The organism is Belliella marina (assembly GCF_042682445.1).
GTDB classification, from domain to species: Bacteria; Bacteroidota; Bacteroidia; order Cytophagales; family Cyclobacteriaceae; genus Belliella; species Belliella marina.
Genome location: NZ_JBHUHR010000048.1, coordinates 41593 through 156935 on the forward strand (window position 1 = coordinate 41593; position 115343 = coordinate 156935).

Here is a 115343-nt window from a genome sequence, read left to right on the forward strand (position 1 = left end):
GATATTGTGGATTGAAAAAGTGAAGTAGATTGCCGTTTAAAACCGAATAGTCGGCTCAGTCAATAAAAACACCCATTTACTGCGTTAAATTTTTGAGCGATAGCTTAGGCTATCCCTCAAAAATTTGCCTTGTAACTGGATATTTTTATTGATTTTGACTTTGCGATAACAATCGAACTCAGGTTAGTATGTCTTTTAGTTGCTTATTGAATATAGGTTTAGAGAATGGGGTAAAGTAGAATATAACTATCCCCTTTCTTGCACCTAGCCAAACAATAGATTGTTGGATGAAGGATTTGTGGCCCTGTTGTCTACGCCACGCACAAGTTGTTGACGAGTATCCGCAACTTACAAAGCTACTTCTTACCCTACGTGCAACATTACGGATACTCATAAAGTAGAAAACCAAATTGGACAATCCTCGAAGATTCTCACTTTGAAAGTGTTAAACGCAGTTTCCCTCCACTTTTGACCGTCCATTTGGAGGGCAAAAAATCAGCCCCAAAAAAACATTTCAGGGCTGAAAAAAACAAGATTCTACACTGTAAGACACAAATACAAAATTGGACTAACCGATTAAAAAATTACCCATAAATAATAGGCTATTTTACCCTTTCCAAAATCAAATGACTAAACGGGTCTTCAGATCTCAGTCTAATTTTATCATTGGAAATCCTTTCGATTGTACCTTCACCAAAGTTATTGGTGAGTTTATTACCCTCTATGGAATAGGTAAGCATAAATGGAGTCTCCATGATTGGCGCACAATAAGGCTGATCGTTACTGTCATAGTATGTACCTACAGGGGTCACGATATAATCCTTAGAAGTGGTAAACTCAATCGTAGACTGCTTCTCGCAATCATCCTGTTCTATCTCCACTCCATTGCTGTCAAAATCCTGTACTGTATACCATTTCCCTATTACCAAAGTGGAAAAATCAACCTCCGGCTCTTCATCTTTGCTACAGCTACTTGAAAGTATTGCCATGAAAGACAATACCAAAAATACAATTCTTAAATTCTTCATGATCTTATATTTATTTTAGTTAAGGTTAAATTCAACTCTTCTATTCTTTGCCTTTCCAGTGGGCGTGTTGTTTTCTGCGATTGGTGTTGATTGGCCTCTTCCCGTTGAAGTGATGGGGTTTCGTACACCAAACTCACTCTGCAAGGCCATTTTGACAGCCATGGCACGTTGCTCAGAAAGACTTTGGTTAAGTTCTACCGACCCATCACTATCTGTATGGCCTATGATTTCCACAGATTTACCACTTTGTGAATTGAGAGCTTCAGCTATTTCTTTCAATATCCCATAGGATTCGGGATTGATTTCAGCAGAGCCAGAAGCAAAGGTGATTGCAGAAGTTGTGTAGGTTCCACTATCCAAGAGTTTGTTCCTGGTATCAGGCTGACCTACAGCATAGCGGATATTGCTGATATAATAATTGTCATTATCAGAATGGTTATTCACAAAAAACCTGGCACTCGTCAGTCTGACATCCTTCTGAAATGCTGCCGTCAGATCAAGTACTTTTTCTTCATCAGCAAAAACCTGCACTCTTCTCCCCATTCTTGAAATAGAAATATGGATCGGCTCATTAGCTCTTTCTGCATTTATTATATGCTTTGCATCGAAATTGTTGCGGAAATTCAATCCCTTCTCAGTATGTACTGCTTTTCTTGCAGTGATAAATGGCCCTCCATCAGACCCAATTCCAGAAAATTCGATCCCCAGATAATTATTGGAAAGCTTTTGAAGGGTGAAATATTCACCTCCACCGTCCCAACCAAGATTCGATTCCGGATTTTCGATATCAGTCAACACCAGCACCAATTTTCTACTATAGCTATATGTCCCAAAAGCAAAGTCATATATCAGATCAAATTCAAGGGTGAAATTCTCTGGGAAATCCTTTAAATATTCTGGAATAAAATTTCCTTTTGTCTTGTTGAACCAAACCCAATTCCCATCCAAACCATCGAAATTCACTATCTCTGCCGTCCCGGTGGTGATCCAAGAAGCTGGCAAATCTCCAATTTTGTCCTGCTTAAAATCATCAAACGCAATAATCTCTTCCCCTTGGATAAAAGAAAATTTGGAATATCTATTCAATGTCTGCTTCTCATTAACAGTTGGACTTTCGCTTTCTTGTCCCCCCAGCATATTCCCATCTTCATCGGTATCTTCCCATCCTCCCATATTGGAGGTATCCATATCATCAGCTGGGGAATTTTTATTCTTTTTTGGCTTTTTCTTAAACAATGACTTGACACCATTGATTACACCATCAGCTGCCTCTTCGATGCTTTGGTCTACTGTCCTCTCTGCTTTATTCGTTGAGCTTTCTTTTGCTCTTTCCACAACCCTCTCTTTGATTTGGGCATTTGCCGTAGTGCCTAAACCAACAAGGGAAACTAGAAAAATCATTTTCACTAAAATTTTCATGGGTATAGAATTTTGATGTTTGAGATATATTGTTTCTTTCTTGTTTGGTTTTAGTCACAAAACCCCAGAAAAAGTAAACATCAACCCCAAAAGCAAAATGGGTACAAGCTCACCCTCCTCATTTGATTGCAGATCACAGGAGGCTGTTTGATCATTGAAGATTGAGGTTTGGAGAGGGAAAGATGTTAAATGCAAAGGACAAGAAGCAAGATATAAGACTCAAGATGAAAGATGCAAGAGCCAAGATGCGAGTAACATTCTGGATTGCCCCGAAATGCCTGTCCCGAATACGGGAGGCAATTGAAAACAACTCGGCATTCAAGAAAAAGGCAATGAAAAAAAGTATAGACTAATTTCAGTACGTGACAGAAAACATGAGTGATTATGCAGAAAAACAAGTGTTCTTCTTAACTTCGTGACATAAAGCAGCAGTTACTTTCCCTAATCCAAAGCATGAATAAACTATCCAAATACTTCAAAAGGACATTTGATGACTACAAAGTCTTGGTCCAAGTCAATCCCGAAGACTGGACAGGTATAGAACTAATCGTACACCCTGACGGTAAAATCGAGAAAACTGCAATGCAATTTGATGAGGATATCTTTGAAGATTTGGCAGTTGATGATTTTGAAGAAAACGGAGCGATGGAGTTCAATCTATATCTGAAAGGAGTAAAATAGGGCATAATAAAAAAGCCTGACAAATTTTAAATATGTCAGGCTTTTCCTTGAAACGAAGGTCTTTAAAATATTATTCTTCGTTGTTATTTTCATTTGTAGGCTGTTGTGGCATCCAAGCAGGCACCAATTCCCTCTCCTCCAATTTGACTAATTTGCCTTCTTCAAAAGTCGCAAGCACATAGAAAGTTTCTCCCCTATTCACCCTATAGGTAATAAATTCCCCATCCAAAGTGCTAATGACGGCATCTCTATTCTGTCTCAGGAATTTCTTCTCAGACATTCCCCTGGTAAATTCCGCCCTGGGGCCCAGAATAGCACATGATCCCAACAATAACAAAGCTAGTGTAAAAACTATTGAATATTTCATAATATATTTTGGTTTATCCCTACAGAAAACGCAAATATACTGCCACATTTTTTCACACTGAAAATAAGCATTTTAGCATATTAGATAGAATTAATAGGCAGATCACACTTGGAATGGAGGATTTTTAAGCTACCTTTGTATCGGCGGTACGACCAGCTCCTGCTGAATCCCCCAGGTCCGGAAGGAAGCAAGGGTAGGCGGTCGTAGCGGTGCGATACCGCCTCTTTTTTTTACCTTTTCCTTAAAGATCCTCTCAGATATATTCCAACGACATTTCGCTACAGGCATATTTATGTCTTATTTTGGCTATTGTATAAGGAAAAAGTCGAAATGACTACTAAGTCACCTCGACGACAAGTGAGGCCTCGACCCGTCTTTGAAATAGGAAAGTGAAATTTGATGTTGGAGCGTGAAATTAAGTACGAGATTTCTCCCTTTGGTCGAAATGACTACTAAGTCACCTCGACGACAAGAGAGCCTCGACCCCTCTTTGAAACAGGAAAGTGAAAATTGATGGTGGAGCGTGAAATTAAGTACAAGATTTCTCCCGTTGGTCGAAATGACTACTAAGTCACCTCGACGACAGGAGAGCCCTCGACCCGCCTTTGAAACAGGAAAGTGAAAATTGATGTTGGAGCGTGAAATTCAGTACGAGATTTCTCCCGTTGGTCGAAATGACTACTAAGTCACCTCAACGACAAATGAGCCCTCGATCCTCTTTGAAATAGAAAAGTGAAAATTGATGGTGGAGCGTGAAATTCGGTACGAGATTTCTCCCGTTGGTCGAAATGACTACTAAGTCACCTCGACGACAAGAGAGCCCTCCCCCCTCTTTGAAACAGGAAAGTGAAAATTGATGGTGGAGCGTGAAATTAAGTATGAGATTTCTCCTGTTGGTCGAAATGACTACTAAGTCACCTCGACGACAAGAGAGCCCTCGACCCGCCTTTGAAACAGGAAAGTGAAAATTGATGTTAGAGTGTGAAATTCAGTACGAGATTTCTCCCGTTGGTCGAAATGACTACTAAGTCACCTCGACGACACGAGAGGTCTTACAAGGATATTGATTGCATCAACCTTTCTTATCCCTTACGTAAATCAACTTAAATCTGCCTTTCTGATTTTCCCGCTGCTCCACCTCGAATCTTTCGATTGCAGATATCAATGGTGTCAGTTTCTGGTATCCATAGTTTCTTGAATCAAAATTAGGCTGTTTTTTCTGTAGGAGATTCCCAATATCTCCCATAAATGCCCATCCTTCATCATCCGCCAAATCAGCAACCGTTGCTGCAATCAATCTGATCAGCTTTGGGTTTATCTTATCTACCTGTGGGGATTCGGTTTTCTGATCTTTCTGCTCTTCTTGATTATCAGACTGGGTCCGAAGGATTTCGAGGTATATAAACTTATCACATGCCACGATAAAAGGCTCCGGGGTTTTCTTTTCCCCTATGCCAATCACTGTCATCCCCGCCTCTCGGAGTCTGGTAGCCAATTTGGTGAAATCACTGTCGCTGGATACCAGGCAAAACCCATCTACCTTCTCAGAATACAATATATCCATGGCATCGATGATCATCGCCGAATCAGTTGCATTCTTACCGGTGGTATAGCCATATTGCTGGATAGGATTGATGGCATTTTCCAATAAGACATTTTTCCATTTCCCCAGATGTGGTTTGGTCCAATCCCCATAGATCCTTTTGATGGTAGGGTTTCCATATTTGGCAATTTCTTCCATCATCTCTTTCACTTGGCCTGAAGGGATGTTGTCTGCATCGATTAGTACTGCAAATTTGATATCTGAATTCATGTGTTTATTAGTCTGTAAGGAAAACGGTAAAAACCAAATATACACAATACCCATCAGGGAAATTGCTTTTAGCCACAGAATCTTCGAGAGAATATACCTTTGCTAAATGACTATTTGGGTTTAATTTCGCTCCCATCTCCAACCACTTTTTGTTAAATTTACAATCATTTCAAACATAGGAGGTTCTCTCCCTTTGAAAATGTAAAGAGCAATTCACCTCCAATACCCCTCTCCAAAAAACAGGCTTCTTAACAAGATCGTATCCCAACATTCCAAGCCAAAATAAATAGGTTATAATCAGATTTGATTCATCCAAATTCGTATTTTAGAAAATTAATTATCATAAACAAAAACAGCATGATTGTATCAACGACACCTTCATTGGAAGGCTATGAAATCACGGAATACTTGGGAATAGTAACTGGAGAGACTATCATCGGAGCCAACCTCTTCAAAGATTTCTTTGCAAGCATCACAGACATCGTCGGTGGACGGTCTTCCGCCTATGAAAAAGTCCTCAGGGAAGCAAAAACCACTGCGCTGTCCGAAATGGAAATGCAGGCCCGGGCATTCGGTGGGAACGCTGTAGTCGGCATTGATTTGGATTATGAAACCATCAGGGACGGCATGCTCATGGTGACTGCCAGTGGCACGGCAGTGAAAGTGTCCAAAAAAGCAGTATAAGTGACTCAATGCCGTTTTGTTAAGAAACGGAACCTGCCAGGCTTAAATCTTTCAATGGCCTTTCTTGCCTCATACGACACCTCTTTCCACTCTAAACTACTATCGGCTAAAGACCGATAGATTTGGTTTCGTCTAAAGGCGACTAAAGTACATCCCAGACTCAGTGTTCTTTGTGAAAAACTTGGTGATCTTAGTGGTTATAATTTTTACCACTAGGATCACCAAGTAAAAACACTAAAGTCTTAGCCTAAAGGCGAGGGATTTTCCCCCAAAGTGAGGCATTAATCGAAAACCCGGCAGGACATTGCTATATGATGCAATGGGGAAGTCATGTGATCATCATATTACAAACTGAGCACACATTCCGTGGTGCTATCAACAAAATGGACTGAGCAAGCTTCTATCGCCTACAGGTTATGGATCCATTCCAACAGATAGCCACATAGCAATGCACCATATGTACCAACAGCATAGCCTAACACCGCCATCAAAACCCCCACGGGCGCCAAGGCAGGATTGAATGCCGAGGCTACAATGGGAGCTGAAGCTGCTCCACCGACATTTGCCTGTGAGCCAACAGCCACAAAGAAAAAAGGTGCTTTGATCAAATATGCTACCAACAACATGATGATCACATGGAACAACATCCAAAGTATCCCTATCAAAAACAAGATTGGATTGTCAAAAATAGCTCCCAAATCCATTTGCATCCCAATGGTAGCGACCAATACATAAAGCATGACCGAACCTAAGCGGGAAGCACCGGCACCTTCCATTTCCCTGGCTTTGGTAAATGAAAGTACCAACCCTCCTGTAGTGGCTATCACTACAATCCAAAAGAATGGGGAATCCAATGAATATTGACCCAGCTGCGGATAATTTGTCCCGATAAATGGCGCCACATAGTCTGCAATCAGGTGTGCCAAACCGGTCACAGCAAATCCTACCCCTAAAATCTTCATCGTATCAGCCATGCTTGGTATCTTCAAGATACTCTCCCTATATTTTTCAACTTTATCCTGTAACTCAAAAATTGCTGAACTGTCTGCTTTGAACAATTTATCTATCACCCCTGGCTTGGCCGCCCAATAAAGCAATACCGCCATCCATACATTGGCCACCAAAACATCCACGGCAATCATTTGGGAAAACAAGGCCGGACTTGCCCCAAAAATCTCCAACATCGCAGTTTGATTGGCTCCCCCTCCTATCCAACTGCCTGCGATCGTCGATAGCCCCCTCCACACTTCATCCGGACCAACCCCACCCAATATCTCAGGATAAACCCATGAGATTACAAACAAAGCCATCGGACCACCCAAGATTATCCCTACTGAACCTGCCAAAAACATAACCAAAGCCTTTGGCCCCAACTTCAAGATTCCCTTGAAATCTATGCTCAGAGTCAATAATACCAAAGAAGCAGGAAGTAAGTACCTGGATGCCATGAAATACAGATTGGAATACTCTCCTGATATCAATCCAAATGAGTTCAATACTGCCGGTATAAAATAGCAAAGTAAAATAGAGGGAACTATCCTATAAAACTTCTTCCAGCCTGAATTGCCACTGTTGGATGTCGTAAAGACCAGGGCAAGGATGACCATTAAAATACCAAAGACGACGGCATCATTGGTGATCAGGGGTATGTTTTCTTCCATTATATTTGGGGTTGATTGAACTACATAAATACACTAAATGCCCGACAAGGCCAAAAAATCCAGCTTAGTAATTTTCCCATAGGTGCATAAACTCACCCAACATCATCGCTGTAGCACCCCAAACCATTTCCTTTTCTATTTCAAAATAAGGCGCTTGGAGTTTTATTTCGCTACGGACTGTGATCTCTCCTTTTTTTCGGATATCAAGATTTGTCAGCAACTCTATGGGACAAGAAATAATCCGATCTACCTCAAAAGGGTCTGGTATGAAGATAGGCTTCTCTTCTACAAAACCAATATATGGAGAGACAAGAAAATTACTTGGTGGAATATACAGATCAGATAGACTCCCCAACAGGTTGATAGAACTCTGTTTGACACCAATCTCTTCCTCTGTTTCCCTCAATGCAGTCTGGGCCAAGTCCCCATCAACTTCCTCCCATTTCCCACCGGGAAATGCCACTTGCCCACCATGAACTCCATCATAGCTTGGTCTTTTTATAAAAGGGACCATGGTATTGTCCTCTCCGGGATAAAAAAGCATCAAGACTGCTCCTTTTCTTGGATTAAGGGGTTTGGGTTCTAAAAATCGACTTTCATCAACCGGAATTGGAGCCATGCTGATCTGACCTTGCCTTCCAGGCAAAGGCTGCTTCAACATTCCTTCCAATTTCCTGATTACTTCCTTAAAGTCCATTCTCCAAACTCACTCCTGTAAATCTCTTGACCAAAAAACTCTCCCGCTTGTAACTCTGTGATTTGAGCGGATTGTCAAACTGACTAATCAAACCTTCCTTTGGATAGATAATCCAAGCCTTGGGAGAAATCCCAATTTCATCTTCAAAATGCCCTACAACCAACAAAGCCTCTGCTGATAACCATACCATATCCTCAAAAGCACCAGATGGTCCCATAAAAAGCAAGCGCTCCCGCATCCCATCTGACCTGAAATAAGTCACCTCGGAATCTGGGTTGAAATAGGCTTTCCCTTCTGTAGGGTATACCACCTTGTAGCTGTAGATATCTACCACACCTTCACCCTCTGGCTGCTTCTTCAGATAGGGATACAATGGATTCCCCTGTGAAATATGAAGTTCTTCAGGCCGCTCAATCCCCTCTACTGTATCCCTCCGGGAATACCCGAAATCTTTCACATTGAACTTCGGGTCAATACTTTTCCAGTGACGGATCCAGTCAGAAAGTTTCTGGAATCCAATTTCCAAAAGCTGCTCTTCTTCATCCAATCCATCCAATACACCTTTATCATTCGCTATTTCATCGTTCTTCCCGTCAGGAGAACATGCTATAAATGCATACAATGATAATAATAACAGAAAATTTATGAATTTATAGGAAGACTTCATATTCATTAGTGCTCAAAACGAATTCGAAAGAAACATAAAAAATCTCTTTTAATCAAAAAAGGTCCGAACATAGCCCGAACCTTTTTTATCTCTCAAACCTATTAAACCTATTGTAGATATTCATTGTATGAATAACATGCGTGAAAGGTAGAAAATGTTTTTTTATTGTCCAAGCAATCGATTGCGAAAATTTTATTTGGCTAGGCAAAAAACTTTCTACACACCCATTTACCCCAAAAAAATCACCTTTTAAAAATATTTTTTACCAAAAAAATCGAATTTTATTTTGATACATTTCCAGAAACCTTTCTATTCAACCATCAGCTGAACCAAAAAAAACATCAATTCTCAAAGGCAACTGTGTACATTCTAGACATCATTTAATTATATTGACCCAAATCATCCGAAGAACTATTTGGAAATACACATGCCAATAACCATTCAATATCCTGAAATTTGCTTTCAGGAGTATAGCTGAATAGCAAACTCAAAAACCATTCTATCTATCTACCCTATCATATGACGCTTACACAAGCTACAGAATTTACCATCGATAATATCATCAAAAGTTATGGGAATTATATTGGGAAGTTCAATGAATTGACCAGACTTGCCCCAGGTTTCTTTGCACATAGAAACTGGAATGCAATGCAGGAAAACCATAAAAAGCGACTCCGGATTTACAAGGATTTTGTAAAATCCAGCAGCTTGACATTGCAGGAAAATCTGGGGGAAAAAATCACTGATGAGGAATTTTGGAAGGGTGTGAAAATACAATATTCAAACAGCATCTCTGAACGCAAAGACAAAGAGCTTGCAGAGACTTTTTTCAACTCTGTGATCAGAAAAACCTTCCCAAACTTGGCGATAGATGAAAACTTGATGTATGTCCATGAAGGATACAATTCCTGTGATATACATCCAGGCGAAAATCTATTCCACACGTACCTGTCAGCGTGGGGGCTTCAAAAAATCATCCGAAAGATCATAGCTGATTTTGACTTTGGAGTTCCCTATATGAACAAGGAAGAAGATATTCAATATCTGGTAAAGGCTGTACGGGAAGTGATTTTAACTAGATACGAACCGACAAAAGACACCGTCACGCAAATTCTGAAAAAGGTGTTTTTCCGGAATAAGGCTGCTTACCTGATTGGCAGAACCAAAGTAGGTGGTAAATGGATGCCATTTATCATCCCATTTCTCAACGGTCCAAAAGGGGTTTTTGTGGACACCATGATTTTTGACCCCAAGATCATGGCCCATATGTTCAGCTTTAGCAGGTCCTATTTCATGGTGGAAGTAGAGATCCCCTCCCAGATGGTTTCGTTTCTCAATGCCGTGATCAGCCATAAACAAATACACGAACTCTACAATGCCATAGGTTTCAACAAACATGGGAAGACTGAATTTTACCGTGACTTTCTGAACCACCTAAACCAAAGCAAAGATGAATTTATCGTTGCTGAAGGTATCCTTGGAATGGTGATGACAGTCTTTACTTTGCCCAGTTACAACATCGTGTTCAAGTTGATCAAAGATCACTTTGAGCCTCCAAAAAACATGACAAGACAAGAGGTAAGGGAAAAATACAAACTTGTCTCACTCCATGACCGTGTCGGCAGGATGGCTGATACCCACGAGTTCGAAAACTTCCATTTCCCGTTGGAAAGGGTAGATCCAAAACTCATCCAAGAGCTGAAAAACACCACCAATTCACTTTTGGTAATCAATGATAACAATTTGGTAATCAAACACCTTTACACAGAAAGGAGAATGATTCCTTTAAACATCTATTTGGAGAATTGCAGCTATGAAGACGCCGTCCAAGCAGTAGAAGAATATGGAAACAGCATTCTCCAACTTGCCCAGGCAAACATATTTCCAGGTGATATGATGACAAAAAACTTTGGTGTCACCAGACAGAAACGGGTAATATTCTATGATTACGATGAAATCGAATTTCTTACGGACATGAATTTCAGATGGAAACCAAAAGCCGAAACTTTCGAGCAGATATATGCTTCAAGCCCCTGGTATGATATTGCCAAAAACGATGTCTTCCCTGAAGACTTCAAGAGATTCATGATCGGAAGGACTGATGTCAAGCAACACTTTTGGGATTTTCACCATTTGCTTTTCAACCCTGATTATTGGATCGATATCCAAAATAAAATCCGGTCAGGTGAACTGCTCCATGCATTTCCTTACCCCAAAACTATTAGGTTCAGACCAGATGAGGAAATCTAAAAGGGATAGCCAATCGCAAAGTTGAATATCAGGTTTTCCCTTCTCCAAGTTTTACTCCCAACATCAAATGTATTGCCCCATCTTTCATTATCGGGCAAATAAGGCACTCTAAGTGGCGTGGCCAAATCAAACCTAATCACAAAGAATTCTATATCGACCCTGGCCCCAAAGCCTGCTCCTACTGCCATTTCATTCCACCAATTTGATGTGAATTTCCCTCCAGGAAGAGCTTCATTTTCATTGATCAGCCAAACATTGCCCGCATCCACAAAAAGCGCACCCTTCAATACAGACACCAAGGGAAATCTATATTCGATATTTCCCTCCAGCCTTATATCCCCAGCTTGGTCAAAAAACGACCCCAGACTCACTTCTTCCGGCCTGTAGGTACCAGGTCCCAATCCCCGGATCCTAAATGCCCTGATACTGTTGGGACCACCGGAAAAAAACTGTTTTACAAATGGCAGGGATTCAGAATTCCCATAGGGCAATCCAACCCCACCAAACAGTCTGGTGGCAATGGTATTGTTTTGGTCTAATCTCAAATAATATCTCAGATCCAAATCAACCCGGGAATACTGCGCAAAATTCAAACCCAAAAATGTACCTGGCTCACCTCCGGTAATGGATTTTGCGAGATTCAATCCGTTGCCTGCAAGATCTAGGGTGGTTCCTATAAAAATCCCATGAGTCCTAAACCTGTCTGACAATTTATTGTAATTGTAAGTATAATTGATACCTGCTATAAATTGCTGCTCAAAACTCCTTCTCAAAAATGGATTGTTGTCCAAAATCTCCTCAAATTCGGGGGATGTCCTGCTCAGGTTGACCAGGTTCAAGCTGATAGGATTGATCTCATGGTATACAAACCTATTGGCGTTCCAGTAATAGCCATAGTTTGCCGAGAAAGTGTTGAGCCGATACAAGCCTCCCCTATTTTGGTATTCTGTACCCAAACTCATTTTGGTTTTCGGCACTGAATAGCTGAATTTTTCTTTGATGGGAATAAAGAATACGACCCTTGGAAAGATCAAGTCCGCTTTCAGCCCCAGTTCTATGGAATTCAAGCCCGACAGTTGACCGCCTGCAATCTGGTTTTCGTAGGCAAATTTAGCCGTCAGATTCATGGTTTCACCACCTTGGAACAAGTTCCTGTTTCTGTAAATCAAATTCAAGGCAGGTCCGGCAAAATTATTCGATTTGGACACTCCCTGGAGTTCTACCCTAACCGACCTTTTGTTCAGGGGGGACAAATAAATGCTGGCATCCAGATTCCCTTTGGTGACACTATCACCAAGCTCTTCGTACCTCAAATTCACAAAACGGTAATTGCCTATAGAGCTCAGTCTACTGCTTGTCAATCTGGATTTCACAGGAGAATACCTTTCACCTTTTTCCAGCAAGACATACTGCTCCAACAGCCTTGGCTTAAAAACCTCCACTCCCTGGATAAAATCCTTGCCGTCGATTGTAACAGTATCTATCTTGTCTTCCTCCTCCATAACTGAATAGTTCGGGAAAATCCTGATATTGTTCACCACATAGGGGATCACCCCACTATTGGGGGTATTGGATCTAAATCTCAAAAAAAGATCAAACTCCCTTTGGTCATTGACATTGGTATCCGCCTCAAAAATCAAATAATTGGCATTGAAATTATAGTATCCCAGTTTTTTCAGTTCTTCATCCAACCGTTCCCTTTCTCTGGTAAGCATGGACAGATCGAAACGTCCCCCTTTTTTCAATGGTGTATCCTCCATCAAAGCTTTGATTTCCTTGTCTATTTCCAGTGAATCCCGATCAATGCTAAAATCACGCAACAAATATGGCCTACTCACCTCAACCTGATATCCTACAGATGCAAATTTGTCACCTCTTTCAACTTCTGAAGAGGCTGTAGAATAAAAATAACCATTATTTTCCAATCTATTGACCATCAATTCCTCCGTAGTCCCAGGGTTTACTTTGCTAAAATAGACTGGCTCCTCCCCAAATTTCTTCTTTAGAAACCTATTGATAAATCCCGGTTTTTCCTTACTGCCCTTGTAGTGTGTCCAAAGCCCAAAATACATCCCCAGCACCTTGCTGTTTGGTTCTGGCCTTATCAACCCTTCCAATTCGGATTTCAGCCCCTTGTAATCTTTGATGGACTCTTCGGAGTCGATTTTCAATTTGGATCCAGTATACAGAAATTCATCCTCCGGTATAAATTTCTTCACACTACATGCTGCCAAAAAAAGAAGCAGCAAACCAAAAACAAGTATATCAGTGGACTTAATCTTCATTTTCCTCCTCCTTTAATTTTTCGGAATTTCCATTCGAAGGATTTCCATTTTCTTCCTTCTTTTCTTTTTGGCCATTCTCCTCTTTGAGTTTGTCGATTGGGTTTGTTTTACCCTTGTCTGCTTCAACCCCTCTCCAAAGTTCGAAAAACTGGTTGAACTCCCTGTTGAATATGACACCTATTCCAGTTATGATCAATTGGCCATCTATAATGCTTTCAAATTGATTTTTCCTGAATGCCCTTAGCCTGTACCTTTCATTCTTGGTCAGAATATATTCCAAACTCACATTTCCCAATACAGCATTGGATTGATCAGGATTTTGGGAGCTTCCTTCCACATCCACTTGGCTACCCACTTGCACAATCAACCTGTCATCAAACATCCGCTTTCTTGCACTCACATTCAATTGGGTACGATCTTGGGCAGTACCTCCCTGGTAGTCGGTGAAACTATCCAAGTCAAAGTCCAATTCCAATCCTGAATTGCCAAAAATACTGCTTGACAAAGCATTTAACTGGCCCGACAACACTTGACTCACACTATTTCTCGCAATGGCAGCTGTTCCCCCGCCAGACCCATCACTTCCTGAAGATGGGAAAAACCTATTGAGGACCAACAGTGAGAATACTTGCTTGTTGAGTTCGTCTTCTTGTTCATTCACCTGCAAAACCCTGCTGTATACATTTCCGCCCAGTGCCCCTCTTTGCTCTTCCGGCATATCCAGCCTAAACGAGATCGCCGGCTTCAACAATTCCCCATCCACATTCAGATATACCATAAAAGGCAGTTCCTGCATGTATTGTGATCTTGAATCCGCGTTGGTTCCGGATATCTGGGATGCCATCAATTCGGTGGAAGCAGTCCTTATGGTGTAAATGGCAGAAATGTTCAAATCCGCATCCATTGGATCGCCATTCCAGGTAATCCTACTTCCTGTAGCTATATCAAACTTCCTGCTTACAAGATTGTACAATGACATCTCATAATGTCCTTTTTCTATTTCATAATTTCCACTCAGTGTAATCCTTCCGTTGGGGTTGATCTCCATATTCAAATCAGCCCTTCCCGAAACCTCCAAGTTGTCCCCGGACCTTTCATCTACTATAATCTTAAAAACCGCCGCAGGATCCACTTTCAAAATCGCCCTGATATCATATCCTGAAAATGTACTGGAAACCTCATCCCCACGCCTCGTCAAGATATCGTACGGATCCTGTCTATTTACAAATTGCACAATCCCATCCCTTTCTACTATATCCAACTGGGTTTCGGGAATGATCACCGTAAAGTCAGTCCCTTCTTTGATATTTATATTCGCATTGACCCGTGGCAAATTCAGGTCTCCCAGCACGGTCACGTCTGCATCAATGATCGCACTTCCAAAAAACAAATCATTGTCTTCTCGGCTGGAACTTACTGCCTTGAAACTGTTGGCTTTCAACTTGAGGTCAAAGCTCGGGTTTGTAAAACTTTCAGTTTTGACCGAGCCATCTATGACAAATTTTTGTCCCTCTGTATCCTGAAAAGTAAAATTGCTTAAATAGACTCCACCATTGTCGATTCTGATTCTTTCATCTGGCAGTAGGTATTTGGAATTCAATTGAGACACCAAAAAAGATGCCTGATTGAATGCAAAAGCACCCTCGTATACCGGATCGTTTGTATTGCCGGAAGCGTTGATTTTTCCGGAGATATAACCAGAAGCATCCCGCAATTCGGCACCGGATAGACCTGCTATTACCTCCATCTCGATTTTGTTCAAATCCAGGTCTATATCAAATTCTCCTCCCGCTTCATCAGCAACAAAACTCCCTCCCATGTCTATGTCCAATCCACCATCTTTCAAGGCTAATTTGAGGTTGTAGTTTCCCGGGTTTTCAGAAACTGCATCCAGCTTCAAATTGCCAAGTGGGACATTTAGCGCCTTGAGTTCATTGACTTCCAAATTTGCCAATAACCCTACGGCGGCAAAAGGGTTCTCAACGACCAACCTGCCATTGAGTGTACCTCCGGCGATCAATTCATCCGGATTGAATAAACTGGTAAATGTCTCCAACCTGAAATCCTTGAACAGTATCGCAAGATGTTCATCTGACACATCATCCAAATCATCCCTGATCAACAGCTCTTGGCCATTTCTGTTGAATCTAAACTCTTCAAAATGAAGATAATTCCCCGCAATCAAAACCTCATTGTTTTCCGGAATCTGCCATTCCCTTTTGTTCAGTAATAAATCCTCCGGTGAAATATGGATACTCAATGTATCGCCCCTCATACCTATATCCGTAACGACATGGGCCATCCTTTCATCCCCATCAAAGGCATTGAAATCAAAATAAAGCCTTGATTCTTTCAACTCGCCTGTAAAATAGGTCCTATCCATAGATAATGGCCCGGTCACTAGTTTAATAAACCCAAAAGCCAAGTCCAATTCTTCTTGGTCCGAGCGCAGGCGAAGCCCCATACTGTCCAACTCTATTCCTGCATATTTCAGATACGGAAAGTCTACATTAGCGTCAAGCGTTGAGTTTCGTTGGTCAAAATCAACACTGATCCTAGCTGTATCCAACTTCTCCAATCCCTGAAGAAACACCTGATTCAAAATCGGAGCTTGGTTTATCGTCAAATTAAGCTTCATATGCACCTCTCCACCATCATTGACAATGGAGTCCTGTTTGTCAATATATCTCTTTAGATGTTGGTTGATAGCTTCTCCCAACAACTGTGGAGATGTATTTGACCTCAAATCCCCATTGACCAATAAACTTTTGATATCCAGACTTGTGGAGTCTTGCCGCACCCTTGCCTTCAGATCAAGGCTTCCTACTGGATAGTTCCTCTGCTCAAAAACCATGATGGCATCATTCAGATCCATCTGTAAATCAAAACTGTCTGGATTTCCCTCAAACTGGGCTGTCAGCAAAAATTTCCCCCGGAGACTTTGGGGAAAAAATCCCAATTCAAAAAAATCGGCACCCCGCAAATCCAAATTCAAGTCAATCTTGGAGTTGACTGAATCCAAATCCAGTTTGCCCAGCAGTTCGAAATCCAAATACTCATCTTCCAATGCAAGCTTAATGTCCCCAAGCCCATTTTCCATTTTTCCTTCCAACAACAATCCAGAATAATCATTCCCATTGATTCGAAGGCGATCAAAATTGGAAGAAAGTTCAGCTGTCAGATTTTCAATGGATGTTCCGCTACCATGGCTATGGATATCAAAGGTCAAAGTATCCAATCCAGGATTATCCAAGATATTCCCCAATTGTAAACCCTCCACGTTTAAATTGGCCAAGTACACTATTTGATCCTGATTTTTGAATGCACCATCAAAATTGATTTTCCCCATATCGGTATCCAATTCCACTGCTGCCGTCAAATCATCCAAAGCACCTTTTGCTTTAGCCACCAATGACACATTTTGGGGCAGATTCACCCCGGCAAGTTGCTGCTCATCGACAAATTTCAAGATGGTCTTTTTGTCTGTATTCAATTTGATCTCCGGAAAGTCAAAAGCCAACCTGTCAATGTCCATAACATTGTGTAGGTAGCCTGTACTTGATAAAGTAGTCTGATCCCAACCCATGTCCAAATTGGGGATGGACATAGAAGAGAGATCCCCTTTGGCCCGCATTTTTAATTTCACGGGAAAGGATGCCAAACTCCTTATCATTGGATCATTTCGGAGGCTTGGCTCAAAATAATAGGCATCCCTGATATCCCCCAGAAATTGTCCTACTTCCAAGTCAAATGTGCTTGTTTCTGGCGCATCGATTAAAGCCTGCAGTGAACCATAACCAATTTCCACATCTACCTTTAAGCGACTCCTATTCGTTTCGATATTGAAATCGCCAATATGGATTGATTCATTTTCCACCTTGATACCCGTGGTGAATGTTTTCAATTCAAACCCACCTGATTCCCTGAACTCAAATTTGCTGATCTTTAAGCCTGCCTTTTCTTCTTTGAGATAGATATTTTCCAAATCAAAATCCAAATTCTCAAAAACCATCGCCTCAGGATTGAAATACCCTTGTTTTGTGGCTACATCTTTTGTTTTGAACTCAATCCTATTTTCCCCAAAATGAATATCCCCGATCTCTACCATCCAATCCGGCCAGGCAAAAGGTGCAATATCCACATCGTTTTCTTCTGAACTTTTTGCCTGAGTAGGAGTCGAAAAATCGTGATACAACAACTTGGAGCCTACCAAAGACAGTGACTTCACCATCAATCTCTGATCTGCCAAATCAAATTCCGGCATTTGGAGTTCTAAAGCCCCAATAAAAACATCAGCCAATTGATTCCCTACCTCATTGTCATATTTCAGGGAAACATTTTTGATGATAAAGTTATCCAATGACACCAATGGCGATACCTCCACATCCGAACCTGAGTCCTCAGTAGGCTCCAATGGTTTTAACTGTCTATAACTTATTTTACTGTCCCTTAAGTCAACATTTCTAATATCAAATGCCATGCTTTCCAAATCCAACCTAGGTATGTCCACTTCTAGGCTTCCAAGTAGCAAACTGGCTTCCATGCCTAAGTTTGCATCCATGTATTTCAAATCAAAATCCCTCAAAACAATCGGGTCAATTGAGATTTTCATAGGCTCGGAAGGATTTTCTTCCTGCCCCTCCACAACTTGTTCTGGCTCACTTGGCTCAGTCACAAACGCATCTATCAAAAAATCATAATTGAATTTTTCTGAACCTTCAGTCCTGTAGACGTTGGCTTTGAGTCCATCCCATTCCAATTTTGAGATATGGAGGTCTCCAGATCTTATAAAACGCCACAGACCAACGCCCACTTCCAGCTCGTTGGAGTACAGCAAAGTATCGCCACCCAAATCCTCTACATACAAGCCCTCCAAAGAAACATTTCCCGTAAAGGTTATAAAAAGCCTCTCTATTTCGATTTTGGTTTCGGTTTTTTCAGAAAGAAAACTTGTAGCCTTTTCTACGATGATGCCCTGTCCCCAAGGACTTCTGATGAAAAATATCAGAGCTATCAGGACCAGCATTATACTTAGCACAACGATTCCCGAAATTTTTAAAAATTTGCGCAAAAGCTTTTTGATGATTACAAGTTGGTTAGTTATGGAACAAGTATCAAATATAACATTATGATGATTAAATTGGGCAAAAATAAAGCCATAATAATCCCATTTTCTGTTTGGACTTAATTTTTATAGGATAAATGACAATAAATAAATCCACATAAAAACCTGTCATTTTGTCGGTATTTACTTAATTTTGCAAACTGAAATTGACTATTACATGGAAAACATCATCAAAGACATAGATATTATCTCAGCGGAAGAGGCTCAAGCCTGTGATTACAAAACTACTGAAGATGAAAATACAGGGAAATCAAAAAAACTATATATCGAATCTTATGGCTGTCAGATGAATTTCTCCGACTCGGAGATTGTCGCATCCATCATGAAAGACAATGGCTTTGATACCACTTCGGATTTTGGGCAAGCGGATGTAATTTTCTTAAATACCTGTTCGATCAGGGAAAAAGCGGAATTGACAGTCAGAAAACGTCTTTCCCAATTCAACAATATCAAAAAGAACAAGCCGGAATTGACCATTGGCGTATTAGGCTGTATGGCTGAGAGGTTGAAAGAAAAACTGCTGGAAGAAGAGAAGTTGGTGGATGTAGTCGTCGGTCCAGATGCTTACAGAGACCTTCCCAACTTGGTGTCAGAAGCCGAAGAAGGCAACAAGGGAGTCAATACTTTTTTGTCAAGGGAAGAAACCTATGCGGACATTTCTCCCGTTAGACTCAATTCCAATGGTGTGAGTGCATTCATCTCCATCATGCGCGGTTGTGACAATATGTGTTCCTTCTGTGTGGTTCCATTTACCAGGGGCAGGGAGAGAAGCAGGGATCCGCATTCCATAGTCAAAGAAGCACAGGAGCTGTTTGACAGGGGGTTCAAAGAAGTTACTCTTCTAGGCCAAAATGTAGACAGCTACAAATGGTCTCCTGAAGAAAACAACAAAGCAAGACTCAACAAAAAAGAGGATGCGGTAAGTACAGTCATCAACTTTGCCCATCTATTGGAAATGGTAGCCCAAATCAGCCCAAGCCTAAGGGTGCGTTTTTCTACTTCACATCCCAAGGACATTACAGATGATGTGTTATACACCATGAAAAAGTACGACAACATCTGCAAATACATCCATTTACCTGTTCAGAGTGGAAACTCAAGGGTTTTGGAAATGATGAACAGGACTTATGATAGGGAGTGGTATTTGGAAAGGGTTTCCAAAATCAGGGAGATACTGGGGGAAGAATGTGGGATTTCTTCCGACATGATAGCTGGGTTCTGTACCGAGACTGAAGAAGAGCATCAGGACACCCTCAGCTTAATGGACATTGTGAAATATGATTTCTCTTACATGTTCTATTATTCGGAAAGGCCAGGTACTTTGGCAGCAAAAAAATACGTTGATGATATTCCTTTGGATGTCAAAAAGAAAAGGCTGAATGACATTATCCAGAAACAAAGTAAGCTTTCGGAAGAGAGGAACAAATTGGATATCGGAAAGATCCAGGAAATACTGATAGAAGGAGAATCCAAAAGATCAGGAGATCAGCTGAAAGGAAGAAATTCGGCAAATAAAGTAGTCATCATAGCAAAAGGAAATTTGAAGAAAGGCGATTATGCAAGGGTAAAGATCACTGATTGTACCCCTGCCACACTTTTTGGTGAGGTCGTTGCCTGATAAATAACACACAATGATTACAGCATCAGAAATTCAAAGTGTAAAGCAAAGATTCGGAATCATTGGAAACAGCCCCTTGCTCAACCATGCCATTCAGGTGGCGATGCAAGCATCCCCAACCGAAATGACCGTGTTGATCACAGGAGAAAGTGGAAGTGGGAAAGAATCTTTTTCCAAAATCATCCACTCTCTTAGTGTTCGCAAGCATGGTAAATTCATTGCCATCAACTGTGGGGCCATCCCTGAGGGAACAATAGACTCTGAATTGTTTGGCCATGAAAAAGGTTCATTTACGGGTGCACATGAAGCTCGGAAGGGATATTTCGAAGTGACGGATGGAGGCTCCATTTTCTTGGACGAGATCGGTGAAATGCCCCTTGGAACACAAGCAAGGCTACTTCGGGTGTTGGAAAATGGTGAATTCATCAAAGTAGGCTCTTCCAAAGTACAAAAAACCAACGTAAGGGTCATTGCCGCTACCAATGTCAATTTGATCAAAGCGGTAGAAAAAGGGAAATTCAGGGAAGATTTGTACTATAGGTTGAATACGGTTCCGATTTTTGTACCACCGCTGCGGGAAAGAGGAGAAGACATTGTATTGCTTTTCAGGAAATTCACGACTGATTTTTCCGAAAAATACAAGGTAAAACCTATCTCATTGGATGATGATGCCAAAACCCTTCTGATGAAATTCCCATTTCCCGGCAATATCAGGCAATTGAAAAACCTGGCTGAGCAGATCTCTTTGCTGGAACAAGAAAGGGAAATCGATGCCAATACTTTGGGACGCTATTTACCAACTGAGCAAACCAGGCTGCCTGCAGCCTATACAGGTGGGTCAGGCAAAGACAGCAGTACGGATTTTTCCGAAAGGGACATCCTCTACAAGGTTCTTTTTGACATGAAAAAAGACATGCATGAGTTAAAAAAGTTGGTACTGGAAAGCTATCAATCCGGAGGACTCAATTCATCGATCATCAACAAACACCAAAACCTTTTCCAAGACTTGGAATCTCCGGTGTCATTTGAAGAGTCCAACAATACGGCTTCATCTGTGAACATGCCGTTGGTGATCGATTCCCAGAAAAATGAAAACAAGATGGACGATTATGAAGATGAATCCATCGAAGACATCATCCATGAAGAAGATGACAATTCCCTTTCCTTGGAGAAAAAGGAAAAAGAAATGATCATCAGGGCACTGAGAAAGCATAACAACAAAAGAAAATATGCGGCAAGCGACCTTGGAATATCAGAAAGGACGTTGTATAGGAAAATCAAACAATATGATATTGAATAAAAAGAAGGCTTGTTCGTTGTTATTCATACTGGGATTGATGATTATTCCCAATGCCTGTACCATCAAATATGGCTTCACGGGAACCAATCTCAATTATGACATCACGAAGACATTTTCGGTAGAGAATTTCTTCAATGACTCTGGTGGTGGCCCTGCCAATATGGGGCAGCAGTTTACAGAATCTTTGAAAGACTTCTACCAGCGAAACACACAGCTCGAACTGGTAAGATCAAATGGTGACCTACAACTATCCGGGGCTATCTCCAGGTATAACATAGCTCCCCAAGCTACAGTCACCAGTACCGACCCCAATGCCCCGGACAGGGCTGGCCAGGAAAGGTTGACGATTGTAGTAGAAGTAGAGTTTATCAACACTAAGAATGAGGAAGAAAACCTAAAAAGAAGTTTTTCCTTCTTTTCGGACTATAATCCCAGAACTACCTCGTTGTTGCAGGTAGAAAGTGCCCTCATCGAAGAAATATTCGAAAATATCATTCAGGATATTTTTACGGCAACTGTCGCCAATTGGTAAAAATGCTTATATTTCGAAATCCATAATACAAAAGCCAAGTGAACGCAAAACAATTTTTGACTATTGTACAACAGGGTGACCAACTCAATAAGGATCAGGTGAATAAACTTTACAAGCTTCACCAGAACTTTCCCTATTTCCAGATCCCCAATGTTTTGTTGGCAAAATATGAGTCCAAAAAGACAAGTGGAAAGCCTTCTGATTTCCTAGCTTGGGCCGCCATCAATAGTCCTGACAGGGCTTGGCTCAAGAAATTGATCGAAGAGCCGGATTCCATCTCCAAGCTTTCATTCCAAGCTTTCATGCCAAGATCTTCGGAACCTGTCCTCCCCAATAATGAGACAATCCAAACGGTAGAGGATAGTGGAGAAAACGAATTGATCCCCAAGCCTACCCCAGAGCAAAGTCCCTCGCAAAGAGCTGGGGTTTTGAAGAAATTGGATGAAGAGCTGAAAGGAAACACGGCGTCAAGTAATGATAAGCCTGAAAAACCAAAAAGGAAAAGGGGCGGTTCTGATGACCTGATCGAAACGATCAAAAAGAAGGAGAAAAAGGAAATCCTGGACATCAAGAAAAAAGAACAGATCGATCTTATCAAATCCTTCAGCAAAAAGGATATAAAATTGGCAACAATCAAAGAGATTGAAAACTTCCAAAAGCAAAGTGACCTTTCGGAAGAAAGTACCAAACTAAACCCCAGTTTGCTGTCCGAGTCCTACGCAAGGCTACTTGCCAAGCAAGGTAAAAATAAAAAAGCCAAAGAAATTTATCAAAAATTGATGGTGAAATTTCCAAATAAAAGCACTTACTTTGCGGACTTGATTAAAGAATTAGAGAATTAAAATTAAAAATATGTTTACCGTAATTATCAGCATTATAATCGTTTTAGCAGTATTATTGGTTTTGGTAATACTTTCCCAGAATTCAAAAGGTGGAGTAGGTTCCGCTTTTGGCGGTGGTGCTTCCCAGATTATGGGGGTGACCAAGACAGGGAATATCCTTGAAAAATCCACTTGGGTATTGGCTGTCGCCATCCTTGTGCTTTCACTTGTTTCGTCTGCATTCTACAGCTCTTCAAGTGTAGATAATTTCAGTTCGCCAAATATCGAAAGTGCGAAAAAACAAATCGTAACCCCATCTTTTGACAATAGCGAAAGCATACTTCCTTCTACCCCGGCCGAAGAAGGCACTACGGAAGAGGAAGGTTCTGAAGAAAACTAATTGATTGAATATTATTCAATAAAATAAAAAGCCCTGCTGCCGAAGCTGGGCTTTTTATTTTTGCATCTCCACACAACTGCAAGTCCCCATACAAAGCAAGGTGGTGAGGTTATTTTTATAGCCTGAGTTCGATTGTTCAGCAACCTTCAGTTGATTAATTGATTGGGACAAGGAAATCGCTTTTATCCAAAAAAACCCATCGAGGGTTTGAACTTAATCACCATTGGACTGTTTCCCCACAGGCCAATCCGCCTAAATTGGACAACCCTCGAAGATTCTCACTTTGAAATTGTTAAAAGCAAATCCCTTGTTGATCGGGCCACCTACTTGCATATATGCCCTTCACATTTTTATTCTACATTTTTCAGGAGTAGCCGTTTGCTAATGGGGATCAAGCTTTCCTGGAGTGGAATCTGGTATTTTGAATGAATCCTAAATGTTGCAGGGTTTGGCAATTCCTGATGTTCCCTCACCAAGCCCAGCTTTATCTGTTCGAAAGTATTGACCATAGACAGTCTCACATTTTTTATAAACTGAAGCATGATACCTTTAAATTTGTCTATGCTATTCTGAAACAAACTGACTTTGAACTTGTAGATCAGGATCTCTTTTGAATCATCTTGCGAAAGCATAACATATCCCTCTTTCTGATAAAGTGGGGAAATCCCAATTGGTTCTATAAGCATTTCATTCTCCAAAAAATCATAGATATTTCTCCCTTCTTCTATATAATTTTTGAACTGGGGCAATGAATACTGGACAATCTCCTCCAATTGCTTCATTGCATCATCATCAATGTAGATAGGTTTATAATTCAGCTTCATATTCTTCATATCAGGCCCTTCCAAAAGCTTAGGGAATGCCGCTTTCAACTTATTTTTGTCTTCTTCAAAAGATTTCAATTTACCATAATGGTGAATGAGATCAGCAAGGGGTGGATACAACTTCACTTGCTTAAAATCAGCCCCTACCCCTTTGAGATAGGCAAGCAGAAGATATTTCTTATATTCAAAATCTATCCATCCTTCGGTGATCCAGTTTTCTGACAAATTTTTCATAACTAATTCTTTTACTCAAAATTTAAGAAATAACTGACATCAAAAAAACACTTTCAACGAAAATTTGACAGTTCTTCCTAAAAATACACAGCTCTATGACAGAAATCAGAAAGGGAAAGCCGACTTTATGTCAGGTAAGGACAGCATACATCAATTGGCACAAAAAGTGAAAGAGAGCATCACAACATTATAGAACTAACTTTAATAAAAATCATAATTATGTCAAACGTGAACATCAAACCTCTTGCAGATAGAGTTCTGGTAGAACCAGCTGCAGCAGAAGAGAAAACCGCTTCTGGACTTTACATCCCAGATACTGCTAAAGAAAAACCTCAAAAGGGAACAGTTGTAGCCGTAGGTAGTGGCAAAAAAGATGAACCCTTGACTGTCAAAGTGGGTGATACTGTATTGTATGGCAAGTATGCTGGTACCGAAATCCCGGTAGATGGCAAGGACTTCCTCATCATGAGAGAAGCTGACATCTTTGCTATCCTTTAATCATCTGTTTTAACACATTCAAAAAACTCAAAATTTAAAAAAAATGTCAAAAGAATTATTTTTCAATACCGACGCGAGAGACAAACTGAAAAAAGGTGTAGATGCTCTTGCAAACGCAGTGAAAGTAACACTTGGCCCAAAAGGTAGAAATGTAATCATCGACAAAAAATTCGGTGCTCCTACGATTACCAAGGATGGTGTATCTGTAGCCAAAGAAATCGAATTGTCTGAGCCTATCGAAAACATGGGTGCACAATTGGTGAAGGAAGTGGCTTCAAAAACTGCAGACAATGCAGGTGACGGAACTACTACCGCTACTGTTTTGACACAATCAATTTTTAATGTTGGTATCAAAAACGTAGCCGCAGGTGCCAACCCAATGGACTTGAAAAGAGGTATCGACAAAGCTGTTTTGGCGGTTGTTGGTTCTTTGAGAGATAGCTCTAAGGCGATCTCTACTGGAAAAGAAATCCAGCAAGTAGCTACAGTATCTGCCAACAATGACGAGGAGATCGGTAAAATGATTGCTGATGCCATGGAAAAAGTTGGTAAAGATGGTGTAATCACTGTAGAGGAAGCAAAAGGAACTGAAACTGAAGTAAGAACTGTGGAAGGAATGCAGTTTGACAGAGGTTACCTTTCTCCATACTTCACTACCAATACTGAGAAGATGGAAGCTGAATTGGAGAGACCATATATCTTGATATATGACAAGAAAATCTCTTCCATGAAGGAGTTGCTTCCTGTGTTGGAGCCAGTAGCACAGACAGGCAAGCCATTGTTGATCATTGCTGAAGATGTAGATGGTGAAGCTTTGGCTACTTTGGTAGTAAACAAAATAAGAGGAGCTCTGAAAGTAGCTGCTGTAAAAGCACCAGGCTTCGGTGACAGAAGAAAAGCTATGTTGGAAGACATCGCTATCCTTACAGGTGGTACAGTAATCTCTGAAGAAAGAGGATACAAACTGGAAAACGCTACCATCGATTATTTGGGTACTGCAGAGAAAATCAACATTGACAAGGACAACACCACTATCGTAAATGGTTCTGGTGATCCAGCTGCTATCCAAGCTAGAATCGCAGAGATCAAATCCCAAATAGAAAAAACAACTTCAGACTACGACAAAGAAAAGCTACAAGAAAGATTAGCTAAGCTTTCTGGTGGTGTTGCCATCCTATACATAGGAGCGGCTACGGAAGTAGAGATGAAAGAAAAGAAAGACAGGGTTGACGATGCATTGCATGCAACAAGAGCTGCTGTACAAGAAGGTATTGTAGTAGGTGGTGGCGTTGCACTTGTAAGAGCTGCTGCTGCTTTGGATTCTTTGAAAGGGGAAAACGAAGACCAAGATACAGGTATCAACATCATCAGACAGGCAATCGAGTCTCCATTGAGAACGATCGTTGAGAATGCTGGTGGAGAAGGATCTGTAGTGATCAATAGAATCAAAGAAAACTCTGGAAACTATGGTTACAATGCAAGAACAGATGTATACGAAGATCTATTCGAAGCAGGTGTGATTGACCCTACCAAGGTGACGCGTTTGGCATTGGAAAATGCAGCTTCTATCGCTGCCCTTCTTTTGACTACAGAATGCGTAATCGCCGACGTAAAAGAAGAAGGTTCTGCTATGCCTCCAATGGGCGGTGGCGGAATGGGAGGAATGATGTAATCCATCCTTCTTTCTCAAAAACCAACTAAAAAGGGAATCGAATCGATTCCCTTTTTTCATAAAAAAATCACCTGAATTAAAACAAAAAAATAAAGGTTAGTGTGAAAAATACGAAGCATCTATTTTTATCATAAGATTATAATTGTAATTTAGACCATGTAATTCCACCATTTAGTCAACTTTTATCTCAAGTATAATTAATGCACTCATTCTACTCAATTATTTTAATTGACGATGACCCGATCAACAACCTGATCAATAAGCGATTGATTTCAAAAATGAACATTGCTGATCAAATAGAAGAGTTCTTGGAGGCCGAGAAGGCACTTGAAAGGATTGAACAACTTAGCATCGAGGATAACACCCTAATCCTGCTTGACATCAACATGCCAGTTATGAATGGTTGGGATTTTCTGAATGAATATCTGAAAGTTTTTGAAGGCAGAAAAGATAGGATTGTCATGTTGTCAAGCTCCATCAACTTTCAGGACAGACAAAAAGCGAAACAATATTCCTGTGTTGAAGGTTTTATAGAAAAACCACTTACCCCAGACAAATTCAAAATACTTTTCTGACATGAATTCATCTTCGGAAACCATCACAAACAGAAGCCTAGAACTCTATATTTTTGGTGAAAACATTTTTGAAAAACACCATATTACCTCTATTGAAGAATTGGACAACAAAATCCAGCCGGATAAAAAATGTTGGTTAAATGTTCATCAGAGTCATGACAAAACAATCTTTCAGGACATATGTAGACATTTTGATATCCATCCGGTCGCCTATGAGGATATCGATAATCTGGATCAAAGACCAAAACTGGAGGATTTCGAAAATTTCATACTGATAGTCAGTAAGATGCTCTATACCAAAAGTGACATCAATCATTTGGAGAAAGAACAGGTAAGCATCATTTTCAACAAAAACCTGATCATCACTTTTCAGGAAAATGAATATGATATTTTTGACCCAATCCGTACAAGATTGGAAAACCCAAATGGCAAGATGCGTAAGTTGGCAATAGATTACTTTGCCTACACCCTACTGGACAGCATTATTGACCAATACTATTCTATCCTAGAGCTGATCAGCAACCAGATAGAAATCTTGGAGGATGATATTGTGAGCCAAAACAAAAAAATAGAGCTTGCAGATATCTACAGGCAAAGAAAGACCCTCCAAGAAATCAAAAGAATCATCTGGCCAACCAGAGAACTTATCTCATCTTGGCGGAAATCGGACAGTCCATTCATCACCAAAAAATCAAGCCCTTTCGTCAATGACATCTATGAAAACACAGTAGAAATCATAGAAAACCTTGAAATGCAGAGGGAATCCATCACCACATTGGTAGAGATATTCATGACCAACATCAGCTTGAAGCAAAATGAGGTAATGAAGACTTTGACTATCATCGCCACCATATTTATCCCCCTGACATTTATCGCCGGAGTATATGGGATGAACTTTGAATACATGCCGGAGTTGGGATGGAAATATGGTTACCTCAGCAGCTGGTCATTTTTTATAGTTGTTTCTGTCATGATGGTAATCTATTTTAAAAGAAAGAACTGGTTTTGATCAAATCAGCAAAACAGATTCGTTTTTTTTAGTAATTTTTCATCATTAAGCTTATCATTGCGTGAATTTCACAAAACCGCTATGAATGCTATCAATTTCTGCGTCATCAAAGTAGGCTCAAATGTCCTGACGGATAAAGACGGGAATCCTGATATAAAAAGAATGGATCACCTCGTTGCCGAAATTACAGAGTACCGAAAAAAAGGGATCAAAGTAATATTGGTAAGTTCTGGTGCAGTAGCTTTTGGCAGAAAGGAGACAATATTGCCTGAAAAACTGAATCCAGTATTGAAAAAACAAATCTGGGCATCAACAGGTCAGATTGATTTGATTAACACCTATAAGAAACTCTTTGCAAAAAGCACACTTCAGGTTGCGCAAATCTTGGTTACAAAGGAGGATTTTAGGGATAGGAAGCATTTCCTCAACATGAAAAACTGCGTGTTGGGATTGCTTGCACAAGGGATCATCCCTATCATCAATGAAAATGACACCGTCGCTATCACTGAGCTGATGTTCACAGACAATGATGAACTGGCAAGTCTGTCTGCTGCCATGGTAGATGCAGACACCTTGATTCTGTTGACAAATGTGGATGGGATCTATACCGGTCCGCCGGACCATCCCGGGTCTGAGCTGATCCGTGAGGTGGGGCATGGTACAGAAAAGCTCTCAAGCTATATTTCAGCAACAAAATCCTCATTTGGAAGAGGAGGTATGTTGACCAAACTGAATATGTCCAAAAAATCTGCCGATCTTGGTATACAGGTGTTTATCGCAAATGGAAAAAGTGAAAACATCTTGGGGAAAATCCTATCGAAGGACACAAATTTCACCTATTTCGAACCCAAGAAAGCAAAGCAAAGCACAAAAAAATGGCTTGCACATGGCGACCAATACTTCAAAGGAGAAGTCATCATCAATCAGGGAGCCAAAACTGCCCTCTACGACCACAAGATTATCAGCCTACTCCCCATTGGAGTGACCAGTGTCTATGGGGAATTTAAAAAAGGGGACATCTTAAGGATTTCAGACGAAGAAGGCAACCGTCTCGGCTTGGGAAGGGCTGAGTATCCTTCAAAAACAGCCCTTGAAAGAATCGGCCTGAAAAACCAAAAACCCATTATCCATTACGATTACCTTTATCTTTTTCACCATGACTAATACAAACACTGTGTTTTCAAAACTTCAAAAGTCAGCAAAAATGCTAGTCCGGATCAACGATGCGCAGATTTCTGCTGTATTGGAGACTTTGGCTGAATTGACTTTGGCAAACATTGACTCCATCATCCAGGCAAATCAGATTGACTTGCAAAAAATGGATCCAAATGACTCCAAATATGACAGGCTAAAACTCACAGAGAAGAGAATTCAAGATATTGTCTCGGAGATTCGCCAAATCAAGGACCTAGAAAGTCCAATCGGGGAGGTTTTGGAAGAAAAAACACTCCAAAATGGATTGGAACTAAAGAAAATCAGTGTCCCAATAGGTGTAATTGGCGTCATCTATGAAGCTCGGCCAAACGTGACATTCGATGTCTTCAGCATAGCCTTGAAGTCCGGGAATGGATTGGTACTCAAGGGAAGTTCCGATGCGGAATTTTCGAACAAGGAAATCATGAAATTAATCCATCAGGCACTCAAGGCACACCAAGTTCCTGAGGAGGCATTTGTACTGCTCCCAGCAGCCAGAAGTGCCACAAAGGAGCTTTTGGAAGCCGTAGGCTATATAGACATCATCATCCCAAGAGGCAGTCAACAGTTGATAGATTATGTACGCACACACTCCAAAGTACCTGTGATAGAAACCGGTGCAGGGATTGTCCACACGTATTTCGATGAAACAGCAGATTTGGCTAAAGGCAAAGCGATCATAGCCAATTCCAAAACCAGAAGACCAAGCGTCTGCAACAGCCTTGATTGTCTGATTATCCATGAAAACAGACTGGATGACCTAAATGAAATTGTCCATCCCCTACTGGAAAAAGATGTAGAGATCTTTGCTGACAATCAATCATTCGCAGCACTCCAACCACATCAGCTGATCAGACTTGCGGATGAGAGTCATTTTGGCATTGAATTCCTATCCCTCAAAATGTCCATAAAGACCGTAAAAAACCTGAATCAGGCACTCGAACATATTGATCAATACAGCTCTAAGCACAGCGAAGCTATCTTGTCAGAATCCGAGGAGAATATTTCTTTGTTCTTACAGACTGTGGACGCAGCAGCTGTGTATGCCAATGCCTCTACTGCATTTACCGATGGGAATCAGTTTGGGATGGGAGCAGAAATAGGCATCAGCACCCAAAAACTGCATGCCCGTGGCCCCATGGCACTGAAAGAGTTGACTTCTTATAAATGGATCATAAAAGGAAATGGGCAGTTTAGAAACTAACCCTATCCAACCACATTTCCTTTAGTTTGATTCTTTTGCCCCCAGGCACTTTCGACCTTCTTTTCCTCATCAGGAGTTGAAATCTTAGCTTGGTATAATCATAAAAGATAACAAATACCAAGAACAAAGAAACCATAAAGAAGACCTTGAAACCCATTGCGAAGTAAATCAGGCCTGCAATAACACCTCCAAGGATGTAAGAAACTGCTATCGTGGATAGCAGTTTTGCCTTGTCTCTGAGTTCTTTTACTTCCCTGTATTTCTTTTTGGTAAACATTGACACCAAGATTGCCAAATCAGTGGTCAACCCTGTCATGTGTGTTGTCTTGACAGCAGAATTGGAAATGCTGGCGGTCAATCCATTTTGCAAACCCATGGCCAATAGCATGACCCCAATCAGAATCTCTGTCTCAAAAAGTGTCTCTTGGTAATAATACAATCCATAAACGCCAACAGAAGAAAGACAAACAATCTCCAAAACCAATGGCAATGCATGCGCTATGTAGCTTGACCTTTGACTGTTGATGACCAAATAATTGGCTATAAAATTTCCGTAAAAAAACAGAAACAGCCAAAAAAAGACCATCAGTACCTGATTCCAATTGCCTTTGGCAATCTCTTCCGCCAAAATCGCATAATGCCCTGTGACATTGGAGGTGAAGGCAAAGAAAATTATCAATGAAGTCACATTGACCATTCCCGCCGAAAAAGCCGTTAAAGAACCCAATTGGATATTATCCTTCAGAGTCCGAGAGCTGCTATACTTTCTTAACATACACTAAACTTTTTCAAATGTCAGTTTGACAATCCCTCTTGCATTCAAATCAACATGGAAATGCAAAACCAACTTATCCTTATTCAATTCTTTGATTGTATAATATTCAAGGACACTACCCTCATGGGTGAGTTTCAAAATATCCCCTTTGCTTTTGAGCTTCCATTCTACAAACTCTTCACTCCCATCATCAAAGCCTACCTTCAAGGTATTGTCTTTGTTGAATTCCCATACTTCAGATTTGTGAATCACAAAATTTTCACCCAACTGGACCCTGGTCTGGTCTAATACATCATCAATGGTCAATGTATCAGCTTGATTCAAGATATCAACTTTTTCATAATCCCATGACACTTCTTTCCATTCACCTATGATATCATTCATCGGCTGATTGCCAAACCTAGTAACCAATAGAAACAAAGTGATGGCGACCATCCCGAAAACAACATTCAATACAATACCTCTCATATGACCATAATTATTCAAAAAAAGCAAAACTATCATCCCTACCATTTTAATAGGCATAATGTTTAAACTATTTTACATAAATAAAGGTTCTTTTGACCATTTTAAATTTTTCAATAAAACCAAAAATAATTTGACAAATAATCAATATAAACCCCAAAATCTATAGCAAACTATAATACCCTGCTTGATTGAAGCAACAAAACCTGACTACCCTATTAAAACGGAAACATTTCAGCCTTGGGTTTTCTCCCGCCAATTGGGATCATAGGATAGTTTCCCCAAGCCATAGAGATAGAGCACCTTGGAGTATCTCAACATGAGCGGGATCAAGACTACATTGCTGACAAGCACGGTAGCTACGTAGACCCAGACATCAGGGTCATCAAACAAATAGTTCAATATGATCAATACATTGACTACTATTGCAACTGAAAAAGCATAACTGATATACATGGCGCCATAAAAGAAATCAGGCTCAGGAGTCAATACGGCATTGCAAGTTGGACATTTTTGATATACATCTGACAGCTTTCTATAACTTACCATTGAAGTGGGGAATATGCGGCCTTCTCTACATCTTGGACAATTGCCATGGAGCATGGCTAGCCCTAAACTCTTATTGTTCATTTGCATTAAATAATTAATTATGCAAATATACGAATTCCCAAATTGGCCATGATCATAGTTGTAGCATTTAAATAATAAGATGATTCGGTTCAATACACAAAAAAACCAATCTGATAAACCGGCAAATAGCTACCCGATTGCTTTTCCAATAACCTTGCCTTTCGTATTCACTTGAATTATTTTCCATGTTTGCCTGTTGACATACCAATCCTAATACATTGTCTGACAGGTAAATAATTATGAAAATGCAAATTAATCAATTATAATTGCCTCAAATTTAAAGTCAAATGTACCTAGCCAAGCTAAAAAAGGTAACACTGGAAGGAAGCTTCTTACATTCCCCCAATTAATTGACCAAAATATAAGAACCTGCCCAAAAATTCGTTTGAACTTTGGGCATCATCCAAAATTTGAAGATTCAACTTACTGCTTATGTTAACACAAACCTTCACGATAACTTTCTTTTTGTTTTTATGTATCTTACCAAATCCCGATTTCAATAAAAAAAACACTGCTATTTCTGTTACATCCTCGGACCAAGTTTCTGCCATCTATGATGGTTTAGGGCATACGTGTGAAAAACTTCCTTCCAAAGAAGTATTCTCTTTGGCCATACAAGGATGGTACAAAATGAACCGCCACCTCAAATCAAAATTATTGACAGTGATTGATTTTAGTCTCCCATCTACTGCAAAACGCATGTGGATCATTGATCTTGACAATAACAAAGTCCTATTAAATTCCGTGGTTTCCCATGGCAGAAATTCTGGAGACTTAATGGCGAATGCATTCTCCAATGAGCCAGAATCTTTCAAAAGTAGCTTAGGTTTCTATAAGACTGCAGAAACCTACTTAGGAAAACATGGATATTCTCTTCGGCTGGATGGCCTGGAGAAAGGTTTCAATGACCAAGCAAGGAGTCGCGCTATCGTGATTCATGGAGCAGATTATGCCAGAGAAGAATTTGCCAAATCTGTCGGCAGATTGGGCAGAAGCTTAGGCTGTCCTGCGCTTCCAACTGAGATTTCGACAGAAGCAATAGACTTGATCAAGAATGAATCTTTACTTTTCATCTTCGGAAATGACGACAGTTATTTGACAAAATCAAGCTTGATCAGAGCTTGATTTTGAATCTCTAAGCGCTTCCAAAAGTGCTTGATCCCGTTGGTACACATCAGGCCTAAAATTGGCTTTGCCACTCTTGTCAGCCCAGAAAGTCATATAAACCAGTACAACGGGGATTTTTCGATCCAATTCTACCACTTTTTCATTTTCCAAATTCATAGCCTCCTTTATCTTTTCATCATCCCATGTCCCATTTTTCAATAATATCTTGGCGAATTGCTCCGGATTTTGAATCCTTATACAGCCATGACTCAATGCACGGGATTCCAAATCAAATAGACTTCTTGCCGGTGTATCATGAATGTAAATATTGTATTCATTTGGAAACATAAATTTCACTAAACCCAATGAATTGTCCCCACCAGGCTTTTGCCTTATCCTATATGGAAACCCATCCCCTATCTCATTCCAATTCACATTAGTTGCATCGACTGGTTTCCCTGAGTTGGTCACAACCTCCATCTTTTTCTCTTTCAAATAACCTTTATTCTTTTTGATTGCCGGAATGATTTCATTGTGTGTGATTGAATTGGGAATATTCCAGTAGGGACTAAACACGATATAGCTCATCAGTGCTGTGAAGGTCGGGGATTCATTATACTCCTTCCCAACAATTACCTTGGCCGAAAACACTGTATCCGATTTCTCCATATAATCCAATTGGTAATTGGCAATATTGACAAGTACCATTTCCTGTTCCCAATCCATTTTGGGCATCCACCTCAGTCTTTCCATATTGACAGAAGCAATATCAATCAGCTTTTGGGGGGAATTATTAAGTGATTCGGCAACCAATGCCCCTATAACTCCATCAGGAATCATTCCGTTAGACTCTTGATATTTCATAAGCCCCCTGTACATGGTTGAGTCAAAATACATGGAGTCCTCCACTTCATTTGGTTCAAGAAAACCCCAAAAAGCCAACCTTTGCCTCAGAGCAGGGATAGCGGCATGCTCCTCCCCCACTTTTACAGAGCCTTCTATCTTCTCTGACTCCCATGTAAGTGTATCATTTTCATGAATTTTATACAGAGACTTCATCGCCTCCCTCCCTTGGACATACAAATCTAAACCCTGATAAAAACTTGTAAATATCTTCTCAACCGAAACCCCATTGGCAACTTCTTCCAACAATTCCGTGTATACCACATCAGTTTTTTTCTCCTCAAACTTCCAATCAGGGTCCAAAACCGAAGGGTTTACCTTGCCTTTTTCCATATCATGGGCAAGCATTAAAAAACCTTCTGTAAGCAAAAGTTCCAAATCAACTTTTTGTTTAGACGATAGCTCCTTGAACTTCTTGCCCTGTTTGGCAGCATTGGTAGAAAGCCCATAAATCTGGCCCAGATTATAATCCTCAGGTTGCAAACCATCATATTTGGAATCCTCTATCTGGGTAAGCAATCCCTCACCTGAATCTGAAAGTGTCCCGTTGAAAAGCCAAACTTCAAGGTACTCCCTGCCAGCATAAAAATCTTTTATTATATCTTTATAATCTGAGTTGGCTAAAACCCCATTTATTTCACCTTCCAAATTTTGCCTGAGTTCATCCTTTAAATCTGAACTTCGTTGATTGATAATCCAGAACAAACCCAAACCAACTATCAATACCAAAGCAATAGGCAATATTATTTTCTTATCCATAAAAGGCTATTTGTTTCAGGGTATACATGTCAAAATCCGTACTTATTGCCACCCAAACATAAATGACAACCCCAACACCATTAGTCCATTTGCAATCAAGGACTTAACACAGACCCTGTTTTATGGGAATTTTCAACCCATCAATATAAGCGGGTTGATTTTGCCCATTTTGGGGAAAATGCATTTATTCAATCATTGGGTTCCTAGCCATCTTTTCCTTTATCCCGCTTTCTTCTTTACAGGTGTTCGAAATGATTCTATCACTTAACTTTGGTTTGGTATTTGGTTTTGTTTAAAAAAGCTATATTTGCCTTATGTTTAGAAAATTGCATAAAAACATATTGATCAAGTGGGTAAATTACCTGTTGATTATAAATTTTATCAATCTTACCGCCAATTTTTATTGCGGAACATATTCCAATTCGACAGACTCATATTACCTAGACCCGATTGACACATTGGCTGAGATCATTGTGGAGTTTATTTTTGAGATGGATGATGAGATCATACCGGATACTGAAGTACCCAATGAAAAAAGAAAAATAAAGGATATCAAATTAGCATACCCGGAAATTGAAACAAAGACCTGCATTCACGCTTCATTGGTAGCCAATGACTGGATAAACAGCCATGACTACTGTGTGATTGGCAGATCAAAGGAAGTCTGTTCCCCACCTCCTGAGGTTTAGGGGTATTTTTAAACTTACTATTCAGACTTACAAATGTGCAAAAACGATTGGCATTGCCATTCAATATGCAATTTTATTCAAACAATCCGATTAACAAATCACCTTATGAAAACTATTTTGAAAGGCATCATGCTGTGCATTTTGCTTTGCAATTCAATAAATACCTACTCACAAGTAACAGAACAAGACAGTGTCAAACAAGAACGGATTCAGCTTGACAGCATATTCTTGGCTGAGTTTGAAGAAACCAAACCAAGACAAAAGCCAAAAGTGCTCCATGCAGAACCTCTCTATATTGATTTGATTCGTGACTTAGGAGCCCGTAAAGGTGAAAAAGAATGGAATGTTGGGGCAGGGATGACCGACAAAAGAGGTTTCGACGAATATGAACTTTTGGTGGAATACGAATGGGCGCCGATAGACAGGCTTGGTTTCGAGATTGAAGTCCCTGTTACATTGTTTTCCTCAAGAGGTGATTTATCCCAAAATCTGGAAAAACCATCAAACCGAGTCGAATCCTTAAAACTAGCCACCCAATGGTCTTTTTTGGTTTCTGAAAAAGCAAAAACCTCATTGGCGGTAGGTTATATACATGAATTTGAGTTTGTAGATCTCAACAAACTTGGAAACGGGGAAATCTTCAATGGAAATATCTTCAACCCCTTTTTCATCGCAGCAAAAAGATGGGGGAGCAATTACCATACATTGATATATACGGGACCGAGGATTCTGAAGGAGTTCAACCACAAATCTGAATTTTCATACGAGATCCATTCCAATTTCCATTATATGATCCCTGGAACCAGGAATTTCATCGGATTGGAATTTAACAAAGAATTCCATAACAATGAGTTTATTGGTGTATTGAGACCGCAAATGAGGGTCGGGTTGGCAGAGAATCTTATGGTTGGTATCGTAACGGGGATACCGGTAAGTGGCAATGACAAGAGCATGAGTTCTTTTATCAGAATCATCTACGAACCTGGCTTCAAAACCTTCCACTGAGCAGTTTCTTGCTAAAAAAATCATAAAACTGATCAATACGCGCTGACAATACCTTAATAATTGATAAATTTTGAGCCTTCATTTATGATATTATCAGTTAAGCCGGAAAGATTTGATTGATTTTTTTTATATTCAAACAATCAAAAACAAACCTATGAACTTAATCGACCCAAAGAAGTCTTTAGAATCAAAAGAAGGCGTTGTAGAAATAAAAAATTACATCAATAAAATTAAGTTAATCAAGAATCTCTATACCAAGGGGAGCAATACAGCAGGTGAGATTTGCAATGAAGTAGGGATCAGCTTACCTACTGTAAATTCACTCCTGACTGACTTGATCAAGTCAGGAGAGATCGTGAAGGATGGAAGGGCCCAATCCCAAGGAGGAAGAAAACCAGATCTTTATAGACTAGCGGATGGATCCTTTTACATTTTATCTGTAGACATCAACAAGTTCAATACCACTGCTGCTATTTATGCCAGCAACAATGAAGCTGTCTCCGAAACCTATACTCTCAAGATCAAGCTCAACAATGAAAAAGAGACTTTTGACAAGATCAGTGATTTTTTGGAAGAAGTCATCAAAAGTTCCAATTATGAGAATGATAAGATCATAGCAGTTGGGATATCCATGCCAGGCATGATCGATTCTGTCAATGGAATCAACCACACCTATCTCAATTTTGACCAGCATGACCTGGTCTCCAAATTTGAACAAAGGCTGGCCAAGAAAGTATTTTTGGAAAATGACGCTAGAGCCATGACTTTGGCTGAATTCAAATTTGGGCATAATGAAGGATATAAGGATGTATTGGGCATTTTTATCGGATGGGGTATCGGTTTGGGGATCATGATTGATGGAAAAATCTATCAGGGAGCTTCTGGCTTTGCAGGTGAATTCAGCCACTCTCCCATCTTTGAATCTTCGGATGTCATCTGTTCTTGTGGAAAAAAGGGGTGCTTGGATTCCATTGCGTCAGGGACGGCAATTGTCAGAAAAGCGAAAGAAGCCCTTGTGACAGACATGGAGTCTATCATGGGAAGAATGGCCCGTGAAAAAGAAATCACCCCTGAACTGGTGGTAAATGCAGCACTTTCCGGAGACCAAAGAGCCATCACCATCCTGAGTCAGGCTGGACTTGACCTGGGAAGGGGGATCTCTATCCTTATCCAGTTGCTAAACCCGAAATTGATTATCTTAGGTGGGATTATCGCTGAGGCCAAACATTACCTCACTACGCCGATACATCAAGCTTTGAACATTTACAGTATGGCCAAATCCAGGGAAAACACCGAAATTGCCCTTTACAAATTAGGCAGGGAAGTAGGTCTGCTGGGTGGTGTTGCTGTAGTCAATGAAAAGATCTTTGAGGATATTATCCAATCCTAATTCATTGTTGTATGGATGTGATATTTTTCAATATGTATATCCGCTTTCTTACCAGTAGCCATTTGAAATAATGTATCCATATTGTTTCCAAAGCAAGTCAACTACGCCACGACACAAGTGTGAACCATCGACACTCATGCGCCGTGGTGTAGTTGACAATTATCCGTATGATCTTCATACACATAATTTAACTACTGCTGTCATTGCGGATAATCATATTTTTCAATTTTGGATTTATTGGAAAAACAGGTCGCTCCGCAGGAGCTTTATTACGCTATTTCATTATTTAATTGCTACAAACAGTAAGCTTCTACAGAGCTATTGTACCATCGGGACTAACCGTTTGTAGCAAAATAAAATGCAAGAAGCAATGAAGCTCCATAGGAGCGACCTGTAAAATTGTTGCAAAACATTAAAAATAGTCTACCTCTAATTTTCAGCAATCCTCAAACCTGAAAGGTCTCTTCAAACCCAATCAAACGAAACTTCCAATTTCGCTAATCCATGTGTTTTTTCAAGGTTGACTTTCTTTGTATCAATTGATTTGGCAATTCAACTCTGGTACTCTGATTGGGTATTTTTGAATTGAGCTGATTGAGTATCCCTTCCATCAAGGTCTCCGCTATCAATTCTATTGGCTGCGCGATGGCAGATATACTTGGCTGGTAAAGCCCAAAAAAGAAATGATCGTCAAATGACAAGACTTGCAAATCATCAGGAATCCTCTTGTCTAACTTTCTGAATGCATGCAACCCTTCAAAGGCCAGATAATTTGTCGCAAAAAACACAGCATCCACATCTTCATGGATTTTCAGGAAATCCATGATTTGATCACCCATAAATTCTTCAGAAGATGTATGAAAGGGCTCTTCAAACACCAAAGGATCCAAGCCAAAAGAACCCATAGCCCTCTGGTAACCTAGCAACCGATCTTTCATTTGGGTTTGGTCAGATTCCAAAGTTATAAAAGCTATTCTCTTACAGCCGTTATCTATCAAATGCTTGGTTCCTTCAAAGCAACTTTTTTCATTCTCCACTATCACATGGCTGCAATCCAATGAAGGAATCCATCTATCGAAAAGGATAACACCAAAATTTTCCGAAAGCAGATTTTTGATTTGGGATTCCAGGCCAAGTGTCGGTGTGATGATAAACCCATCAACATTTCTGCTTTTAAATGTTTCTATCAACTCTATCGCTTTTTTGGCTTCATTTTCTGTGCTGCAATAGATGATTTTGTAGCCATTATCAAAAGCTTTTTCTTCGATCAGCCTAGCAATGGTGGAGAAAAAGGAATTGGAAATATCCTCTACCATAAAGACAATCACCTTTGACTTTCCCGACCTCAGGCTTTGGGCCAAATGGTTTGGGCGGTATCCGATTTTTGCCACATAATCCTCGACCATTTTGATCATGGCATCACTGATCCTCTTCTCCTTGGCTTTACCATTGATGATAAATGACACCGTCGTTATAGAAACCCCCAACTCCTTGGCGATATCTTTAATGGAGATTTTCTTTTTTTTCATAATAACTTCAATAATCCCATAAAAAGAATGCAAATCTACCGCCAAAAAAAATATTTTAGCTAAAATTTTTAGCTAAATCCAATGGTACATTTCCAAAAAAAAAGGAAGGCCGAATATGTGGCCTTCCTATATATTAAAATAGTAGTAGTATTATTATTTGATAAATAACATTTCTCTATACTTCACCAATGGCCAAGATTCATCATCTACCAAAAGCTCCAATTTATCTACTGCATATCTGATCTTGTCAAAGAATGCCTCCTTGACATCAGTGCTGTAGCCTTTTGCTCTTTTGACGATATCATCCTCTTTATTGAGTTTTTTCCTTGCTTCGATCATTTGGTTTACATTTGATTTCAATGATTCCAAATGACGGCTAACATCCTTGATCGTCTCGATGGCTGCAGTATTATCCAAGCCAAGCCCCTGAAGTCCATTGGCATTCTCTATCAATTTATTTTGATAAAGGATTGCTGTTGGAATGATATGGTTCAAGGCAAGATCACCCATTACCCTAGACTCAATCTGTACTTTCTTGATATAATTTTCAAGCATGATCTCATGTCTTGCATGCAATTCTACGTTGGAAAGGACATTGTGCTTAGAGAATACATCGATAGATTTCTTATCCAAATAAGTATCCAACGCAAACGGAGTACTTTTCAAGTTGGAAAGACCACGTTTTGCAGCTTCTTTTTCCCACTCTTCTGAATATCCATCTCCTTCAAATCTCACTTTTTTGCTATCCTTGATGTATTTTCTCAACACATTCACAATAGCGATTTTCTTTTCTTTGCCGGAAGACATTTCTTTATCGATGTCTTTGGCAAGTTGCTTCAAAGTCTCTGCTACGATTACGTTCAAGACAGTCATTGGTCCAGCAGAATTCGCTTGGGAACCTACTGCCCTAAACTCAAATTTGTTACCTGTAAATGCAAATGGAGATGTCCTGTTTCTATCTGTATTGTCCAAGATGATCTCAGGAATTTTGGAAATTCCCAATTTCATATACATGTTATCTCCTTTTTCTATCTTGATGTTTCCGTTCTTCTCCAATTCATCAAGAACACCCGAAAGTGTAGAACCCAAGAATACAGAAATAATAGCTGGAGGAGCTTCGTTTGCACCCAATCTATAGTCATTTCCGGCAGAAGCAATACTCGCTCTCAACAAGTCTGCATAATCATATACCGCTTTCACTGTTGCTACCAAGAAAGTCAGGAACTGAAGGTTTTCCCTTGCAGAATTGCTTGGTTGGAAAAGGTTCACACCAGTGTCGGTGATCAATGACCAGTTGTTGTGCTTTCCTGAGCCATTCACACCAGCGAAAGGTTTTTCATGGAACAACACTTTCAGATCATGCTTTTCAGCGACTTTGTCCATCACATCCATCAACAATTGGTTGTGATCCACTGCTTTGTTGATTTCTTCAAAAAGTGGAGCCACTTCAAATTGCCCTGGAGCTACTTCATTGTGACGGGTAGAGACAGGTATACCCAATTTGAGGGCTTCTATCTCGAAATCCATCATATATTCCTTCACTCTGGTTGGAATTGTACCAAAATAATGGTCTTCCAATTGTTGGCCTCTTGCAGGATTGTGTCCAAATACCGATCTACCTGCCATTACCAAGTCAGGTCTTGTTGCAAACAATGCTTTGTCGATCACAAAGTACTCTTGCTCAACACCCAAAGAAGGGGTGATTTTTTTCACATTTCTGTCAAACAACTGACAGATAGCAACAGAAGCATCATTGATAGCCTCGATTGATTTCAAAAGAGGAGTTTTATAATCCAAAGCCTCACCAGTATACGCAACGAAAATCGTTGGAATACAAAGTGTGTTGCCAAATATAAAAATAGGGGAAGAAGGATCCCATGCAGTATAACCTCTTGCCTCAAAAGTAGAACGAATCCCTCCATTCGGGAAAGATGAAGCATCTGGCTCCTGCTGAACCAAAGCCGAACCCTTGAACTTTTCTATGCCCGCATGCGCATCAAAAAACGCATCATGCTTCTCTGCCGTAGAACCAGTCAATGGCTGAAACCAGTGCGTGTAATGCGTCACACCTTTTCCCAACGCCCAAGTTTTGATTGCAGATGATACCTCTTCTGCTGTGTTTGGGTCAATTTTAGAACCTTTTTCAATCGCTTCGACTACCTTCTTGTAAACTGAAGGCGCCAAAGATTCTTTCATTTGTTTCGTTCCAAAAACATTTACTCCATAGTAATCTGAAATCTTTAGCGAAGGTGGAGTTGCCGTTACGCTTGGTCTGTTTTGCGCAAGTAAAAGCGCTTTTTGTCTTAAAGTTGCCATTTCTACAATAAGTGGTTTGATTTTGTAGTCACAAAAATAGAAAATTATATGAATTTAAAAGCAATTAGCTGATTTTTACACCAATTTTTCGAAATAAATACAGTATTTTCAAAAAAAGAGGGTGGATTTTAAGAAACCAACCCAGTTTAAAGTGCTTTTGGGTTAAATTATTAGAAAATTGAAAAACCTGAGTTAAATAATTAACTTTGCACCCTTAATATACAAAGGAATCATCGTGAAAAAAGTAGCATTCTATACTTTAGGCTGTAAATTAAACTACTCTGAGACTTCTACTATCAGCAGGATGTTTGAGAACAAGGGTTATCAGAAAGTCGAATTTGAAGAAAATCCGGATATTTTCATCATCAACACCTGCTCTGTCACCGAGAATGCCGATAAGAAATGTAAAAAAATCGTCAAAGAGGCAAAAAAGATATCCCCAAACTCCTACGTAACGATCATAGGTTGCTATGCACAACTCAAGCCAACCGAAATCGCCGAAATAAAAGGCGTAGACGCTGTTTTGGGTGCTGCTGAAAAATTTAGACTCATAGAATTGCTCGATGGCTTTGCAAAAGCGCAAGAAACCAAAGTACTGGCTTCGGAAATCCAAGATGCTACTGTTTTCAACAATGCCTTCTCCATGCATGATAGGACAAGGACCTTCTTGAAAGTCCAAGATGGCTGCAATTATGGCTGTGCATTTTGCACCATTCCATTGGCAAGGGGCAAAAGCAGGAGCGACAGCACTGAAAACATCCTGAAGTCTGCAAGGGAAATAGCGTCAACAGACGTGAAGGAAGTCGTCCTCACAGGTGTCAATATCGGTGACTTTGGGATACAGGAAGGCAAAAGGGAAGAAAGATTCATAGATCTGGTAAAAGCCATAGACGAGGTTGAGGGGATAGAAAGGTTTAGAATCTCATCGATCGAACCTAACCTATTGACCAACGAAACAATTGAATTCGTTTCCACTTCCAAGAGGTTTGTTCCGCATTTCCATATCCCCCTACAATCCGGAAGCAACCAGATTTTGAGAAAAATGGGTAGGAGGTATTTGCGCGAATTGTATGAAGATAGGGTAAGCAAGATAAAACAACTCATGCCTCACTGCTGTATTGGGGTAGATGTCATTGTAGGCTTTCCGGGAGAAACGGATGAATTGTTCTTGGAAACATATAATTTTCTCAATGACCTGGATATTTCCTATCTCCATGTATTCACCTATTCGGAAAGAGCCAACACCCGCGCCACTGAAATGGATGGTGTAGTACCCATGAAAATCAGAAATGAAAGATCTAAGATGCTCAGGATTCTTTCCGAGAAAAAGCGAAGGAAGTTTTACGAAGAAAATCTGGGAAATACTTTTACAGTACTCTTCGAAGACGATGTGGAAGATGGGAAAATGCACGGATTTACAGAAAACTACATCCGGGTTTCAGCCAAATACGACCCTATCTTGATCAACGAACTGAAAACAGTCACTTTAAAAGAGATAAACGAAAAAGGGACAGTAGAAGTCTCAGAACCGGAATTGGTCTACGAAAAACACTAAAAAAAAGGGTTTCAGGTTCTGACATTCAGCCCGAATACCTTCCCGTCCTTTAGTACTATTTCTTTCTTGATGATTTTGGGGATTTCATGTTCGTAATGGCTTACAAAGACCATAGACAGCAATGGATGATTCCCTATATGGTTCAATGCGTCCCTAAACAATAACCCCTGATCTTCGTCCATTCCTTGTGTTGCCTCATCCAAAATCAATAGTGCCGGTGATTTGATCAATGCCCTTGCCAAGAGGCAAAACCGCTGCGTTTCCAAAGGGACTTGATGAAACAACAAACCTGATACCTGTGAAACCCTAAAAAGCCCAAGCCAATCCATACCCAGTTTCTCCTGTTCTTGGCTCACTTTTTTGAACAAACCCATGGTATCAAACAATCCTGACAGCACCACTTTGAGGCAGGTTTGGTTTCTGGGAAAGAATCTGGACAGCTCAGGAGAAACAAAACCAACCCGCTTTTTGATATCCCAAATCGTCTCCCCTGTCCCTCTTTTCCTGTCAAACAATATGATATCATTGGCATAAGCCTGTGGATTCTCACCGATCATCAGGCTGATCAAGGTTGATTTCCCAGCACCATTGTGCCCCTTGAGAGACCAGCACTCACCTTGTTTGATTTCCCAATCCACTCCCTCCAAAATCATCTTTTGACCATAAGCAACCGAGACTTGTTTCATAAGAACCAATTGATGATAACTTTGGATTGGGTTCATCTGAATCAAGGAATCCAATTTCTCCAGGTCAAAATGGTTGATATGCTTTTCGGGGTCTTCTTTCAGTTGCTCCTTGAATTGATGTTTCTCCATCCTCAGGAGTTTGCCATCCTGCAAAACACCAACATGGGTTACAACTTCAGGGATCTCTTCCGCTTTGGTTGCTATGATAAGCTGGGTTCCCGAGTCTACAATTTTTCTGAGAATAACATCAAAGAGCAATCTTGTTTCCCTATCCAGGCCTGTCATTGGCTCATCCATCAGAAACAACCTTGGATTCTTCAGCAAAGCTTCCGCAATGGCAAGCCTTCTCGTTTCTCCATTGGATAGTTTGAGAAGGGATTCGTTTTGTAACACTTCCAAATCCAATAAGTCCATAACCTTCTCCAAGTCCCAATATCCAGCTATTTTAGACTCAACATTACCAAGGTATTCTTTGACAGTATAAGTTGTGTCTGATTCCGTGGAATTGAAGCGCTGCTGGTAATAAAAGTTTTGGAGATTGTCCTTATTGGTGAAAGTGTATTTTTGGGACACAAAAGCTACCAAATCCCTATAGCTGTTGATTTGGCTTTTTTCGGTTTTTTCTTTTCTGTATAGTTCAGCAAAATCGAAGCTGATCTTGCCGGAAAAAACGACTGTCTTACCTAAAATTGTATCCAAAAAACCAGTTTTCTCAACACCTGAAGAACTGATGATCGCCCAATTCTCACCATTGCACATCAAAAAATCCAGGCCCTGAAACAAGACACTATCCAGACGCCTTACTCCAACTTGGCTCATTGATAAAAACACACCCTCTGCACCCTCAGCCATCCTATTCGTAACGCAATGATTCTATGGGATCCAATTTACTTGCCTTGAAAGCAGGGATATAACCGGAAGAAAGCCCTACAAATACACAGATCACAAATGAAACCATAATCCATAACCATGGTATCAAAAACCCTCCAGGACCAATGGCGTTGGCCACGACATTCCCAATACCAATACCCAAAAACACCCCAAAAACCCCTCCTATCAAACAGATGACGATGGCTTCGATCAAAAACTGTTGCCGAATCCTCAGTGGAGTTGCCCCAAGTGCTTTCCGGATCCCTATTTCCCTCGTTCTTTCTGTCACGGAAACCATCATGATATTCATCAGCCCAATAGATGCCCCAACCAAGGTGATAAAACCTATCGTAAATCCTCCAATCCTCAAGTATCCAGCTACCTCTTCCAAACTTTCACCGACAGTCTGGCTTTTGGTAATTTCAAAAGAATCATCCTCTCCGATACCGTCTTGCCTGATTTTACGCATGATCCCTGTAGCCTGTCCCATCTCGTATTGAAGGTTGACAGGATTGGAACCGCTTGCGGTGATGGTGTAGCGAAAAGTACCTCTTACATCCAGCCTACTCCCATTTTCGACAGGAATGAATACAGCCCTATCTGCACCAGAGCCACCTCCTATACTACCTTGTTTTTCCAATACCCCGATAATCGTGTACCTATTTCCAAAAAATGAAATTTGTTGGTTCATCGCATTTTCATCCTTTCCGAATAGCAAATCCACCATTTCTTTCCCAACTACACAGACATTTGTACCATATTCAACTTCTGTATTACTGAAATTCCTGCCCTTCTCTATCTTGATACCCTTGATCAAAAAATACAGATCATCTACTGCCGTAACCCTAACATTTGGATTTGTTTTTTTCGAACCTCTCTTCACTTCTACTGCTCCAGACAATGTAGAATATACGGTAGACAAACCTATGCCCGAAAATTCCTTTTTGAAGGCTTGTGCATCTCTGTACTTGACCAGTGGGTAAGACTTCTCAGTTTTGCCATCTTGGACTGCCCTACCTCCAGAAAATCCCCTAGACCTGATGTCAAAATTGTTTGCCCCCAAACCCGAAAAGCTATCTTCAATCTGTGCTTTTATGGCATCTATTGCTGTCAACATTCCCACCAAAGAAGTTATCCCGATGGCTATAATAGTACCAGTAAGTATTGTCCGAAGCAAATTTATCTTTACAGATCTCAGTGCTTCTTTTATGTTTTCGATCAGATTCATAAAATGTTCAAATTAGAACAGTATTCATTAAAATTTTACTTTTATCACGATTAATATGATGGAATTTATCCAAATGCCACAGAAATCATTCATTTTTTTTTTTTCGAAAACATCTCCAAACAACTCAATGCATGCGATCTGCTCTAATTTCGAGATTGCGGATTACCTCTGCCTCATACGCCAGCCATTCTTTCCATCTTTCGTTTACAAGCTCTTTGTTGTGGATTTCCCTGGCCAGCTCTATAAAGTTAACATAATGCCCTGCCTCAGAAACCATCAATTCATAATAAAACCGTTTCAGCTCTTCATCCTTGATTTGGTTCGAAAGTAGTTTGAATCGCTCACAACTTCTTGCCTCTATCAATGCATTCATCAGCAAGAGCTCTGACAATTGCTGTGGCCTACTCCCGCCCTTTTTCACAAATTCGCTGAGCTTGATTACATATTCGTCTTTCCTGGGCTTGGACAGCTTATACCCTCTTTTTTCCATATGCTCCAAGACCCTTTCAAAATGCCCCCACTCCTCTGCCACTACAGGTGTCAGCACTTCCGTCACTTCTTTAAAATCGTAAAAGTTAACAATCAATGATATACACGAAGAGGCTGCTTTTTGCTCACAATAAGCATGGTCAACCAGTATTTCCCCTATATTCATTTCAGCAATATTCACCCACCTCGGATCGGTAGGCAGCTGCAGATGAAGCATCTTTTGTTTTGTACTTTCCTCCCAATTCATAATCAATCAAATAACGGCCAAGAAATCCCAATATCCAAAATCCCTTTCAATCCTGTAAAATCCGGTGTCACAAAATAACCAGGCTCTGAGAGCAAATTGCTATTGACATGGTTGTACCTCACCAATATCCTCGTCCTATTGATCCGTGCGTTCAGAAAAAAATCAATTACCGGATATGCGGCAATGTTAAACCTGTTTTGGAGATGGAACTGTTGCATTGCAGGATTGTAAGCTTCTGCATAAAAATCACTTCTATATCTTCCTTCCAAGCCAATCTGGATGAATAAATTCTCATCAAACATTGGACTGTCATAATAGATTCTGCTGTTGGCAAAAATCTCAGGAATCCTAAAATTGTCCGCTCCCGCACCTGTAATCAAAGTATAATAAGCCTCTGTCTCCCAAAACAATTTACCGGCAACATTGAAACTCGTCTTGATCCCCGGAATCAGCATAAAGGCTTCTCCCGAAGATTGGGTAGCCTGTTGATCTTCGTTGAAAAACACATAATTATTCACCCTGTTGATGGTCAGATTCGGCCGGATGCTCCATCTTTTGAAATCTGCCTTGATCACACCCTGAATCTGGTCAAGCCCGATGTTCGAGAAGCGGTTGCTCCATCTGTGGTGGTTTCCCCTAAAAACCTCTTGCATGGAAGTTGGCTTGTAGAGGGCCTTTGTATAGGAAGCCTCCAAAAACGGGGAAACAAACAAACCATGGAGTCTAAAAGCCCCCGGAATCAAATACTCTCCTTCTGCCTCAAAGCTCCATTTTTCATTCAAATCACCCCTCAATGCCCCTCCGATCGAAAGTTCATCAAAACCGTTGGGATTGACCATGTAATTGCTCTGCATCCTTCCGGTTCGGAACTTTACGAAAGCATTGTAATAAAGTAACCCCAAATCACCTTTAAACCCAGCTTCATTTCTCCATTCCGAGAAATTATTGAAATTGATTGTACTATCAAGTCTGTTGAATCTTTCTGGATTGTAAAGATCGAAAAAATCCCCATCAGTGGATCCAAGTGCCGATTTGAAAGTCACCTCTTGTTTCTTTTTATCAAACACATGGTATACCTGCCAACCTTTCAGCAGCTCATATTCATGATAAAGGTGGTAATCCTGTCTCAAATCGACCGCTTGGGAATTTCTGAGCCATACCTTTGCATCTTTATAGGTATAATAAAGTGAGGTACTATCTATTTCCGGGGGGATAATACCACCCTGTTCTGCTACTTGGTGTCTATTTCTGGAAAAATTTGCAAGCAAAAAGTATTTCTCATTATCTGATTTATAACTGGTTTGGAAGGAGTAGGAATTCCCAACAGTTCCATGGTCATCCCTTCTTGAGGGGTTGAGTGCTTTGGTAGCTCTGATCGTATGGATATTGAATCCCACGTTCCAATTAGGAGTCACATTCCTTGCAAATTCAAGATCCATCATGTTCCTGTTTCCTCCGCCAAAGAACAGGGCCATTTTGGTGTAGGGGGACTTGGTATCATAATACTTCATGCTATCAGGCGAATGATAATATAGGTCATAAGCCGAAAATCCGGAAGTGGTTCCAATTATTTGCGGAGCTTGATAAAATATAGGTTTGGATGCAGTTCCAATATTTCCCAAATCCTGGTACTTCCATCCAGACTTGGCTACAGGCTCATAATAATGAAACCCATTCAACAAAGTATCCAACTCCTGCTTCTTTAGCCTATTCCTTTTGACATCTTTTTCAAAAAAATAGAGCGTCGTCTTAGGTCCAAAGACCATTTTAGTAGAATCATCTATCAATTTTTTTCTACCGGTCGATCCTTCCCCTTCCTCTTCTTCACCGTTTCCTGTTTGCTCTGTATTCTGCCTTTGACTTCCCGGAGGAGGGACTCTGGTAGGAATCTGGGAAAATGCCTCCTCTGCCAGCAACATGCATGCGAAAAAAATAAATAAACTATATAATTTAATTTTCACGGATATATCCTTTTTCCTTTACGACCTCTGAAATCTTATCATTTATCCATTGGGAATCACCTTTGTCCAGACTGATTTCAATTGGAAGGGCAAAAATCGCAATTTCTGCCAAATATTCACGAAATATAGGAGCTTTAAGTTTGACTGCATCTTTTTCGGTCGTTAAAATTGCTGAATTCGGATTTTGCCGGACACTCCTTACAATGTTTTTGACATCATTGACCTTGTAGTGATGGTGGTCAGAAAAAGTAAATACTTCTTTTACTTCAAAATTCCCTTTGACCTCCATTCGAAACAATTCATCATTTGCTATCCCAGACACCAATACGACCTCTTTTATTTTTTTGTTTGATGCATTAACGACCGGAACTGGTTCTCCATATTTCAATCCTGCAAAAATAATTTTCGCTTGTTTGTTAAAAATTCTGATTCTCCCAGAATAATGGTCCCTCCTGGGTTCATCAAGACTACTTGGACATTTCGTTACGACAATTAGGTCTGCCCTACCAGCACCTTTTTTTGCTTCTCTCAAAGTCCCCAAAGGCACGACCTGATCATCAAAGAAAGGTTTTTGAAAAGTAGTCAGCATAATATTCAAATCACCTTTTACGTACCTGTGTTGAAACGCATCATCCAACAATAGCATGTCTGTGTCAGGTTTCAAACTCAGGATTTGGGGAATCGCCAAAACCCTGTCTTCACCGACAGCTACACCTACAGACTCTTTAAATTTGGAATAGATCTGAAATGGTTCATCCCCTATTTGTGATGCATCTGAACTTCCGTCTGCCAAAATAAACCCGGTAGTCTTTCTTCCATAACCCCTGCTGAGGGTACATATCGAATGGTCTTTGGACAAAAGCCTAACCAAAAATTCCACAAATGGCGTTTTGCCAGTCCCTCCCATACTCAAATTCCCAACTATTATCGTGGGGATTGAAAACGATACACTTTTTTTCTGACCTGAATCAAAAAGTCTATTTCTCAGCCTGGTGACGCCATCATAAAGCAAAGAAAATGGATAAAGCACAGGATCAAACCAACGCATTTGCAATTTTTAGTTAATTTTGATTGACAAATTAAATTAAAATATATGGTTTATACGATCAAAGAAGTAGTTTCTTATCTCGAAAAGCTTGCTCCTCCATCCTTTCAGGAATCTTATGACAACGCCCAGTTGATCACCGGCACCCCTATGGACAAGGTAAAGGGCATTCTTTGCACCCTTGATGCAACAGAAGAAGTGATCCAAGAAGCCATAGAACTTGGTTGCAATTTGGTCGTGGCGCACCATCCCATTGTCTTCAAAGGACTGAAAAGTCTGACAGGAAAAAACTATGTCGAAAGAACCATCATCAAAGCCATCAAAAACGACATCGCTATTTATGCCATCCATACCAATTTGGATCATGTGGCAAATGGAGTAAATAAACGCATCAGTGATAAAATTGGCTTGAACAACACCAAGATTCTTTCCCCAAAAAAGAACCTTCTGAGTAAATTGACGACATTTGTACCCCACGAGCTTGCACCACAGGTAGCCAGTGCCTTGTTCAATGCAGGTGCCGGGAATATTGGTGAATACAGCGACTGTAGTTTTACTGTGGAAGGAAAAGGAACATACACCCCTTCCGTTAATGCCAATCCAAACATTGGGGAAAAAGGTATAGCCCATACCGAACCCGAAACGAGGATAGAAGTCATCATTCCGAATCATTTGGAAAGAAAAATTTTGGCAGCTTTGCACCAAGCCCACCCATACGAAGAAGTAGCGTATTATTTACAAAAACTGGAAAACGAACACCAGGAAGTAGGTGCCGGTATGGTGGGTAATTTACCGAACCCTATGGAAGAAAAGGATTTTTTGACCTACCTAAAGACAAAAATGAACCTACAGGTCATCAAGCATACAACACTCCAAAACCGACAGATCCAAAAAGTAGCCGTGTGTGGTGGTGCAGGCATTTTTCTTTTGCAGGATGCCATAAGATCAGGAGCGGAAATCTTTATCACTTCGGACGTAAAATATCACGAATTCTTTGATGCTGAAAATCAAATAGTTATTTGTGACATTGGACATTATGAAAGTGAAATCTATACAAAAGAGTTATTATTAGAGCTATTGTCACAAAAATTTAGTAATATTGCACTCTATTTGACAAAAGTAGTTACGAATCCCATAACTTACCTATAGTACATGGAAAGTACCGTTGCACAGAGACTTGAAGCATTACATAATCTTCAAAAGATAGATTCCCGCTTAGATTCCATCATAAAAGTAAGAGGAGCCCTCCCAGAGGAAGTCCAAGACCTTGAAGATGAGATCGCAGGCTATGAAACTAGAGTAGAAAAATTCAATACAGACATCCTTAGCCTCGAAGATGAAATCAAGAAGCACAAGGAAAACATCAAAGAGTCTGAAAAGCTGATCAAAAAATACCAAGAGCAGCAGATGAACGTCAGAAACAACAGAGAATATGACGCCATCACCAAAGAACTTGAGCTTCAAGACTTGGAAATCCAGGTTTCCAAAAAGAAAATTGGGGAAGCAGAGATTAGAATCGAAACCAAAAACAGGGATTTAGATGAGCTCAAGGATGTTGTAAAAGACAGAAAAAAAGATCTTGACAACAAGCAAGCTGAACTACAAAATATCGTAGCTGAAAGTGAAGCTGAAGAAGCAAAACTGAATAATGATAGAGAGAAGGCTTTGAAAAAAATCGAAGACCGTCTTGCTAAATCATACTCTAAAATCAGGGTGAATGCCAAAAATGGTTTGGCTGTAGTTTTGGTAAAAAGAGGAGCATGTGGTGGTTGTTTCAATGTGGTTCCTCCACAGAGACAGGCTGACATCAGAGAGAAGAAAAAACTAATCGTCTGCGAACATTGCGGAAGGATCTTAGCCGGTGTAGAAGATGAAATCGAGGAGGAAGTAGCACCAAAGAAAAAAAGAAGTACTAAAGCTTCATAAAAATACAGACCTGAAGAAATTCAGGTCTTTTTTTTGCATAATATTTTTTCACAACATCTACCAAACAAAACATTGACAAATCAGTTTAATTTTTATACATTACGGTTATGAAAAATTTGCTTTTAACGACAATACTATTCTCCCTATTTAGTTTGGGTTTTGCCAAAAATCCGAATGAAAAAACTTTTTTGATAATTTTTGACAAAGCAGAATTGAAAAACATGAAAACCAGTCCAGAGTATATTGAACTGAGCTTGATGAATTTGTTCGAGACAAAATCTTTCTCTGGGAATTCGGATGCTGCGATCTTGGTCAAAACATCGCATGAATCTATAGACACATGCCTTTTGGGGGATTTTATCATTAGACTCAACCAAACAACAATCACCAGCCTTGACGAAGTGGCCTTCCAAATTGTCGATCTTGACAAATCAAAAGGTGTCTACCAAATAATGCTTTCAAATTTTGAAGAAAAAACCGAAAAAAATAACAAAAAATCGAACAAATTTTTCAAACCAACTGCAGTCCTTTAAGGTGTTCTCCGGAATTAAATTTCAGAATCCGAAAAACCCCTGAATCATCCAAGTTCAATTCATACAAACCTAGGTTTTGGTGTTTGAATTCATCCATATGGCGCAAGTCATAATTCATCAAAACACTCAACAAGACCCTCATCGCCCTGCCATGCATGCAGATCAAGATTAATTTTTCAGGCTGAGCCAATATATGGTCTATCCCCTTTTTCAACCTCTTCGCCACCACATTTGGGCTTTCTCCACCTTCGATGGCGTAATCCAATTCTCCTGCCGCCCAATGATCCAACATATGTTGGTAATATTGGTTTTCTTCGGGAGTCATCGGCACACCTTCATACTTTCCCCAGCTGATTTCATTGAGTTCAGGCACACTTTCATGGGGAATGCCCAAATCAAGGAAACTTTGCACAGATTGTCGGGTCCGCTGCAATCCGGTATAAAAAACTTTCTCGAAAGGGATTTCTTTGAAGGCTTCAAAAAAAGCCTCTGCCTGCCTGTAGCCATTGGAATTAAGAGGTGCATCTATCCCACTCCCCTGCACTACCCCTTTCAAATTGTAATCAGTCTGCCCGTGTCTAACGAGGTAAATTTTTTTACTTAACAAGATTCTCTATTTTTGTTTCAAAGAACAAAGAAAAAACTTTTATTCCATTATCCATGATATTTCCTGCAAACCTTACTGTGGACATTCTCAATAATTGGGGAAAGAACACCATGACTGATTTTTTGGACATCAAATTCACCAACATCGGAGCTGATTTTCTGGAAGCCACCATGCCCGTTGATTCCAGAACCAAACAACCCTTGGGCCTGTTACATGGTGGTGCAAATGTAGTGCTTGCCGAGACCATGGGAAGTGTGGCTGCCACACTGACTGTCGATCAGGAAAAACAATACTGTGTAGGCTTGGAGATCAATGCCAACCATCTGAAATCAGTCAAGGAAGGATTTGTCAAAGGCATCACAAAACCAATCCATTTGGGCAAAAAAACCCAAGTCTGGGAAATCAAAATCTACACTGAAAATGGGGATCTGAGCTGTATCAGCAGAATTACCATGGCAGTTATTGACAAAAAGTAGTATGTACAGCTTGGCAATTGCAAATCCTATAGAGCAAATAAACCTCTTGGGAAAATGATATTGGTTGATATTGGTTATTTGTTGATATTGCCTATTATCAAAAAAAACATGAATTTGAAGCCTCTTGGCATAATTTGGGATATTGAAAGAACAAAATGCAGACTGCAGTAGATATACAATTCGATAATTTGGAACATTACTTGAAAAATCTCCTTTCACTTAATCTGGAGAAAGGAAATCAAGTAGCAATTTGGAGAAAACCAAAATCACAATTTCTCCAGGTATTGATAGACAGCTCGGGTAAGACCAAGAAAGTATCACCCCAACTAGAAGAATTGCCTTCAGGGTTTGTTGTCCATCCATTCGAAGACCAAGTAGACAAAAAAGCCTATTACTTAGAGGCAAGCACCTATTTCAAAATTGACCTCCAAATCCCTATAGATGAACAAATGGGGAATCTGGAAAGGGTTAAATCCTTAAGATCTCCAAAGGAAAGTACCATATTGATCAACAAATCGCTTTTCGCATCCGGGGAAAATGGATTGCGGGAATCGTACTTTGAGTGTAGCAAGCAAGATTTTGTTGATTTGGTGGAAAAGGGAATCCATGCAATCCGCAAGGGAGAACTGAACAAAATAGTACCTGCAAAACTTAAAAAGATAGAGTTGAACGAAGGATTTGACCTTGTCAATTCAATCAAAAGTCTCATTCAAGCTTATCCAAATGCATTTATCAATTTTTTCCATATTCCTGAGGTTGGCTCTTGGCTTGGCGCTTCTCCAGAAGTATTGATCCAGACGAAAGGGGAACATTTTTCCACTATGTCATTGGCTGGAACACAGAAAGCCGTTGGTGACAATCCTTTGAAAAATACAGCTTGGACACAGAAGGAAATCGAGGAACAGGCTCTTGTCAGCAGGTATATTGTAGATTGCTTCAAAAAAATCAGGCTGAGGGAATATGATGAAGTTGGTCCAAAGACAGTATTGGCAGGAAACCTGCTCCATCTTAGATCGGATTTCAAAGTCAATATGCAAGCAACCAATTTTCCCCAACTTGGCTCTGTCATGTTGGAACTGCTGCATCCTACCTCTGCGGTCTGTGGCATGCCGAGAAAAGAAGCTTTTGATTTCCTGAGGACACATGAGAAATTTGACAGATCTTTGTTTGCAGGATTTATAGGCCCGGTAAATATTGAGGAAGAAACTTCCATCTATGTAAATCTCAGAACAGCCAGGCTAATGGATGGTTTTGCGATACTCTACGCAGGTGCTGGAGTAACAGAAGACTCCGATCCCGAAAAAGAATGGGAAGAAACGGAAATGAAATGTGATATCATCGGACAACACTTAAACCTTCAAAATCAGCTTTGATCTTACAACCAATCCTCAATCTTGTCTCCATCTGCAGCCAAAAGGGTGTAAACAACGCGGTTTTATCACCAGGCTCAAGGTGTGCCCCCATTACGCTGGCTTTTGTCAGGCATCCAAAAATCCATTCCAGGACTATTTCAGACGAAAGGTCAGCCGCATTCATTGCATTGGGCATGGCACAGCAGTTGGAAAAACCGGTTGTATTGGTCTGCACTTCAGGATCAGCGGCGTATAACTATGCCCCAGCCATCGCTGAAGCATTCTTCCAGCAGATCCCCTTAATCGTCATAACAGCCGACAGACCACCCGAATGGATTGATCAGTGGGATGGACAGACGATTCGACAGGAAGGGATTTATGGACAGCATGTCAAAGGGTCTTTTACTTTTCCGGATGATTACAATCACGATGACAAGGTGTGGCATGCAAACAGAATCGCAAATGAGGCCATCAATTTGGCACAGCAGTTTCCGGCCGGCCCTGTGCATATCAATATCCCTTTGAGAGAGCCATTCTATCCAGAAGATGGAGAAGTGTTCAGCTTTGACACCAAAGTCAAGCAGATCGAAGCGATCTTCTCAGAATCTATGATCTCCAGTGAGGTCAAAGAAAAACTGAAATCAAAACTTTCCGGGTTCAACAAAATCCTCATTGTGCCAGGTCAGCAAAGACCCAATGAAAAAATCCAAAAAACCCTAGACCGAATAGCTTCTCTGGACAAAGCAGTAGTAGTGACCGACACCATTTCCAACCTGCAATCAGAAGAATCTGTCAATTTCCACGACCACTTTGTCGGGAACAAGCTATTCCAAGAAGACCTAAAACCGGACTTGATCATCTCATTTGGGAAATCAATCATCTCAAAAAGCCTTAAATTATTCCTAAGGAATTCCGATGCAGAACATTGGCATATACAGCATGGAGGATACACGCCTGACACCTACCAAAGCCTGACAAACACGATCAGCTGCCAAGCCCTCTCTTTTCTCAATTTTCTGGATGAGAATATCACAGCAAATCAATTTTATTCGGCATTATGGAAACAGCTTGACCAAAAAGTCAAAAACAGTCTTCCCGCGCTACTCTCCGATGCAGAGTTTGGGGAATATAAAGCCATAGCAACATGCCTGAAGGTGATCCCAGACCACTCAAAACTCCATCTCGCCAACAGCATGGCTATCAGATACGTGAATCTTTTGGGAATCAGAAAACAAGAGCTAATCTGCAACAGGGGTACAAGCGGAATAGATGGAAGCAATAGCACCGCAGTAGGCTGTACTTTTACGACCAAAGACCCTGTCACGCTGATTACTGGAGATCTGGCTTTCTTCTATGACCGAAATGCATTTTGGCACAACTACACCATGCCAAATCTAAGAATTATTTTGCTCAACAACCATGCGGGTGGGATTTTCAGATTGATCGACGGCCCTGCCAAGCAACCGGAACTGGAGGAGTTTTTTGAAACCAAACAAAATCTTACTGCACTAAATCTCTGCAAAGATTTTGGGTTTGAATATCATTCAGTATCAGGAGAAAGTGATTTGGCGAGTGTATTGGAAAAGTTCTACCACAAATCTCTAACCCCAAAAGTCATAGAAATCAAAACCGAAAGCATCCGAAATGCTGATATTCTCAAGCAAATAAAGCAAAAAATCAATGAAAGAATAGACTGAGTTTTACTAGCTCTGGACTCGAAAACAATCAGTAAAAAGTGAATTTCAAACACCCCTTTCAAAACCTTATCTGTGTTTTGGAAGGGGTGTTTATTTTTATACCTATGATAGGATCAAATTCGAATTGTCAAACTTGGTTTTGTACAAAAAAAACCTTTGGCTGTAAACTGAAAACAAAAGATAGATAGCCAAAACATCAAAAACAGTCAACACGATCAATGCAAACATTGAAAGTATAAATGTGCTGAACAGGATTGCCGCCAACATCCCCAAGCCACCTGCTGCTAGAAACACAGTGCCCAGTTTATTGTGGATTAAAATCAAACCGATGGAAAAAGGCATCATCAATAAACCAAAGCTGACAACTTTTGCAATTCCATATAATTTATAATCTGTGGCAAACATATCAAGAAACATAATATCCATGAAAATATAAACAATATTCGCCAGCATTAGCAATACTGCACTTACTTGCAGTATTCTGGAGTCTGTTTGTCTTCCAAGCTCAAAAAAACCAAAAATGTAAGCTGTATATGTAAAAAGGACAATTAACTTAACAGGGAAATAGAACGCAGGCAAATCCAGATTTGAGCTCAGATAAAGTGTACCATCCCAATAGAATTCAAAAATGGACACAAAAAAATAGATAATCCCGGCAATAGCTCCGCCCAGAAATATTTTTTTGGACAAAGGGGAAAACTGAACCTCGTCAAGTTTAGATTCAGGAAACCCTTCCAATTCCTGTTTAACTTCCAAGACCTCCATGATCGCCTTGATGGTAAACGACCTTGGAGTCACTTCCCCAGCTTCAATCCGCTGGATGGTGCGTACGTTGATATTACATTTTTCTACAAGTTCCTCTTGTGTCAATCCTTTGGCCTTCCTCCACTCTTGGATTTTCTGACCGAGTTCTGGTTGTTTCATTGTGATGATCGTTTGTTTAACCATGGCAATTTGGATTGTTTTCTACAAATATAACCTGAAAACAGGGTGGATTTTACCCGACATTCGCCCGACATTGGGATATAGAAGGCAATATACAAAATTATTGAAGTAGCATTTGAGGTTTCAACCTGTTGGAAGAAGCAATCATACTACCCTTCAAACACTGTAAAGATTCAAGGTTTGCTTGGTAGGCATTACATCTCCCGTACCTAGGGTACTTTGGTATCTGCTATTACCCTCCTACCGATGGAATAAATCCCACAGCATGTTTAGAATCTACTCCAACTGGGCTTAGCTTAGGCAAATCACCCCTCCTAGTTGATATTGATACCTATGATCAAACCTAGCCATGGCTTTCTTTGATACACCCATAAGTTGGAGTTCTGGTCAAGGAGTCTATCCCAACCCAAAGCAATCCCCAAATTCAAATAATCAATCCCAATGCTGACAGCTATCCCATTTGACCAAACCAACCCATCATACTCTTCAGTGATTTGATCATTGGTAAACCATGGTGTGATTGGGGAAGAACCAAATCCAGAAAATGCACCAAATGACAGGCCATAATGCTTCGTCCCCCTTTCCAGCTGCCCAAATTTATTTCTCCTATACTTTAAGCTATAGTAATCTGTCCTGTATCCTGCATAAACAGATGCATTCAGATTTGTACTCAACTGTTGCGGTTGATTACCTACCGGAAACCTGTACTTGAAAGGTATGGTAATAACATCAACATCAAATCCCCGCGCAGTAAAATGACTATCCGGATATTTCTTGTCGGATAGTTTTTGGGGATAAATCAACGCTTTATTCTCAAGCGTGTCCATTTCAAAAAAAACTCCCTTCCTGACAATTGGAAAGATATAAATCGAATCAACTTCATTGTCCAAATAGACCTTTTCTTTTTGACCAAATACCCTGGAATTATAGAAGCCATCTTCTATTTCAAACTTAACAGTTTCCTTGGAAGCTATACATGAATTAAGAAATACACTCAACAAAATAAGGGTATGAATTCTAGACATGATGGTTATTTTTAGCCTAAGATAAAAAAAACCATCCGTTTTTGGACATTCTTTGCCTGATTTGACAAATGACATTGACCAAAGCCTTGATTATATCTATATTCAGGCTAGTTAACAAATTATCTAGATGAAGAGATCATATTTAACACTGTCAATGGCTTTGTTTTTGTCATCGACAGCATTGTTCGCCCAAAGCGACAAAACAGCCATAGAATCGAATTTCAACGAAAGAGAGTCCATTTCCCATTTCAGGTATTTGGCTTCTGATGAACTGATGGGAAGAGACCCCATTCGTCCGGAAATAGACGCAGCTGCACGCTATATCGCTGAGCAATTTTGGAAATATGGCGCCAATGAAATCGATGGTGCCAATGGCTATTACCAACATATCCCATTTAGGCTTTCCAGCCCTCCTACCAAAGGAGAGGTTGTTTTGGGCAAAAGCACTTTTACCCAGGGAGACAACCTCCTCGTCTTGGACGGCCCATCAGTTGGCGGAGATTATGAACTGGTAGTTGTCGGCTATGGTCTCGAACCTGACTATGAAGGAAAGGATGTAAAAGGTAAAATCGTGGTCACCAATGTAGGAGCGCCAGACAGATTGACACCGAGCGACCTTTTTGCAGCAGGCAGGGAGAAGCTTTTGCTGGCCCAATCAAAAGGTGCCGTCGCTGTCTTGGAAATGTACAACATCCCATCACCATGGAATTTTGCCGCTAGAACCCTCAACCGTACCCAACTCACAATAGACAATACAGGTGGAAAGGCAAGTATTCCATATATCTGGATAAACGACCCAAAAAATGAAACCATCAATGCTATTGGGAATGGAGCCGTCAAATCGGCAAAGGTGGAGGTTGCAGGGAAAATCAATAAAGAAATCATCGGCAAAAATGTCATTGCAATAATTGAGGGCACAGACCCTGTCTTGAAAGATGAATACGTGATGCTCTCTGCCCACTATGATCATATCGGGGTGGGAAGACCTGATGCGAATGGAGATTCTATCTACAATGGCGCCAGAGACAATGCGGTAGGGACGGTAGCTGTCATCAATGCTGCGAGGTATTTTGCAGAAAACCCTCCCAAAAGATCAATCCTTCTTTGCGCATGGACAGCTGAAGAAAAAGGACTTTTGGGAAGCAGATACTTTGCCGACAATCCACTGATTCCATTAAACAAGATTATCTACAATTTCAACATTGACAATGGAGGTTATAATGACACTTCCATCATCACAGTGATAGGACTTGGAAGGACTTCAGCCGATCCTTTGATCACAAAAGCGGTAAGTGAATTTGGATTGGAAGCCATACCCGACCCTGCTCCAGAACAGGGTTTGTATGACAGATCAGACAATGTGAATTTTGCAAGAAAGGGCATCCCATCACCTACTTTCAGTTTGGGATTCACTGCATTCGATGAAGAAATCGGCAAATACTACCATCAACCGGGTGATCATGTAGATAATTTCGATTTGGATTATGCCGTAAAATATTGGAAATCCTACATCCTATCAGCACTCTATATTGCAAACACGACAGAGAAACCTATTTGGACTTCTGGTGACAAATATGAGGAAGTGGGTAAGGAACTTTATGGGAATTAGGAAGTAATCAAAATGTTGGAAGGTTTTAAAGTTCTAAAGTTGGCTAACGCACGAAAGACTAAGCTGAATTTTATTCAAGGGATGTACGGTTGAGGAGATTTTAAATTTGAAATCGGTGGGGGTAATATTCCTGTCGATTTCATTTTAAAATTAGCAATCAATCTGACGATAGCAGCAGTACCAAACAACTAAAGGCAATAAATGGCTATCGGGATGGTCATTACTGAATTTTCCATTACAAAACCAAGTATTCTAAAAATGAGTAAAGAAGGGTTTGACCAGAGAGTGATTGATTTCAAAAATCAGATCTGCCAAAAATCTGCCAGGTACCATAAAAGGCAAATTCAGCAATATGAAATTGAGCTATTGAAAAGGCTTCCCGAAAAGATCGGAAAAGCCATTCCTGAATCAAAAGGGGAATATTGGATGAATCGATTTGAAAATATTGCCAAAAGACTTCCTGACCTTGGTGAAAACGGCACTCCTTATATCAAAGCCAAAAACAATCTTCTTAGAGAATTGAACAAAAAACATAGGCTTCAAAGAAAAGGTCAGTGGTTAGGTACCATGATGCCTTTGTTCATGATTACTATTGGGGTAGCAATAGGGGTAAGTACAGGAAACCTTGCATTATGGCTACCTCTTGGAATGGTACTTGGGGCAGTTATTGGGATTATTAAAGATAAAAGCGCTGAAAAAAAGGGGCTTGTACTGTAGTTAATAGTTATTGAGTTATCAGTTAGTAGCAACCTCAAACACATAAGTATATAATTAGACTGAAATGAGTAAAAGAAATTTGTGTATCGGTAATATTGAATAAAGTTTCATTCAAATAAATTTCACTTATTATAAAATCTATTCTCACAACACCTAAAAAATATTACCTGATTCCCTGATCGGGATATTTCCCTGTCACTGTCCTTCCAAATGCTTTCAACTCCTCGATTTGTTCATCCATATTTCCATTAGGATATATAATAGTGCCTATACCAGCCTCTTTCTTCTTATAATCTAAATATCCCGTCACCACCGGCACTTCTGCACCCAGTGCAATTTGGTAAAAACCAGATTTCCATCTAGGGGCATAGCTTCTCGTCCCCTCTGGGGTAACCATGATGACCAGCTCTTCTTCATTCTTCAACATATTGATCATGGTCTCAGTATATGTCTGTTTTCTCCCCCCAGGAATTCGCTTTCGGTCAATCGCAATACCGCCAAGCGCTTTGATAAACCAACCCAATGGCCCAACCATCACTTCTTTTTTGATGGTAAATCTAACTGGTACATCCATTAAGTAGAATGCAGCCCTTGCGTACAGCAGATCCCAATTGCTCGTATGCGGGATTGCAATCAACACTGCTTTTTTCAAATCCTTTGGCCATACAGAAACAAATTTCCACCCAGTTATCCAAAAAACAATTTTTGATAAAAACTTCATCATTCCAATTACAATTTTTCAGTAGTTTGACCCAAATCTTTTAATTCCGGATGCGAATCTATGAATTCTACAGCCGACTGATATCCCGCTTCAAATATTTCTTTTGCTTTTTTGATATCGAAAACCCCATATCTTGCCAACCCTTTGGGTTCTATAAAAAAATCACATTTCGACTTTCTGCTATACACATTGTAGTTCATAGCCATGATGACTGTCCTTTCTATAAGATTTTTGATATTGGTGATATTATGCTCCTCAGGCAGATGATTACAGTTCACCCCAATCACCACGTCACACACACCTTCGTGTGGTTCTACGGGAAGGTTATTCAAGACTCCACCATCTACATAAAAGTTCCCATCAATTTCTATGGGGTCAAACATTCCCGGAATACAGGAAGAGGCCATTATTGGCTGGATCAAATGTCCTTCTGAAAAATAAACCACTTTTCCCCTTTTGATATCAGTCGCAGCCATGATCAATGGTGTTTTCAATGAGGAAAAATCATTGACCGGCAAATACATTTCGTAGAGCTGCAAAACGCTATTCATCTTCAGTATTCCAGTCCAGCTAATAGCCGGTCTCATAAACTTGAAGTAGTTCGTTTTCACTATGATATCCATGATTTCTTCCGGATCATAACCACTACAATACATCGCCCCAACGATTGCCCCAGCACTGGTACCACTTACTTGGGTTGGGAATATTCCGTTTTCATTGAGCGCCTTGAGTACACCCAAATGGGCAATACCCCTTACGCCACCCCCAGAAAAAGCAATGCCTATTTTTTTGTCAGATTTCATTGAGTGAAAATGTTTGATCTAAACGAACTCCCTTGTCCGTCATTTTTACGGTACAACACTCATTCACAGGATCATGTTCCAGAAAAATGATGTATTCATTCAATGCAGCCTCTTCCAAGAAGCTTTTCTTTTCTTCCAAAGTCAAAAGTGGCCGTGTATCGTAGCCCATCACATAAGGCAATGGAATATGTCCAACCGAAGGAAGCAAATCCGCTGCAAACACAACTGTCTTACCTTTATAGCTGATTTTTGGAATCATTTGCTTGTCGGTATGTCCATCTGCAGTAAAGTATTCAAATCCTTCAAACAGCTTTTTTTCCTTGATATCCAAAAATTCCAGCTGGCCACTTTCCTGCATTGGAATAATATTCTCCTTTAAAAAGGAAGCCTTCTCCCTGGAGTTTGGTTCAGTGGCCCACTTCCAGTGATCTGCATTTGTCCAGTATTTTGCATTCTGGAATACAACCTGAAGTTTTTCTTTGCCTCCGCCAACATACGAAACACCACCGCCACAATGGTCAAAATGAAGATGCGTCAAAAAATTATCTGTAATATCCTTAAAATCCACCCCTAATTTGTGAAGGGAGGATTGCAATGAATCATTTCCATGCAGGTAATAATGCGAAAAAAACTTAGCATCCTGTTTTTCGCCAATCCCATTGTCAATCAAAACCAACCTTCCCTGATCTTCTACCAGCAGACACCTCATAGCCCATGTACAGAGATTATTCTCATCAGAAGGGTTAGTCCTTGACCAAAGTGTCTTAGGGACTACACCAAACATGGCGCCACCATCCAACTTGAAAAAACCAGTATTGATAACATGAAGATTCATGAGGCAAAGATTTAAATTTATGATATTGAAAAAAGAGAAATTCCCGCAAAAATAGGCTCAAAGTCTATTTACCAACTCGATCCATGCATTTTACGGGAATAAATATTTTATTCTACCACCACACCCATTGCACAGAATTTATCGATTCTTTGATCAATTCTCTTTTCAGGTTTGATTTTGTCCAACTCTTTCAAGGCCTCCAAAATACTAGCCTTGATCGTACCTGACATTCTTTTCATGTCTTTGTGTGCTCCACCAAGTGGTTCTTCGATAATCCCATCAATCAAGCCATTGGATTTCATATCATTTGCGGTGAGCTTCAGTGCCTCTGCCGCTTGCTCTTTGTAATCCCAACTTCTCCACAAAATCGAAGAGCAGGATTCCGGAGAAATCACAGAATACCAAGTATTCTCCAACATCAAAACCTTGTCTCCGATTGCAATTCCCAAAGCACCACCAGAAGCACCTTCTCCTATGATGATACAAATCACAGGGACTTTCAGCATAAACATCTCCTTGATATTCCTTGCAATCGCTTCACCTTGTCCACGCTCTTCCGCTTCAATACCAGGAAAAGCTCCGGGGGTATCGATCAAAGTCACTATGGGTTTTCCAAATTTCTCTGCCATTTTCATCAGGCGAAGCGCTTTTCTGTAGCCTTCAGGATTGGCCATTCCAAAATTTCTCTCTTGGCGCTGTTTGGTATTCCTACCTTTCTGTTGCCCTATAAACATGACAGATCTGCCATCTAAGTCCCCTAGACCACCAATCATTGCCTTGTCATCCTTTACAGAGCGATCACCATGCAACTCAATAAAGTCATTGGTCATCTCGTAAATATAATCCAAAGCATATGGCCGATCCGCATGCCTAGATAGCTGAACTCTTTGCCATCTAGTCAAATTTTGAAATGTTTCTTTTTTCAAAGTCTGTATCTTTTCTTCCAAAGACTGAATATCCGAGGCAAGATCTATATTCTTACCTTTCGCTAAGTCTTTCATTTCTTGTAACTTAAGCTCCAAATCAGCAATTGGCTTTTCGAATTCTAATACCATAGTAAGCGTTTTTGACAAAGACAAAGATAAAAATAATATGACTAAGAAAAATATTTTTATCCAATACACTGGAAGTTAGAGACATAAATTTAAAGTACTTGAAAAATCTGAAAAATCAAGAGTGTATACAGTATTTTATAATATGATTATCCGCAATGTTGCACGTTGAGTAAGAAGTAGCTTTATAAGTTGCGGATACTCGTCAATAACTTGTGCGCCGTGGCGTAGACAACAGTTCACACTTGTGCGCCGAGGCGTAGTCAACAGAACCACAAATTGTTCATCCAACAATCTATTGTTTGGCTACGTCCAAGAAAGCGGATAGTCATAATTTATTTTGGAGTTTTCCGGAAGTAAAACCTTTATGCGGACTATTGTGTTTCTGAACCCTTGTCTGTAAATCTCCTGTATAGCCAATATAATAGCTGCTATCTTGAAGGGATTGAAGGATGTAAACAAAAAATTCTATAACGAAAAAAGTCCCAAGTTTTGCTTGGGACTTTGCGGAATGGACGGGACTCGAACCCGCGACCTCCTGCGTGACAGGCAGGCATTCTAACCAGCTGAACTACCACTCCTTTTTTGAGTTTGATTTTAAGAAATATTTGTAACTCAAACAAATATTAATAGCGGAATGGACGGGACTCGAACCCGCGACCTCCTGCGTGACAGGCAGGCATTCTAACCAGCTGAACTACCACTCCGTTTTTTTATTTTTTCTTAAGTGAAACTTGAACCAGCTACCTTCCCGACTTGTCGGGACTTTCTAACCAGCTGAACTAACACTCTTACTCAATTTTTTTGTCACCTTCTCGTTTGAAGTGATGCAAAGGTAGTATTTTGGATAGTCATTGCAAAAAATGATCTAAAAAAAATACACACCTTTACGATATCATTCTTACATTCAAGGATATAATTTTTAAAGCTTGAGTTTTTAAAGCGTTAAAACCCTTTAAAATTTAAATTCCCGAAAGCTTTTTCTGCCAATTCCAAGAATCCCTAAGACTATCTTCAAGTGAAAACTTAGGATCCCAGCCCAATGTATTTTTTACTTTATCGGTATTTGCCCACACTTTCTCAATATCCCCTGCCCTTCTTGAACCGATTTCATAATTCAAATTCCTTCCTGACACTTTCTCAAATGCTTGGATTACTTCCAACACTGTATTCCCATTACCAGTACCGACATTGAAGATGTCTACAAAGTTATCTTCCTGCTTTTCCAAATACTCCAATGATTTGACATGGGCATCTGCCAAATCCAATACATGGATATAATCCCTTACACAGCTTCCATCTTTGGTATCATAATCATCACCAAACACTGTGATTTTCTCCCTGATCCCAGCTGCTGTCTGGGTGACAAATGGAATCAAATTCGCAGGGACTCCAATTGGCAACTCACCTATCTCGGCACTCGGATGCGCCCCAATAGGATTAAAATACCTTAAGGCAACTACCTTGACTCCCGATTTACTCTTGGCATCATCGTGGAGAATATCCTCACAGATTTTTTTTGTATTGCCGTACGGACTTTCAGCTTCTTTTCTTGGTGTAGTCTCCAATACTGGCAATTCATCGGGTTGTCCATACACTGTGCATGAAGAGGAAAACACAATGTTTTTCACTCCAAACTCTTTCATCACTTCCAACATCACCAACAACGACCCTATGTTATTTGAGTAATACTTGAGGGGAATTTTAGTACTTTCGCCTACTGCTTTGCTTGCTGCAAAGTGGATCACACCATCAATTTTATTTTCTTTGAAAATAGTCTGGACCAACCCCTTATCATTACAGTCCCCGATGTAAGTTTTAACATCCTTTCCCAAAATGTTTTTCAATCCATTCAAAACACTTTTTTCAGAATTTGAAAAATCATCGATAATGATCGGGGTATAACCTGATTCTACCAATGCAACTGCAGTATGGGAGCCAATATAACCTGCGCCTCCCGTGATTAAAATATTCTTCATTTTTTCGTGTTTGGTTTAATGGTTTACAATATTAAAAAGATAAACACAGAAGTACATAATGAATTCTGAAAACTATCTGATTAAAGTAAAACTACCTGTAACTTGACCGCTTTTTGCTTCACCATTCAAAATATAATCATATGAAAAAGCATAGCTGTATGTACCAAGCGGAGCTTCTTCGTTGTTGATTTTCCCATCCCAACCACTTGTGCCTTTGTAAATCAATTCTCCCCATCTTGTGAATACCAACAATTCATAATCCAATCCACAATTCGCAACCCCTTCGTATAGCCCATTTTTTGGATTGAATCCAGTTGGCATGCGTACGATTGGATCAGCTTCCAACATTTCCCCATTCCCAAAACTCACACAACCCCGGCTATCGACCAAAGTAACTTCATACGCACCTCTTGATATTCCGTGAAGGAAAACCTGGTTTGAGCTGTCATAATCCCATGTATAAGAATATGACCCTATGTCACCTTCGGGCTCAGCAATCAACTCACCATTCGATTCCCCGGGACAGGCATATTTTTCTATCCGCACATTCACATCCAAAGGCAAAGGTGAATCTACAATAAAACTCACAGGTAAAACACACCCATTTCCATCCGTTATTTCAAATTCATGCAACCTTCCTTCCAAATCATAAAGTGAAATCAAATCTCCTTGAACAATACTTGATGGAGAATTGATAGAATATGGGGCAACTCCACCAGTCACTTCAATGGTGGCTGTCCCATCGCTTCTGCCAAAGCAGGTTGTTGAAACGGTAGCTATTCCAGCAACTTCCAGCATGGGAGGTGCTGAAACATTGATTTCCATATTGATTTCACATCCAATGCTATCAACAATCTTCACAGTGTACATTCCAGGGGGAATCCCTTCGACTATCGGGGTATTCAAGCCCTGATCGTGAGACCATGAAAAAGTATAGGGAGCTTGACCTCCAACCACATTCAATTGAATCCTTCCTGATGCATCGCCAAAACACAATAACCCAGTAGAATCATCCACCTCGGCTGTAAAAACCCCAGTCACCAAAACACTCTTCACTGGAGAAAGCCCCTCACAATCACCATTCTTCAAACTATATTCCCTGTACCAAATCTCTCCACTTGCTTCTGGAATAGACCAATTTACTTGTACCATGCTGTTTTCATTGGAACCTATGATATCACCCCCTACTATAAACCACTCATATCCTCTCCCATTCAAAGGCTCAGGCACGCTATATTCATAGATTTTCGTGCTATCAAAACAAATATGTTCGTCACCAATCGCTTCTTGTGGTTCAATTTGGTTATTGACTTGCACCATCAACTCTGCAACTTCCCCAGGACATCCTTCAAGATTATAAGGTTGAGCTATTAATTTAGCTGTAGGATTGGCTTCCCCCCACCTCACTGTGACATTACTTCCATTCTCTTCGATAATCTCCCCACCTTCCACCTTCCATTCTATCTTCGATGTTTCATTGCCAATCTCAAACCCATACTCTATTTCATCTACATCGGGACAAACAATGACCGGACCGACAATTTCACCTTCAAACCTCTCTACTGTCACCTCAAAACGAATCTCTTCCTGCTGATCACAGCTTTCTGGGCTAATTGATGCCGTAACCAAAACCTCATAAGTACCTGGAGTCTCAAAAGTATGGCTAACTTCCTTCCCTTCTACAATGGCAGATCCATCACCAAAGTCCCATGTGAAATATTCAAAAATTTCATTGTCAGGTTTGATTCTCCACATAGCTTCTGAATTGAGACAGGCAACGAGATCACCTTCAACTTCGAACTCATATTCAGAGGCAATCTCAAAATTCAAATTTTCCAAACTTGCACCTACCGCAAAACCATAAGACTCCATAATACCAAAACCATAAACATAGCCTATAAAACCATCCATATTTTCAAGGTTATTTACCCCAGAAGGAATCTGGATCCTTGCATAGGAAAAAGCCGGATTACTGGGAAATGGATTGAATTGCCCCCCTACATTTTGCCCATTCAAAAGGGTATTTTGAACTGATTCAGTTGCTGTTATTATATTTACATAATGTGAATCAATGGTTTGTAATTCCAAGGCATTAAAAGTTATCTGGCTTAACAGCTGCTGGTTTGGGCTGTAAGTCATCATAAATGGATCTCCAATATTCCTTCCAGCGCCTGGGAGGTTATTATCCATGCTCTTTGCAAACGTAGTCACCGAAATTGGCTTACTGCCAGTAATATACGCTGTTTCTGTATGTGAAAAATTCCTGGAAATAAATCCTCCTGCCCCTATTGTCCCTACAGTCACGCCATCGATGGTGATTTCAGTACCATCCTCAGAAGCCAATACTTTTACCAATTCCCCAGAATCCCTTCCTGCAAACGGTACGTGCAAAAAATCACTCCCCCAAGTATTCACTGGGTATGCTTGCTGAAATAAATGATCACCTGCAAGTCCAGAATTTCCTACCCCCGTGTATTTATTCCCTCCAAAAACAGCTATATTTTTACATTCATTGGCATTATCACCTACTACCCTAATGCGTGAACCAGTCAAATCACCCCTAGCCTTCAATTGGTATGACTCTCCTGAATTCAATTGGATTTCATATGGAATCCCCGCTGCCTGGCCAGAAACAGTGTTTCTTTTTGGAGTTATTTCAATGTTTGTATTATCCTCCACAGCCACCACAAGCATGGTGCTTTCGAAATTAGGCAAAACAGTTCCTACCAATGAAGGGAAAATAGGATTGGTGATAGGAGTGGTACTAACCTCATAATGGGATGTGATGTAATAATCCTTCCCTAACGAACTAATCGGCAATACCACTGTACCATCGGCACTTCTTATTCTCTCATTGAAAGCATAAACGGAAATATTTCCGGAAGAAACAATATGGACACCTTTATTCTCCTTGACTCCGGACCTTCTATGTAGGATATCGAAATTGGTAATTCTACGTACAAATTGCTGCCCAGCCTGGATATTGAAGTTAACCGTACTCCCGGGATACGCTATAGTTCCGGTCGAAGCTTCACTTGCAGTAATTACGATTATCCCAATATCAGGGGCTTCATAGCGGTCTCCATGATTTTCCATAAAACCCACCCAAAACTCCTTTCCAACTGTGGTCACTTGTGCATATGAAACTGTGTTGATGAAAACATTTAAAAATAGAAAGACTTGGATAATAAATATCTTAAGTAATTTTTTATTCATTTGGCGTAACAATTAACTTGGAATTAGGGATCAATATAGAAATCAATTTTTCAATATGTCAGCTTATTTGGAAATTATTTTTCTTAAAAAACCTCATTTGAATATTTTTCCTGTCCCGCCAAAAATTATTGTCTATGAATCATTTACTCGAAGATTTAAAAGCACCCTTAATGACATTTGATTTTATAAAGATAAACACAGAAGTATATAATGAATTCTCAGGGAAACCGCGTTTGACAGTTTCAAAGCGAGAAACTTCAAGGGGTGTCCAATTTAGGTGGATTGGCCTGTGGGGACACAGGCCCAGGTGATTAAATTTAAACCCTCGAAGATTCTGCCTAAAAGCAATTTCCCTGAATGAATTCTGAAAACTATCTGATTAATGTAAAACTACCTGTAACTTGACCGCTTTTTGCTTCACCATTCAAAATATAATCATAGGAAAAAGCATAGCTGTATGTACCAAGCGGAGCTTCTTCGTTGTTGATTTTCCCATCCCAACCGCTTGTACCTTGGTAGATCAATTCTCCCCATCTTGTAAATACCGACAATTCATAATCCAATCCACAATTCGCAACCCCTTCATATACCCCCACTTTTGGATTGAATCCAGTTGGCATGCGCACGATTGGATCCGCTTCCAACATTTCCCCATTCCCAAAACTCACACAACCCCGGCTATCAACCACTGTAACTTCAATATCTCCCTTTGGAACACCCTGAAGGAGTGTCTGATTTGAATTATCCAAACTCCATGTATAACTAAAAGGACCATTACCTCCTAATGGTTCGGCGACAAGCTCACCATTTGACTCTCCCGGACAGGCATATTTCTCAATCCTCACATCCACCTCCAAAGGCAACGGCGAGTCCACAACAAAACTCACTGGAAGCTTACATCCATTGGCATCGGTTATCTCCAGTTCGTGAGGCCTTCCTTCCAAATCGGAAAGTAAAATCGAATTGCCCTGCACAATACTTGTAGGAATATTGATGGTATATGGCACTACACCTCCAGACACTTCAATAGTCGCAGCTCCATCAGCCTTCCCAAAGCAAGTTGTAGAGACTGTAGTGATTCCTGAAACTTCCAGCAAGGGTGGCTCAGATACAATGATGTCTTCTATCTTAATCTCACACCCGAAGCTATCGTCAACGGTTACTGCATATACCCCTGCCGGAACACCTTCGGCAATCGGGGAATCCAATGATTGGTCATGAGACCACTTATAGGTATATGGAGCACGACCACCGGACACATTCAATTCAATCGTTCCCGATTCTTCACCAAAGCACAAAATACCAGTATCCCCATTTACTTCTGCTGTGAAAACCCCAGTCACAACAACATTCCGAGGTAGAGAAAACCCTTCGCAATCTCCACTAAGCAAACTATATTCACGATACCGTACTTGCCCAAGCGTATCGGGAATCGACCAATTTACCTGCAAAACACTATTTTCGTTTGACCCAATTATATCGCCTCCCGTCACAAACCATTCGTACCCTCTTCCATCGACCGGGTTGGGCACATTGTATTCATAGATCGTCGTCCCATCAAAGCAAATCTGAACTTCTCCAATTGATTCTTTCGGCTCTATTTGGTTGTTGATTTTTACCGCTAGCTCAACTACCTCACCTGGGCATCCTTCAAGGTTAAAAGGTAGGGCTATCAATTTTGCTGACGGGTTAGTCTCTCCCCACCTTACCGTGACACGATTTTCAGTCTCATCAATAATCTCCCCTCCTTCAACCTCCCATTCTATCCTTAAAATCTCGTTGTCTACAACAAAATCATATTCAATCTCTTCAATATCAGGACAAACACTGGTAGGCCCTGCAATCTCCCCTTCAAAACTTTCCACCAATACTTCAAAACGTACTTCTTCTTGTTGATCACAACTTTCGGGACTGATTGATGCTGTGACTAAAACCTCATAAGTACCTGGGGTTTCAAAAGTATGGCTGACTTCCTTTCCTTCCAAAAGAGCAGAACCATCACCAAAATCCCATGTGAAATATTCGAAAATTTCATTCTCTGGATTGATTTCCCAAACAGCTTCCGAATTGAGACAAGCTACCAAATCCCCCTCTACTTCGAATTCATATTTCTGCTCAATTTCAAAATTCAAATTCTCCAAACTTGCCCCGACAGCAAAGCCATAAGATTCTATCTCCCCAAAACCATATACATATCCAATTAGCCCGTCAAAATTCTCCAAACGATGTACTCCATGTGAAATCTGGATTCTTGCGTAGGAAAAATCCGGATTACTTGGAAATGGATTGAATTGATTCCCAACATTCTGCCCATCCAATCGTGTGCTTTGTACAGATTCCGTAGCAGTGACAATATTGACATAATGGGAGTTAATTGAGGGTAACTGTAATGCATTGAAAGTGATCTGACTTAAAAGCTGCTGGTTAGGGCTATATGTGACCATAAATGGATCCCCAATACTGCTTCCTGCCCCTGGAAGATTACAATCCATACTTTTTGCAAACCCAGTCACCGAAATGGGTTTATCGCTAGAAATAGATGCCGTCTGCGTATGTGGAAAATCCCTGGAAATAAATTCCCCAGGCCCAATAGTCCCTGCACTTACCCCATTGATGATGATCTCACTATTTTCTTCCGAAGCCAAAACCTTAACCAGCTCCCCTGAATTTCTTCCTGCAAGTGGTACATGCAAAAATTCATTTCCCCAAGTATTTACAGGATATGCTTGCTGAAAAAGATGGTCATTGGCATGCCCGCAATTTCCTACACCTGTCCACTTATTCCCCCCAAAGACAGCAATATTTTTGCAATCATTGGCATTATCCCCAACTACCCTTACCCTGGAACCAGTCAAATCATTTCTAGCCTTGAGTTGATAGGATTGCCCTGAATTCAATTGAATCACATACGGAACTCCTCCTACCTGCCCAGAAACAGTATTCACCTTGGGCGTTATTTCAATATTTGTATTGTCTTCTACTGCAATCACCAGAAGTGTGCTTTCGTTGTTTTCATTGGGATTGAAGGTAGTACTGACCGTCACTACCTCAAAATGGGAAGTAATGTAATAATCCTTTCCAAGTGTACTGACTGGCAACACAACTGTACCATCTGCACTTCTTATCCGTTCATTGAACGCATAGACGGAAACATTTCCGGAAGAAAGAATGTGTACACCTTTATTCTCCGCCACACCGGATCTTCTATGAAGTGCATCATAATTCTCTATTCTATGCACAAACTGCTGACCAGCTTGAATATTGAAATTTACTGTACTACCGGGATATGCAATTGTTCCCGCTGATGCTTCACTTGCAGTAATGACAATGATACCAATATCAGGAGCTTGGGGATATGCTCCATTATTCTCCATAAAACCCACCCAAAACTCTTTTCCCACAGTCGTCACTTGGGCATATGAAACATTATGGATGAAAACACTTAAAAAAAGAGCGTTCAGTATGATAAATCTATAAAGTAAAATTTTATTCATTTAATGGGGCAATTAACTCTAAATCAGTTATCAATATAGAAATCAATTTCCCAATATTTAACCTTAATTGGAAATTATTTATCTTGTTAACAGAAAATGTGGAATATGGACACTTTGTCTTCCCTCAATTGAAATAATTTGTTAATTTTGATTGGTTAACTTTTAATAATCAGCTGTGCCGTACAAAGAACGTGAAATAGAGAAAAAGTACTTTTCAATTGGTGAAGTTGCCACCATGTTTAAGGTTGCCCCATCTTTGATCCGTTATTGGGAAGGGGAATTTGATATCATCAATCCAAAAAAAGACAAAAAAGGCAACAGGAGATTTACCAAAGAAGACATTGAAAAAATCCGATACATCTATCAATTGGTAAAAGTGAAAGGCTTTACGCTACAAGGAGCCCAAGAAGTAATCAAAAAAGAACAGAACCACGTTTTTGACAAAGTAGCTACAATCGATAAACTACATCAAATCAAGAAATTTTTAGCAGAAATAAGGGATACCATGCATGTCAAACCCGAATGAAACTTTACAATATGAATTGGCATTAAGTTTAGTCCCCAAAATTGGTCCTGCCGTATTTAGGGGTATTCTTGCCTATGCCGGTAGTGCCGAGAATTTCTTGAAAATCACCAAAGGAAAAGCCGAAAAAATCCCCCGAATAGGCAAACAAATTGTAGCAATAAGGAATGAGTTTGAATCGAATCTAAAATTTGCCGACCAAATCCTGAATGACTGTCTAAGAAAAAACATTAAGATAGTAACTTTTTCCAGTTCAGATTTCCCCGAAAGATTGAAGAATATTGAAGACTTTCCCTTGGCGCTATTTGTAAAGGGAAATGCGTCCCTAAACCCTTCCAGAACCATCGGAATAGTCGGAACAAGGAATTGCACGGAATACGGCAGAAGTGTCACCAAAAAGGTAATTGAAGACTTGGTCCCTTACCAACCAACGATAATCAGTGGCTTGGCATATGGGATAGACATTGAAGCACATCGTGCAGCACTTCAATATGACTTGCCAACTATTGGGGTTTTGGGATCAGCTGTGGACAATATCTACCCATCACTCCACAAAAATACCGCCAACGAAATGATGGGAAAAGGTGGCTTGATGAGCGAATATAAACCAGGGTCAAAAATGCATTCAAGTAATTTCCCCCAACGGAATCGTATCATTGCAGGATTATCAGACGCATTGATTGTAGTAGAAGCAGCCATCAAAGGTGGGGCATTGATCACTGCCGAAATTGCCTATGGATACAATAAGGAAATTTTTGCCATTCCTGGAAATCTTCAATCACCACTAAGTGAAGGCTGTAACAATCTGATCAGCAAAATGAAGGCGTCTATTTTTACAGGGGTGGAAAACATAGAAGAAGCTTTATCGTGGTCAAAAGAGAATCCACAGGAAAGTAGATTCAACAGAGAAAAAATATGGCTTACGCTACCAGAAGATGAACAAGCTGTTTTGAAAATCCTAAAAGAAAAAGGAGAAATCGAAATCGATCAACTTTCCCTTTTAACCAACTTATCCAATTCCATCCTTTCCTCCAAACTTCTGAATCTTGAATTCGAGGGATTGATCAAAGTATTGCCTGGAAAAAGATATTCCTTGGTACATTAGATTATATCAGAAAAATGATTCTTAGCAGACAATGAACATTTGTTTGTCAAACAAGTATTCTGTGCCATTTATCCCCTTATAATCTTTTTAAATCGAAATATTTAACAAAAAAAGGCAAAGGGAAACTAGCCTCCCTTTGCCTTCTCAAAATCTATTTATTCGATTAATCCCAAAAGCTTTATCCCAGGTTCAAAACAAACCTCACTCTGCGTCTCTGCGTGCAAAAAACATTGCGAAACTTTGCACCTTTGAAATCTTTGCGAGAGAATTCAGCTTCTTGCTTGGTTCATTGGAGTATCATCTCCTTCCCATCTTCGGCATGATGTTGCCAAGTGCTTTTTGTGCTCCTCCCATTTTGTTCATCTGCTTCATCAGTTTTCGCATATCGCCAAATTGCTTCATCAGATTATTGACTTCCGTGATGGTTCTACCACTACCGGTAGCTATTCTTTTTCTTCTGCTTCCATCAATCACGTCTGGGTTCTCACGCTCCAATGGTGTCATACTTCTGATGATCGCCTCGATTGGCTTGAAAGAATCATCATCTATATCCAACCCTTTCATGGCTTTTCCCATTCCCGGAATCATGCCCATCAGGTCTTTGATGTTACCCATTTTCTTGATCTGCTCCAACTGGGAAAGAAAATCGTCAAAATTGAACTGGTTCTTTCTGATCTTGGCGTTGATCCTTTTGGCTTCATCTTCGTCAAATGTCTGCTGTGCCCTTTCTACCAAAGAGATCACATCACCCATTCCAAGGATTCTCTGTGCCATTCTATCCGGATGGAATACATCCAGATTTTCCATTTTTTCGCCTGTGGAGATGAATTTGATTGGCTTATTGACTACGTGTCTGATCGAAATGGCTGCACCACCTCTGGTATCACCATCCAATTTGGTCAACACAACCCCATCAAAATTCAAACGCTCGTCAAAAGTCTTGGCTGTATTTACAGCATCTTGACCAGTCATGGAATCTACTACAAACAAAGTCTCTGATGGATTCAAAGCTTTCTTCAAAGCCTCGATTTCTTTCATCATTTCCTCATCTACAGCTAGACGACCCGCAGTATCGACGATTACAGTCTTTTTACCTGTTTTCTTTGCATAGGCAATGGCATTGTTTGCTATTTCCAATGCATTTTTATTTTCAGGCTCTGCATATACATCCACCCCTATCTGCTCACCCAATACTTTCAACTGATCAATCGCCGCCGGTCTATAGATATCACATGCCACCAACAGCACCTGTCTTCCTTGTTTTTTGAGGTAGCTTGCAAATTTACCTGAGAATGTAGTCTTACCAGAACCCTGAAGTCCTGAAATCAACACTACAGCCGGATCTCCCTTGATATTGACATCCGCCTTGGTCTCACCCATCAACTTGGTCAATTCCTCTTGGGTGATTTTGACCAACAGTTGACCTGGAGAAACTGAAATCAGCACATCTCTACCCAGCGCTTGCTCCCTAATTGTATCAGTTACTTCCTTGGCTACTTTATAGTTAACGTCAGCATCGATCAAGGCTCTCCTAATTTCCTTAACCGTACTCGCTACGTTTATTTCAGTGATTTTACCAGTCCCTTTAAGGGTCTTAAAAGCTTTATCTAATTTTAAACTCAGATTATCAAACATGCCTTTTTATTCTATTTGATGCAAAAATAGAAATTTATTTGGGAAAAGGGATTGCTTACCTCAAAGGTTTTGACATATCCTTCCATTGGCATCAAGAAAGTTAATTGTGATTTAATCCCTACACATTCTTTTTATTTTTTAATTTGCGGACATTCTCAAATTTGAAAACAAAAACCAAATGCATATCAATCTAAAAAAAGACGTTCTACCACATGCCATCAGTGTGGCTGTTTTCTACTTGATCGTTCTATTTTATTTTTCACCAGCTGTATTTGATGGCAAAATCATTTTCCAAAATGACATCCTCCAATGGGAAGGTGGTGCCAAGGAAATTTTGGACCACAGAGCGGATAAAGGTGAAGAAGCCCTTTGGACCAACAGCATGTTTGGAGGTATGCCTTCCTATCTGGTAAGCTTTGAAATTGCAGGAGACATCACCAACTACATCATCAAAGTTTTGACATTGGGACTTCCCCACCCTATCAATTCCATATTTTTCGGAATGGTGGCTATGTATATCCTTTTGCTAAGCTTCAAAGTCAGACCTGAATTCTCAATCATCGGATCCATTGCATTTGCTTTCAATACATTCCACATTATCTCTATAGATGCCGGTCACAATGCGAAGATTTGGGCAATCTGCCTTATCCCATTGATACTGGCAGGTATCCATCTGGCTTTCAACCAAAAGAAGTTGCTGGGATTGGCACTTTTCACTTTGGGATTGATGCTGCAGCTCAAATTCAACCATCTCCAAATCACTTATTACACCGTTATCATTGTATTCATATACTTGATTGCGGTGATATATGAACATGTCAAAACCAAGCAGCTTCCGGCATTTGGAAAAATTGCTTTGATCCTCATACTGGGTACATTGATCGCTGTCGGGGGAAATATCAGTAGATTTTTGAGTGTATATGAATATGGAAAATACTCTACCAGAGGTGCCCCAAATCTTGAAACTGGAAGCAGTTCCCAAGCGGGGTTGGATAAAGATTATGCCTTCAATTGGTCACAGGGAAAAGCGGAAACATTGACGCTATTGGTTCCGTTTTTCTACGGAGGTGGCAGTGCTGAAGCACTTCCCGAAGGTTCCAACACAGAAGCCGCACTGAGGGCAAACGGTGTTGACAATGCCCAAATCAGAGGTTTTCTCAATGGTGCACCAACCTATTGGGGAGATCAGCCAGGTACGGGCGGTCCGATTTATGGTGGTGCCATCATGGTTTTCCTGTTTGTATTGGGAATTATGTATGCCCAAAAATCCTACAGAAATGCATTTCTTGCCATTACGATTCTATCTCTATTCTTGGCCTGGGGCAAAAACCTGGAATGGTTCAACTACACAGTCTTCGACTATTTGCCTGGATACAATAAATTCAGGGCTGCATCCATGGCGCTCTGTATAGCCTTGTTTTCAATACCCTTGTTGGGAGCTTTGGGCTTGGAAGGATTATTCTCTGAAAAACTCGACAAAAAGACCGTAAAAAACTTGGTAATTGCTTTAGCAAGTACGGCTGGTTTCGCACTGGTTTTGGCAATTTTAGCCGGCTCATTTGGATTCAGGGGAACAGTAGACACAAACCTTCCTGACTGGCTGGTCTCAGCTGTACAAGATGACAGAAAAGCATTTCTCAGATCCAGTGCGTTCAAAAGTTTTATATTTATCATCCTTTCGGGCGGTTTGATTTTCGCAGCATTGAAGAACAAAATCTCTATCCAACTTGCAGGATTGGGGGTAGCCATTCTTTTGACTTTTGATTTATGGATCATCAACAAACGCTATTTGAACAACGATTCGTTTGATTTCAACCCATCTGAGCAGTTTTTTGCCGCTACACCTGCCGACAAGATGATACTACAGGATCAGGGGTATTTCAGGGTACTGAATTTGGCTAATCCATTCAACGATGCAAGGACTTCCTATTTCTTCAACAGCGTGGGTGGTTACCATGGGGCAAAAATGAGAAGGTACCAAGAGCTGATCGAAAACGTCATCAGTCCGGAGATGAACCAGTTTATCCAAAAAGCCCAAGCAGGTGATTTTGATTTTGAAAACCTCAATGCCTTGAACATGTTAAACACCAAATACATCATGGCTGGGCAAGCTGAAAATGCTGTATTTGAGAATCCATATGCGAAAGGACCCGCTTGGTTTCCTTCAAAAATCATCTCCACCAACAGCAATGATGAGGAAATCGAGCTGATCCCACAAATCAATACGCTGGAAGAAGCAACGATAAATATGCAGGAATTTGGGGAAATCGAGGCTGGTACCGGCACTGTCTTCCTTGACTATCAAAGTCCCAATGAATTGAAATATGATGTAACTGCTGAAATAGGAGGACTTGTGGTATTCTCTGAGATCTATTATCCAATTGGCTGGAAAGCCACCATAAATGGTCAAGAAGCTGAAATCATCAGAACAAATTATCTACTTAGAGGAATCGTCGTGCCAGCAGGCAAAAGCACTGTGGAGATGAAGTTTGAGCCGGCTTCCTACTACTCTACCAAACCGATGGTTGTCATTTTCCAATACTTAGCGGTGTTATTGTTTTTAGGCAGCATCATTATGACCATCAGAAAATCATCATCTAATGGTCAAGCCTAAAGCCCTGATTGTTGTCCCTTCTTTTCAGTCATTTATTGTTCAGGATATCCAATTACTTTCTGAACACTATGAGTTGATCATCAATCATTACAATTGGAAAAAGAAAGAACTTGCTCCTATTTACCTTATCCGTCAGCTTTTTCATTTGCTGGTTTCGATAAGTCAATGCAAGTTTATCCTGATTCATTTTGGTGGGTACTGGTCATTTTTGCCGACTTTATTGGGGAAAATATTCAGTAAACCTTCTTATATAGTCCTTCACGGAACAGACTGCGCAGCCATCCCTGAACTGAATTATGGTAGCTTGAGAATTCCCCTTTTAAAATGGTTTTGTAAAAAGTCATATGAATGGGCAACAATGCTACTACCTGTCAGTAATTCATTGGTATTTTCCCAAAATAAATTTAACAACCCTAACAGTACAATTACAAACGGTTTCCAATATCATTTCCCCAATTTAAATACTCCACACACAGTAATCCCAAATGGTTTTGATATTGATTTTTGGAAACCAGGTGAAAATGTAAGAAAGGGTCAACATACTTTCATTTCAGTACTCTCGAAAGAACAGTTTATTCTCAAAGGAGGAGATTTGATAGTTCAATTGGGAGAGAAATTTAAGGACTACACTTTTCTTATTGCTGGAATGGAAAAACCAGAGAATCTTTCAACTACGAAAAATGTATATTTTCTGGGTAAGTTACCCCCCGAGCGACTTAGAAGCTATTACCAAAAAGCTAATTTCTATTTTCAACTTTCAATATTTGAAGGTTTCGGATGTGCTCTTTGTGAAGCTATGCTATGTGGTTGTATCCCTTTAGGTTCTGATGTCAATGAAATCCCGGTAATTATTGGCAATACTGGATTGATTCTTAAATCCAGAAAAATTGCAGAATTGGAAAGTGAAGTAAATAAGTTATTGAACTTCAACATTGAGCAAAATACAGATCAAACTCCTAGAAACAGGATAACCAAATTGTACAATCTGGAAAACAGAAAAAAAATGCTTATTAAAACTCTATCAAACAATTAAATATGAAACAATTATTGTATAGAATAATTTATCAACCTCAAATAAACTTTGTATTCAGGAATATTAATAAGCTGCTTTACCCTATCCTACCTAAAAAAGTAAAACTACCTCCTTCTGGAACTATCGTCATAAAGAATCAGGCAGGAAAAAAACTTAAAATCCATACAAATCAGACAAACTACCTAACTCAATTAATTTACTGGGAAGGCTATGAAAATTTCGAGTACACAAAATTGTTTGTAGAGTTGGTGAAAAAGGTTAAAGGCTTCTATGATGTCGGCGCCAATATAGGTTATTACTCACTTCTTGCAGCATTGGAAAACCCAACAATTAAAGTAACGGCTTTTGAACCTGCAAAAGGCCCGCTTCATTATTTAAAAACCAATGTCAACTTGAACAACTTCAGCCAAATAAAAGTGGAGTCTCTAGCCCTTTCCCAAAAAGAAGGTGATATAACGTTCCATGAAGTAAAAAGCAAGAAATATACTTACTTGAAACATAACCTTGCAGGTACAGGAAGTGAGGAAGAATTAAATAAAAATGAAGCTTTTGATACAAATGTTGTCCAAGCCACTTCATTAGATAATTACTATAGCAAGAATCCAGGTTCGGTGGATCTTATTAAAATAGATACTGAAGGCACAGAACATTTAATACTTGAATCTGGAGAAAAAATTCTATCAGAAACAAACCCAATATTCATTTGTGAGACATTATTTTTATCAAATGAAGCCCAATTGGAATCTATTTTTAAAAAACACGGATATGAATTTTACAATCATTATCCAGAAGGTTTAAGAAAAACAGATACAATAATTCGGAGTATAGACAATGGAGTAAGAAACTGCTTTTTTGTCCATCCTTCCAAAAAAGAACTTATTGATCCATTTTTAATCAAGTAATTATTTTATTAGAAAAAAAGTACCTCTAAGTATTTGGGAGCTTTCCCCTTCCATGCGATATTCCAATTGGTAAGCATATGAACCCACTGGAGACAATTGTCCACGATTGCTTCCATCCCAGCCTTTGGATGCTGGGTCATTGGTATAGAAAAGCAATTCTCCCCAGCGATTAAAAATGCTCAAAGTCAGTTCTTCCACTTGTAGAAATACGGGAAAGAAATAATCATTTACACCATCTCCATTTGGTGAAAATGCATCCGGAACCCGTAAATTTCCTCCTGAAATCTGAATTTCTTTCTGATCAAGCAACAAACACCCATTTTCATCCAAAAGTGAAAGCACAATTGTAAAGGTACCTGTTGATCGAAATGCATGCACTGGACTCTCCAAAGTTGACGATTGCCCATCTCCAAAATCCCAGTTTACATCATTATAGATAGAAGGTTGGTCAATGAAAAATTGAATGTCCTCTCCTACCAAAAATGAGAATGCATTACCTCTTTCTATACTTGAAAACGATAACTCAGCAGGAACTTGGGTTACATTAGTTTCTACTATTAAGGTTTGTCCTTCTTGGGTACACGATCCTTTTGATTCGAGCAGCCACTCATATCTGCCGGCTGGAAGCAAATCAAATATATGCTCTCCAACTAATGGATTGGAAACACTTCTCTCTATTATACTCCCATTTTCTAAAATACCCTTTAGCTCCAATTTGTTGAATTCCGTATTGCCATTTACTTCTAAAACCAGTAGGCCCACATCCGATCCCATACACGGGATCTCAAAGACACTTTTGCTGGCTATCATTACTACATCAAACACTTCGAAAGTCGCTACCTCAAATGATTCTGAAACTGTACAAATCCCATCCTCTATCTCTAAGGTATAATCCCCTGGAGCCAAACGCTGTAAATCATTGATAGTAACGGGTAATTCATTCAGTAAAAGCTTACTGGAAGGACTCAGTCCGATTATATCCATTGTGATAGCACGAAGACCATCTGACGAATCACAAGCCTTGTCGACATCAACATTAATTGAAAGCACTTTTTCTGCTAGTTGAAAAGGTACATAACAACCCAATTCATCCTCACTAAAACTTGCATAAAAATCAATCCCACTAGAAGCAGGAAATGGATTTCCAGAATTTCCTCCCAATTCAAGTGCATTTGGTTCCAATGGGTTTCTATCAAAAAAACGAGTGTTGGCGGGAAAGAATTTTGATATATCAGGCATTGAAACCTGAGTCATAAGAGAAAGATTACAGATTTCTATATTTCCATCTTCTAGATTCAAACAATTTTCCACATAGAAATCAAATACCTCCAAACTCAAATCAATAGAACCTGGTATAGAAGTACCTGATGTACAAATATTACCAGCTTCTTTTTGGATGACAAGGGGAATTTGACCATAGGATTCACCACTACTTGACTGTATTCCAGTCAAAAAACCATTAAGAGAAAAAGATGCACCGCATAGACCTGCCAAATCATCACAGTTTTCACTAATGCGAATTGTATATGTGAAATTTGCCAAGATCTCTTGAATATCTACAGCAGGATCCAAATTACCCATCTCCCAAGAAATGATAGTAGATCCATCTGGGTTTATGGTTTGGCTCACTCCTGTGGTAGTCGATTGCTGAATATTCTCCTGCTTTACTGACATTAACTCAACTCCCTTGGGAAGAGTCAATTCAAGCCGATTACTCAATAAGCGCTCTTCTCCCAAATTTCTGATATCTATAGCCAATGTCAATTCATCACCTGGTTTGAAGCTATTGGGGATCGAACTATTCCCATTGACTTCAAGAAATTGATGAAAACCTTCTATTTTGGGTTCATCTATATCGATCGCTATAGTCAGGTTATAAATCACATACGTATCGAATGTTGTCCCATATTTGAAGCGAAGGCTTGTTTGGTTATTACCTATCAATTCATTGTTGGGATTATCTATATAAAATGTTGCCAGATCCATCCCAGTATTATTTTTAAACAAAGGATTCCTTAAAGAATTACCTACTTCTATGCTTGAATTGAAAAAGTTTGTAGTTGAATTTGAAGCATGTGATAGCGGTACAAAATCATTTGTTCCAACCCCTCTCTCTATAGAGAAAAAATCTCCTTCAGCTGCGACATCACCTTCGCCTGCCATGATACCTACTTTGACACGTACATCTCCCTTTTCTTGAGTTTTGATATCATCAATGGGAATCACAAATTCCTCTGGGAAATTCCCTCTTACAAATGCATACCCATCAAAAACAGTTATATCTTTCAAAGGTAGTTGTGGGTTTTCATACACTACTACCAATGACCACCCACCAAAATAGTAATTGGTTCCTTGTAGCAAGGCTACATCAATTCCGACATACGATCCTTCTCTATTAAATTTGACAAAATCGGTAACATCCAAGTAACCTACAAAGATACCAACATCATTTTGAGTATCCATTCCCACTGGGAAGCGGATAGAAGTAGGATCTGTAATTAAATTAGCAATTTGACCAGGTCTTGGACCTTGGAAAGTGATTTGTTGCTTATCCTTTGTTCGAAACGCACCTACATCAGTAATTTGCACCATTCTATCGGGTCCACTTCGACCTGTCCAATAAAGTCCCGCATACAAGATTTCTGTACAATCATGATTTACTCCATTAATTTGTGGGAACCTCAACTCGGCTGCAGATGAATTTAAATGCAGGCCTGTTCCTCCTGCAAAAGCTGAGGTATAGACCATGCGATTATCATTCATCTTGTTATCATCATAATCTTCCAATGTAAGATTTGTGTTCCCAATGATCAGAAAATCACCATTGATCCTGTAGTTTTTCTTTGTTGGATCTGCATCAGGTGAGCGTGGTTGAAATGGCACTCGCACTTGAGCTTCCAATGACTCAATCCCTAGAAAGAACAAAGAATAAAGCAGTATGAATTTAACTACACGCATGAAATTATTATATCTCCGAAGTAACTTTACTAATACCTTGGAAAGATAATATTTAAAATCACAGAATTTGAATTTAAACTATAAAACAATTTAAACTCCTTTGGATAAATCCAATAAGAACCATAAATGGAATTTAGAACAACAATTGATCAAAAAATCATAGTGATTATTTAAAGCATGGTACAATAATTCAATACGATTGTGGCTATAATATCCATCCAATAACAACAGCTGGACGATTCTTGTAAAAATACTATTTAATTTCTATTGTATTTAAGCTATGATTATCCAACGTACTTCATTGTTGAATTTACTTAATATTTATGATTACTGATAATCTTATATTCTTACTTTTGTTTCAATGAATACAAAGACTTCCCAAAGTTTACTTTCGACTATTTTTTCCTATTTAGGAGTAGCTATAGGATATTTCAACTTGCTATGGCTGATGCCTTACGCCATGACACCTGATCATATAGGGACATTCCGGACGGTTCAGGATATGGCATTGCTCTTGGTTCCCTTCGCTCAACTAGGGTTAGGAAATGGGATTACCAAGTTCTTTCCTCAATTGCATAAGCGCCATTTTTCCTTTTTTACCTTTACCCTATTCCTGACCTTATTAGGATTTTTAATCGTCAGCTTGATTTTTTTCTTACTAAATGACCCAATAACCCGAGCTTTTTCTGCAAAATCTTCCGAAATTTTGATTTTTCTTCCGGTGGTGCTTGTGATCACTCTATTCGCTGTTCTCAATTCGGTTGCTGATGCCTTTTGTAGATCTTACTATAAAATTGCAATGCCTACTTTTTTCAGAGAAGTACTTATCAGGTTTTTGTTTGGGGTTTCATTTTTACTTTATCTAACTGAATGGATATCTTTCGATCAATTGATATGGGGAATAGCCTTATCCTACGGAATAACCTTAGTAGGTACCTTCAGCTACATGAAGTTAAGGCGTATTTTCAGACTGGACTTTACATTTGGAGAACTTCCAAAAGATCTGAAAAAGGAATTTCTTCGCTATAGTTTTATCAGTTTACTCGCCACTACAGGTGCCTTGTTGATCATGAAAGTGGATAGTTTGATGGTAAGTTCTATGATAGGCTTAGAAGCAAACGCCATATATACAATTGGATTTTCGATAGCTATTGTCATTGAGATGCCAAGGCGAGCAGTTTCTCAAATCGCCATGCCTTTGATTTCGGAGTATTTCAACAATAAGGAGCATAGCAAAGTCGCCAATCTCTACAAAGATTTGGGAGTTACACAAGTGTTTGTATGTCTATTGGTTTTCATAGGGATTTGGGCAAATATTGACAACATCTATTCATTTGTCCCTAACAAAGAAGTATATGAAGCTGGCAAATGGATAGTACTGATCATTGGAGGTGCCAAAATGCTCGATGTAGCATTTTCTATCAACTCAGAGATTATTCTTTTTTCAAAGTACTATGTATTCAACATTGTAGCCACTGTAGTCATGGCTATTGTTGTGATTGTTTTCAATCTGTGGTTGATTCCAATCCATGGAATTGAAGGAGCAGCGTTCGCTTCGTTTATAGCTTTACTCATATTTAACCTTGTCAAATATGGCTTCATAGCCATCAAACTTCATATACATCCATGGAGTTGGGATTTATTCAAAATAGTTGTATTGGGAGGAATAGTTTTCGGATTGCAACACTATTTTTTCAAAAATTCTCAAGTTGGCTGGACAGATTTAATCATTCGCACATTATTTATATTACTTATGTATTTGACTGGTGCATATTTATTCAAGATAGCACCTGCTATACAGCAGAAAATGTGGAAAAAAATAAAAAGAACCGGATCTTAGAGTGTTACAAACCTCTTTATAGACAAGATTTGAGCTGCCTTGAAATCGCAAACTTCCACTGTTATCCTGACTCCGAAGAGACGAGGTCCACTGAAGGGATGAGGCCTGTTTTTGAAAAGGGCTTCACTCGGTAATTTATGTTAATTGTGAAGTTTGAACATGTCGGCGACCCGGTTCCTGAGACAAATATACGGAATATACTTAGAGATGTTAGCCAATCACTAACCATTCTTCCAATTCGATTATCAACAAATCCAAACATTCTATTTCACTTTTCCCCACAATGAAACAACCATACCATTGATCCTTTCACTACACGGAAAAAATAATTCCATTTGGACAAAGTTCAGAATATAGTTAAAATTGAAAAAAATGCTTTTAGGGAAATCAAAACATATAAATCACATCCAAAGTACTTTCCTACCACTTGGCAAAACAAAAGATTATTCCGCAACCACAAAATATTATTCCAGCAAATTGAAAATCTCAATTTAATATTCAATAATTTTGCAAAGGTAAAAGATCATTAAAAAAATGTATCAAATCAAAAAGCTCATTGTTTGTCTTGACCAAAGTGAATTGGACGAAACGTTAATCAAATTTGCCTCTTTTGTCGCACAGGTTAATCAGACGAAGAAAATCTATTTCACCAACATCATCAGAAACCTCAACATCCCAAAAGAGGTGCTAGAGGAATTTCCCAACTTGATAGATAATATTGTAGAAGAAAGGAAAACCAAGATGAAAGATTTGGTGCGCCAGACTTTTACGAAAACCAATGAAGTTGAGCTTTCATTTGTGGTCAAGGAAGGACAGCTTTCCAAAAAAATATTGAAACTTGCCCACGAAAAATCAGTAGACATGATCATTTTGGGCAGAAAAGTCCAACTCACAGGCACAGGGGTTCTTTCCCAAAGGTTGGCAAGGAGGGCAAGCTGTTCCCTGTTGATTATCCCAGAAAACTCGATCCCAAAAATCGACAAATTATTGGTACCGAGTGATTTTTCGGATTATTCAAAAGATGCGATAGAAGAAGCAATCATGATTGTGGAAAAATATGGAAAAAAGGCTGAAATCTTTTGCCAAAATGTATTTTCCATTCCTTCAGGATATCATTTTACTGGAAAGACCTACCAGGAGTTTGCAGCAATCATGGAGATGCATGCCGAGATCAATTTCAAGAAGTTTATTAGAAAAATAGACACAAAGGGGATCAACATCAACCCACTTTACACCAAAGATGAAGACGATGATCCAGTGGAAGACATCCTTTCCAAAGCCGAAGAAATCAATGCGGACGGAATCATCATTGGGGCAAAAGGCAGGACTGCAGCTACTGCCCTATTTATCGGAAGCATGGCAGAGCGCTTGATTCAGATGAATGACAAAATCCCACTTTTGGTCACACGGCCAAAGGGCAAAAATGCCGGTATTTTGGATTATATCTTGGAGATTTGATGCGAGACGTGAGATTTAAGTGAAGAGGCAAGAAAAAAGACACAAGAACCAAGACATTCAAAACAGAGAAAAGCCAGATAGCGATATAGATAGATATAAGCCTCTTCCTGAAGGAAGACAAGTTCGGCGATATATTTAGGATCGAGTTCAAATGACACTTTTTCTATACTTACTTCCTCGTTTTATAGGCAAGTCATATCGACCGAAAGGAGCCTGTTCCGTAGAATTGCGGAAAGATATCTCACTTCGCCTCCCTATGGAGAGGTGAATTCGATATGACCCTGTCGCATTTCAGGACATGACAACTTTGTCTCGCTTCTCGTCTCTTGCATCTCGCTTCTTGTCTCTTTGTACATTGTATTTCGTACTTGGTACTTATGGCTAGGATCTTGAATCTTATGTCTCATGTCTCACATTCCGTACCCCATTCCCCTCTCAAAAAAAAGTATTTTTCGATTTCCTTTTAAACTAATTGGTATATTGATTGTCTAAGCAAACAATGATGCCACTCACCGACCTGGAGATTCTTACTTTAATCCAAGACCCCAAATCCAAAGAAAAGGGATATAGGCTCTTGTTGAGCGCCTATCAAAAAAGGGTCTATAGCATCATACGTAAAATGGTGATTATCCATGAAGATGCCGATGATATTACCCAAAACACATTCATCAAAGCATTCAAAAACCTAGACAATTTCCACGGCAATTCCACTTTGTTTACTTGGCTTTATAGGATTGCCACGAACGAAAGTTTGAATTTTATAGAAAAAAAGAAACGCAGATTCTTCTTTCCCATAGAAGACCATGAACAGGTGATGAAAACCTATATTGATGAATCCTACCACATTGACGGGGATGAGATCGAAAGAAAACTTCAAAAATCGCTTCTCAACCTTCCCGACAAACAGCGCTTGGTGTTTAACTTAAAGTATTTTGAGGATTTGAGCTATGATGAAATCAGCCGAATCACAGAAACTTCTGTAGGTGCTTTAAAAGCCAGCTACCATCATGCTGTGAAAAAAATCGAAAATGAATTGAAAGTAGAGTAAACCCTACTGCATCAATCCTGTCTAATGAATAAGTTATGAAAAATCTATCCAGAAAAGACATCTTCAAGGTACCAGAAAACTACTTTGAGAGTCTGCCAGACAAAATATTAGAGAAAAACTCTTCCCAGAAAACCAAAATGTTCTATTTCAGGAGCATGGCTGCTGCTGCAATAGTGATCATTGGCGTGGCTATATTTGTGTTCAAGCAGGGAGCAGAGACGACAGATTACCTGCAACTGAGCGTAGCGGAGGACATCAACCTCTACATCAATGCCGGGCATTGGGGGGCAGAGGAAATCCTGTACCTTGCCGATGATCCAGATAAGATTTTGGATCAGATTATCAACGAAGAATGGGGCAACCTCAACTTGGCTTCTGATGAATTTGAAGAAAACCTTTGGTATTAATCTACAAGACAATGAAAAACCTAAAATTTGCATTACTTCTAATAATAGTTCTGGTCAATACATCTGTTTTTGCCCAGAATAAGCAACATCAGTTTGACAGGGAAAAGTACGAATCTGCCAAAGTAGCATTTATCACCAACAGGCTTGATCTCAAGCCTGAGCAGGCGGAAAAATTTTGGCCCATTTTCAACAAATTCAATGATGAAAGAGAGAGTTTGATGAAAGAAATGTCAACTATCAACAAAGCTTCTGAAGGCGAAGTGAGTGAAAGCAAAGCGAAAGAACTTATAAACAAGCGGTTTGGGATTCAGAAAAGCATGCTTGACTTGGAGGTCAAGTTCACGGAAGATATCACGAAAGTAATCAACCCATCACAAGCCCTGAAATTAGGGGGAGCAAGTAGGGATTTTGCCAGACAGATTTACAGGATGAACCAGAGAGGTGGACCGAGAGGGAATAACTAAACTACTATCGGCTAAAGGCGACTAAAGTGCATCCGAGACTTGGTGTTCTTGGTGAAAAGCTTGGTGATCTTTGTGGTTATAATTTTTACCACACAAGGATTACAAAGTAAAAACACCGAGTTCACAAAAAAATAAAAAAACTCTAAAGTCTTCGCCTAAAGGCAAGGAGTTTTCCCCCAGAGTGAGGTATTCATGTGAGATTTCCGCTATGTTTCACTTTGGACTACAAGAGACTTTATCGGATGCGGATACTCCTCCACAGCTTGTGTGGCCTTTCGTGTAGACAACAGTCCAGTGTTCACAGAACCCCAAATCATTCATCCAACATTTTATGGTTTGGCTACTGGCGTCATTGCGGATAATCAAAATGCCTAATATCCCAATAAATCAAATAGGGACAGGAGTCACTTGATTCCTGTCCCTATTTATTTCAAGTATTTGCCAAATCCATTCAGAAGAATTTAACTTATTTCTTCAACAGATCACGGATTTCTTCCAAAAGAACTTCTGATTTAGGTGGTGCAGCTGGTGCGGCTGGGGCAGCCTCTTCCTTCTTCTTCATGGAGTTGATAGCTCTGATTGCCAAGAAAATCACGAAGGCAATGATAACAAAGTCTACGATGTTTTGGATAAAATTCCCATAACTCATAACCACCGCCGGGAAATCTACCCCATCGACTGTATAAGCTTCCCTCAGAGTGATGACCAAATCCTTGAAGTCCACACCTCCAAGCATCACACCCAAGGGTGGCATTACGATATCATTCACAAATGAGGATACAATTTTCCCAAAAGCCCCGCCAATAATCACGGCTACAGCCAAATCGACGACATTTCCTTTAATGGCAAAAGCCTTAAACTCTTTTAACATTCCCATAATATCAGTTTTAAATTTTAAATATTTTGAATACAGTCACGAAAAATACGGAAAAATTAAATTAAACCTAACTTTTAACTTTCAAAAATAATGATTAAAGAGTATGATTATCCGCTACTTTTCCCAATAAGTAAAGGGGAACCCTTGCGGATAATCGCCAACGGACTACTGTCAACAGAGCCGTTAAGTCAATTATGCCCCATATTTTAAAGTACTGCTGACAAGAAAGCGTATATGCATATTTAAAGAGTTACAAAAATCCCAAAAAAAGGATAAGTTTAGAAATCTATCCGTCAACATAAATAATATCCTTCATGATTTGAAATTTATTATTTTTCCTAACTTTGAAGCATAACCTATTAAACAGAAAAATGAAAATCGCATTGATTGCACATGATGGAAAAAAAGCCGATATGGTTCATTTCTTATCTGGATTCAAAGATGAATTACTGAAAAAAGACATCAACTTGGTCGCCACTGGTACGACAGGTTCTCATATTGAGAGAGCTGGATTTGAAGTCCAAAAGTTGCTTTCAGGACCTTTGGGTGGAGATGCCCAGATTGCTGCCATGGCAGCACAAAAAGAATTGGATTTGGTGATATTTTTTAGAGATCCTTTGGACAAGCATCCACATGAACCTGATGTACAGATGCTCATGAGGATATGTGACGTCCACAACATTCCACTTGCTACAAACCCTGCAGCAGCAGACATGTTTTTTAAGTATTTAACCTTGTTGAGAAAAGTATAATGGAAATAAAAACTATAAAAAAAATTGGTGTCTTGACTTCAGGTGGAGATGCTCCAGGAATGAATGCTGCCATCAGGGCCACTGTTCGGGCAGGATTCTATTATAACCTAGAAATGTATGGAATCTACAGGGGTTATGAAGGCATGATCAATGACGAAATCAAAAAACTTGAAAGCAAAAACATTGCCCACGTACTGGAAAGAGGGGGTACATTCCTCAAGTCAGCTCGAAGTGCTGAATTTAGGACTCAAGAAGGACGACAAAAAGCTTACAACAATCTAAAAAAACACGGAATTGACGCTTTGGTTGTGATTGGAGGGGATGGTTCTTTGACGGGTGCCCATTTATTTTTCCAAGAGTTTGGCATTCCAGCCATCGGTTTACCCGGTACTATTGACAATGATTTGTCAGGCACAGACAGTACCATTGGATTTGACACAGCTTGCAATACAGCCATCCAGGCGATTGATAAAATCAGGGACACCGCCACTTCACATGACAGGTTGTTCTTTGTGGAAGTGATGGGAAGGGATGCTGGATTTATAGCCATCAACGCGGGTATAGGAAGTGCTGCTGCAGCAACGCTTATTCCGGAAAAGAAAATGCCAATCGAAAGGCTGGTAGAGAGATTGAAGGCCAGGACCAAAGCCTTGAAGCAATCCAACATTGTGATCGTGGCAGAAGGTGGTAAAAGTGGTGGAGCAGCAGAGATTGCCTCTAAAATCAAAAAACAACTTCCCTACTATGACATCAAAGTCACTATCTTAGGACATTTGCAGCGTGGTGGCTCCCCTACCTCATTTGACCGGGTCCTTGCCAGCAAACTGGGAGTTGCCGCAGTAGAAGGGCTGATGCAAGGCAAATATGATGTAATGGCCGGGGTGATCAACAATAAAATTGTCTTTACTCCTATCACCAAAGCCATCGTAGATGACAAGGAGGTTGATGAAGATGACTTCAGGATTGCAAAAATACTATCAACCTAACCTGATTCGCCAGTGAAATCGACTTTAGCCTGAAAACCCAGCGGGGTATAAAGCTAAACTAAATTCAACCCTATAAATCATAAAAAAACAACCCTCGGGATTTTCCCTTCGGTAACCAAAATTGAAAAGACCTGCCAAATTTTGATCTGGCAGGTCTTTTTTTTTATTTCTTTTCCAATACAATAGAAGAATAGGCAGGTAAGACAATGATGCTTTCATCCAAGTTTGCCAAACCTAGAGAATAAAGCACTTCTCGGTACCCATCTGGCGCATCTAGTGATTTTGCCATGTCAGACAAATTATGGACAACAAATAGCTGTTGGTCTTCATAAGCCCTATAATAGGCCATCAGTGGCTCAGGCAATTCATTTTCATACAAATCCAACCCACCCAAAGCCAAGGCCCTGTGTGAATTTCTCAATCGGATGATTTCTCTGTAATGATTGTAAAAACTTGTGCTCATAGATTTTTGGATTGCCAATGGCGTCACCATTTCATCGATAGAATACTCCGCCTCTATCCAAGTAGCTCTCCCACTGTCATTGGCTTTGATATCCCATAAAAACGGCTCCCTGATATTTTCATCCGGTTTTTCCCCAAGCATCCCTATTTCCTCCCCATAATACAAATAGGGAGCCCCGGGCATTGTCATCAGAATCGCAATGGCTTGTTTCAGTTTTTTCGGGTTTCCCCCCAATGAATTCAACAGTCGTGGTTGATCATGGTTGGATGAAAAAGTCGCATCTACAAACTCAGGGGAAATCTCTTGGTAGAAGTCCAAAATCGCTTTCTGGTTATTGGCTAACAACATACCGTTTTCCTCTTCATACGCTTTCAGAAGTGTGTAGTGGAAATCAAAATTGAACAATGCTGGCAGTCCTGGCAAATAAGGTGCTACCACTTCTTTCATGTCATAGACCTCTCCCACCAAGTACACATCCGGTTTTATTTTGGTCATCTCGGATCTGAATTCTTTCCAAAATGCATGGTTGTCCACTGCCCTTTCATCGGGGTATATATGCTTTGCAGCATCCAGCCGAAAACCATCCACCCCTATTTCCTCAAGCCAAAACCGACCGATTTCATATATTTCTTTCCTTACTTGGGGATTGTCAAAATTCAGATCAGGCATCCCTCCAATAAAAAATCCATAATAAAAATCTTCCCCTTGCCCTGGATCATGCCATTGTCTAATATTATCACTGTCAAGCGTGATGGTTTTCTTATTCAAAAAATCTGCAATGGTATCTTTTTGTGCCCAAACATAATAGTCCCTATACGGATTGTCCCTGCCTTTTCTCGATTCTACAAACCAGGGATGCTCACTGCTGGTATGGTTGATGATCAAGTCAATGACAATTTTGATATCCTTTTTGTGGGCTTCTTCCTGCAGGTTTTTGAAATCATCCATCGTTCCGTAGTCCGGATGGATAGCCTTGTAATCAGTCACATCATACTTATGATAGCTTGGAGAAGGCATGATTGGCATAAACCATATCGCATTTGCCCCAAGTTCTTTTACATGATCCAATTTTTTGGTGACTCCATTGATATCCCCTATTCCATCACCATCTGAATCATAAAATGACTGTACAAAGATTTCATAAGTGATCCCCGCATGCGGCCAGTGGTTTTCAACTTTGCTTTCTGATGAAGTCAAACAAGAAGTGAGAAGTGTCAAAACTAATAAAACTGATAGATGTAAATATTTTTTCATAGGTAATTAGGGTTAAAATAGAAAAAGTCACCCAAAAGTGACCTTTTCTATTGTTAGGTTGATGTAGACTTAGTTTCTGTTCACAGCATTCAACATGTCAAATGCTACTTCCAGTCTTTGTACAAAGTTCTCTTCACCTTTTCTCATCCAAGCTCTTGGATCGTAGAATTTCTTGTTTGGACTATCTGGTCCATTAGGGTTACCTAGTTGTGTTTGAAGGAATCCTTCATTCTTTTGGTAATATTTCAATACACCTTCCCAGAATGCCCATTGCATATCAGTATCGATGTTCATTTTGATAGAACCATAGCTGTTTGCTTCTCTGATCTCCTCTACAGTAGACCCCGATCCACCGTGGAATACAAAGAACAATGGCTTACCTGAAGTACCATATTTTTCATTGATGAAATCTTGTGAATTTTTCAAAATAATAGGCTTCAAACTTACATTACCCGGTTTGTAGACCCCATGTACGTTTCCAAAAGCAGCCGCAATTGTGAACATATCACCAACCTGCTTAAGGTTTTCATAAGCATAAGCCACTTCTTCTGGCTGGGTATATAGTTTTGAACTATCGATATCAGTATTGTCTACTCCGTCTTCCTCACCACCGGTAACTCCAAGTTCGATTTCAATCGCCATTTGAAGTTTGTTGAATTCTTTGAAATACTTCACTGAAGTCTCAACATTCTCTTCCAAAGTCTCCTCGGAAAGATCCAACATATGTGAACTAAAAAGAGGCTTTTTGAACGCTTCGTAGTATGATTTGCCTTCAGCAAGCATCCCATCTATCCATGGCAATAATTTTTTTGCAGCATGGTCAGTATGCAAAATCACAGGTACGCCATAAGCTTCAGCCATTTTATGTACGTGGATTGCTCCGGATATAGCACCGGCTACACTTGCTTGTTGCTTGTCATTTGGTAGGGATTTGCCAGCATAAAACTGGGCTCCCCCATTGGAAAACTGGATGATGACTGGGGAATTTACTTTCTTAGCAGTCTCCAATACACCATTTATAGTACTGGTGTTGATCACATTTACCGCAGGAAGGGCAAATTCATTTTCCTTCGCATAGGACAATAAGTCCTTTAGTTCTTCACCGTACTTTACTCCTGGTTTGAATTTCATGTTGTTGATTTAATGGTTTGATTATTTTTTTATAAAACGCCTTCTTAACAGCTGACGATTATTGTTGAGCTCAAAGATATAAATACCTGCCTTAAAATCCTTTATTTCCAGCTCTAAAATATTATTCCCGACATCAGTCCCCCCTTCGGCCAACACCTTCCCTGTGACATCCAAAACTCTATAATTACACTGGTAGAATCCTTTTGGCAAGGAAATATTTAAATTTTCGCTCGTGGGGTTGGGGTATAATTTAAACTCAGAAACGTCAATAATCTCCCGATCTATCGAAGTAATGATATCTTCCAAAATAACCCCTTCCGGAAGTGGAAGCTTTTGGTTGGTAAATAACAAAAATTGATTTGCCCTCAACCGAATCTTAAGTTCAGCCGAAGTAACATTGATTTCATCACCTGTAAAATAATTATACCAAGTGCCGTTTGAAGGGAATGTCAAGGATGTATTATTGACATCAGTCAATCCAAAATTACCATAAAGTACTAACTGAAGATCTCCATCACTTGCTTTGATAGATTTCACAGCTTGGGTAAGGGACAAGGCCACTTCCTCCGGATCATTGAAGATATTGTAATCATTTTTCAGATGTATCATGGCCCTATACAGATTATACAGCCTTTGCCTTTCTGGGTTTTCCAAATAGTCCCATTTGGTCGGCTTGATTCCCAGGCGATCATTGTTCAGTTCCAAATCGTAACCAAACTCTTCAAACTGCCACAGCATCTTTGGGCCGGGGATTGCAAAAAAGAAAGACGCAAGAAGTTGGTTTCTATTCACCCCATTTCTCAACTCCCGAATATCTACCGGTGATCTTTGCCCAAAAGTCAATGATTCCCACATCGTCCTCTCTTCATCATGACTTTCCATGTAGCTGACCAGATTATTCTGGCTCCACCCCCTGGTCTTATAGTATCCCCAGTCAAAATTCCTCGAATTGCCTTTAGCCATTTCCCGGAAATCATGGTTCAAATTACCCCAAAACATCAAGCCATAATCCGCCAGCTCCTTCTCTTCGCTATTGTCTGCAAAATGCTCCAAAATAACATATGCTTCAGGATGATGCGCTTTGATGTCATCATATATATTCTTCCAAATGGCTATCCTGGATTCATCCCTCTGACTCCATTGGGAAACATTATCCCCAGAATTCACTTGGGTAAACCCTTTACTCAGGTCAAATCTATACCCATCAAACCTGTACTCAGACAGCCAGTAATTATTCACTGAATCAACGAAAGCCTTTGTATAAGTGCTTTCGTGGTTGAAGTCATATCCTACATTGAATGGATGCTTGGCAACCCTGTTGAACCAAGGATTGTCAGGTGTCGGCTCACCATAATCCCCATCATTGTATAGCCTCACCATTGGATTTTGTCCAAAAGCATGATTCAACACCATATCCAAAATCACCACCATATCCCGCTTGTGGGACTCGTCTATCAACTCTTTCAAGTCATTTTTGGTCCCATAATATTTGTCTGGTGCAAAAAAGAAAGATGGGTTATACCCCCATGACAAATTTCCCTCAAACTCCTTGATAGGCATCAACTCAATGGCATTGATACCTAAATCCTTTAGGTAGTCCAACCTTTCGGTTACAGCCTTATATGTCCTTTTATCATCAAAATCCCTCACCAACAATTCATAGACAACCAATTCTTCCGGCTGTGGTTTGTTGTAGTCCGAATACTTCCATTCATAAGGCTGTTGGGCTGTTTGAAGATAAGTCGCTTGGAAAGAGGTCTTGCCTTGAGGAAAAGGCTTCAATCCAGGATATCTATTTTGGTCTATGATCTCTTGGTCATTGAAAGGATCGGATGTTTTGTCCGCATAAGGATCACCGATTCTGATACTTCCATCTACCAAGTATTGAAAAATGTACTCCTGGTTCGGGACTAGGTTTGAGACTTTCAGCCAAAAGACTTCCTGGTCGGGTGTTTGGAACATCTGGTATTCAGGCAATATTTGCCAGTCATTAAAATCTCCAATTACAAATGCATTTTTCTTGTTTGGAGCTTCCAACACCAAGATTACCTCTGTATCTGAAATGTAATTGATGCCTTTCTTAGCACCTTGAGGTAAGTTGGCTTGGGGGCTTTGTCCGATGACATTGAAAGTAATATCAGATATAGACTCCTCTGTCCCCAGCGTTGCTTTCGCCTGTATCTCAAAAACACCCTCCGTGATAGCTTCAAAATCATAGCTTAACTCATCAGCCTCAGAGACTGAAGCAACGATATTCCCATTGATGGAAATACTCAAATCAGCTGATTCAGAAGAAACAATTGAAATCTCTTGGGTCTCCCCGACTTCCAGAAGCAGGGAATTGGACTCTGGATTTGTAAAACTTACTTCAAACCCCTGACTTAAATTGACAAAAAAATCCCCATTGGTACTCGTTTTTCCTTCCAAAGTCCCTGTGGCATTTCTAAACACCATGCCCATCCTGTAGATAGTTTGTCCTGCTGTTGGGTTGAAAAACTCATTTGGTGTGATTTCCCATTCCCAAATATTGTTTTCACCCTCTACTTTTGACATGAGTGCTTGCGGGTTTGCAATGCCCCACTCAAATGGGACTATCGCCCAAGTATTGGACGTGGAGCCTTCAATGACTGCACCTATATGTATATATACAGCATCTTCACCTGCAAGCCCTGTAGTCCCTTGGCTTGCATCATAAATGATTTTAACGCTTTGATCTGCCCTGGGGAAAGTTGGGTTGGTTGTGACTTGAGCCAGAATATTCCCCGAAAAGAGAAATAGAATAGCACAAAAATATAAACTGGTAAATTTTAGATTCATAAAATTGTAATCAAAAGAGGATGATTTTTAGTCGGTATCAGATCCCCTGCATGATATTACATAAAAAAAAATACTGGATTTTTCCAGTACCTTTTTCTTAAGTAATATATAGGGTTATTTTTTTGTGATTGTATACAGGACTTTACCGGGGGTTTTGAAATCAAGGACAATGGTGTAGTCTCCTGCCTCTGAAATCTCAAAATCCTCTCCATCATCCTCAGCTACGCCATCTTCGTCAGACTTTCCATAGTTTTGATCCCAAGTATGTGTCCTGAATTTCATTTTCCCTACGCTCAATGCAGTTGTAATATTTAACACATTTTCAGCTGCATTGAAAGTCATCGGTGTCTCTGTATCCCAACCACCTGCTGTAGCATCGCCGATGATTCCCCATATACCAATTCTTTCCAGTTCGTAAGTAAGGTTTTCAAGATCTGCCTTCACTTTATAAGTCCCAAATTGTCCAGGGATTTTAATGTTGCCACCTTTTTCAACCAAAGAGCCCGCTGTTGCTCCGACTCCGTAATCAGGGAATTCGTCCCATTCAGGTCCTGTTATAAACTTGAATTCACCTGATCCTGTAAGGATGTGAACAAAACCTTCATACACATCATCGGAATTGATTGAAAAGATTACAGTGTTATCATTTGCAGGATTCCAACTTTGATAATCCCCCGGAATCCGAAGTGAAGGCAACTCTACATCTGTGGAATAGGCAGTTACAGAAATTGCAGTTCCAGGACCATTTACATCAGGAATAGACCGGGTAGGAGTCGCCTTCACCCTGAACTCCAAATCCCCAGCTACTTCAGGTTCCAAACCTTTGGCAAGTGCCCTTCTGTTTAGTTCGCTGACTTTTACTTCGACTGTAGTAGTGGTAGAACTTCCTATATCGAGAGGAGCTGCAAAATTATTCCCTACGGCATCAACCTGTATTATATAAGTGACCTCATCAACCGTGGTACCAAAATCAGCAGGATTTACATTAAAAACGATTAGTTCATCAGCGTCATCAATATTCAAAACAATGTTGGAAGGTGGCGAGTTAAAAGTTGCACCGGATTGCTGAATAATTTTAGGCTGCTCTAGGGGATCACAAGACCAAACTAGCGGTAGTGCAAAGACTACAAATAGAAGTTTACATAATACTCTCATAATAATGGTTTTTGGTATAAATTGTTATTTCAATAGGGTTAATTTATAATATTTAAACTTGTTTAAATCATATTTTATTCAACACTCCATTTAGATCAACCTGATGCTTCCAAATAGGCACTTAACTATATTAATCAAAGCTGTACTTTGATGCAAGTAATCTTCAATAAATAATCGGTTAAAATGTTATGCAATCGTCACCGCAATCGATTGTGTAAAATTTCGAATATCGATTTATTTCAAACAATTATTCCTTGAGCAAAAAAATATCCCAATGTAATGAAGGAATTAAAGGTAAATTATTGTATAATTTGATTTAAATTTAAATCTTAGAAAAATATAATTTTTATGAAACTAGGTCAAGCCACTATCAAAGATATAGCCAAGGAGCTTAATGTATCATCTTCTACTGTTTCAAGGGCGCTAAAGGATTATCCGGGAATCAGCAAAGAGACCAAAAGAAGGGTCAAGGAACTGGCCGAAAAATTAAACTACAGGCCAAATGCCGTGGCTTTGAGTTTGAGAAAAAGCAAATCATTTACCATAGGCGTCATCATTCCGGAAATTGTACATTTCTTTTTTTCGACAGTGATCAGTGGCATAGAAGAAATAGCCTACGCAAATGGATACAATGTCATCCTCTGCCAAACAAATGAAAAACACCAAAGGGAATTGAGCAGTGTAGAAGCGATGCTTGACAACCAAATTGATGGCCTATTGGTTAGCTATTCAAAGGAAACGGAAGATTTCAGCCATTTCAGTAAATTATTGGACCAAAATTTTCCAATCGTTTTTTTTGATAGGGTACCGGATATAAAAAACACAGTGAATGTGACGGTCAATGATTTCAAGGGTGCATATGATGCTACGACTCACCTTATAGAGCAAGGTTATAAAAAAATAGTCCATTTGGCAGGACCAAAAACACTGACAATCAGCGTAAAGAGACAAGAAGGCTATCTGGCAGCACTCCATGACCATGGAATAATCTCCAAACCAGAATGGATCATCCCCTGCCAGAATGGGACACAGGAAGAAAGCTTCAACTTTACCACTGAGCTATTCAAAGATCAGGCAAATAGGCCTGATGGTGTTTTTGCGAGCCATGACATATCCGCCGCTGGTGCAATGATGGCCATCAAAGACCTTGGACTAAATGTCCCTGGTGATGTCGGAATAGTAGGTTTCTCTGATTGGCAATTTTCATCTATGGTAGACCCTCCATTGTCTACAGTCTCACAGCCAGGATTCCAAATGGGTGAAAAAGCCACCTCCCTACTTTTGGAAATGATCGACAAGAAGAAAGAGGAAAACTGGCTCCCCAAGACATTGGTTTTGGCAACTGAATTGGTCATCCGTAAATCATCTTCCAAAAAGATCCATTCATAATTCCTTCCAAAGCAGTAAGCAGAATTGGTTTAATATTTTGGTTTTTCTGATGAAATCACATGCTCATTTAAAAAAAAGCATCCTTTCCGAAAAAAAAACGATGCTTTTTATGCAAACGTTTGAATAGGTCTTGATTTTTAATAGTCCCAATTTATCTGCCTAATTTCTTGATCAACATCCCAATAACATTCAGGTTTGATGTTTTTTTACTACCATTTTACTTTCTAATTTTAGCTTTGTCAATTACATCTAGTCCTTTGATGTGAGTCAAAAATTAAAATCGAATCGATGAGCCTTTCTATAAAGAGCAAAAACCAAAAGCAGAACCTCCACACAGGAACGGTACAGGTTTGGGAGAAAAATGACTTAGGTATATCTGGAAAAACAACAAATGGCTATTTTTCAATAACCGTCTATAACCATGATACTTTTCGGGTTCAGATCAGTCAGGATGGCTCTTTCCAACAAAACCCATACAGTGTTGTTTCCAAACCTTCAGAAACTGATTTCAAAATAGAAAGTACGGAAACATTCATTTCCATTAGCACAGAGTTGATTGAAGCCAGGGTCAATATGGATCCATTCCATATCAAGTACTTTGACAAAAATGGCCAAGTGATCAATGAAGATGATGAATCATTCTCCGTTTCTTGGCTTGGCACAGAGGTGACCAATTACAAAAAAGTACAAAAAGATGAAAAGTTCATCGGTTTGGGGGAAAAAACAGGCAACCTTAACCGAGCTGGAAGAGCATATACCAATTGGAACACCGATTATTTCGCCTACGGCACCGGTGACGACCCATTGTACCTCTCAATTCCATTTTACATTGGCATCCATCATAAGGTAGCATATGGGATCTATTTTGACAATACCCATAAGTCAGTTTTCAATTTTGGTGCTTCAAATAACCGATTCATCTATTATGCTGCTGATGATGGGGATATGGACTATTACTTCATCCACAACCAATCTGTAGAAAAAATAATCGAAGCGTACACGCACCTTACCGGAAGGATGGAAATGCCACCAATGTGGGCTTTGGGATTTCAACAATGTAGGTATTCCTATTATCCAGATACGGAAGTATTGAATTTGGCACGGACTTTCCGGGAAAAAGATATGCCAGCTGATGTGATATACCTGGATATCCATCACATGGAAAAGTATAAAGTGTTCACTTTTGACAACGAAAAATTCAATGACCCTAAAGCCATGATTTCCAGACTGAAGGAAAAAGGCTTCAAAGTGGTAGTCATCATGGATCCCGGGATCAAGACCGAAAAAGGATACCTTCCCTATGAAGAAGGTTTGCAAAAGGATCTATTCGTCAAATATCCAGACGGAGAAATTTACGAAGGGCAGGTATGGCCAGGTTGGTGTGCTTTTCCTGATTTCACCAAAGAAGAAACCAGAACTTGGTGGGGTGAAAAAATGAAATTTTACAAAGATGCTGGTGTCGATGGCTATTGGACAGATATGAATGAACCTGCATCTTGGGGGCAATTCACTCCAAACCTGATCAATTTCCACTATGAAGGTGAAGAGGTAAGCCATAGAAAAGCCAGGAATATCTATGGGATGCAGATGGCAAAAGCTGCCAAGGAAGGCAGTGAGTTTCAGTCTCCTGATAGCCGACCGTTTGTATTGACTAGATCTGGTTTTGCTGGGGTACAACGCTACGCTGCAGCTTGGACTGGAGATAATGTCAGTAGCGAAGAACATATGCTTGCAGGCATTCGATTGGTCAATAGCCTTGGACTGAGTGGTGTATCCTTTGCAGGATATGACGTAGGTGGATTTGCAGGAGAAGCTACCAAATCACTATTTGCGAGATGGATGAGCATCGCTGCTTTTTCACCCTTTTACAGGGCGCATTCCATGATCAACAGCAATGATTCAGAGCCTTGGTCTTTTGGTGAAGAAGTCGAGGAAATCTCCAAAAACTACATGAAGCTGAGATATCAATTGCTCCCAACTTTGTACAGTAATTTCTACAAAAGCAGCCAAACCGGTCTCCCAATAGCAAAAAGCTTGGCCATAGACTACCCTTTTGACCAGTACATTTATGCCGAATTGTTTCAAAATGAGTATCTGTTTTGCGAGTCACTTTTGATCGCTCCAATAGAAAGCACTAGACAAATAGCAAAAGTATATCTTCCAGAGGGTGATTGGTACTATTTCTACAACGACCAAAAATTTACCGGAAATCAAATTGTATATGTAGACACCCCGTTAAGCTATTTGCCTGTCTTTGCCAAAGCTGGTTCTCTATTAGCCATGCAAAGTCCCATACCCCATACCGAAAGCCAACATGACGGGGTATTGAGGCTTCATGTTTATAATGGCAATGGAATCACAAGCTATGTTCATTACGAAGATGATGGTACTAGCAATGCATATAAAAAGACTGGTTTCTTCAAAAGAGAGATAATCTGGGATTCAAATAAACAAGAGATTTGCTTTGGGGCAGTTTATGGAGAATTCAAATCCAAGTTTGATAAAATCCAGCTGTATATCCATGGCATTTCCGCTGATCAAATCTCCATCAATGGATCACAAATCAATGCCGAAACAGAAAATTTGGCTTTCTTGGGAAGGTTGACAGAGTTTGATCCATTGCCGGATCACTTCCACCCTTATTTCGAAATCGAAAACATCAGTTCATTCAAAATTGAGCATTATTTTGATGGATTTACAGTTAAAATCTGATCACTATTCAAGCAAATTTCAATAAACCCAAGAAAATGCAAGTTGAAGAAAACAAGCCGAAATTGAGTTTTTGGCAAATCTGGAATATGAGTTTTGGCTTTTTGGGAATCCAATTTGGATTTGCACTCCAAGGTGGATTTATGTCAAGGATCTTCCAAACCCTAGGTGCCGAGAAAGACGCCATTCCGATGCTGTGGATCGCTGCTCCTTTGACAGGTCTCCTAGTACAGCCAATCGTCGGCTACCTGAGCGACAGGACTTGGCATCCCAAATTTGGGAGAAGAAGGCCATTCTTCTTCTTTGGAGCGGTTTTCAGTACCATTGCATTGTTTTTCGCTCCCTATTCCAGTGCATTATGGATGGCAGCAGGATCGCTTTGGATCTTGGATGCATCGATCAATATCAGTATGGAGCCTTTTCGGGCTTTGGTTGCAGACAAGTTGCCGGATAGTCAGCGATCCTACGGATTTGTTGTACAAACCCTGATCATAGGGATCGGTACTTGGATAGCGAGTAATCTACCCTGGTTCATGACCCAGATGGGCGTACCCAATACCGCAGCACCTGGGGTGATTCCTGACTCTGTGAAATTTGCCTTTGGAATAGGTGCGGTGGTTTTGTTTTCATCGATTATGTATACCATCTTGACGACCAAGGAATATCCACCCGAAAATCTGGAGGAATTTGAAAAGGAAAATCAAGAGAGCAGTGGCTTTTTGAAAGGAGTAACAGAAATATTCAAAAACATCTTCGGGATGCCAAATGTAATGGTCAAACTTGGTTTGGTTCAGTTTTTTTCTTGGTTTGCATTTTTCACCATGTGGAGTTTTGCAACACCAGCGATTACAGAGCATATTTTCAAGGCAACCGATACTGCTTCCATAGCCTACAATGATGCAGCGGATAGCGTTGGGAACTATTTGGGGACTTATGGATTGACTTCCATGTTCTTTGCATTGATCCTTGCCTTCATCACCAGTAAAGTGAAAATCAACCGAAAACTTGTCCATATGTTCAGCCTTTTTGCGGGTGGAGCGGGATTCATATTGATTTATTTTATTTCAGAACCTTGGATGCTTCATATTTGCTTTGTACTTGTGGGAATAGCTTGGGCAAGTATCCTTTCGATGCCTTACGCCATGCTCTCAAGTTCTGTCAATCCCAAACAAATGGGCGTCTATATGGGGATCTTCAACATGTTTATCGTCATACCTCAGATCATAGCAGCCCTAGGAGGAATCAATTACATGTACAAATTTCTATTTGGAGAAGAAGTCGTATTCACCATGGTACTAGCAGGTACTTCCCTGATTGTAGGTGGGCTTTGTAATCTATTTATTACAAACAAGAGTGTCACCCATGATGGGTAAAATTGATATTTAGAATAAAATAATATGTATATCCGCTTTCTTACCAGTAGCCATTTAAATAATGTATCCATATTGTTTCCAGGGCAAGTTGACTGTCAACCGTTGACACTCGTGCGCTCCACCACGGCGGACAGGCGTGGCGTAGTTGACAATTATCCGCATGATTACATATGAATAATTTAACTACTGGTGCCATTGCGGATAATCAAAGATATTAAACCCAGTATTTTTGCATGCAAATTCCATGATGGTATTTCAATAAAACTTAGATTTGTGCATGAAAAAAATCACCATCACTGGCGTACCAGAACATTTTAATTATCCTTGGTTGAAAATCGTAGACCAGCAACCTTTTTTGGATGAAGGATATGAACTTATATGGCAGGAAGAGTCCAAAGGTTCTGGTGCCATGAACAAAGCTTTGAGGGAAGGAAATACAGACATTGCATTGGTGCTGACAGAGAGCTTTATCAAAGACAGGATTGAGGGGAATCCAAGTAAAATCATTGGACTTCACATTGCTTCGCCCTTGAATTGGGGAATCCACCTTTCTGCAAAGTCCAAAGAAGAATCACTTGGTGAATTGAGCCAAGCTCCATTTTTGATCAGCCGATTTGGTTCTGGATCACATTTGATGGCTTTTTTACTTGCCAAACAGCAAGGATGGGATACCAGTAAATTGAATTTTGAAGTGATAGACAACCTGGAAGGGGCAAAAAAAGCTTTTGAAAACGAGGAAGCTAAAATGTTCCTTTGGGAAAAATACACCACCAAACCACTTGTGGATGCAGGTCAGTTTAAGCGTGTTGGTGAAATCCCCACTCCCTGGTCCTGCTTTGTAATTGCAGCTACTGAGAATTCGCTCAAAGAAAATGGCCTGATCATCAAAAAAATCAGAGACATGGTCTATGAATTTGCTATCCAAATGGTCAAAACCGATGGCTTTTCCGAAATCCTCAGCCTTCGCTATGGAATTTCCCATTCCGATATCCAACAGTGGCTAACCCAAACAAAATGGGCTACAGATAACGGTATAACAAAAAAAGAGCTAGCTGAAACGATGGATATTTTATTTGGTTTGGGGTTGATTAATGAAAAGGTTTTGGTAGAAAATTTAATCGATCCAAAATCCGTTGAGCTTCTGTAAAAATCAATTTCACCTTTTCAAGGTATTGAATATGTTTGGATTCAGATGATTTCTGTTGTTTAAATTTCACAAAACAGGTAATTACACAGATCCATAACTAAATCCTATTTGAATACCGAAATAAAATTTTAACTTGGTGAAAACTAAATTTCAAAAAAATGAAAAATTGGTATCTGAGCTTTTTGCTTCTAACAATTGGGTTTAGGAGTCACCAAACATCAGCCCAAACTACATTTCCTGATCAAATTGAAGTTGAATTGGAAAATATGACTGGTAAAGGTCCATTTATGTCTAGTATGAGCAGGGTGGATAGTAAAGTTGATGAAAGCAATCCATTCTACAAGGCAGATCCAAGTCCCCTTGAACTTCCTGAGGATATGATTGACTTCAAGCAATATCATATTATTCCAAATTTCATCCAATTTGCATATCAGTCATTTAAAAATGGACTGTTGGAGGAATCCCATTGGAAAGAGATTGAGTCTAGGTATCATGGAGAAGAAATACTATCAAACCTTTCAGAAGATATAATTAGATGCTATATTCGATTGGCAAGTAGGCAAGATTCTGTTGGGAATGTGGATATCTGGGTTGACTCAAATGGAAACGATAAAGTAGAACAAGAAGAAATACACCACTACCCAATTTCCCTAAAGAATACTTCAAATCTTTTTGGAGATGAAAATCTTATAGAAGCAGTATATGAGAAATATTCCGACAATAAAATAGTCTCCCAAAAGACGCATCTCAATCTTAACCCTTTTGCCTATCCTGACTTTATTTTATATAATTTCAGTGAGCATCAAAAAGGGAAAATTCAGGTTGAAAATGAAGAGTTAGATATTTATTTAAGCAATGGCTTTACTACTGATTACTATGTAAATAAACAGTTCGATGTATTTTTTCACGATGATCCGAGGGATTTTAAAGATATTCCGTACGAGGAAAAAGAGTATTTACAATATCAAGATATTGTTTTTATCAAAGGAGAAAAATATCAAATTGGCAAAACTAGTCCAGATGGCTCTATTTTAACTTTAACCAAATACCCAGAAGACAAAGAATGGATTGGAACACAAGTTGGAGCAAAAGCAATCCCAATTGAATCTAGAACATTGGATAGTATTCCTTATAACTTATACAATGGCAAAATAACGATGCTAGACTTTTGGGGTTCATGGTGTGGCCCTTGTGTCAATGAGATTCCATTTCTAAAAGATGCAGCTTCCTTTTTTGAAGGAGACCAATTTGAATTGGTAGGAATAGTATATGATACTAGAAAAACAGTTGAATCTTTTATTTCAAAAAATGATGTTTTTTGGAAACAAGTCATGCACAAATACGATAAATCCGATTCAATTGACCTTAGCCAATCTTACGGCATATCTGGTTATCCCACTACTTTCTTAATAGATCAGGATAATAAAATTGCAATCAGAAATAAAGGCTTAAGAAGCTATGAACTTTATAAAACTCTTTCAAAATATCTTCAAAAAGACCCTAATGAATTCTTAGATTTCATCACTTCTGGAGATTTCAAAATTATCATCAGTAGTTCAGAATTAAAAATCAGTGCTCCCCATGTGAAAATTGGTCAATCCGACGAAAAGCTCTATGCTTATCCAAAAGAAGGTAAATTCCTTCGGGGGTTAAGTTTCGGTAATTCAAGCGATGAAATCAGCTTTACCCTGAATTATTTTGATGAAAATCATCAACCTGTGGCAAAACCATTTAATATCAAAAAGGAGGATATTTCAAATGGAATCTTTGAAATTAAACTTTAATATGGTTCCTTTATTTTGATAAAATCAAAAACGGGTCTCTCGACCCGTTTTTTTTATTAAGATAACTCTTCCCAATTCCAATCTTCATTCATCTGATTGATCGCGTGATGTGCTGTCAGATCGTATTGGCAAGGAACGATGGAGACATAATTGTTGGCGATAGCCCATTCGTCATTGTCTTCACCTTTGTCAAAATTCACAAAATTGCCTGCCATCCAGAAATATTTCCTGCCATTTGGGTCAAACCTCTCGGAAAATTCTTCCTGCCATTTGGCATGTGCCTGACGGCAGATTTTGACGCCTTTGATGTCTTCGTTTCTCTTTGGGGGAAAATTCACATTCAATGCAACGCCTTTGGGGATTCCATGATCCAAAACCTGCTTTGCTATTTTGTAAACATAGTCCTCCACATGGCTAAAATCTGCTTTGGAAGAATAGTCACACAAACTAAAGCCAATCGATGGATAGCCTTCCAATGCACCTTCTATCGCTGCCGACATCGTTCCTGAATACAATACGGAAATCGAAGTATTGCTGCCATGGTTGATCCCACTGACGATTAGGTCTACTTTTCTGTCCTTGAGGACATAATGCTTGGCAAGTTTTACACAGTCAGCAGGTGTTCCGCTGGATTTATAGGCTTGGACATCATCAAAAATCTCTTCTTCCGACAACCTTAAAGTTTCACCGATGGTGATTGCATGTCCCATTCCGGATTGGGGACTATCCGGTGCTACCACGATTACCTCCCCTAATTTCTTCATTACATTTACTAAAACTCTAATTCCTTTAGAAGTGATTCCATCATCGTTAGAAACTAGAATCAAGGGTCTTTTTGACATAAAATTTATTTTATTTGATTATAATATGCTGTAATTCTCAAAAGGTCTCCCCTCTTGTCATGTGCGAGCCTGTTTTTTCGCATGTAAAGCTTGACTTCATCTTCCCTGTCATCAAAGAACCCAATCAAATCTTTTTTCTTTTGGGAATACTTTTGGATCTCTCCGTCTTTGAAAAAATAATAGTTGAACGCCAACCTATAGCCTCCGCCCATCATTGGCCCTCCCCACATGGGATTCATCATCATGGGACCATACATTCCCATAGACCTGTTGTCAGTGGCGACATATTCCCTGCATAACAAGGCAACATCATCCCCCTGGGTCAGAACCTCAAAAAAAACAGGTGTCTGATAATCAGTCGCAAGGGCATAGGGCAAAGAGTAAAATGTCCTTATCCCACTATACACCTCATCGAAAATCTCAAATTGCAATACATTCGAAGCTCCAAAAGTCTCAATACTCTCCCGCTGTAACTGAACAATGTTATTGTCCAAATCATACATCACCAGCCCGACATATTCCTGACCATCAGTTGCTACTATTTTACCCTTATGCCATATTTGGGAGGGAAATTTGTTCTGTGCCCAAGTCTGGAAACTGATAAAACTGACTAAAAAAAGAAGTGGAATGATCTTTTTCATTTTATTGGCCTTTTTGGTGTTAACATTACTATTAACGACAAAAAACAGAAATTGGTTGAAACAATGTAGTTAATTAAGTTGTCAGGGATTAGTGAATTAGGGATTAGTTGAATAGTGGAATAGTCGATCAGGTATTGGTGTTGCTAAACAAGCACTTATTTAAGGATTTAAGTTGATTAAGTTATCAGGGATTAGTCGATTAGTGGAATAGTAAATTGGTCAAGATAACCCACAACTTAATCAACTATTTTTCTAATTAACTCAATAACTAAACCACCTATTCAACTTATTAACTCAATCAACCATTCACTTCTTCAGGATAGTATGCCCCATTTGGTCTCGTTTTGTTTCCAGATACTTTTGGTTGTGGGGATTGGAATTGATTTCTATTGGCAATTGCTCCACGATTTCCAAGCCATAGCCGAGTAGGCCAACACGTTTGGTTGGATTGTTTGTAATCAACCTGATTTTGCTTATCCCCAAGTCTCTCAGAATCTGTGCTCCTACACCATAATCCCTCTTATCCATTGGGAAGCCCAAAGCCAAGTTTGCCTGAACTGTGTCCATTCCCTGTTCCTGTAGCTTGTATGCTTTCAATTTATTGATCAGACCGATCCCTCTACCTTCTTGGTTCATGTAAAGCACCACTCCTTTTCCTTCATTCTGTACCATTTCCATGGCACGATGCAATTGTGGGCCACAGTCACATCTACATGAACCAAATATATCCCCTGTGATACAAGAGGAGTGAACCCTTACCATCACTGGTTCGTCTTCAGCCCATTCTCCCTTGATCAAGGCCATATGGATCTCATCTGTATTTGTCTGTCTATAGGCAATCAAATCAAAATCGCCAAATTCGGTAGGCATCTCTACCCCTATTTCCCTTTTGATCAAAGATTCATTTTTCAATCTATATGCGATCAAGTCTTTGATGGAAACCAATTTCAAATTGAAACGCTTGGAAACCTCAAACAAATCAGGAAGTCTGGCCATGGTACCATCCTCATTCATGATCTCTACCAATACACCTGCCGGCTGCAAGCCTGCCAACCTGGAAAAATCAATTGCCGCTTCGGTGTGCCCAGCTCTTCGAAGTACACCTCCCCTTTTTGCTTTCAGTGGAAAAATATGGCCTGGTTTCCCAAGTTCATCCGGATGTATAGAGTCATCAACCAATGCCTTGATCGTCTTTGCCCTATCGCTGGCAGAAATACCTGTAGTGCATCCATGACCTACCAAATCAACCGATACTGTAAAAGGGGTCTCAAAAGCTGCGGTATTGCTACCAACCATCAATTGAAGGCCTAATTTTTCACACCTGTCTTCTATCAATGGTGCACAGATCAATCCACGGCCATGGGTCGCCATAAAGTTCACGATTTCCGGGGTGATTTTTTCCGCTGCACAAACAAAATCGCCTTCATTTTCTCTATCTTCATCATCTACTACAATGATAACTTCTCCGTTTTTGATGGCTTCTATTGCTTCCTCGATGGAATGCAGTTGATTTTCTTGGGACATAATTCTAAAATTGAATGCTAATTTATTTGGGTTTGCAAAATTACGAGCTTTCTTGGATTAAAACCGAAGAACTCCAATTTAAGTTTGGTTAATTGCTAATTACTATACCTAATTGCTTATCTATCTCAATCTGATAGCTTTTCAGTTCCATATAAACCTTCAGTCTATCATCCATTGTTTCGTTGGATTCTTTTTGATCTTGCGCTTCTTTTATTTTAACCCTGGCTTCTTCCAGCATCTTTTTCACTACTTTCTGCTTCAGTCTCAGAATATTGTCATAAACTGACTTTGCCAAATCATCTGCCTCAGTGGTAGTGAATATTTTATGCCTCTCTTCCCAAAGCCTTGAGATATCATGTTTCCGGGAGATCATGGTGATGATTTCGTTTTTGACTTCTGTATCCGGTGAGTTCAAGAAATGCTTAGGCTGTGGCAAAATCCCATTGGACAAAGCTTCCTTATATAGCGCCAAGATTTTGTTGAACACGGGAGTTTCAAAAACCAACTCCTGGGTTTCCTGAAGCAAATACTCACAAACACTTAATTCTTCAGAAACCATTTCAAATCCATAGTTCACCAGCATCCGCATCATTTCCCGTTCCTGCGCTTCCAGTTGCGTGCTGAATGACACCCCCTGTTCCTGTGTTGGCAGAAAGTTTTCAAATGGGGTTTCTTGCGTTTCTTCTTCCCTTTGGTCTTTGAAATATTGATCCTTTTGAACCTTCAGGATAATCTTATTCAGCTCTATCTGAATAATATCCTCATCAATCTCCAAAAGACTTGCCGATTGCCTTACATATACAGCCCTTGTAATAGGATCATCGATTTTGGACAAGCTATGCACGACCTGTTTGATCAAATCCGCCCTTTTGATCGGATCATTGGCAGCCTCTTCGGCATGCAGTCCGATCTTAAATGCGATAAAATCCTGCGCATGCTTTTCCAAGTAATCCGTAAAGGCTTGCGAACCGACCTTTCTGGAGTAGCTGTCTGGATCATCGCCATCGGGAAATACCACCGCTTTGACATTCAGTCCACCTTCGAGCAACATGTCAATCCCCCTCAAGGAAGCCTTGATCCCTGCGGAGTCACCATCAAAAAGGACCGTTACATTATCGGTAAACCTTTTGATCAGTTTGATCTGGTTTTCCGTCAGGGAAGTACCCGAAGAAGCGACCACATTTTCGATTCCAGAAAGATGCAGTGATACCACATCCGTATACCCTTCTACCAGATAGCAGTTGTCTTTTTCCCGGATAGATTTCTTTGCCTGGAACATCCCATAGAGCACATCACTTTTGTGATAGACATCCGTTTCGGGAGAATTGATGTACTTAGGCTGTTTTTTATCTTGGGTGAGGATTCTGGCTCCAAATCCAATCGGTTTCCCCCCCAGGTTGTGTATGGTAAATGTAACCCTTCCCCGAAATCTATCATAAACCCGGGATGGGTCTCCCTCTTTTTGTAAAATAAGGCCAGCTTTGAGTAGGATTTCCTCTGAATGCCCTGCAGCTTTGGCTGCTTTCAACAAATGATCCCAGCCATCCAAAGTATAGCCCAGATCAAATTTGTCGATGATGGCTTGGCTGAATCCCCTTTCTTTGAAGTAACTCAGTCCAATCGCCCTCCCCTCTTCTGTCTGGAGATTCTGTACAAAAAAATCCTTGGCAAAATTAAGTGCGATGTACAAGCTTTCCTTCTCATTGTAAGCTTGGATATCCTCCGGGGTGCTTGTATGATCTTCTTCTATCTCTATGCCATATTTGACAGCTAGATGCTTGATGGCTTCACCAAACCCGAGCCCTTCTATATCCATCACAAATTGAATAGGATCCCCGGCCTTGCCACAACCAAAGCATTTATAAATTTGCTTGGCAGGTGAGACTGAGAAAGAGGGGGATTTTTCATTGTGGAAAGGACAGCATGCCCAAAGATTTTGGCCTTTCTTTTTCAAAGGCACATAGTCGTTCACTACATCTTCAATGTCTGCTCTTTCTCTGACTTTTTCTGTGGTAGCTCTGCTGATTCCCATTAAAATTTCACTTGATAGGCCAAAGATAAAAAGTATTCCTCCAAAACATAAGATTGAATGCCCAGAAACTATTTGCGCCCGATAAAAGTTAGAATTGAAACAAATGAAAAATCAACAAGAGCAAGTTCACAAGTTTTATTTAGAATAATTATAGGTTAACTTGCGCAAAATTCAGAAAAAACCATCCATGAGCTTCAGTAAAGAACAAGTCCTTCAGGCATTATCAAAAGTAGAAGATCCAGATCTAAAAAAAGATCTTGTCACCTTAGGGATGATCCAAAACATTGATATTGAAGGAAATAAATTGAGTTTCAAGGTTGTCCTGACGACTCCCGCCTGCCCTCTCAAAGAAGTCATCAAAAACAATTGTATAGAGGCACTGGAATCCGCACTGGGCAGTGAGGTAGAAATCGATATTTTCATGACCTCCAATGTCACTACTACGAGAGACAATACCCCACTATTGCCCCATGTGAAAAACATCATTGCAATAGCATCGGGAAAAGGTGGTGTGGGAAAATCCACGACAGCCAGCAACTTGGCGGTAGCTTTGGCAAACTCAGGAGCAAAAGTTGGTTTGATTGATGCGGACATTTCAGGTCCTTCCGTCCCTACGATGTTCAATGTAGAAGCAGAACAGCCTTCTATAAAACAAGTTGATGGCAAAAACATCATCATTCCCATTGAGCAATATGGAGTAAAGCTGATGTCTATTGGTTTTCTGACACCTTCGGATTCAGCCGTAGTATGGAGGGGGCCGATGGCCAGTTCGGCATTGAAGCAATTCATAGCGGATGTAGAATGGGGGGAATTGGATTATCTCCTGATTGACCTGCCTCCGGGGACATCTGACATTCATTTGACCATGGTGCAAACCCTTCCTGTCACTGGTGCGGTCATTGTCACTACCCCACAAAAAGTGGCTTTGGCAGATGCAACCAAGGGATTGACGATGTTCAGGCAGCCACAGATTAATGTACCGATACTAGGTGTTATCGAAAATATGGCTTATTTTACACCGGATGAACTTCCCGACAACAAATACTATCTTTTCGGAAAAGAGGGTGGCAAAAGGTTGGCGGAAAAATTCTCCGTACCTTTCTTGGGTGAGATTCCCATAGTGCAAAGTATCCGGGAAAGTGGTGACACAGGATATCCGGCAGTGTTCAAGGAAGGGATTACGAAAATCGCTTTTTCGGAATTGGCTGAAGCAGTCGCAAGGCAAATAGCCATCAGAAACGCTGAAAAAAGCAAAACTGAAGTAGTGCAAGTAAATAGTTAATTACAAAAAATAAAGTGTATACCTTTATCAAGGTAAATCATTGGCAATAAATTTGGAAATCAAAATGGAAATGAACGAGAAGATAGAAGCGGCATTGGATAGCATTCGCCCCTATTTGGAGGCTGATGGTGGCAATGTGAGAGTAGTGGAATTAACAGAGGATATGGTTTTGAGACTGGAACTTACCGGCGCATGTAGCTCATGTCCAATGTCAACGATGACGCTGAAAGCCGGTGTGGAAGAGGCTATCAAAAAAGCCATTCCTGAAATAGTAAAAGTCGAGGCCATCAACATCGCCGTTGTGTAATATATATTAGTATCTGAATAATATGATCAGGATAATTCTAAGATTTTGGATAAGATTGGCTTTATCCTTTTCATTTATATTTTTGAGTTTCAATATTTTTTCACAAAGTTTTTTTGGGCAGCCTTACAAGCATATCCACGATGAAAAATGCGCAGCTGTCTATTTGGAAAAAATGCAGGAAGAAGCGCTTGGCGTTTATGGCAGCAAGGAATATTTTGAATCATGGATGTCTGGAAAAATCGAACAGATTTCCAAAAGACCCTCTGTACAGCATCGGCTACAAAATGAAAGCAGGGTAATTCCTGTTGTCGTGCATGTGATCCACAATGGCACAGGCATAGGACAGGGAGCGAATATCCCCCTATCCCAAATTGAAGCGCAGATAAGGACTTTGAATGAAGATTTCAGAAGACAAAATGCAGATCAAAACCTGACTCCGGCAGAATTCCTCAATGTGGCAGCGGATGCCAATATTGAGTTTGTATTGGCAAAAACCGATCCCAATGGATTCCCGACTACCGGAATAGTCCGTGTTCAAGGGACACAGACTGCATATGGCATTGATGATGCCCCTGTGATTTCTTCTATATCCTCTTGGCCACCGGAAGACTATCTGAATATGTGGGTAGTCCCTCTCAGACAGCCCTTTATTGGTTTTGCGACTTTTCCGGTTTCAGATCTACCGGGTTTGAATTTTGCGCCTTCCCCCGCTGAACATGATGGGGTTACGATTGATTACAGGTATTTTGGAGAGGGAGGAAGTGCTATATCAGGGTCACGTGGCAGGACAGCTACGCATGAAGTTGGCCATTATCTTGGATTGCGACACATTTGGGGTGACCCCAATACTGGTACAGATGGATGCTCGGTAGACGACTTTGTGGATGACACCCCAAACCAAGATGCCGACAACAACAGTTGTAGAACCAATAACCCGAGATTTTCCTGTGGTTCAAGGGATATGACTGAAAACTACATGGATTATTCTCCGGATGCCTGCATGAATATCTTTACGCTGGGGCAAGTCCAAAGAATGAATGCCGTATTGGAATTTAGCCCTAGAAGAGGTTCCATGATCAATAATTTTGCGACGCAGGAGCCAAACTTGGCCAACTTGGATTTGGCTGTAGAGGAAATTATAAACCCAAGGGACTTGATTTGCTCAAACAATATTGTACCACAAGTGGAGCTGTTAAACCGCGGCCTAAGCACTATAAATTCAGCTAGGATCCAACTTTCCCTCAACAACAATGTCATCGAAACCAGAAATTTCAATTTGAACCTTCCTTCTGCCGAATCGATTGTGGTTTCTTTCAACCCGATCACTTTGTCAGGTGATGGTCAGACTGAATTCAAAGCAAGCATCATCCAGGTCAATGGCGGGATGGATGACAATGTTTCCAACAACGAGCTGACTACCGTTCCTACCCTACAGCCGGAAATAAGCCTACCGTATTCACTAAACCTTTCCAGTGCAGGGAATGACTGGATAACCAGAAATCCAGACAATCTATTTACATGGGAGACCAGGACCCTTCCCATTTCCGGAGTAAACCAAAATCTACTTTATATCAGACATTATGAATATGAAGCGCCAGGCCAACTGGATTTCTATATTTCACCATCGATCAATCTTTCTGATTATCCGAATGCACAATTGACTTTCAACTTGGCTCATGCGCCATTTGAAAACCCGA

General features: G+C 40.0%; 90 protein-coding genes, 2 tRNA genes and 1 other RNA gene (1 of these 93 running past the window's edge). 48 read left to right on the forward strand and 45 right to left on the reverse strand.

The genetic code is table 11. The annotated features are described in order from the left end of the window. Positions 1 to 602: 602 nt before the first annotated feature. Both ACFSKL_RS21405 and ACFSKL_RS21410 read right to left on the reverse strand, forming a co-directional pair. On the reverse strand, positions 603 to 1028 hold the full coding sequence (locus ACFSKL_RS21405) for a lipocalin-like domain-containing protein (protein WP_376889198.1): 426 nt from the start codon (positions 1026 to 1028) through the stop codon (positions 603 to 605). A gap of 15 nt (positions 1029 to 1043) precedes the next feature. Beyond that, on the reverse strand, positions 1044 to 2447 hold the full coding sequence (locus ACFSKL_RS21410) for an OmpA family protein (protein ID WP_376889199.1): 1404 nt from the start codon (positions 2445 to 2447) through the stop codon (positions 1044 to 1046). A gap of 453 nt (positions 2448 to 2900) precedes the next feature. Between ACFSKL_RS21410 and ACFSKL_RS21415 the strand changes: the two genes are divergently transcribed. After that, complete coding sequence (locus ACFSKL_RS21415; RefSeq protein ID WP_376889200.1) at positions 2901 to 3128, forward strand: hypothetical protein; 228 nt, start codon at positions 2901 to 2903, stop codon at positions 3126 to 3128. Between the two features lie 70 nt (positions 3129 to 3198). Here the strand turns inward: ACFSKL_RS21415 and ACFSKL_RS21420 are convergent, their stop codons facing one another. After that, the gene (locus ACFSKL_RS21420; RefSeq protein WP_376889202.1) at positions 3199 to 3495 is read right to left on the reverse strand and encodes a hypothetical protein; all 297 of its coding nucleotides are present in this window, start codon (positions 3493 to 3495) and stop codon (positions 3199 to 3201) included. A gap of 139 nt (positions 3496 to 3634) precedes the next feature. On the opposite strand from ACFSKL_RS21420, the gene ffs reads away from it, so the two are divergent. Continuing rightward, positions 3635 to 3723: signal recognition particle sRNA small type (gene ffs, locus ACFSKL_RS21425), an RNA gene on the forward strand. Positions 3724 to 4567: 844 nt separating this feature from the next. Here ffs and ACFSKL_RS21430 read toward each other — a convergent pair. Continuing rightward, positions 4568 to 5308, reverse strand: coding sequence for an NYN domain-containing protein (locus ACFSKL_RS21430; protein ID WP_376889203.1), 741 nt, complete (start codon positions 5306 to 5308; stop codon positions 4568 to 4570). Positions 5309 to 5665: 357 nt separating this feature from the next. Between ACFSKL_RS21430 and ACFSKL_RS21435 the strand changes: the two genes are divergently transcribed. Beyond that, positions 5666 to 5992 carry a YbjQ family protein gene (locus ACFSKL_RS21435; RefSeq protein WP_376889205.1) on the forward strand — a complete coding sequence of 109 codons (327 nt, stop codon included), beginning with the start codon at positions 5666 to 5668 and terminating at the stop codon, positions 5990 to 5992. 407 nt (positions 5993 to 6399) lie between these two features. Here the strand turns inward: ACFSKL_RS21435 and ACFSKL_RS21440 are convergent, their stop codons facing one another. From ACFSKL_RS21440 to ACFSKL_RS21450, 3 genes are all read right to left on the reverse strand, one after another. After that, positions 6400 to 7653, reverse strand: coding sequence for a DUF819 family protein (locus tag ACFSKL_RS21440; protein WP_376889206.1), 1254 nt, complete (start codon positions 7651 to 7653; stop codon positions 6400 to 6402). A 64-nt stretch (positions 7654 to 7717) separates the two neighbouring features. After that, positions 7718 to 8350: an NUDIX hydrolase gene (locus tag ACFSKL_RS21445; protein WP_376889208.1), complete on the reverse strand. Its 633-nt coding sequence runs from the start codon at positions 8348 to 8350 to the stop codon at positions 7718 to 7720. Next, positions 8340 to 9017 carry a bifunctional isocitrate dehydrogenase kinase/phosphatase gene (locus ACFSKL_RS21450; RefSeq protein ID WP_376889209.1) on the reverse strand — a complete coding sequence of 226 codons (678 nt, stop codon included), beginning with the start codon at positions 9015 to 9017 and terminating at the stop codon, positions 8340 to 8342. Before ACFSKL_RS21450 ends, ACFSKL_RS21445 begins: the two co-directional genes overlap by 11 nt. A 519-nt stretch (positions 9018 to 9536) precedes the next feature. Between ACFSKL_RS21450 and aceK the strand changes: the two genes are divergently transcribed. Beyond that, entirely contained in the window at positions 9537 to 11267 is a 1731-nt protein-coding gene (gene aceK, locus ACFSKL_RS21455; protein ID WP_376889211.1) for a bifunctional isocitrate dehydrogenase kinase/phosphatase, read from the forward strand. On the opposite strand, the gene tamL is transcribed toward aceK, so the two are convergent. Together tamL and ACFSKL_RS21465 are read right to left on the reverse strand one after the other, a co-directional pair. After that, positions 11264 to 13552, reverse strand: coding sequence for a translocation and assembly module lipoprotein TamL (tamL, locus tag ACFSKL_RS21460; RefSeq protein WP_376889213.1), 2289 nt, complete (start codon positions 13550 to 13552; stop codon positions 11264 to 11266). The two genes, aceK and tamL, sit on opposite strands and share 4 nt — an antisense overlap. After that, the gene (locus tag ACFSKL_RS21465) at positions 13542 to 18590 is read right to left on the reverse strand and encodes a translocation/assembly module TamB domain-containing protein (RefSeq protein WP_376889215.1); all 5049 of its coding nucleotides are present in this window, start codon (positions 18588 to 18590) and stop codon (positions 13542 to 13544) included. The genes tamL and ACFSKL_RS21465 overlap by 11 nt, the downstream gene beginning before the upstream one ends. Positions 18591 to 18834: 244 nt before the next feature. On the opposite strand from ACFSKL_RS21465, the gene miaB reads away from it, so the two are divergent. The 5 genes from miaB to secG are packed head-to-tail and all read left to right on the forward strand — an operon-like array spanning position 18835 to position 23348. Then, on the forward strand, positions 18835 to 20295 hold the full coding sequence (miaB, locus tag ACFSKL_RS21470; protein WP_376889217.1) for a tRNA (N6-isopentenyl adenosine(37)-C2)-methylthiotransferase MiaB: 1461 nt from the start codon (positions 18835 to 18837) through the stop codon (positions 20293 to 20295). 13 nt (positions 20296 to 20308) lie between these two features. Further along, positions 20309 to 21595, forward strand: a complete 1287-nt coding sequence (locus ACFSKL_RS21475) for a sigma-54 interaction domain-containing protein (RefSeq protein ID WP_376889219.1) — start codon at positions 20309 to 20311, stop codon at positions 21593 to 21595. 37 nt (positions 21596 to 21632) lie between these two features. After that, complete coding sequence (locus tag ACFSKL_RS21480) at positions 21633 to 22127, forward strand: LptE family protein (protein ID WP_376889394.1); 495 nt, start codon at positions 21633 to 21635, stop codon at positions 22125 to 22127. A gap of 38 nt (positions 22128 to 22165) precedes the next feature. Continuing rightward, positions 22166 to 22969: a hypothetical protein gene (locus tag ACFSKL_RS21485; protein WP_376889220.1), complete on the forward strand. Its 804-nt coding sequence runs from the start codon at positions 22166 to 22168 to the stop codon at positions 22967 to 22969. A 10-nt stretch (positions 22970 to 22979) separates the two neighbouring features. After that, positions 22980 to 23348: a preprotein translocase subunit SecG gene (gene secG / locus ACFSKL_RS21490; protein ID WP_376889222.1), complete on the forward strand. Its 369-nt coding sequence runs from the start codon at positions 22980 to 22982 to the stop codon at positions 23346 to 23348. A 350-nt stretch (positions 23349 to 23698) separates the two neighbouring features. Here secG and ACFSKL_RS21495 read toward each other — a convergent pair whose 3' ends face one another. Continuing rightward, positions 23699 to 24406, reverse strand: coding sequence for a hypothetical protein (locus tag ACFSKL_RS21495; RefSeq protein ID WP_376889224.1), 708 nt, complete (start codon positions 24404 to 24406; stop codon positions 23699 to 23701). 219 nt (positions 24407 to 24625) lie between these two features. Here ACFSKL_RS21495 and ACFSKL_RS21500 point away from each other — a divergent pair, with 219 nt between their 5' ends. The 6 genes from ACFSKL_RS21500 (at position 24626) to ACFSKL_RS21525 (ending at position 30558) form a co-directional block, all read left to right on the forward strand. Continuing rightward, positions 24626 to 24904, forward strand: a complete 279-nt coding sequence (locus ACFSKL_RS21500) for a co-chaperone GroES (RefSeq protein WP_241272886.1) — start codon at positions 24626 to 24628, stop codon at positions 24902 to 24904. A 43-nt stretch (positions 24905 to 24947) separates the two neighbouring features. After that, positions 24948 to 26576: a chaperonin GroEL gene (gene groL, locus ACFSKL_RS21505; protein WP_376889225.1), complete on the forward strand. Its 1629-nt coding sequence runs from the start codon at positions 24948 to 24950 to the stop codon at positions 26574 to 26576. A gap of 200 nt (positions 26577 to 26776) precedes the next feature. Then, complete coding sequence (locus tag ACFSKL_RS21510) at positions 26777 to 27151, forward strand: response regulator (RefSeq protein WP_376889226.1); 375 nt, start codon at positions 26777 to 26779, stop codon at positions 27149 to 27151. Between the two features lies 1 nt (position 27152). Continuing rightward, a complete protein-coding gene (gene corA / locus ACFSKL_RS21515) occupies positions 27153 to 28160 on the forward strand; it encodes a magnesium/cobalt transporter CorA (protein WP_376889228.1) in 1008 nt (335 codons plus the stop codon). Positions 28161 to 28241: 81 nt separating this feature from the next. Beyond that, positions 28242 to 29324: a glutamate 5-kinase gene (gene proB / locus ACFSKL_RS21520; RefSeq protein ID WP_376889230.1), complete on the forward strand. Its 1083-nt coding sequence runs from the start codon at positions 28242 to 28244 to the stop codon at positions 29322 to 29324. After that, positions 29317 to 30558, forward strand: a complete 1242-nt coding sequence (locus ACFSKL_RS21525; protein ID WP_376889232.1) for a glutamate-5-semialdehyde dehydrogenase — start codon at positions 29317 to 29319, stop codon at positions 30556 to 30558. The genes proB and ACFSKL_RS21525 overlap by 8 nt, the downstream gene beginning before the upstream one ends. On the opposite strand, the gene ACFSKL_RS21530 is transcribed toward ACFSKL_RS21525, so the two are convergent. The 3 genes from ACFSKL_RS21530 to ACFSKL_RS21540 form a co-directional block, all read right to left on the reverse strand. Beyond that, on the reverse strand, positions 30548 to 31333 hold the full coding sequence (locus ACFSKL_RS21530) for a YoaK family protein (protein ID WP_376889234.1): 786 nt from the start codon (positions 31331 to 31333) through the stop codon (positions 30548 to 30550). The genes ACFSKL_RS21525 and ACFSKL_RS21530 overlap by 11 nt on opposite strands. Positions 31334 to 31336: 3 nt before the next feature. After that, a complete protein-coding gene (locus tag ACFSKL_RS21535; protein WP_376889235.1) occupies positions 31337 to 31858 on the reverse strand; it encodes a hypothetical protein in 522 nt (173 codons plus the stop codon). A gap of 174 nt (positions 31859 to 32032) precedes the next feature. Beyond that, complete coding sequence (locus tag ACFSKL_RS21540) at positions 32033 to 32428, reverse strand: DUF983 domain-containing protein (protein WP_376889237.1); 396 nt, start codon at positions 32426 to 32428, stop codon at positions 32033 to 32035. Positions 32429 to 32860: 432 nt separating this feature from the next. Between ACFSKL_RS21540 and ACFSKL_RS21545 the strand changes: the two genes are divergently transcribed. Beyond that, positions 32861 to 33553: a murein L,D-transpeptidase catalytic domain family protein gene (locus ACFSKL_RS21545; protein WP_376889238.1), complete on the forward strand. Its 693-nt coding sequence runs from the start codon at positions 32861 to 32863 to the stop codon at positions 33551 to 33553. On the opposite strand, the gene ACFSKL_RS21550 is transcribed toward ACFSKL_RS21545, so the two are convergent. Then, entirely contained in the window at positions 33533 to 35197 is a 1665-nt protein-coding gene (locus ACFSKL_RS21550) for a L,D-transpeptidase family protein (RefSeq protein WP_376889240.1), read from the reverse strand. The genes ACFSKL_RS21545 and ACFSKL_RS21550 overlap by 21 nt on opposite strands. 314 nt (positions 35198 to 35511) lie before the next feature. On the opposite strand from ACFSKL_RS21550, the gene ACFSKL_RS21555 reads away from it, so the two are divergent. The 3 genes from ACFSKL_RS21555 to ACFSKL_RS21565 all read left to right on the forward strand — a co-directional run bounded on the left by ACFSKL_RS21555 (position 35512) and on the right by ACFSKL_RS21565 (position 38281). Next, a complete protein-coding gene (locus ACFSKL_RS21555) occupies positions 35512 to 35886 on the forward strand; it encodes a hypothetical protein (RefSeq protein ID WP_376889242.1) in 375 nt (124 codons plus the stop codon). A gap of 105 nt (positions 35887 to 35991) precedes the next feature. Continuing rightward, positions 35992 to 36891, forward strand: a complete 900-nt coding sequence (locus ACFSKL_RS21560) for an HAEPLYID family protein (RefSeq protein ID WP_376889244.1) — start codon at positions 35992 to 35994, stop codon at positions 36889 to 36891. 154 nt (positions 36892 to 37045) lie between these two features. Beyond that, the gene (locus ACFSKL_RS21565) at positions 37046 to 38281 is read left to right on the forward strand and encodes an ROK family protein (protein ID WP_376889246.1); all 1236 of its coding nucleotides are present in this window, start codon (positions 37046 to 37048) and stop codon (positions 38279 to 38281) included. A gap of 497 nt (positions 38282 to 38778) precedes the next feature. On the opposite strand, the gene ACFSKL_RS21570 is transcribed toward ACFSKL_RS21565, so the two are convergent. After that, positions 38779 to 39855, reverse strand: coding sequence for a LacI family DNA-binding transcriptional regulator (locus ACFSKL_RS21570; RefSeq protein ID WP_376889247.1), 1077 nt, complete (start codon positions 39853 to 39855; stop codon positions 38779 to 38781). Between the two features lie 108 nt (positions 39856 to 39963). Further along, a complete protein-coding gene (locus ACFSKL_RS21575; protein WP_376889249.1) occupies positions 39964 to 42126 on the reverse strand; it encodes a glutamine synthetase III family protein in 2163 nt (720 codons plus the stop codon). 235 nt (positions 42127 to 42361) lie between these two features. Between ACFSKL_RS21575 and mtaB the strand changes: the two genes are divergently transcribed. Beyond that, positions 42362 to 43681 carry a tRNA (N(6)-L-threonylcarbamoyladenosine(37)-C(2))-methylthiotransferase MtaB gene (mtaB, locus tag ACFSKL_RS21580; protein ID WP_376889251.1) on the forward strand — a complete coding sequence of 440 codons (1320 nt, stop codon included), beginning with the start codon at positions 42362 to 42364 and terminating at the stop codon, positions 43679 to 43681. 11 nt (positions 43682 to 43692) lie between these two features. Here mtaB and ACFSKL_RS21585 read toward each other — a convergent pair whose 3' ends face one another. The 5 genes from ACFSKL_RS21585 to lpxK all read right to left on the reverse strand — a co-directional run bounded on the left by ACFSKL_RS21585 (position 43693) and on the right by lpxK (position 50210). Further along, positions 43693 to 45219: an ATP-binding cassette domain-containing protein gene (locus tag ACFSKL_RS21585; RefSeq protein ID WP_376889252.1), complete on the reverse strand. Its 1527-nt coding sequence runs from the start codon at positions 45217 to 45219 to the stop codon at positions 43693 to 43695. A gap of 1 nt (position 45220) precedes the next feature. Beyond that, a complete protein-coding gene (locus tag ACFSKL_RS21590) occupies positions 45221 to 46465 on the reverse strand; it encodes an ABC transporter permease (RefSeq protein ID WP_376889254.1) in 1245 nt (414 codons plus the stop codon). A 124-nt stretch (positions 46466 to 46589) separates the two neighbouring features. After that, the gene (locus ACFSKL_RS21595) at positions 46590 to 47201 is read right to left on the reverse strand and encodes a MiaE family protein (protein ID WP_376889255.1); all 612 of its coding nucleotides are present in this window, start codon (positions 47199 to 47201) and stop codon (positions 46590 to 46592) included. Between the two features lie 2 nt (positions 47202 to 47203). Further along, a complete protein-coding gene (locus ACFSKL_RS21600) occupies positions 47204 to 49120 on the reverse strand; it encodes a putative porin (protein WP_376889396.1) in 1917 nt (638 codons plus the stop codon). 31 nt (positions 49121 to 49151) lie between these two features. Next, positions 49152 to 50210, reverse strand: a complete 1059-nt coding sequence (gene lpxK, locus ACFSKL_RS21605; RefSeq protein WP_376889257.1) for a tetraacyldisaccharide 4'-kinase — start codon at positions 50208 to 50210, stop codon at positions 49152 to 49154. A gap of 45 nt (positions 50211 to 50255) precedes the next feature. On the opposite strand from lpxK, the gene ACFSKL_RS21610 reads away from it, so the two are divergent. The 3 genes from ACFSKL_RS21610 (at position 50256) to ACFSKL_RS21620 (ending at position 52666) form a co-directional block, all read left to right on the forward strand. Further along, the gene (locus ACFSKL_RS21610; RefSeq protein ID WP_376889259.1) at positions 50256 to 51356 is read left to right on the forward strand and encodes a Nif3-like dinuclear metal center hexameric protein; all 1101 of its coding nucleotides are present in this window, start codon (positions 50256 to 50258) and stop codon (positions 51354 to 51356) included. Between the two features lie 3 nt (positions 51357 to 51359). Further along, a complete protein-coding gene (locus ACFSKL_RS21615; protein WP_376889260.1) occupies positions 51360 to 52133 on the forward strand; it encodes a zinc ribbon domain-containing protein in 774 nt (257 codons plus the stop codon). Between the two features lie 107 nt (positions 52134 to 52240). After that, complete coding sequence (locus ACFSKL_RS21620) at positions 52241 to 52666, forward strand: hypothetical protein (protein WP_376889262.1); 426 nt, start codon at positions 52241 to 52243, stop codon at positions 52664 to 52666. Here the strand turns inward: ACFSKL_RS21620 and ACFSKL_RS21625 are convergent. Next, positions 52644 to 53273 (reverse strand): histidine phosphatase family protein, encoded by a 630-nt coding sequence (locus tag ACFSKL_RS21625; RefSeq protein ID WP_376889263.1) that lies wholly within the window; start codon positions 53271 to 53273, stop codon positions 52644 to 52646. The genes ACFSKL_RS21620 and ACFSKL_RS21625 overlap by 23 nt on opposite strands. 53 nt (positions 53274 to 53326) lie before the next feature. Here ACFSKL_RS21625 and ACFSKL_RS21630 point away from each other — a divergent pair, with 53 nt between their 5' ends. From ACFSKL_RS21630 to menD, 3 genes are all read left to right on the forward strand, one after another. Then, positions 53327 to 53749, forward strand: coding sequence for a hotdog fold thioesterase (locus ACFSKL_RS21630; protein ID WP_376889265.1), 423 nt, complete (start codon positions 53327 to 53329; stop codon positions 53747 to 53749). Positions 53750 to 53904: 155 nt separating this feature from the next. After that, positions 53905 to 55122 (forward strand): chorismate-binding protein, encoded by a 1218-nt coding sequence (locus tag ACFSKL_RS21635; protein WP_376889267.1) that lies wholly within the window; start codon positions 53905 to 53907, stop codon positions 55120 to 55122. Further along, complete coding sequence (gene menD / locus ACFSKL_RS21640) at positions 55119 to 56798, forward strand: 2-succinyl-5-enolpyruvyl-6-hydroxy-3-cyclohexene-1-carboxylic-acid synthase (protein WP_376889269.1); 1680 nt, start codon at positions 55119 to 55121, stop codon at positions 56796 to 56798. The genes ACFSKL_RS21635 and menD overlap by 4 nt, the downstream gene beginning before the upstream one ends. Before the next feature lie 102 nt (positions 56799 to 56900). Here menD and ACFSKL_RS21645 read toward each other — a convergent pair whose 3' ends face one another. Together ACFSKL_RS21645 and ACFSKL_RS21650 are read right to left on the reverse strand one after the other, a co-directional pair. Next, entirely contained in the window at positions 56901 to 57722 is an 822-nt protein-coding gene (locus ACFSKL_RS21645; protein WP_376889271.1) for a helix-turn-helix domain-containing protein, read from the reverse strand. Between the two features lie 335 nt (positions 57723 to 58057). Continuing rightward, the gene (locus ACFSKL_RS21650) at positions 58058 to 58768 is read right to left on the reverse strand and encodes a hypothetical protein (protein ID WP_376889273.1); all 711 of its coding nucleotides are present in this window, start codon (positions 58766 to 58768) and stop codon (positions 58058 to 58060) included. Between the two features lie 127 nt (positions 58769 to 58895). Here ACFSKL_RS21650 and ACFSKL_RS21655 point away from each other — a divergent pair, with 127 nt between their 5' ends. Together ACFSKL_RS21655 and ACFSKL_RS21660 are read left to right on the forward strand one after the other, a co-directional pair. Further along, the gene (locus ACFSKL_RS21655; protein ID WP_376889275.1) at positions 58896 to 60377 is read left to right on the forward strand and encodes a M28 family peptidase; all 1482 of its coding nucleotides are present in this window, start codon (positions 58896 to 58898) and stop codon (positions 60375 to 60377) included. Between the two features lie 258 nt (positions 60378 to 60635). Beyond that, positions 60636 to 61094 carry a hypothetical protein gene (locus ACFSKL_RS21660; RefSeq protein WP_376889279.1) on the forward strand — a complete coding sequence of 153 codons (459 nt, stop codon included), beginning with the start codon at positions 60636 to 60638 and terminating at the stop codon, positions 61092 to 61094. A 163-nt stretch (positions 61095 to 61257) separates the two neighbouring features. Here ACFSKL_RS21660 and ACFSKL_RS21665 read toward each other — a convergent pair whose 3' ends face one another. From ACFSKL_RS21665 to ACFSKL_RS21710, 10 genes are all read right to left on the reverse strand, one after another. Beyond that, complete coding sequence (locus tag ACFSKL_RS21665; RefSeq protein WP_376889281.1) at positions 61258 to 61818, reverse strand: 1-acyl-sn-glycerol-3-phosphate acyltransferase; 561 nt, start codon at positions 61816 to 61818, stop codon at positions 61258 to 61260. 5 nt (positions 61819 to 61823) lie between these two features. Beyond that, complete coding sequence (locus tag ACFSKL_RS21670) at positions 61824 to 62618, reverse strand: patatin-like phospholipase family protein (protein ID WP_376889283.1); 795 nt, start codon at positions 62616 to 62618, stop codon at positions 61824 to 61826. After that, the gene (locus tag ACFSKL_RS21675) at positions 62608 to 63453 is read right to left on the reverse strand and encodes an MBL fold metallo-hydrolase (RefSeq protein ID WP_376889285.1); all 846 of its coding nucleotides are present in this window, start codon (positions 63451 to 63453) and stop codon (positions 62608 to 62610) included. Before ACFSKL_RS21675 ends, ACFSKL_RS21670 begins: the two co-directional genes overlap by 11 nt. 107 nt (positions 63454 to 63560) lie before the next feature. Next, positions 63561 to 64508: an acetyl-CoA carboxylase carboxyltransferase subunit alpha gene (locus tag ACFSKL_RS21680; RefSeq protein ID WP_376889287.1), complete on the reverse strand. Its 948-nt coding sequence runs from the start codon at positions 64506 to 64508 to the stop codon at positions 63561 to 63563. Positions 64509 to 64833: 325 nt separating this feature from the next. After that, the gene (locus ACFSKL_RS21685) at positions 64834 to 65058 is read right to left on the reverse strand and encodes a GIY-YIG nuclease family protein (protein ID WP_376889398.1); all 225 of its coding nucleotides are present in this window, start codon (positions 65056 to 65058) and stop codon (positions 64834 to 64836) included. Beyond that, positions 65013 to 65086, reverse strand: a tRNA-Asp gene (locus tag ACFSKL_RS21690). The genes ACFSKL_RS21685 and ACFSKL_RS21690 overlap by 46 nt, the downstream gene beginning before the upstream one ends. 52 nt (positions 65087 to 65138) lie before the next feature. Next, positions 65139 to 65212: transfer RNA gene (locus tag ACFSKL_RS21695), tRNA-Asp, on the reverse strand. A gap of 255 nt (positions 65213 to 65467) precedes the next feature. Beyond that, positions 65468 to 66484 carry a UDP-glucose 4-epimerase GalE gene (gene galE / locus ACFSKL_RS21700; protein WP_376889289.1) on the reverse strand — a complete coding sequence of 339 codons (1017 nt, stop codon included), beginning with the start codon at positions 66482 to 66484 and terminating at the stop codon, positions 65468 to 65470. Positions 66485 to 66556: 72 nt separating this feature from the next. Next, a complete protein-coding gene (locus ACFSKL_RS21705; protein ID WP_376889292.1) occupies positions 66557 to 69700 on the reverse strand; it encodes a PKD domain-containing protein in 3144 nt (1047 codons plus the stop codon). A 371-nt stretch (positions 69701 to 70071) separates the two neighbouring features. Beyond that, positions 70072 to 73194: a PKD domain-containing protein gene (locus tag ACFSKL_RS21710; RefSeq protein WP_376889294.1), complete on the reverse strand. Its 3123-nt coding sequence runs from the start codon at positions 73192 to 73194 to the stop codon at positions 70072 to 70074. A gap of 175 nt (positions 73195 to 73369) precedes the next feature. Between ACFSKL_RS21710 and ACFSKL_RS21715 the strand changes: the two genes are divergently transcribed. Continuing rightward, a complete protein-coding gene (locus ACFSKL_RS21715; RefSeq protein ID WP_376889295.1) occupies positions 73370 to 73720 on the forward strand; it encodes a MerR family transcriptional regulator in 351 nt (116 codons plus the stop codon). After that, on the forward strand, positions 73704 to 74822 hold the full coding sequence (gene dprA / locus ACFSKL_RS21720) for a DNA-processing protein DprA (protein WP_376889297.1): 1119 nt from the start codon (positions 73704 to 73706) through the stop codon (positions 74820 to 74822). Before ACFSKL_RS21715 ends, dprA begins: the two co-directional genes overlap by 17 nt. A gap of 297 nt (positions 74823 to 75119) precedes the next feature. On the opposite strand, the gene ffh is transcribed toward dprA, so the two are convergent. After that, on the reverse strand, positions 75120 to 76457 hold the full coding sequence (gene ffh, locus ACFSKL_RS21725) for a signal recognition particle protein (RefSeq protein ID WP_376889299.1): 1338 nt from the start codon (positions 76455 to 76457) through the stop codon (positions 75120 to 75122). A 178-nt stretch (positions 76458 to 76635) separates the two neighbouring features. Between ffh and ACFSKL_RS21730 the strand changes: the two genes are divergently transcribed. Genes ACFSKL_RS21730 through ACFSKL_RS21740 form a run of 3 tightly spaced genes read left to right on the forward strand, consistent with a single transcriptional unit; the run spans position 76636 to position 81006 of the window. After that, a complete protein-coding gene (locus ACFSKL_RS21730) occupies positions 76636 to 79071 on the forward strand; it encodes a hypothetical protein (protein WP_376889301.1) in 2436 nt (811 codons plus the stop codon). Continuing rightward, positions 79058 to 80104: a glycosyltransferase family 4 protein gene (locus ACFSKL_RS21735; protein ID WP_376889303.1), complete on the forward strand. Its 1047-nt coding sequence runs from the start codon at positions 79058 to 79060 to the stop codon at positions 80102 to 80104. The genes ACFSKL_RS21730 and ACFSKL_RS21735 overlap by 14 nt, the downstream gene beginning before the upstream one ends. A gap of 2 nt (positions 80105 to 80106) precedes the next feature. Further along, entirely contained in the window at positions 80107 to 81006 is a 900-nt protein-coding gene (locus ACFSKL_RS21740) for an FkbM family methyltransferase (protein WP_376889305.1), read from the forward strand. Here the strand turns inward: ACFSKL_RS21740 and ACFSKL_RS21745 are convergent, their stop codons facing one another. After that, positions 81007 to 83964 (reverse strand): T9SS type B sorting domain-containing protein, encoded by a 2958-nt coding sequence (locus ACFSKL_RS21745; RefSeq protein WP_376889306.1) that lies wholly within the window; start codon positions 83962 to 83964, stop codon positions 81007 to 81009. It lies immediately after the preceding gene. A gap of 361 nt (positions 83965 to 84325) precedes the next feature. Here ACFSKL_RS21745 and ACFSKL_RS21750 point away from each other — a divergent pair, with 361 nt between their 5' ends. From ACFSKL_RS21750 to ACFSKL_RS21770, 5 genes are all read left to right on the forward strand, one after another. Further along, a complete protein-coding gene (locus ACFSKL_RS21750; protein ID WP_376889308.1) occupies positions 84326 to 85804 on the forward strand; it encodes an oligosaccharide flippase family protein in 1479 nt (492 codons plus the stop codon). A gap of 534 nt (positions 85805 to 86338) precedes the next feature. Further along, complete coding sequence (locus tag ACFSKL_RS21755; protein ID WP_376889309.1) at positions 86339 to 87262, forward strand: universal stress protein; 924 nt, start codon at positions 86339 to 86341, stop codon at positions 87260 to 87262. A 499-nt stretch (positions 87263 to 87761) separates the two neighbouring features. Next, the gene (locus ACFSKL_RS21760; RefSeq protein WP_376889400.1) at positions 87762 to 88310 is read left to right on the forward strand and encodes an RNA polymerase sigma factor; all 549 of its coding nucleotides are present in this window, start codon (positions 87762 to 87764) and stop codon (positions 88308 to 88310) included. A gap of 35 nt (positions 88311 to 88345) precedes the next feature. Continuing rightward, the gene (locus ACFSKL_RS21765) at positions 88346 to 88717 is read left to right on the forward strand and encodes a hypothetical protein (RefSeq protein WP_376889311.1); all 372 of its coding nucleotides are present in this window, start codon (positions 88346 to 88348) and stop codon (positions 88715 to 88717) included. Between the two features lie 11 nt (positions 88718 to 88728). Further along, positions 88729 to 89181 carry a Spy/CpxP family protein refolding chaperone gene (locus tag ACFSKL_RS21770; RefSeq protein ID WP_376889313.1) on the forward strand — a complete coding sequence of 151 codons (453 nt, stop codon included), beginning with the start codon at positions 88729 to 88731 and terminating at the stop codon, positions 89179 to 89181. A 466-nt stretch (positions 89182 to 89647) separates the two neighbouring features. Here ACFSKL_RS21770 and mscL read toward each other — a convergent pair whose 3' ends face one another. Continuing rightward, positions 89648 to 90058: a large-conductance mechanosensitive channel protein MscL gene (gene mscL, locus ACFSKL_RS21775; protein ID WP_376889315.1), complete on the reverse strand. Its 411-nt coding sequence runs from the start codon at positions 90056 to 90058 to the stop codon at positions 89648 to 89650. Between the two features lie 371 nt (positions 90059 to 90429). On the opposite strand from mscL, the gene ACFSKL_RS21780 reads away from it, so the two are divergent. Then, positions 90430 to 90810 carry a methylglyoxal synthase gene (locus ACFSKL_RS21780; protein ID WP_376889317.1) on the forward strand — a complete coding sequence of 127 codons (381 nt, stop codon included), beginning with the start codon at positions 90430 to 90432 and terminating at the stop codon, positions 90808 to 90810. Next, positions 90810 to 91796: a 6-phosphofructokinase gene (gene pfkA, locus ACFSKL_RS21785; RefSeq protein WP_376889319.1), complete on the forward strand. Its 987-nt coding sequence runs from the start codon at positions 90810 to 90812 to the stop codon at positions 91794 to 91796. The genes ACFSKL_RS21780 and pfkA overlap by 1 nt, the downstream gene beginning before the upstream one ends. A gap of 163 nt (positions 91797 to 91959) precedes the next feature. Here pfkA and ACFSKL_RS21790 read toward each other — a convergent pair whose 3' ends face one another. The 4 genes from ACFSKL_RS21790 to ACFSKL_RS21805 all read right to left on the reverse strand — a co-directional run bounded on the left by ACFSKL_RS21790 (position 91960) and on the right by ACFSKL_RS21805 (position 98616). Continuing rightward, positions 91960 to 93513 (reverse strand): alpha-amylase family glycosyl hydrolase, encoded by a 1554-nt coding sequence (locus ACFSKL_RS21790; RefSeq protein WP_376889321.1) that lies wholly within the window; start codon positions 93511 to 93513, stop codon positions 91960 to 91962. Positions 93514 to 93582: 69 nt separating this feature from the next. Continuing rightward, a complete protein-coding gene (gene fbaA / locus ACFSKL_RS21795; RefSeq protein WP_376889323.1) occupies positions 93583 to 94644 on the reverse strand; it encodes a class II fructose-bisphosphate aldolase in 1062 nt (353 codons plus the stop codon). 21 nt (positions 94645 to 94665) lie between these two features. After that, positions 94666 to 97461 carry a DUF4961 domain-containing protein gene (locus ACFSKL_RS21800; protein WP_376889325.1) on the reverse strand — a complete coding sequence of 932 codons (2796 nt, stop codon included), beginning with the start codon at positions 97459 to 97461 and terminating at the stop codon, positions 94666 to 94668. Between the two features lie 114 nt (positions 97462 to 97575). Continuing rightward, positions 97576 to 98616: a SusE domain-containing protein gene (locus ACFSKL_RS21805; RefSeq protein ID WP_376889327.1), complete on the reverse strand. Its 1041-nt coding sequence runs from the start codon at positions 98614 to 98616 to the stop codon at positions 97576 to 97578. Positions 98617 to 98964: 348 nt separating this feature from the next. Between ACFSKL_RS21805 and ACFSKL_RS21810 the strand changes: the two genes are divergently transcribed. From ACFSKL_RS21810 to ACFSKL_RS21830, 5 genes are all read left to right on the forward strand, one after another. Beyond that, positions 98965 to 100005 (forward strand): LacI family DNA-binding transcriptional regulator, encoded by a 1041-nt coding sequence (locus ACFSKL_RS21810; RefSeq protein ID WP_376889329.1) that lies wholly within the window; start codon positions 98965 to 98967, stop codon positions 100003 to 100005. Between the two features lie 288 nt (positions 100006 to 100293). After that, positions 100294 to 102717, forward strand: a complete 2424-nt coding sequence (locus tag ACFSKL_RS21815; RefSeq protein ID WP_376889331.1) for a glycoside hydrolase family 31 protein — start codon at positions 100294 to 100296, stop codon at positions 102715 to 102717. Positions 102718 to 102752: 35 nt separating this feature from the next. Further along, positions 102753 to 104087, forward strand: a complete 1335-nt coding sequence (locus ACFSKL_RS21820) for an MFS transporter (protein ID WP_376889333.1) — start codon at positions 102753 to 102755, stop codon at positions 104085 to 104087. A gap of 277 nt (positions 104088 to 104364) precedes the next feature. After that, the gene (locus ACFSKL_RS21825; protein WP_376889334.1) at positions 104365 to 105234 is read left to right on the forward strand and encodes a type 2 periplasmic-binding domain-containing protein; all 870 of its coding nucleotides are present in this window, start codon (positions 104365 to 104367) and stop codon (positions 105232 to 105234) included. Between the two features lie 158 nt (positions 105235 to 105392). After that, a complete protein-coding gene (locus ACFSKL_RS21830; protein WP_376889336.1) occupies positions 105393 to 107018 on the forward strand; it encodes a TlpA family protein disulfide reductase in 1626 nt (541 codons plus the stop codon). 56 nt (positions 107019 to 107074) lie between these two features. On the opposite strand, the gene surE is transcribed toward ACFSKL_RS21830, so the two are convergent. The 4 genes from surE to dnaG all read right to left on the reverse strand — a co-directional run bounded on the left by surE (position 107075) and on the right by dnaG (position 112057). After that, positions 107075 to 107860 (reverse strand): 5'/3'-nucleotidase SurE, encoded by a 786-nt coding sequence (gene surE / locus ACFSKL_RS21835; protein WP_376889338.1) that lies wholly within the window; start codon positions 107858 to 107860, stop codon positions 107075 to 107077. A gap of 5 nt (positions 107861 to 107865) precedes the next feature. Next, positions 107866 to 108501, reverse strand: a complete 636-nt coding sequence (locus ACFSKL_RS21840; RefSeq protein WP_376889340.1) for a hypothetical protein — start codon at positions 108499 to 108501, stop codon at positions 107866 to 107868. Between the two features lie 306 nt (positions 108502 to 108807). Then, entirely contained in the window at positions 108808 to 110025 is a 1218-nt protein-coding gene (locus ACFSKL_RS21845; protein WP_376889342.1) for a bifunctional 3,4-dihydroxy-2-butanone-4-phosphate synthase/GTP cyclohydrolase II, read from the reverse strand. An 88-nt stretch (positions 110026 to 110113) separates the two neighbouring features. Then, the gene (gene dnaG, locus ACFSKL_RS21850; RefSeq protein WP_376889344.1) at positions 110114 to 112057 is read right to left on the reverse strand and encodes a DNA primase; all 1944 of its coding nucleotides are present in this window, start codon (positions 112055 to 112057) and stop codon (positions 110114 to 110116) included. A gap of 187 nt (positions 112058 to 112244) precedes the next feature. On the opposite strand from dnaG, the gene ACFSKL_RS21855 reads away from it, so the two are divergent. The 3 genes from ACFSKL_RS21855 to ACFSKL_RS21865 all read left to right on the forward strand — a co-directional run. Next, positions 112245 to 113339: an Mrp/NBP35 family ATP-binding protein gene (locus tag ACFSKL_RS21855; protein ID WP_376889346.1), complete on the forward strand. Its 1095-nt coding sequence runs from the start codon at positions 112245 to 112247 to the stop codon at positions 113337 to 113339. Positions 113340 to 113403: 64 nt separating this feature from the next. Further along, positions 113404 to 113646 carry a NifU family protein gene (locus tag ACFSKL_RS21860; RefSeq protein WP_376889347.1) on the forward strand — a complete coding sequence of 81 codons (243 nt, stop codon included), beginning with the start codon at positions 113404 to 113406 and terminating at the stop codon, positions 113644 to 113646. 22 nt (positions 113647 to 113668) lie between these two features. Continuing rightward, positions 113669 to 115343, forward strand: partial view of a choice-of-anchor J domain-containing protein gene (locus tag ACFSKL_RS21865; RefSeq protein WP_376889349.1) — the 5' portion only. It continues 1394 nt past the right edge of the window; only the first 1675 of its 3069 coding nucleotides appear in the window; its start codon is at positions 113669 to 113671; the stop codon falls past the right edge of the window.

Bases quoted from the DNA above. Each gene is read 5' to 3' on its own strand.
- ACFSKL_RS21405 (WP_376889198.1), bottom strand. From the start codon at position 1,028: ATGAAGAATTTAAGAATTGTATTTTTGGTATTGTCTTTCATGGCAATA.
- ACFSKL_RS21410 (WP_376889199.1), bottom strand. From the start codon at position 2,447: ATGAAAATTTTAGTGAAAATGATTTTTCTAGTTTCCCTTGTTGGTTTA.
- ACFSKL_RS21415 (WP_376889200.1), top strand. From the start codon at position 2,901: ATGAATAAACTATCCAAATACTTCAAAAGGACATTTGATGACTACAAA.
- ACFSKL_RS21420 (WP_376889202.1), bottom strand. From the start codon at position 3,495: ATGAAATATTCAATAGTTTTTACACTAGCTTTGTTATTGTTGGGATCA.
- ACFSKL_RS21430 (WP_376889203.1), bottom strand. From the start codon at position 5,308: ATGAATTCAGATATCAAATTTGCAGTACTAATCGATGCAGACAACATC.
- ACFSKL_RS21435 (WP_376889205.1), top strand. From the start codon at position 5,666: ATGATTGTATCAACGACACCTTCATTGGAAGGCTATGAAATCACGGAA.
- ACFSKL_RS21440 (WP_376889206.1), bottom strand. From the start codon at position 7,653: ATGGAAGAAAACATACCCCTGATCACCAATGATGCCGTCGTCTTTGGT.
- ACFSKL_RS21445 (WP_376889208.1), bottom strand. From the start codon at position 8,350: ATGGACTTTAAGGAAGTAATCAGGAAATTGGAAGGAATGTTGAAGCAG.
- ACFSKL_RS21450 (WP_376889209.1), bottom strand. From the start codon at position 9,017: ATGAAGTCTTCCTATAAATTCATAAATTTTCTGTTATTATTATCATTG.
- aceK (WP_376889211.1), top strand. From the start codon at position 9,537: ATGACGCTTACACAAGCTACAGAATTTACCATCGATAATATCATCAAA.
- tamL (WP_376889213.1), bottom strand. From the start codon at position 13,552: ATGAAGATTAAGTCCACTGATATACTTGTTTTTGGTTTGCTGCTTCTT.
- miaB (WP_376889217.1), top strand. From the start codon at position 18,835: ATGGAAAACATCATCAAAGACATAGATATTATCTCAGCGGAAGAGGCT.
- ACFSKL_RS21475 (WP_376889219.1), top strand. From the start codon at position 20,309: ATGATTACAGCATCAGAAATTCAAAGTGTAAAGCAAAGATTCGGAATC.
- ACFSKL_RS21480 (WP_376889394.1), top strand. From the start codon at position 21,633: ATGATTATTCCCAATGCCTGTACCATCAAATATGGCTTCACGGGAACC.
- secG (WP_376889222.1), top strand. From the start codon at position 22,980: ATGTTTACCGTAATTATCAGCATTATAATCGTTTTAGCAGTATTATTG.
- ACFSKL_RS21495 (WP_376889224.1), bottom strand. From the start codon at position 24,406: ATGAAAAATTTGTCAGAAAACTGGATCACCGAAGGATGGATAGATTTT.
- ACFSKL_RS21500 (WP_241272886.1), top strand. From the start codon at position 24,626: ATGTCAAACGTGAACATCAAACCTCTTGCAGATAGAGTTCTGGTAGAA.
- groL (WP_376889225.1), top strand. From the start codon at position 24,948: ATGTCAAAAGAATTATTTTTCAATACCGACGCGAGAGACAAACTGAAA.
- ACFSKL_RS21510 (WP_376889226.1), top strand. From the start codon at position 26,777: ATGCACTCATTCTACTCAATTATTTTAATTGACGATGACCCGATCAAC.
- corA (WP_376889228.1), top strand. From the start codon at position 27,153: ATGAATTCATCTTCGGAAACCATCACAAACAGAAGCCTAGAACTCTAT.
- proB (WP_376889230.1), top strand. From the start codon at position 28,242: ATGAATGCTATCAATTTCTGCGTCATCAAAGTAGGCTCAAATGTCCTG.
- ACFSKL_RS21525 (WP_376889232.1), top strand. From the start codon at position 29,317: ATGACTAATACAAACACTGTGTTTTCAAAACTTCAAAAGTCAGCAAAA.
- ACFSKL_RS21530 (WP_376889234.1), bottom strand. From the start codon at position 31,333: ATGTTAAGAAAGTATAGCAGCTCTCGGACTCTGAAGGATAATATCCAA.
- ACFSKL_RS21535 (WP_376889235.1), bottom strand. From the start codon at position 31,858: ATGCCTATTAAAATGGTAGGGATGATAGTTTTGCTTTTTTTGAATAAT.
- ACFSKL_RS21540 (WP_376889237.1), bottom strand. From the start codon at position 32,428: ATGAACAATAAGAGTTTAGGGCTAGCCATGCTCCATGGCAATTGTCCA.
- ACFSKL_RS21545 (WP_376889238.1), top strand. From the start codon at position 32,861: ATGTTAACACAAACCTTCACGATAACTTTCTTTTTGTTTTTATGTATC.
- ACFSKL_RS21550 (WP_376889240.1), bottom strand. From the start codon at position 35,197: ATGGATAAGAAAATAATATTGCCTATTGCTTTGGTATTGATAGTTGGT.
- ACFSKL_RS21555 (WP_376889242.1), top strand. From the start codon at position 35,512: ATGTTTAGAAAATTGCATAAAAACATATTGATCAAGTGGGTAAATTAC.
- ACFSKL_RS21560 (WP_376889244.1), top strand. From the start codon at position 35,992: ATGAAAACTATTTTGAAAGGCATCATGCTGTGCATTTTGCTTTGCAAT.
- ACFSKL_RS21565 (WP_376889246.1), top strand. From the start codon at position 37,046: ATGAACTTAATCGACCCAAAGAAGTCTTTAGAATCAAAAGAAGGCGTT.
- ACFSKL_RS21575 (WP_376889249.1), bottom strand. From the start codon at position 42,126: ATGGCAACTTTAAGACAAAAAGCGCTTTTACTTGCGCAAAACAGACCA.
- ACFSKL_RS21585 (WP_376889252.1), bottom strand. From the start codon at position 45,219: ATGGCTGAGGGTGCAGAGGGTGTGTTTTTATCAATGAGCCAAGTTGGA.
- ACFSKL_RS21590 (WP_376889254.1), bottom strand. From the start codon at position 46,465: ATGAATCTGATCGAAAACATAAAAGAAGCACTGAGATCTGTAAAGATA.
- ACFSKL_RS21595 (WP_376889255.1), bottom strand. From the start codon at position 47,201: ATGAATTGGGAGGAAAGTACAAAACAAAAGATGCTTCATCTGCAGCTG.
- ACFSKL_RS21600 (WP_376889396.1), bottom strand. From the start codon at position 49,120: ATGTTGCTGGCAGAGGAGGCATTTTCCCAGATTCCTACCAGAGTCCCT.
- lpxK (WP_376889257.1), bottom strand. From the start codon at position 50,210: ATGCGTTGGTTTGATCCTGTGCTTTATCCATTTTCTTTGCTTTATGAT.
- ACFSKL_RS21610 (WP_376889259.1), top strand. From the start codon at position 50,256: ATGGTTTATACGATCAAAGAAGTAGTTTCTTATCTCGAAAAGCTTGCT.
- ACFSKL_RS21615 (WP_376889260.1), top strand. From the start codon at position 51,360: ATGGAAAGTACCGTTGCACAGAGACTTGAAGCATTACATAATCTTCAA.
- ACFSKL_RS21620 (WP_376889262.1), top strand. From the start codon at position 52,241: ATGAAAAATTTGCTTTTAACGACAATACTATTCTCCCTATTTAGTTTG.
- ACFSKL_RS21630 (WP_376889265.1), top strand. From the start codon at position 53,327: ATGATATTTCCTGCAAACCTTACTGTGGACATTCTCAATAATTGGGGA.
- ACFSKL_RS21635 (WP_376889267.1), top strand. From the start codon at position 53,905: ATGCAGACTGCAGTAGATATACAATTCGATAATTTGGAACATTACTTG.
- ACFSKL_RS21645 (WP_376889271.1), bottom strand. From the start codon at position 57,722: ATGAAACAACCAGAACTCGGTCAGAAAATCCAAGAGTGGAGGAAGGCC.
- ACFSKL_RS21650 (WP_376889273.1), bottom strand. From the start codon at position 58,768: ATGTCTAGAATTCATACCCTTATTTTGTTGAGTGTATTTCTTAATTCA.
- ACFSKL_RS21655 (WP_376889275.1), top strand. From the start codon at position 58,896: ATGAAGAGATCATATTTAACACTGTCAATGGCTTTGTTTTTGTCATCG.
- ACFSKL_RS21660 (WP_376889279.1), top strand. From the start codon at position 60,636: ATGAGTAAAGAAGGGTTTGACCAGAGAGTGATTGATTTCAAAAATCAG.
- ACFSKL_RS21665 (WP_376889281.1), bottom strand. From the start codon at position 61,818: ATGATGAAGTTTTTATCAAAAATTGTTTTTTGGATAACTGGGTGGAAA.
- ACFSKL_RS21670 (WP_376889283.1), bottom strand. From the start codon at position 62,618: ATGAAATCTGACAAAAAAATAGGCATTGCTTTTTCTGGGGGTGGCGTA.
- ACFSKL_RS21675 (WP_376889285.1), bottom strand. From the start codon at position 63,453: ATGAATCTTCATGTTATCAATACTGGTTTTTTCAAGTTGGATGGTGGC.
- ACFSKL_RS21680 (WP_376889287.1), bottom strand. From the start codon at position 64,508: ATGGTATTAGAATTCGAAAAGCCAATTGCTGATTTGGAGCTTAAGTTA.
- galE (WP_376889289.1), bottom strand. From the start codon at position 66,484: ATGAAGAATATTTTAATCACGGGAGGCGCAGGTTATATTGGCTCCCAT.
- ACFSKL_RS21705 (WP_376889292.1), bottom strand. From the start codon at position 69,700: ATGAATAAAAAATTACTTAAGATATTTATTATCCAAGTCTTTCTATTT.
- ACFSKL_RS21710 (WP_376889294.1), bottom strand. From the start codon at position 73,194: ATGAATAAAATTTTACTTTATAGATTTATCATACTGAACGCTCTTTTT.
- dprA (WP_376889297.1), top strand. From the start codon at position 73,704: ATGTCAAACCCGAATGAAACTTTACAATATGAATTGGCATTAAGTTTA.
- ffh (WP_376889299.1), bottom strand. From the start codon at position 76,457: ATGTTTGATAATCTGAGTTTAAAATTAGATAAAGCTTTTAAGACCCTT.
- ACFSKL_RS21730 (WP_376889301.1), top strand. From the start codon at position 76,636: ATGCATATCAATCTAAAAAAAGACGTTCTACCACATGCCATCAGTGTG.
- ACFSKL_RS21735 (WP_376889303.1), top strand. From the start codon at position 79,058: ATGGTCAAGCCTAAAGCCCTGATTGTTGTCCCTTCTTTTCAGTCATTT.
- ACFSKL_RS21740 (WP_376889305.1), top strand. From the start codon at position 80,107: ATGAAACAATTATTGTATAGAATAATTTATCAACCTCAAATAAACTTT.
- ACFSKL_RS21745 (WP_376889306.1), bottom strand. From the start codon at position 83,964: ATGCGTGTAGTTAAATTCATACTGCTTTATTCTTTGTTCTTTCTAGGG.
- ACFSKL_RS21750 (WP_376889308.1), top strand. From the start codon at position 84,326: ATGAATACAAAGACTTCCCAAAGTTTACTTTCGACTATTTTTTCCTAT.
- ACFSKL_RS21755 (WP_376889309.1), top strand. From the start codon at position 86,339: ATGTATCAAATCAAAAAGCTCATTGTTTGTCTTGACCAAAGTGAATTG.
- ACFSKL_RS21760 (WP_376889400.1), top strand. From the start codon at position 87,762: ATGATGCCACTCACCGACCTGGAGATTCTTACTTTAATCCAAGACCCC.
- ACFSKL_RS21765 (WP_376889311.1), top strand. From the start codon at position 88,346: ATGAAAAATCTATCCAGAAAAGACATCTTCAAGGTACCAGAAAACTAC.
- ACFSKL_RS21770 (WP_376889313.1), top strand. From the start codon at position 88,729: ATGAAAAACCTAAAATTTGCATTACTTCTAATAATAGTTCTGGTCAAT.
- mscL (WP_376889315.1), bottom strand. From the start codon at position 90,058: ATGGGAATGTTAAAAGAGTTTAAGGCTTTTGCCATTAAAGGAAATGTC.
- ACFSKL_RS21780 (WP_376889317.1), top strand. From the start codon at position 90,430: ATGAAAATCGCATTGATTGCACATGATGGAAAAAAAGCCGATATGGTT.
- pfkA (WP_376889319.1), top strand. From the start codon at position 90,810: ATGGAAATAAAAACTATAAAAAAAATTGGTGTCTTGACTTCAGGTGGA.
- ACFSKL_RS21790 (WP_376889321.1), bottom strand. From the start codon at position 93,513: ATGAAAAAATATTTACATCTATCAGTTTTATTAGTTTTGACACTTCTC.
- fbaA (WP_376889323.1), bottom strand. From the start codon at position 94,644: ATGAAATTCAAACCAGGAGTAAAGTACGGTGAAGAACTAAAGGACTTA.
- ACFSKL_RS21800 (WP_376889325.1), bottom strand. From the start codon at position 97,461: ATGAATCTAAAATTTACCAGTTTATATTTTTGTGCTATTCTATTTCTC.
- ACFSKL_RS21805 (WP_376889327.1), bottom strand. From the start codon at position 98,616: ATGAGAGTATTATGTAAACTTCTATTTGTAGTCTTTGCACTACCGCTA.
- ACFSKL_RS21810 (WP_376889329.1), top strand. From the start codon at position 98,965: ATGAAACTAGGTCAAGCCACTATCAAAGATATAGCCAAGGAGCTTAAT.
- ACFSKL_RS21815 (WP_376889331.1), top strand. From the start codon at position 100,294: ATGAGCCTTTCTATAAAGAGCAAAAACCAAAAGCAGAACCTCCACACA.
- ACFSKL_RS21820 (WP_376889333.1), top strand. From the start codon at position 102,753: ATGCAAGTTGAAGAAAACAAGCCGAAATTGAGTTTTTGGCAAATCTGG.
- ACFSKL_RS21825 (WP_376889334.1), top strand. From the start codon at position 104,365: ATGAAAAAAATCACCATCACTGGCGTACCAGAACATTTTAATTATCCT.
- ACFSKL_RS21830 (WP_376889336.1), top strand. From the start codon at position 105,393: ATGAAAAATTGGTATCTGAGCTTTTTGCTTCTAACAATTGGGTTTAGG.
- surE (WP_376889338.1), bottom strand. From the start codon at position 107,860: ATGTCAAAAAGACCCTTGATTCTAGTTTCTAACGATGATGGAATCACT.
- ACFSKL_RS21840 (WP_376889340.1), bottom strand. From the start codon at position 108,501: ATGAAAAAGATCATTCCACTTCTTTTTTTAGTCAGTTTTATCAGTTTC.
- ACFSKL_RS21845 (WP_376889342.1), bottom strand. From the start codon at position 110,025: ATGTCCCAAGAAAATCAACTGCATTCCATCGAGGAAGCAATAGAAGCC.
- dnaG (WP_376889344.1), bottom strand. From the start codon at position 112,057: ATGGGAATCAGCAGAGCTACCACAGAAAAAGTCAGAGAAAGAGCAGAC.
- ACFSKL_RS21855 (WP_376889346.1), top strand. From the start codon at position 112,245: ATGAGCTTCAGTAAAGAACAAGTCCTTCAGGCATTATCAAAAGTAGAA.
- ACFSKL_RS21860 (WP_376889347.1), top strand. From the start codon at position 113,404: ATGGAAATGAACGAGAAGATAGAAGCGGCATTGGATAGCATTCGCCCC.